This is a genomic window from Portibacter marinus, assembly GCF_021533195.1.
Taxonomy (GTDB): domain Bacteria; phylum Bacteroidota; class Bacteroidia; order Chitinophagales; family Saprospiraceae; genus Portibacter; species Portibacter marinus.
In genome coordinates this window covers 115343-230685 of sequence record NZ_JAJNKB010000008.1, presented here as the reverse complement: position 1 = coordinate 230685, position 115343 = coordinate 115343, and the positions used below count along the sequence as shown (strand labels likewise).

Here is a 115343-nt window from a genome sequence, read left to right as displayed (position 1 = left end):
CAACACCTTTACCGTCATAGCCTCCTGTTCTTGCTTTCTGAACGAAAGGGTAATTCAAATTTCCATTGGCAATGTCACTTTTGATCGATTCTACATCTTGATATAATTGGAAGTTTGAACTGGGAATTTCATTTGCTTCATAAAACATCTTTTGCAAGCCCTTGTCCTTAATTATTTTCAAGGCATCAGGTGAAGGATGAATGGTGACTCCTTGTTTTCGTAACTCCAGTAAGGCTTCCAGATTAACACTTTCAATCTCAATCGTAACGATATCTTTATCTTGACCAAAGGCCAGAACATCTTCATATTTGGTAAAATCTCCTTCGGTGAAAAGAGGGCAGACCTTCCCTACAGGGAAACTTCGATCTTTATCCATAAAATGAAGATCTAGATCCCACTTTAGGACTTCTTCATATATCATTCTTCCGAGTTGCCCACCTCCCAGGATGCCTACTTTCTTTTGCCGATAATTCATTTAGGTTTGTTCGTTTTCGCAAAAGTATTAATTTTAGTGTATATGAAGAAGCTTATTAAGAATGTGCGAATAGTTAATGAGGGAAAGATTACTGAAGGTGATCTACTGATTAGCAGAGAAAGAATTGAAAAGGTCGGCGGTATCATCGAAGCAAATGGGGCGAAAGAAATAGATGGAAAAGGAAACTTCCTGCTACCAGGTGTGATTGATGATCAGGTACATTTTAGGGAGCCCGGGCTGACTCATAAAGCTGACATTGGTACTGAATCAAGGGCAGCTGTTGCAGGAGGTACTACAACATTTATGGAAATGCCTAACACCAAACCTCCAGCTCTTACTCAGGAAGCGCTGCAGTCAAAATATGATAGAGCAGCTCAGGTATCACCGGCAAATTACTCCTTTTTCATGGGAGCCTCTAATGAAAATATCGAAGAAGTACTGAAGACCAACCAAGATGAGGTCTGCGGTGTTAAGATTTTTATGGGTTCATCTACGGGTAATATGCTTGTAGATGACCAACAAACATTGGAAAATTTATTTAGTCAGGTACCTTTGCTGATCGCCACTCATTGCGAAGATGAAAAAACGATCAGAGACAACACCGCTGACTATATCAAAAGATTTGGAAATAATATTCCTTTTTCTGCACATCCTGAAATAAGGAGTGTAGAGGCATGTTATAAATCTTCGTCACTTGCCATTTCGATGGCTAAGAAATACAATACCAGACTACACATTCTTCATATTTCTACGGAAGAAGAACTGGCGCTGTTTCAAAATGATGAACCATTAGAACAAAAAAGGATTACATCTGAAGTCTGCGTTCACCACTTGTATTTTGATGCATCTCAATATGAGTCACTGGGTTCTAAGATCAAATGTAATCCAGCTATTAAGGAAAGCCGTCATAAAGAGGCATTGATGAGAGCTTTGCTGGATGATAGATTAGACATCATCGCTACGGATCATGCACCTCACTTGTTAAAAGAAAAGGATGGTGCTTATCTGGACGCGCCCTCCGGTTTACCGCTAGTTCAGCATTCATTGAACATCATGCTTGATTTCTATCAGAAGGGAGCACTATCATTAGAGAAAGTAGTGGAAAAAATGTGTCACGCTCCCGCAATTTGTTTTCAAATTGCAAATCGGGGGTACATTCGTGAAGGCTACTTTGCTGATCTGGTATTAGTAGATCTTGATTCAGAGTATGAGGTAACAAAAGACAACATTCTATTCAAGTGTGGCTGGTCGCCGCTAGAGGGGAAAGTATTCAAAAATAAAGTACTCAGTACTTTTGTAAATGGTCATATCGCCTACCAAAATGGTAGGGTAAATAGGGATTTACATGGTCAGAGAATCACTTTCAGCAGATAATACATTTGCATGAAATTCATCCCTCAAGTCCTCATTATATGCTTAGTTCCCTGGCTTTTAAATCACTTGCTTAAAGATAAAAAAGTAGGTAATTTATTGAGCCCAGTGGTTATGTCTTATGTCATAGGAATACTGGTGGCCATGTTTGGTTTGGTTCCACTTAATGAGGAGGTCAGCATTCGTTTTTCGGAGATCAGTATTATGATTGCTATTCCACTTTTGCTTTTCACTGCACATATCAGAGCTTGGTTAAAGCATGCAGGGCCCACTGTTTTGTCCTTTGTATGTGCGGTTGTAGCAGCCATGTTAAGTACGGCGATTTTTGCTTGGATTTTTAGTGGTAAAATCGATGAAGTGTGGCATCAAAGTGGAATGCTGGTAGGTGTTTTTACCGGAGGTACAGCAAATATGCAGGCTGTCGGTCTGGCTTTAGATGTCTCCGAGGAAACATTTGTAGTTTTAAATGCTGCCGAAATATTGTGGGGTGGCGTCTATCTTTTGTTTATCACTTCAATTGCTCACAAAGTGCTGGGTACTTTCCTTCCAGATCATATATCTACAACTGCAACTGAGGAAGAAGATGTAGCTATAGAATATATGAATTATAAGTCAATGTCTATTGCAATAGCGCTTTCTTTAGGCGTTGTAGGAGTCACCGTAGGTCTAGCATTCCTCATTTTCGACGGTTTGAGCAATAGCACATTCATTATACTTGCATTGACTACGATTAGCGTATTGTTGTCGTTTGTCAAGCGAATAAGATCTTTGGCGGGTTCATTTGAGGCTGGTGATTACTTATTGTTGGTTTTTTGCGTGGCTATTGGCATGAGGTCCGATTTTGCAGAGTTGATCAATACAGGAGGCAATGTCATTTTATTTACTGGTGGCTGTTTTTTGTTTGCCGTCATCATTCATTTAGCTTTGTCTAAATTATTTAATATTGATCGTGATACAACATTGATCACTTCTACGGCAGCTTTGTATGGTCCGGCATTTATCGGACAAATTGCGAGTGTGATGAAAAACAGGCAAATTGTATTTGCAGGTATGGCTACTGGTCTAGTGGGGTATGCGGTAGGCAATTATTTGGGAATCACTTTGAGTTATCTTCTGGAAAATTGGCTTACAAAATAGAAAATATGAAAGGGTTTCCCGAGCAAGGTCGAAGCATTGAGGAATTGGTAAACGAATTGGAGCAACTGAAAGCCAATGACCTTAACTATAAGGAGGGTAGGGCGTTTAGCTATGTTTACCATGTTTCGGAGCAGGTAAGTCAAGCTCTTCAATTAGCCTATTCGACCTTCTTTTCTGAAAATGCCTTAAATCCTTCGGCTTTCCCAAGTTTGAGTCAAATGCAGTCTGAGGTCATTACCATGTGCAAGGATTTGTTTCACGCTGGTGATTCAGCTTCAGGTCTGATGACCAGTGGTGGCACTGAATCCATACTTATGGCTGTAAAAGCGGCTAAGGAATGGGCCGTCAAGAAGAGAGGAATTGCTCATCCCGAATTGGTTATGTCTGTTTCGGCGCATCCTGCATTCAATAAAGCGTGCGATTATTTTGGAATTAAAACGATTATTCTTCCTATCGATGAAAATTACAAAGCAGTACCAGATCTCTACAGAGAAGCAATCAATCAAAATACGATAATGATAGTCGCATCAGCCCCATCATATCCACAAGGGGTGGTAGATCCAATACCAGAGATTGCTGAGATTGCCTTAGACAAAGAGGTACCTTTTCACGTAGATGCATGTGTAGGTGGATTTGTATTACCCTTTATAAAGGAAAGTAGTTTTCCGAAATTTGATTTTAGGGTCAAAGGAGTAACATCTTTAAGTGCTGATATTCATAAGTATGGATTTGCATCGAAAGGCAGTTCAGTGGTGATTTACAGAGATAGGGAGATGAGAAAATCACAATTTTATGTCTACACAGGATGGCCGGGAGGAATTTATGCTTCGCCCTCTATATTGGGAACCAAACCAGGCGGTGCTATCGCAGTAGCATGGACTGTTTTACAATTATTCGGTAGGAGCGGATATGAAAAGCATGTAAGCATCATGATGGATACTGCAAGAATGTTTCAAAATTTTCTGGAGACATTTGAAGGAATAAGAGTTATAGGTAAACCAGACATGTGCCTATTTTCAATAGGGTCTAACTCATTCGACATCTATGAACTAGGTGATGAAATGCATGAATTGGGTTGGCAAATGGACCGTCAACAAGATCCACCAGCTTTACACCTATCTATTTCGCCTGTTCATGCCAGGGTGTTTGAAGCATTTAATTCTGATTTTCAACAAGCTTATAATAGAGCAACGAGAAATAATGTAGTCAAACTAAAAAACCGATTGCAAGTGAATGCTGCGAGGGGTTTAAAAAAGGTTTTACCAAAAAAGACCTTCAAAAAACTTCAAAAATTAGCTGTAGATAAAAGTGATGCAAATAGCAACAGGTCAGCGGCATTGTATGGGATGATTGGGGATTTAAAAGGGAGTGGAACACTGGATGAGATGATTGTGGACTTTTTGGATAAGATGATAAAGTGAGTTTCCAATAGAATTTGGAAGTACTGATGGATATTGCAGGTAACAAAAGCCATTACGAGTCCGAAAGCAGATGTGAGTCACGGAGTAGATATAAGTTTCGTGTAATAAGATAAAATAAAAAAGCCGAAGCAAGCACTTGCCCCGGCTATTGAGATTTTATCTTCTACAGATTAATATCTGTTTCCTCCGCCTCTGTTGTAGCCACCACCGCCACCGCGATTGTATCCTCCACCTCCACCACCTCTGCGGTTTCCACCGAATCCAGAGTCTTTAGGCTTAGATTTCTTAACTACAATTTCTCTACCATCTAGGGTAGAATCGTTTAAAGCATTGATTGCGTCATATGCCTCGTCCTCATTAGGCATTTCAACAAAGCCAAAACCTTTGGATCTGCCTTGTTCTCTGTCCATGATGATTTTAACAGATTCGACTTCACCATATCTTTCAAACGTGTCTTGAAGAGTAGCTTCTGAAGTGTCGTAAGAAAGTTTTGCTACAAAAATGTTCATTATAAAAAAATAAAAAGATTAAAAAATTGAGAAAAAAATTAAAAAGCGAAACAGTGATGAGAAGCTAATAAATGATTATCTCGGTTCAAAATAATATGCCTTTCGGCTTTCATATGTAACTTACTAAAGAACAAAAAGATCGTTATCCGAGATTTCCTTGTTAAGTACGTTACTATAACGTCTCTGAAAGCATTTTAAGTTCACTAAAGTAAAATCTTTGTTGATCATCTTTAGCGACCTTTCCACACTCATATATTGGATCGTGCTCAAAAATAATATAAATATCGTTTTCCATGGCAAACTCGAGAAATTCTTTTTTCTCATTTAATGTATCTAAAGGCCTTATATCGTAACTCATTACATATGGCATTCTTATATGATATGAAGATGGCATCAGGTCTGCTGCGTAAGCGTATTGCTTACCATTATTAAGGGTTATGATGGGCGTCATCATAGCCTCAGTATGACCATAAAAAAACTTTACACCTATATTTTTTATCCAAGTTATATCCTGCACGACATCTATAAATTCAATGACACCATGTTCTTTTAATCCTACAATGTTCTCTTTTAAGAAAGAGGCTGCCTCGCGATCATTGGCATTCAAAGCCCACTCCCAATGCAATTCATTCGACCAATATGTGGCATTTGGAAATTGAGGAACTATGTTATTCCCGTCTTTTACCAATGCACCACCCACGTGATCGAAGTGGAAATGTGTAAGAAATACATCTGTAATTTCACCCGGCTTCAGATCATGATCTGCAAGCGATTGGATTAAGTCATAGGGTCCATGTGGTTCAAAATGTTTTTTGAATTTCTCATCCTGCTTATGACCCATTCCTGTATCGACTAATATTTTGCGATCATCTGTTTCTATAAGTAAACATCGCATGGCCCAGGTACACATATTGTTTTCGTCAGCTGGATTTAATCTGTTCCACAACTGCTTTGGGACCACTCCGAACATAGCACCGCCATCTAACTTGAAAAGTCCTGCATGGACAATTGAAATTTTCATCAAAATCCGATTTTGACCTTGAATCCTTTGAACTTACGCTTTATATCTGCCATCTTCAATGCGGAGATAGCTGCCTCAACTCCTTTATTACCGTACTTGCCGCCAGATCTTTCTAAAGCCTGCTCCATGTTATTAGGCGTCAATACACCAAAAATTACAGGCTTACCAGACAAAACTCCTAAGTTGATCAGACCGTTGGCAACTGCATTCGAAATGTATTCGTCATGCTTGGTTTCTCCCTTTATTACACAACCAATACAAATAATTGCATTAAAATTTTCTTCTCCCATTAACAACTTGGCGCCTACTGGCAACTCAAAAGTTCCCGGAACATGAATGGTCAACATATCGCTTTCTGACACCCCATTTTCTAAGAGCGTATTTTTACAAGCCTCCAACATTGAATGGGTGATATTGTCGTTCCAGTCCGATACTACAATACCGATTTTAAGACCTTCACCTGAGGGTAAATCGCCTTTACTGGCTGATAGATTATTATCTTTACTTGACATAAAAAAAGGTTTAGCACAAAACTAAACCTTTTCTATTTAAACTTTAGGAAGCTTGTATTTTAATCCATAACAAATTTCTGAGCCTCTATGCCCCACTCAGAATCCGGATATTTTTCTGTGATTTCCTTATAAATTTCCTGGGCTTCTGCATTTTTACCCTGGTACTTGTAAAACATGGCTAATTTCTGCATGTAATAACCTGCAACTGAAGCCACATCACTCGCATTTGCAGCTTTTTTGTAATTGGACTCAGCCTCACTCATATTGCCCAACTCAGAATAAGCATCTCCAAGGGCTCCAAACTTTGTCGCTTTCGTAAGATCTGTTGGGGCATTAAATGACTTCAACATCGCCACCGCGTCCTCATACCTTCCTAAATTTAGATAGCTGACACCTGCGTAATATTTTGCAGTGTTGGCTTGAGTGGTACCACTATAATTTTCCATAATGTCTAGAAAACCTTCACTACCCTGACCTGGATTTTCCAATGCTAAGGCAAAAGAATCTCTGCCGAATTGGTATTCTGCCATGTACATGGCATTCTGGGCAGCCTTTTGACGTGGTGCCTTGTAAAACATCTGGTAAGCAATATACCCGCCAATAAGCACCAAAACAGCTACAGCCGCTCCGATGATCGCATTCTGATTTCTCTCATAAAAATTGACCGCCTGATCCCTAACATCAACAATGTCAACCAAGGTTTCGTCTTGCTCCTTTTTCGTTTTTCTTCTAGCCATTTAATTTGCTTGTTTGAAATAAAGCGCAAAAGTAATTAAACTTTTAATATAATCTACTAAATGAGCCACGATTTAAGATAATCACAGTTATTGAAATCACACCATACGTCTCTTACATATAAAAAATTAATGAATATATAGATCTCTGATTATTACCGATCAGTTTTGTTTATTAAATAATTCGTTAAAATGTGTATAATTCATAACTTACACACACTCCTCAATTTTCTAAATTAATCGATTTTGAAACAATACATCACTTTAATAATCGTAGTTTTTCTTCCATTTGCAATCTTGTTTGGTCAGGAAAGACCGAATATACTTTGGATTACGATTGAAGATACCTCTCCGCAATTTATAGGTTGTTATGGAAATCAAAGTGCCAGTACACCAATTATTGACCGACTGGCGAAAGAAGGCGTAATGTTTACCAATGCATTCTCAACTGGTACAGTGTGTTCACCAAGTCGTAGTACTATTATCACAGGTGTACCCACCTACAAGCTTGGAACTGGTAATCATAGAAGCGCCTACAGCATACCAGAATATATAAAAGGATTTCCGACCTATCTGAGAGAGGCCGGTTATTATACTTCTAATAATTTCAAAACAGATTATAATGTTGCAGAGCAAGATAAGATGATAGAAGCATCCTGGAATGAATCATCGAGAACTGCAGGTTGGTGGAACAGAGATGACGATCAACCTTTCTTTAGTGTATTCAATTTTAATGACTCCCATCAATCCAGAACAATGACCATGCCTTTCGAGTGGTATGAAAATAATGTGTTAAAGCATTTGAAAAAGGATGAAATCATCTCCGATGATGCATTTGATATGCCGCCATTTTATAAAGATACACCTGCCATGAGAAGAGAGTTTGCCAGAGTGTATAATGCAATAAAATTGACCGACCATAAAATTGGTGAATTACTAAAACGTTTGGAGGAAGATGGGTTGATGGAGAATACTATCATATTCATATTTGCTGATCATGGTGAAGGGATTCCGAGAGGCAAGACCAATGGCATCAATCTGGGATATCGTGTTCCATTTATTATAAAAATTCCACCTAAATATCAGAATATCTCACCTTGGTTGGAACAAACAGAAGAAGAACTCGTCAGTTTCGAAGATCTGGCGCCCACAGTTTTATCCATTGCAGGAATAAAAATACCGGAATATCTTAAAGGAAGAATTCTGATGGGACAAAATCGCTCAGAAGAACGAAAATTGCTCTTTCTATCCTCAGACAGGGCTGATAATGGGATTGATATGGTTAGGACTTCTACAGATGGTCAAATGCTCTACTCGAAAAACTTTATGCCCTTTATGCCAGAAGTTAAAAATATACGGTATGTCAATATTGGACCCATTACGCAGGAGATGAGAAAAGACCTGAAGTTGATGAAAATGAATGAGCTACAGGAAACACTATTCAAAGTGAGACCTGATGAGATCCTATATGATATTCATGGAGATTTGTGGGAGACAAAAAACCTGATAGACATAGATACAAATAAAGCAAAAGTATTGCGACAAAATACCTATGAGTCAATGATAGAATATCGTGATTTACATCTCCTTCCAGAATACATGATAGCCGAAATTTCTCAAAATGAACCACCATACGAATGGCGATTAAAGCAAGAGAACTTTGACCCTGAAAAGATTCTTGAAATCGCTAAGCTAGTGGGCGTCAATACTACGAAGTCTATTGCAGAATTGGCTGTTCATTTAACCAATGAAAATCCGGCAATCTCCTATTGGTCAGGAGTCGGACTCTTTTCTGCTCCCCCTGATCAACTAACAGTTCATTTGAATGACATTGAAAAAGCTATGGACAGCGAACATCCTTTAACCAGAGCTTATTCCAGCGCTATCATGTACAGAGATACCCATTCGGAAAAGGCGGAAATGATTTTAAATGAAATGATTCATCATACTGATGTGAATATTGCTTTACAAACGGTCAACCTTCTATTATATTTAGATGATATCACACCTTTTATAGGTGCAGTACAAAAGTTGGAGGCCACTGATCATATTGTTTATAAACTAAAAGCTGCAGCATTGGATTTTTTAACCATCGCTGGACTTGAAGATCCATCCAGACAAAATTAATCATAGCTTAATCGCTACTTATGGTCACTAAGGTCATCATACTGATTATTTACTTTTTTATCCTGTTCTTTATAGGTATTGCCGCCTCTAAAAAGGTGAGTGGTTTAAAAGACTTTTATGTAGGTGGTAAAACTCTTGGATATTGGTTTGTAGCTTTTTCTGCCAGAGTGACAGGTGAATCTGGTTGGTTGATCCTGGGATTAACCGGAATGGGTGCATTGGCAGGAGTTTCTGCCTATTGGGTAGTGCTGGGTGAAATATTGGGGGTGGGACTTTCATGGTTCTTCATGGCAAAACCATTCAAAAAACTGACTGATGAATACGATTCCATTACAATCCCTGACTATTTAGAAAGTCACTTTCAAACCAAGACACATACCTTAAGGGTTATTGCCGCGACCACACTTTCAGTATTTGTGATCATTTTCGTTAGCTCTCAAATAGACATCACAGGAAAGGCATTTGAAGCATTACTGGGGCTTAATTATTTTACAGGCGCGATAATAGGTTTTGTCATAGTGGTGGTTTACATCTTTTTTGGTGGTTTTGTTGCCGTGGTGTGGTCTGATTTTTTTCAAGGCATCATGATGTTTTTGGGATTAACCATCTTGCCTATAGTAGGATACTTTTATCTGGGTGATGCTGAACTGTGGGAAGGTCTCCGATCAATCGATCCCGCGCTTTTAGATATTTGGGGTGGAGATTCGGATCCTTGGATGAATGCTGCTACTATTTTTGGATTTGCAATGATAGGCCTTGGTTTTTTGGGCGCACCACATATCTACGTCCGATTTATCGCCGTCAAAGATGTCAGAGAAATAGATCATGGTAAATGGGTTGCTGTTTTATTTACATTGATTACAGATACTGCGGCAGTGACCATTGGGCTGATCGGCCGTTATTTATTTACTGAAGCCGGTCAGGATCCGGAGGCCATACTTGGAACTGCCGCCGAAAATGTATTGGTGGTTTTGGTTGAGACCGTATTTCCGCTGGTGATCGTTGGTATTTATACCGCTATCGTACTTTCTGCAATTATGTCTACCATTGACTCGTTACTGATCGTGGCTTCTAGTGCAATCACACGGGATTTTTACCAGAAGATCTTTCATCCGGAAATTGAAGATCAAAACCTAACCTTTTTTAGTAGAATAGTGACAATCATTATGTCCCTGCTTGCCCTTGGCATCGCTTTGACGGTTGCTATAGTAACTCCTGACAGAACTGTTTTCTGGTTTGCAATTTTTGGTTGGTCAGGGATTGCCGCAACTTTTTGTCCGATGATGATCTTATCTTTGTTCTGGAAAAAATACAATGCTATAGGAGCAATGGTTTCGATGGTTTCTGGTTTCGCGTGTGTTCCCTTATTCAAATTTGTCATACAAAACCTGGATGAAATAGGTATTTACTTTGAGAAAATGGACGTATTATTTCCCTCTTTTGTTATTTCTATGTCAATGGGTATTATTGCGACTTATCTATTTCCTTCCAAATGATTCGCCAGCCTGGCCGAATTCTAAGGTCTGAAAATCCAATGGCGTAGTGCGCCTCTAAACTTCTCCTATTGCTCTCAGAAACTTCAGTAATGATATAATCAAAACTGCCCGTGAACTTTTGATTCATTCTTTCATACATTGACCTGAAAACACCCCTGCCTCGATATGACTTCTCTATACAAACCTGACCCATGACCACAAAATTATCGACATCGGAAATGGCTTCATATAAGGCATTTAATTCGGAAATATCAGATTTTACGTCTGATAACAATGTCAACGCGTACCCTATGACTTTATTTCCATCTTTTGCAATGGTATGGGCGAAAGGGTGATTCATTTTTTGAAGTAACTCAAGAGAGTGAATCAGTGTGACGAAGCCCTCACTTTGAGCCTCTTCAGGGGTAAGATTTATCTTTAGATTACGAGATTGCAGATCTAAAATTTGCAGTAAATCATCTTCTTGGGCGTCCTGTATAGTAATCATCGTTAAAAATAAAAAACGCCAGGTATTATTCCTACCTGGCATTTTTCATTAAAGCTCAAAATCTAATTATTGTTACCTATTCTTGATGTTTCATCATCAGTTGCAGTTGTTCGTCTTCGCTCTCTTTTTACTTTACTATTGCCAAAGTTGTACCTGAAGTTCACCTTAACGCGTCTTGAGTCATACCTGCTGTCGATGTCCAGATTGATATCATCTTGTCTGATCTGAATAATATTTCTTCTCGTAAAAAAGATATCTTCTGCGCTGATCTTGATATTACCTTTGCCTTTTAAAATGTCCCTGGCAAATCCTATGTCTGTTCCGTATTGGGGTTTAATGTCGTAGAGGCCATAAGTCAAACCAGATCGGTAACTTTGATTCAACTCCATGGTAATATCATATGGCAAATTGAATTCATTTCCTACATAAACATTGTATCCAAAACTCTGATTATCTAAAAATCCTGATGGAATGACGGATCTGAAATCATTGTAAAATCCGGTGATGTTGATTCTTGACATTCCAAATTCTTTCCATGGAATTCCGGAAGAGATCGTAAGACTTCCCGAATTAAAATTATCAAGATTGGTTTTGGTTTGAAATGTTTGGTTTACTTCAGATTCTTGTTGAATCACTTCGGTGATCGCATCTTTTGTGAAGCTGTAATTTCCCGATATAAATAAGAATCCACCATATCCGTAATTTATCCCAAAAGCATCAGAGTACTGCGGTGTTAGAAAAGGATTCCCCTTCTGAAATGTATAATCGTCCAGATATTCAACAAACGGATTCAAGTCTTTATAATTCGGTCTGTTCAACCTTTTGGAATAACTGTAGCTTAATTCATGTTTGTCACCTACTTTGTGAGAAAGACTCAGGCTCGGGAAAAGATTTGTGTATTGTAAGGGCACAGACTGATCCAGGGTGACTGATAATCCTTCACTGCGGGTATGTTCCATTCTTAATCCAGCCTGGACATTCACTTTTCCAAAGGCCTTAGATACATTGGAATATGCTGCGAAAACATTTTCGTCGTATATGAAATTATTTGTTCTGTTGGTTTGATTGACCCACTCTCCGTTTTCAAGCGCAGTAAAAATGGTGTTATTGTCTGTACTGACCATACTCACTTTTGTACCCAGTTCCATTCTGTAACCCGTGGTGAAAGTTTTACTAAAGTCCAATTGTGTTGCAAATATGAAGATATCTGTTGCCTGATCGTTTCTCAATTTGAAAGGGTCAAGTGCCATAGAACCATCCGCAAACAAGTAGTTGTTAGAATATAGATTATCAGAACCACTACTATATAAGGAGTAGTCCGCATCAAAGGTGAGGTTAGTACCTTCGTCGTCAAAATTATGACTAACATTGACATTGTAGGAATTCTGTCTCCAATCTGTATCCTGATCACCATCCACGAAAAGAATGTCAAAGTTGGGTGCATTGGAACCACTGATCATGGTCATGTTTTCATTCATCCACACATTACCACCTGAGTTACCCTTGTATAATAATCCGATGGTGGTGTTATCTGTCACATAGTAATCTAGCCCCAGTTTACCGTTGTAGCTGATTCCATCGAAATTCATGTCTGACTCTTGATCAAAGGTCGTGCTACCACCTTCAAATGGAATGACTCTCATAAGATCTAAATCATTCAAGCCCTGCCAGTCATAATAAGAACCGGAGCCATACACATTAATCTTCTCTGATCTATAATTTAAATTAAGCCCAGCATTATGTGTAAATCTCTTACCTTGCCTTACACCTGCATTAAAGGAACCATTATAACCATAGTTTTCATTCTTCCTCATCACGATATTGATGATACCTGAATTTCCTTCGGCATCATACTTGGCTGATGGATTGGTGATAATCTCAATATTCTTAATATTATCCGCAGGTGTGGACTCCAAAAGTCTGGATAATTCCTGTCCTGACATGTACTGATTTTTTCCATTGATCATGACCAATACACCTTGCTTACCTCGTAAGCTTATATTATTGTCTTTGTCTACTGTAACACCGGGAGACTTCTGTAGCACTTCAAGTGCTGAATTTCCTGCATTTACAGCACTGTTTTCAACGTTGACAACAATCCGGTCAGCTTTCATTTCGATGAACGGCTTCTTAGCTGTGACCATTACTTCATTTAATTCCACACCCTCTGTAAGTGTAAGGTCTGGAACAGTAATAACATTATTATCAATGGTTAATGGGGAAGAATAAATATCGTTATATCCAACCATGGATGTCGATATCATATAAACTCCCGTTTTTAATTTTTCGAATTGATAGGTGCCGTCATTTCCGGTTACCGCACCCCGAATAAGTGAAGAGTCTGCTGCATTGAGCAGTAAGACATTGGAAAATTCCATAGGCTCACCTTCTGAATTAATGACTAGTCCCTGAATGGTGCCATTCTGAGCATTGGTAAAAAAGCTTATCAATGCAAAAAGTAGTAAAAGTTGATTTTTCATCTTTCTAATTTGAATTATTATGATTAGCGTTGTAATTCAGAGACGATAAGGAGCGCTTACGGTTGCACTATTGGCATCCATTTACGACGAAAAGGAAGAATTTATCGATGAATAAGTGTATTTTGAATTTTTGATGTTGTCACCTTGATGATTTAGGGGCAAATTTCGAACATTTCCACTAAGAATTGAGTTATTAAAGTAGTTGCCAAAACATTAAATATTAAGTTTCTATTAAATATTTAATTTAGACTTAACATTTAGTTTACAGTCCGGAAGTTAATTTTTGATATAAAATAGGGAGCTGTAAACAAATAACCATATCAAATTAGGCTTAAAATATAAAAAGCTTTCATTTTGTTTTATTCGGCTCTAAACTTCTGATTCTTAGGCACTACAATAATTAAATTTAAAACATCGTTTAGTCGCATTGATTGTATAACTTTGCACTAAATTTAAAAAATCACAATTATGTCTTTAACAAAATCTTATGTAAAGTCAAAGAAATCTTACAAGGTAACATTCGAAATTCCTAAGGAATGGGTCAATGGCGCTAAAGAAGTAAGAGTCTTAGGTGACTTTAATAATTGGGACTGGGAAAAGGCTCCAGTTTTAAAAAATAACAAAGGAATTCTTAAGTCAAGACAAGAGCTTAAAGAAGGTAAAAAATATGAGTACAGGTATTTGACCAACGAGAATGTTTGGTTAAATGATGAGAAAGCTGATGCTTATGTTGCTTCTGAATATGCTGATGCACAAAACTGCGTTCTTGATTTAAGTTAAGCCTCACTAAAGAGAAAAACTTATCATGCGATCCTGTTGATTCGGGGTCGCATTTTTTTATTTTGGGTCAAACCATAAGGGGTGATTCTTTTGACCATCTGTATAGTCAATTAAAATCTCGTGTGTAGGCTCTATATCTTGCGCGGCGACCAATATGATCTCACTCTGCTCAATGTCAAATACAACTTTTGCATTGGGAGTGGGAGAGTGATTATAAATCGAACCGTAACCCAATGCGATAGCGATACCTCCTTCTGGCCAGATGAAATAATAATCATGTAATACTGTATGGTGTATGTTGCTCTTTTGATCTTCAGGTATCAATATCACTGGACACGCTTCAATAATATCACCTTTGCTGACCTTTTCAGCAGTGAACATAGAGCGGCCTTTGTCGGTATAAGCTAAATATAATCCGGTAATGTGTCTCATTTCGTCCATAATATTAATAATTTCGTCTGTAAGACTAGTGATTCGAAACTAATTCGTTAGCCAATGAATTAATATGAGTGAGAAAAAATGATAAGCAATGATTAAATACATTTATAAAAAGATGATTATGTCTGAGAACAAAGGAAATAAGGAAAAAGCCGATACGATAATTAGAAATCACATGATCTGGGCCATGGGTGCAGGCCTTATTCCTGTTCCAATTGCTGATTTTTTCGCTGTTTCTGCGATCCAATTGGATATGGTACGTCAAATTGCCAAGTTACATAATATTGATTTTTCTGAAACCGCTGGAAAAGCTTCCATTACTGCTCTTACAGGTTCAGGACTTGCACGAATTGGTGCGCGAGCTGTAAAATTTATTCCGGGAGTAGGAAGCGTATTGGGTGGAATCACAATGGCAGTATTGTCAGGTGCATCTACATATGCTTTGGGTGAAGTATTCAAAAAACACTTTGAGACTGGAGGTACTTTTCTGGATTTTGATCCGGGTAGACTGAAAAAGTATTATGATGAGAAATTCGAAAAGGGCAAAGAAATCGCGAAAGAAATTAAGAATGAACAAGAAAAAGAAGCTGTAGAGACTAAAGCATCCACTGTAGTGGTATCAAATGAGGATTTCGTTGAAAGCGTTTCTAAGGTCAAAAAGAAGAAGAAAGAGGAGAAACGAACTCCGAAAGACCCGCTTTCTCAGCTTCAAGCCATCGCCAAAATGAAAGAAGAGGGGTTTCTTACGGAAGATGAGTTTCAAGTGATGAAGAAAAAGATCTTTAAGGAAGACGTGGAAGATTAATGGCGGAACTCAAGGAGTTACTTAGCTTTCAAAACGTTGATATCAAAAGGAAGGATGAAGTCATTTTGCATGACGTTTCCCTGAATTTACATAATGCAGAGTTGGTTTTCATTCTGGGGAACTCGGGAAGTGGTAAGTCCACCTTTTTAAAATCCATGTATGGAGCTGTGGATGTCGAAGGGGAATACGCAAGAATTTTAGGACACGATTTATTATCTATTCGTCCACATGAATTACAGTTTCTTAGGAGAAAATTAGGATTGGTTTTTCAGGATTTTAAAATTTTCGAAAAGCAGACGGTATTCGAAAATTTGAATTATTTCTTGAGGTCCATCAATATTCACGATACGGATAGAATTCATTCCATTCTGGATAAAGTTGATTTGAAAGCCAAATTAGAAAAAAAGGGCTTCGAATTGAGTGGAGGAGAGAAGCAACGGCTAGCTATAGCTCGGGCATTAGTACACCAACCTCAAATTATAATTGCTGACGAACCGACCGGAAATCTAAACAAGTCATTGGGCATAGAAATTTTCAAGTTGCTTCGCGATCTCGCATTACAACAGGGGTCTTCCATTATAGCAGCTACTCATGATGAGGGCTTAACTTCCATATTTGCAGCGCGGGTTTTCCATTGTCAAAATAAACAATTGGAAAGAGCTTAATTCATAAGCATAATTGCTTTTTCTGGTTCCTGGACGGGAAGTTTACATGATTTGTTAACACACACATAAATGTAGGTATCTTCACCCTGCAATTTGTTTTCTAACAGTTTTAAATTTCCTTCCTGCTCGCCACCAAGAAAAAGGGCATTAGAGTGATAATAACTCAACATCTGGTTGCGAAAATTTGAAGCCTCTGGACCTATAATGGCCACTTCAAAAGGCTCATGGATCATTTCAAAATAAAGGTTACACCAATTGGAGTAGAAGCTAGGCTGTTTGCTCTCAACAATCGTATTTTTCATGTTTCGAAGCATTTGTTTTGCTCGATCGACATATTCTTCATTGTACAAAAATAGTCCCAGGTGATAAAGATTACGAGCCATTACACTGTTAGAAGAAGGAATTACTCCGTCAGTAAGCTCCGATTTCTGAGCAACCAGCGGTGGGTCAAGATCAGAAGTGAAATTAAACATGGCGGATTGACTGGATGAGAAATGCTCCAATACATATGTCGTCATTTGATCTGCAAGGGTCAAATACTTTTCCTCAAAAGTGATTTGGTACAAATGAATTAAGCCTCTGATGGTTAAAGCGTAGTCATCGAGAAACGCATTTATGGTAGATTGTCCATCTTTGTAATTTCTATTCAAACGCATATCCGGCTGAAGAAGATAAGTTTCTATAAATTCCCATATCGAAATGGCCTCATCTCGGTATTCTTTGTGACCGAATGCCTCAAAGGCCTTAGTGTAGCCAGATAATAAGAGCGCATTCCAGGAACACAATATTTTATCATCAAGACCGGGATAAATACGCTTAGCACGTTCATCTTTTAGCAATTTCTTCCAATTTGTGACCCATTCGATTTGATTACCATCCAACTCACTCCGATCTCGATCTATATATAAGATATTCCTCTCCTCCCAATTTCCATCTTTCTCAACATTATAATATTGGACAAAAAATTCAAACTGATCAGCAGGAATGATACTTTTTAATTGGTCGTAGGTCCACACATAAAATTTACCCTCTTCACCCTCGCTATCGGCATCATAGGATGAATAATATCCACCAGTATCATCTTTCCAGTTCTCCTGAATGAATTGGACGCTTTCATTAACTACGCTTTGGTAGTTTACGTTCTTAGTAAGTTTAAATGCTTCGGAATAAAGTTCTACAAGCTGACCATTATCATACAGCATCTTTTCAAAATGGGGCACCATCCATTCATTATGTACGGTATATCTGGACCATCCCCCTTCAATCTGATCATAAATCCCCCCTTTGATCATGGCGTTTAGGGTAGTTTCAACAGCTTCTAAAGCTTTAGAGTCAGGGTATTTATACGCATATTTAAGTAAAAACTCGTAGTTGTTGGGTAGTGGAAATTTCTGGTTTCCTTTTCTGCCACCTTTTACCATGTCAATGGTTGAAATGAATGTTTGTCCAATAGACTTTAGTTCCTCTTCATTGAATTCTACATCATCAGATACATCCACCACTGCGTCTACTTGTCTTAAACCTGAGACTAGTTTTTCAGCAGATGAAACCAATTTTTGATAATCATTTTGCTTCAGCTCCTTAAATTGTTCAAGAATTTTGATCCATTGATCCTTAGGAAAATATGTTCCCGCCCAAATAGGTCTACCATCAGGAAGTGCAACGGCATTGAGGGGCCATCCTCCACTACCATTTATTAAATTACAGGCGGTCATATAGATATCATCCACGTCAGGTCTTTCCTCTCGGTCCACTTTTATAGGAATAAAACTATCGTTCATCAGTGCAGCAACTGTAGAGTCTTCAAAAGATTCATGTTCCATCACATGACACCAATGACAGGAAGAATATCCAATGCTGATCAAGAGTAATTTATCCTCCTTCTTCGCTTTTTCAATGCTATTTTCATTCCAGGCGTGCCAGTCTACTGGGTTATAGGCATGCTGCAATAAATAAGGAGATGTTTCATTTATTAAGGCATTAGGCTGCTCAGATGTTTCTTTTTTCATGGTTTTAGAGGAGTTGCATTGAAAGAGAAAAAGGATCAGCGTTAAGTATATAAATATTGTATGTGGCATAGATAGCTCTGTATTAAGCAATAAAATTAGCCAAATAAATTATAATGAAATTAAATATGTATATGTACATTTAAGCGAAGAATTTAAGATGGTTTGGAAAAAATACAATGGTAGTGTGATCTCCGGTGACATCCTGAATGAAGTTGAACAAACTTTATCCAGGGAAAAAGCGATGGGATTTAGGACACATATTTGCATTGGTACAGACTCACAAGTTACTTCCGGGGTAACAGAATTCGCTACCGTGATCGTTTTTATCAGGGAAAGGGCAGGAGGATTCATGTTTATTACTAAGGAGAAAACCAGACAGATATTTGGCCTCAAAGAGCGAATGATTACAGAGGTTAGTAAATCAGTCAATGTTGCTTACATGTTACAACCAGTCTTGGAAAAGCTCAAGGTTCGTCTTGAAGTGCACGCGGACATTAATGCCGATCCAAGTTATAAGTCACATGCTGCATTTGCTGAAGCCATGGGATATATCAAAGGAATGGGCTATGATTTTAAAGCAAAGCCGGACGCTTTTGCCTCTTCCTATTGTGCAGATAAAGTGATATGAAGACAGAGAAAATTCAAATTTTTGTAACAGGTGGTACTTTTGACAAAGAGTACAATTATATAGAAGGCAAATTATACTTTAAGCATACACATCTGGATGATATGCTGGAACGTGGTCGATGCACTATTCCACATGAAATTAAAACCCTGATGATGTTGGACAGCTTGGAAATGACAAATCATCATCGCGAATATATCCTGGAAGAGTGCATTAAGACCAAGTCAAAGCGCATTATCATTACCCATGGCACAGATACCATGGTTCAGACTGCGGAATTTTTAGCAAACAGTGATCTTAAAGATCGAGTGATTGTCATTACAGGTGCACTTATTCCTTATGCGTTTGGAAGTTCTTCTGATGGCTTTTTTAATTTGGGAAGCGCAATCGCATTCTGTCAGGTCTTGGAACCGGGAGTGTATATCAGTATGAATGGTAAATATTTCAAACATGACAATGTTGAAAAAAACTATTCTACAGGATACTTTGAGCACAAGTGATGAAGAAAAGTTACTAGCAAAGCTTTTATGACTCTTTTTCTTTTCTGTTGTTCCACATGACATTTTCCCATCACTTCATACCGTATTTAAGACCCTCAAAACCAAATTTTAATACATTAAGCAGTCTTTAAATTTAAAATAACATATATAATATTTTTCTAATAAATAATTTTAACTTTGTTAAGGTTTCAAATTAAGCTAGAACAGATATGATGAGAAAATTAATATTATGCTCTTTGTTTTGCGCGATCATGAGCACAGCGACAGTTTACGGGCAGACAGAAGATGATCCGAACGCTTTAACTTTTAGAGCTTTGTTCATGGATTACCAATCACAGAATGGTGGGAATATTGCATCTTTTAAAGATTACAATAATGGTTTCGAAGTCTCATATACAAGATATCTTGCCAATAAGATAAACCTGAATGTTCCTTTAAAAATTGGATCTGTCCAGTCACATGAAGATGTGGCCACTCTTAGAAAAAGGATCATTGGTTTAGATGCTGTAATCCACTACAACTTCCTTGAAAATGAAGCTCCAATTATTCCATATGGTTTAGGTGGAATCGGATTTGTCACAGAAACACAAGGCGGGACTAATGTGCAGATACCTTTGGGTCTGGGAGTAAAATTCCGTGTTAATGAAAGAGCTTATTTTAGTTGGCAGTCGGAATATCGACTTGCTCTGGCTGAAGATCGAAATAATTTGCATCATGGCCTTGGGTTTACCTACGTACTTGGAGAGGGTGGCATCACTTCAAAGGATAACAAAATGATGCTCAAAGATGATGCAGATGGAGATGGAATTATCGATGACGTTGACCTTTGTCCGCAGATCGCCGGGCCAAAGGAGCTACAAGGATGTCCTGATTCTGACAGCGATGGTATTGCCGATTTTGAGGATGCGTGCCCATTACTGCCCGGTCCTAAGTCATTGAGAGGTTGCCCGGATGCCGACGGAGATGGTGTTTCTGATAATGACGATGAATGTCCTAATGTAGCAGGAACGGTAGAAAATAATGGTTGTCCATCAACAGATTCAGATAATGATGGTGTACCGGATAATGTTGATCGCTGCCCCGATGTTGCAGGTTCTCCGGCTAACAATGGTTGTCCCATGATGGATGCAGATAGTGATGGTGTGCCGGATGATGTGGATAAATGTCCTAATGCAGCAGGACCTGCAAATTCTGATGGTTGTCCTGATGTAGACAATGATGGTATTCCTGATTACCTGGACAAATGTCCAACAAAAGCAGGAATAAATGCATTTGGCGGTTGTCCCGATACAGATAATGACGGAATAGACGATAGTAGGGACAGATGTCCTGAGGCTGCCGGTCCGGTATCTAATAATGGTTGTCCTGAGATTTCACAGGCAGATCAAGACGTACTGGAATTGGCTATGCGAGCTGTTCAATTTGATACCGGTAAAGCCACTCTAAAACCAGAGTCATTCACCATATTGTCTCAAATTGCAGCGATCATGAATAGATATCCTTCATACAATCTGTCCATCAGTGGACATACGGATAATGTGGGAGGAGCAGCAACCAATCAATCCTTATCAGAAAGACGTGCGAAAGCTTGTTACGAATATTTGATCACACAAGGTGTATCTAGTTCCAGAATGAATTATGCCGGGTTTGGAGAATCAAGACCGATAGCTGATAACAATACCTTACGAGGCAAGACTTTGAACAGAAGAGTTGAATTTAATTTGATTCCTCGCTAAAGAGATCGTTCAACTTCTACGGTTTAAAAGGCACAATAAAAAACGTGAATAGAATGAAATCTATTCACGTTTTTTTATTTACAATTGCTAAGGATCTGCTTATTCAGGCGAATTACTTTCAACGTCTTTTCTCTTTTGAATCAGATAAAGCAAGTCGGTATTAACAGTAGTTCCACCTGATTTTGGGTTGTAAACGTTTAGAACTTCATATCCTTTGCTATACAACCAATTTAAACCGTGTACAGGACTGTTGAATATGAGCGCTTTCCCTCGAGAGTCAGACACAATACGATTTCTTCGATCCAGGAAGCCAACGTTTTGCCCGAAATCTATCAGCATTTTAACATCTGCTGTTCCTATCGTATTGAAAAATTCTATCTCTATATAATGGGTTTCATCTTCTCTTAATTCCTTCCCGTCAATGTAGATTTGTGTATGCGCATATTGACCAAGCCCTATAAAAATGGTCAAAGCTATTAATGTCTTTTTCATAAATCAGAATTTTCTTTTATAACGAATGTAACAAAATACATGCTTGAAGATTGAATATTTTTAACGCACTTTAACACAATTTGTGGCATAAGCTTATATTTGATTCGTATGATCAATAAAATTGGTTCCTGGATTTCCTGGTTGAATGTGGCGCTGGTACTGCTGATTTGCCTCGATGTAATATTGCGATATGTTCTGAACGTAACTGAGAAATGGGTTATAGAGTTGGAATGGCACATTTTTGCAGCAGTTTTTCTCTTGGGAGCATCATACACTTTTAAGCATGACAAACATGTAAGAGTGGATTTATTCTATCAGAAGTTCAGTGAAGAACGGAAAATGTGGATAGATTTAATTGGAAATATCTTGTTCCTAATTCCGTGGTGCATTGTGGTAATTTATGCATCCGTTAAGTATGCCAATGTTTCATTTTCATACCTGGAAGGTTCTCCTGATCCGAATGGTCTTCCTGCCAGATATGTTATCAAATATATCATAGCATTAGGATTTGTGCTATTGCTTATACAAGCCGTGATAGATTCAGTTGAGAAGTTGAAGCATTTGAAATGGAATTAGTCGCAATACTTCTTTTCGTTCTTATTTTTGTCCTCATTCTAGCTGGATATCCCGTGGCTTTCACCTTGGCAGGATTATCTATTTTAGTAGGGGCTTTGACCATCCCCGATTTTTTTCTTTTGCTACCATTTAGGATCATGGGCATCATGCAGAATTACGTTCTGTTGGCGGTTCCGCTATTCGTGTTCATGGGCCTGATGCTCGAAAAGTCAGGATTGGCATCCAATTTATTGGATACCATGTCTATTTTATTTGGTCGGGTAAGAGGAGGATTAGCCATATCTGTTATCATAGTTGGCGCCTTACTTGCCGCTTCCACTGGAATCGTTGGGGCTACAGTTATCACGATGGGTTTAATCAGCCTCCCTACTATGTTAAGGCGTGGTTATAAACCTTCATTAGCGACTGGTGTTATTTCTTCCTCTGGTACTCTAGGTCAGATTATTCCTCCGTCAGTAGTGTTGGTTTTACTGGGTAGTGTTCTGAATGTATCTGTGGGTCAACTTTTCGCAGCAGCTATTGTACCGGGAATGATACTGGTGGGCATGTACATTGTTTATATTTTGATCATGGCACATCTCAAGCCTGATTTAGCTCCTGCAGTTCCAGCCGAAGAGATCGCAAAATATAAATCGGATGATTTCTATTTGAAGGTAGCGAAGGCATTTATCATGCCCATACTTCTGATCCTAGCTGTATTGGGTTCCATATTTTACGGAATAGCGAGTCCTACAGAAGCTGCCGCTGTTGGCGCACTGGGTGCGGTATTGCTTGCTGCAATTCAGAGGCGCTTTTCCATCAAAGTACTCAAGGATGTGGCACAGGAGACCACACACTTAACGAGCATGGTTTTTATGATCCTGTTAGGTGCAACGACTTTTTCATTGGTCTTCAGAGGCTTGGAAGGTGATCGTTTTTTAATAGAAGTCATACAGACTTCTAGCATGGGCCCGATGGTGTTCTTATTGATTGTCATGCTGGTCATTTTTATAGCAGGCTTCTTCATTGACTTCATAGAAATCATTTTCATCATTGTCCCGGTTGTTACTCCGATATTTATAGAATTTGAAATGAACTTGATATGGATTGGTATCCTGATCGCTTTGAATCTTCAAACTTCATTTTTAACCCCTCCATTCGGATTTTCGTTATTCTATTTGAAGAGTGTTGCCCCCCCGGAGGTTAAAACCATAGATATTTACAGAGGTGTTATTCCATTCTTAATACTTCAGGTAATCCTTCTAATGGCCGTTTTAATCTGGCCCGGATTATTAGGTGTTTACTAAATCAACTTGTCAAAAAACATTTTTTCAGAAATTTGTGACCATTGACTGACCCCTTTCCTAAATTGCTTTTGATCTTCATAAACCTTCCTGCTCACATCATCACGATCTATAATTTCAGTGATTGCTTCTTCAGTATAACCTTTAAGCGCGTTTAAAACCTCATCGGGAAAGGTCCTTAGTTCTACATCACTTTCACTCTTGATCTTTTGCAGATATTCATTATTCTTCGCAACAAACTGAGACAGCATCCACATGTTGGAACGTGCAGCAGCGGTTTCAATGATGACCTGCAGGTCTTCTGGCAAGCTGTCAAATTTCTTCTTATTGATAATTAATTCAAGACAGGCTTGTGGTTCATGCCATCCGGGTGTGTAATAATACTTGGCTATTTCATGAAAGCCCATTAAATAATCGTGATATGGACCGATCCACTCTGTAGCATCTATTACACCTCTTTCCAGATTGGTGTAAATCTCGCTGCCTGCAGAAACAACAGGAGTGCCTCCGGCCTTTGCCAGGACTTTTCCTCCCAATCCGGGAATACGCATTTTGAGCCCTTTGAGATCAGCGATAGTGTTGATTTCTTTGTTAAACCATCCCCCCATTTGAAAACCAGTATTTCCTGCAGGCATGGGAACCAGGTTGTAATCTTCATATACTTCCTTCCAAAGACTCATGCCATTACCACCATACATCCAGGCATTGAATTCTTGAGCATTCATACCGAATGGAACTGTTGTAAAAAATTGCGACGCAGGAAATTTACCCACCCAATAATAACCAGCTCCATGGCCCATTTCGACTGCACCCATACTGACAGCGTCGAAACATTCTAATCCCGGCACCAATTCACCACTCCCATATACCGAAATTTTCATTCTGCCACCTGACATTTTGTACACCCAATCGGCAAGAAGGTTGCATCCCTCTCCAACAACAGGGAAATTAGGTGGCCAGGTGGTCACAATTTTCCATTCATATTCAGGCTTTTCGGCGAAATTATTCTGCTTTTCACGCTCGATATTGGCACAAGATCCCGCCACAATGCCCATAACTCCAAGCGTTCCTGCTGACTTTAAAAACTTTTTCCTACTGATCTTCGACATAAATCGTAACATATTATAGGATTTAAAAATACAATTTTGTTTTTTAGCGTCTCATAGAAATGCTGGCGCATTGCAATTCAGGAATGCGGTATTGTAAATAAAATTTGATATGGAGGAACCAAAAGCGTTAAATGCGGTCGCAGATTTTCATAAGACATTCAAACTTCCGATTGAGTCTGAACCTATTATACCATCTCATAAAAGATGTGCATTGAGGGTAAATTTGATACAGGAAGAACTGAATGAATTAAAAGAGGCTATAGAAGATAAAGATATCGTGGAAGTGGCTGACGCTCTGGCAGATCTGCAATACGTGCTTTCAGGTGCTATTTTAGAATTCGGATTAGGCGAAAAGTTTAAACATATTTTTGACGAAGTGCAAAGATCAAATATGAGTAAAACGTGCAAAACGATGGAGGAAGCGAAGACCACACAGTTGCACTACTCTGAACATAAAGGGATGGTATCTGAAATTGTAGAAAGCAACGGTGAATACCTGGTATACAGAATAGAGGATGGAAAAGTTCTAAAATCAGTCAATTACAGTCCTGCTGACATCAGGAAAGCGATGGGAAAGTAGCTTCAAAGGCTTGCTTCAGATCTTGTATTAAATAATCTGCGTCTTCCAGCCCAATGTAAAATCGAATGAGATTGACCGGAACTTCAGGGTCAGGATGTCCTGGTATATCTAATAAACTACAAAAAGGAAGAATAAGAGATTCATGCCCTCCCCAGGATACAGCAAATAAGAAAGTGTTGAGTGCTTCACAGAATTGCTCAATCTTCTCTCTATTATCTGTGTCCAGAATGATAGAAAACAAACCACCTGCTCCTTTCATTTGCTGTTTTGCCAATTCAAACTGTGCGAACGATTCATCCCATGGATAAAGGACGCTGTCGACGGCTGGATGACTTTTTAAGTAAGCCACCACCTCAAGCGTCGTCATATGCGACCTATGTACACGTAGGTCAAGGGTGCGTAATCCTCGTAAGACCAGTGCAGCTTCAGCGGGCCCTAGAATGTTGCCCATGGTCATGGTAGCAAATTGGAATATTTGTTTGACATGAGCATGCGATCCACAAACGAAGCCACATACGACATCACTATGACCATTCAGATATTTGGTGCCGGAATGTAAAACGAGGTCAATACCGTAATCAGATGGATTTTGGTAAATGGGAGAGCAATAACTGTTGTCAATCATCGTCATAATTTCATGCTTTTTAGCAAGTTTTGCGCATTCATTCAAATCCTGCAAGGCAAAAGTCGCTGTATTGGGGCTCTCGAGATAAAGAATTTTGGTCTGAGGTCTTATTGCGCTTTCTATGTTCGAAAGGGATCTTCCGTCAACATAAGTCACACTCACCCCGAATTTGGGTAAGACCATATTAAAAAGTGTCTTCGTCCAGCTATAAGGATTGTCAACACATACCACGTGGTCGCCAGATCTAATGAATGTCATAACAGCCGCTGCAATGGCTCCAGACCCGCTGGCAAAAGCCAACGCATCCTCGGTCTTTTCTAAAGCAGCTACTTTTTTTCGTAAAATTTGTACAGTGGGGTTATTTCCCCTGGTATAAATATGGCTTCGATCTTCATTCGCAATCGCATTCCTGAATTGGTCAAAAGAATCAAACACAAAATTACTGGTTTGTATGATAGGAGGTGATACTGCATTGAAATATTTACTTCTTTCTTCTCCTAAATGATTCAATATATAGCTTAAACTATCCTTCATTTTTTATCTTTTTTTAAGGACTACAAAATCCTGAAAATCATCTGGGGCTAAAATGTCTTTCCATTTACCAGGACGATAATCAAGAACGTCAAAACCCTTTTGAACAAATATTGACCACAGATAAGTCTTGTTATAAGCCACATTAGCTGATTTTACGGATTCATCCATTAAAGCATATCGTGCATCCTGCATATGGAATTCAAGGAAATTATTGGTTTTAAGCTCATTTGGACTTTCGAAAATAAAAAATGTACTGAAGCATATGCCATCGCTGCTTAGGCTTTTATGAATTTGTTCCAGATAATGCTCTACTTCGTCTGGTAGCATATGCGTAAATACTGAAATAAGACAGGCAAAATTAAAATGGTTGTCAGCCACAGGAAATTTGATGTCTATAGCATCCAGTCCTTGATCGTTGTAAAGGTCATTCTTAGCCTTAATGAGTCGAAATTCAAAATTATCGCATTTGGAGGTAATGTTTTTCTTACACCAGTTGATGCCTTGGGGCATGATGTCTAAACCAACATATTGGCCTTTTAGAAATCCGCAAAGGGGTAATGCGATCCTACCTATTCCAGATCCAATATCAAGTACATTATCATTTGGCCTAAGTCCATACTTTTTAAAGTAAGAAACAAACCGTTCCCCTGTTTCTTTAAAGTCACCTGACCCTGTGTAGATTAAACCACGGGGAGGCACCTTCAGTCCACTATCATATTGGTCTTGACCAAATAAGTCCAAGGGAGCATAGACCACCTTTCGTAACAGAAGTCGAATGTTAGGGGGAAGCGCATAATAAAGTCTACGGAGACTCATTAGACAATTTGTAAAATGAATTGATTTTTCTTTCCATTTTCCCCAAGAATATATTGACCATGAAGGGTATCATCCGTAGTAACCGTCTGGTCAAAGTCTTTGACTTTTTCCTTGTTTAGAGCTACGGCATTGGACTTCACAGCTCTCCTCACTTCACTTTTAGAATTGAAAACAGAAGCTTTTTCAGTAAGCAGCTCATCCATGGCAATTCCATTCGAAAGGTCCGAAGCAGAGATTTCGTAACTAGGTATTTCTTTACTAATGCTTCGAAGCGACCTGACATCGAGTTTCTGAACGTATTCTACGCCGGCCTTTTTATTAAAAAGTAACTCTGAAACATTGAGTACTGCTTCATAGTCTTCATCTCCGTGAATTCTACGGGTCAACTCTTCTGCAAGAATTCTTTTGTATGCCTGTGGATTATCTGCATATTCCTTTTCGATGCTTTCTACCTCTTCTCTGGATTTCAATGTAAAGTATCTCATGTACTTTCCAATATCATCATCAGCGGCATTGATCCAAAATTGATAAAACTTGTAAGGTGAGGTCATTTCAGGGTCTAACCATATATTTCCTTCGGTGGACTTGCCAAACTTAGAACCGTCAGCTTTGGTCAGTAGGGGAGTGGTCACAGCGTGTGCCTTACCCTCCTCTGTATTTCGCCTGATGAATTCTGTCCCTGACGTGATGTTGCCCCATTGATCTGAACCACCCATTTGCAAAACGCAATTCTCCTGTCTGAATAAACACAAAAAATCATAGGCTTGTAATAGCTGATAGCTAAATTCCGTGAATGAAAGTCCGCTTTCCAACCGATTTTTAACAGAATCTTTTGACAGCATGTAATTAACCGTCAGATTTTTGCCAACAATCCTTAAAAAATCAAGAACATTCATGTCTTTATAAAAATCAAGATTGTTGACCAGCCGGGCAGCGTTGGATCTATGCTCAAAGTCCAAAAATTTTTCGGCTTGCTTTTTTTGAAATTCAAGATTAGAATCCAGTTCTTCATAAGATTTTAGCTGTCTTTCCTGATCTTTTCCAGAAGGGTCTCCAATCCTTCCGGTGGCACCACCCATCAGCACAATAGGTGTATGCCCATGTTTTTGAAAAAGGGTCAGAAGCATAATTTGTACATAGTTGCCGATGGTCATTGATGGAGCAGTTGGGTCAAAACCAATATAACCTACCACACTTTCATTAGACAATAAATCCTCGACACCTGGCGTCATATCATGTAACATACCCCGCCATCTTAATTCATCTATGAAATTCATATGATCTATAATTAGATTGCAAAAGTATTATTTTCGATATAAAAAATAGTGTATTATTACGCCAAATGAATACTTCCAGATTTATTGCAACGAAAGTCGCATTTGCCGGCAATAAAAGCTTTACAAATTGGATCATAAGGATAGCGATTTTTGCAGTTGCACTTTCTCTAACAGTAATGATCGTCGCTTTTTCTATGATTTCTGGGTTTAAAAAGGAAATATCTGACAAGATATTTGGTTTCTGGGGCCACATTCATATTACCGATTACAATGTTTCCCGAAGTATTGAAGCCTCGCCCATTGAGATGAATCAAGATTTTCTGTATGACCTGGATACTCTTGAATCCATTCACTATCAAAGGCCTCTAACCATACTGGGAAGAAATATTCCAGGAAAGTTTTCTTTTAAAACCATGGACGTCGACATCAAAAGTGTTTACCCTTTCGCCATGGTTCCAGCAATCATTGAGTCAAAGACAGAATTCGACGGGGTGATCGTTCGTGGATTGGGAGACAACTATGACTGGGACCAACTTGAACAATATATTCAGGAAGGTAGAAAAATCGCCTCACCTGAGGAGATTCTGGTTTCTACTCGAATTTCCGAGCGGCTTAGAGTTGATATTGATGACTATGTTATTCTGAACATCATTAAAAATGGTGAGCAAATTAAAAGACGGGTCAAAATTGTGGGAACTTACAGAACGGGATTAGAGGAATATGACAGAAAGTTTATCATAGCCGACATCAGTAAGGTGCAGGAACTGCTCTTATGGAACAAGAATCAGGTAGCTGGTTATGAAATCATCCTTGGCAACCTTGACAATTTGGCTACCATCAATGAATATATAACAGTTGAAATTCTCCCTACCAAGTTATTTTCTGAAACCATCAGGGATAAGTTTCCTAACATTTTCGAATGGTTGGATTTACAGGACTTTAACGGTGGAGTGATTTTAGTGTTGATGATCTTAGTAGCATTAATCAATATGATTACTTCTGTATTGATACTGATTATAGAACGATCCAAAATGATCGGAACTTTGAAAGCTCTGGGGATGACAAACTGGAATATTCGAAAGATATTTCTCTACTATTCAGGATATATTATTCTTTACGGCTTACTGATTGGGAATATTTTGGGAGTTGGTTTGTGCCAACTTCAAAAACATACCGGTTTTATTAAGTTGGATGAAACCAATTATTATTTATCGGTGGCTCCTGTGAATATGAATGTGACCACGATTCTATTAATCAATCTGGTCGCCTTTCTGGTCATTTTATTGTTCCTGACCCTTCCTACCTATATCATTTCTAAGCTACAGCCCGTCAAAATACTCAGGTTTGAATGAAAAATCGATCGGTATATCCGTACATTGATTATTTTCTGACTTCTTATCAGGCAAGGTTACGCAGGTTCTTTTTCTTTTATTGGTCAATAGATTCTTGGAAAAGACCATTTAGTTTTCTGGAATGGATGTGCTTATTTCTGGATCTTTTAGGACTACCTGAAATTTATCAGATCTTGCATGAGTTGCTCAACAATAACGTGCGAGCGCTGGATGAAAGAGAACAATTGATTGCTGAATCCATATTTGGGAACAGGATTCATTGGGAATCGGTCAGAATCCATGATAATAATACCCTCGTTTGTCGGAGAATGAATATCGCTTTTGTAAGCTTTCATACCATCCATTTCCATAATTGTATCAGTGATGGCGTTCTCATTCATGAATTGGTGCATGTCTGGCAATATGAGAAGTTCGGATCAGCTTATATAGTACGTGCTTTGCATGCTCAGGCTTCGGATGCAGGTTATGATTACGGTGGGCCTGTCAATTTAACATATCAGACTGATCTGCTTGACTACAATTTTGAGCAAATGGCAGAGATTATTAAAGATGGTTTCGAGCTGCAGGGAAGAAGTAGTCTGTATAATAATTTCATAGCTCAATTGCAGGAATAATCAGAATAGTCGTATGTTTGCGGCTCGATAATTGCTTTATTTAAATGGAAATTGACAGGTATGATCAGGTATTTCAAAACTGCAGACAAAGAGTTGATTTCGTTAGAGCAAGCAGAACCCAATTGCTGGATTTCGGTTTCACCACCCTTTGACAGAAATGACCTCACTGAAATAGCTGAGCGCTACAATATACCTTTCGATTTTCTTACTGACTCCATTGACATAGACGAACGTTCCCGATACGAAAAAGAGGATGGTGTGAAATTGATCGTTGTCAATACTCCTTATCTGAATGAGGACCCAAAAGAAAGTGAAGGGATCTACATCACGGTTCCCATTGGTATTATCATCACTGAAGATCACTTGATCACCATCACAGGATTTGAGAATAACCTTTTGGACCGTTTCACCCAGAATCGAGTGAAAAATTTCGATTCAAAAGATGAGCAAATGTTTATCCTCAAAATCCTGGAGCAAAATGTATTTGAGTTCTTGAGTTGTTTGAAGAAACTCAATTTGAAGCGTAACTTAATAGAGCGTGAATTATATGACAGTTCAAGAAATGAGGAATTGAAGCAGTTACTCAGAATTGAAAAGTCTTTGGTATATTTTGTGAATACTTTAAGTTCGAATGAGCTTTTAAAAATGAAAATGAAACGTACGGACTTTTTGGAGATCAGGGGAATGGAGGAGCATAATGATTTATTTGAAGATCTCATTATTGACAATAGTCAGGCTCTGGAAATGGCCAATGTTCACACCAATATTCTAAGTGGGACTATGGAGGCTTATGCCTCTATTGTTTCTAACAATCTCAATGTGTTTATTCAGAGATTGACCATTGCAACCATTGTCTTGATGGTACCTACACTTGTAGCCAGCTTTTATGGTATGAACGTCAAGGTTCCATTTGATAATAGCAATTATGCCTTTTATATTATTGTATTCACTTCTATCATTTTAGCCCTTCTTCTCATCTGGTTCTTCCGGAGGAAAAAACTTTTTTAACCATTGTGGTTTTCAACATATTAGAAGTTATCCACATATATTAGAAATATATATTATTATATAAGGCTATATGTTAATATGTTATACATATTACTAACATCATGTGGAAAACTAAGGAATCATATTAAGATTTTTATTCATTCAATTTTACTTTATTTGCATCAGACTTGAGAATAACCACAATCAGCTAGACCAACTTTACACCCAATATCGATTTAGCTGTTTACCAATTATAATCAAAATATTACACATTACGATTAATTATATATATAGATTTAACGTATATAATTGTGTCGTTTTGAACAAATTATAATATTTTTGATATATAGAAAATTGTAATATTTCTCGGGCATTTTTCAGAACTGTTTTAAAAGCAAAATATAATTCAAATGAGTAACGTAAACGAGCCACTTTTAACTGAAAATCCGAATAGATTTGTACTTTTTCCTATACAACACAGTGATATCTGGGATTATTACAAAAAATCAGAAGCAAGTTTTTGGACTGCAGAAGAAATAGACTTACACCAGGATCTGACAGACTGGGACAGTAAGTTGAATGATAATGAGCGACATTTCATTAAACACATATTGGCATTTTTTGCTGCAAGCGATGGTATCGTAAATGAAAACCTTGCTGAAAATATGGTCAATGAAGTTCAATATACTGAAGCCAAATTTTTCTACGGCTTTCAGATTATGATGGAAAACATTCATTCAGAGACTTACTCGCTGCTCATCGACACCTATATCAAAGATGGCAAAGAAAAGGACTATTTGTTCAATGCCATCGAGACCTTGGACTGTGTGAAGAAGAAAGCAGATTGGGCACTGAATTGGATTGAAGAGGCTACATTTGCAGAACGACTGATTGCATTTGCTGCAGTAGAGGGTATTTTCTTCAGTGGTTCATTTTGTTCAATTTTCTGGTTGAAGAAAAGAGGTTTGATGCCTGGACTTTCTTTCTCTAATGAATTGATTTCCAGAGATGAGGGCATGCATTGTGACTTCGCTTGTTTGCTTTACAACAATCATATACAGAATAAACTCCCAAAAGAGACTATAGAGAAAATTATCGTCGATGCTGTTGAAATTGAAAAAGAATTCGTTTCGGATGCACTGCCGGTAGGACTAATCGGCATGAACGCTGACATGATGTGTGACTACATTGAATTTGTAGCTGACAGACTTTTGGAATCGCTTGGAAACCCAAAAGTATACAACGCAGAAAATCCATTCCCATGGATGGATATGATTTCTCTGCAAGGAAAAACCAACTTTTTTGAGAAGAGGGTAGGAGATTACCGCAAATCTGGGGTGGGAGAAGACCGCAGCAAGCAAGTATTCTCATTGGATGAAGATTTCTAGTCTTCACCACTACCGTATACGACTGAGACCTGGAATAAAGCTATATTTTTTTTAACCACTACCTTAAGTAGATCACTATGCAAGTTATTAAACGAAACGGCAGGAAGGAAGACGTGTCCTTCGACAAAATCACGGCCAGAGTTAAGAAACTCTGCTACGGCCTTGATCAAAACTATATCGATCCCATTGAAATCGCTAAAAAAGTCATCCAGGGATTGTATGATGGTGTAACCACTACCCAACTTGATAATCTGGCTGCAGAAACAGCAGCCACTATGGCAGCAATGCACCCTGAATACGCTTTGCTAGCTGCGAGAATCGCAGTATCTAATCTGCATAAAAGCACAGATAAAGTTTTTTCCAAAACAATGGAAAAACTGTACGCTTATATAGATCCTAAAACGGGTCAGAAAGCTGGTTTGATATCAGATGATACCATGGCGGTGATTCGAAAGAATAAGGCTAAACTTGATTCAGCCATTATCTATGACCGGGATTATAGCTTTGACTTTTTTGGCTTCAAAACTCTGGAGAGATCTTACTTATTGAGGATGGAGGGCAAAGTAGTAGAAAGACCACAGCACATGCTGATGCGAGCTGCTGTAGGAATCCATGGTGAAGATATTGATTCAGCAATTCAGACCTACAATCTAATGTCTGAAAAGTGGTTTATACATGCAACGCCTACATTATTTAATGCGGGAACACCAAAACCGCAATTATCCAGCTGCTTTTTACTTTCAACTACTGACGATAGCATCGATGGTATCTTTGAAACACTTTCCAGATGTGCCAAAATATCTCAGTCTGCCGGTGGAATAGGACTTAGCATTCATAATGTAAGAGCTACAGGTTCATATATTAAAGGAACAGGTGGAACCTCTAACGGAATCATACCTATGTTGAAGGTATTTAATGACACCGCAAGGTATGTAGACCAAGGTGGAGGTAAAAGAAAAGGTGCATTTGCTGTATATCTCGAGCCATGGCACGCTGATATCTTTGAATTCCTGGACCTTAAGAAAAATCACGGTAAAGAAGAATTGAGAGCAAGAGACCTTTTCTATGCAATGTGGATTCCTGACTTATTCATGGAAAGAGTGAAGGAAGGAGGTGAGTGGTCGCTGTTTTGTCCCAATGAATGTCCGGGTCTTTTTGACAAGCATAGTGGTGAATTTGAAGCCCTTTATCACAAGTATGAAAGTGAAGGAAGAGCAAGAAAAACCATCAAAGCTCAGGATCTATGGTTTGCAATATTAGAATCACAAATCGAAACAGGCACTCCTTATATACTATATAAAGACGCGGCAAACAGGAAGTCTAATCAACGAAATCTGGGAACTATCAGATCCAGTAACTTGTGTACAGAAATCCTGGAATACACATCAAAAGATGAAGTAGCAGTTTGCAACCTGGCATCATTAGCCCTGCCTAAATTTGTAAAGGAAGATGCAACCTTTGATTTCGACAAGTTATATGAAATAACTCGAGTGGTGACCAGAAATCTGAATAAGGTTATTGATATTAATTATTATCCTATCCCTGAGGCTAAGAACTCTAATATGAGACACCGCCCAATAGGAATAGGCGTACAAGGTCTTGCAGATGCTTTCATTAAAATGCGTTATCCTTTTGACAGCAAAGAAGCCAAGCAATTGAACAAGGATATCTTTGAAACCATCTACTTTGCGGCTTGTACGGAGTCAAATGTTCTCGCGGCAAAAGAGGGATCATATGAAACTTATGAAGGAAGCCCAGCCAGTCAGGGTGAGTTACAGTACGATTTATGGGGAGTGGAGCCTTCTGATCGATGGGACTGGGCAGGTTTGAAAAAGAACATCAAAAAGAACGGATTAAGAAACTCCTTATTGGTAGCTCCGATGCCTACTGCTTCTACCTCCCAGATTTTGGGCAATAATGAGTGCTTTGAACCTTATACTTCTAATATTTACACCAGAAGGACACTATCAGGTGAATACATTATCGTCAACAAGCATTTGCTCAAAGACCTGATCAAGTTAGGTTTATGGAATCAGGAAATGAAGGAGGCCCTAATGGCAGCCAATGGCTCTATACAACACATAGATGTTATTCCTGACGCTTTGAAGGAATTGTACAAAACAGTTTGGGAAATCAGTATGAAATCTATTATTGACATGGCTGCTGATCGCGGTGCGTATATATGTCAATCCCAGAGTCTGAATTTATTCGTAGAAAGTCCAAATTTCGGAAAATTATCTTCGATGCATTTTTATGGATGGCAGAAAGGATTGAAAACTGGAATGTACTATTTAAGATCAAAGGCAGCAGTAGATCCAATCAAGTTTACATTATCTGCCAAGCATCAAAGAAACTACATTGAAGAGGAAGAAGCCGTAGTTGAAACAGAAAAAGTGGTTGTCGAAGCAACACCAGCTATTGATCACGCAGCAAACAAGGCTAGTTTTAGTGGAGAAGATACTAAAAGTGCTGAGGAAAAATTTATTGAAGGACAAACCTGCACCATGGAAGATGGATGCATAATGTGTGGTTCTTAAGAATTATATATCGCGATTACTCATGAATAAAAGGTCATTCCACTAGTTGGAATGGCCTTTATTCTTTTGTTAGGTGCTCGTAGACCGTACGCATGCCTTCCTCCGCAGTCTGCTGGATGATTCTTAAATTTTGTAACCTTGATAACTCATAATTTATGGCTGGATCAGGATCAATATAGAATATATTGGCAAATCTGGGTGCATAGGAAATTAAGCCGGCTGCTGGATAAACCTGCATACTGGTACCTACTATGATTACAATTTCAGATTCAACGAGCACAGCAGCAGCATGATCTAACTTGGGCACTGCTTCCCCAAACCAAACAACATCTGGTCGCATTTGGCCACCTTGAGGACACAAATCCCCCATTTTTTGCGCTCCGTCAAAGGACTGAACGTAATGTGGATTTTTGGAGGACTTGATTTTTTTCAGTTCACCATGAAGGTGAATGACATGCCTGCTACCTGCTCGTTCATGTAGATCATCAACATTCTGAGTGACAATAGTTACATTATAATACTCCTCGAGTTTTGCACAGAATTGATGCGCGTCATTGGGTTTTACTGTCTTTAATTGCGACCTCCTCTTATTATAAAATTCAAGTACCAATTCAGGGTCCTCTTCCCAACCCTCTATCGAGGCCACTTTCATGATATCATAGCCTTCCCAAAGACCTCCCTCACCCCTAAAAGTCTTTAAACCACTTGCCACACTAATACCTGCCCCACTAAGAACAGTTAAATTTTTCTTCGTCATTTTGCTATTTTTCATAAACGTTTTTAATCACTTCGGGAATATAATCGATGATGTCAGAAGCAATCAATGACACTTCCCCAAATTTTAATTTAGCATGATCCCCTGCTAAACCATGAAGATAAACCGCACTAATTGCAGCTTGCAAGGGAGCATAATTTTGTCCCAGAAATCCCAGCAACATCCCAGAAAGTACATCCCCTGATCCTGCAGTACCCAAACCCACATTGCCGGTATTGTTGAAGTAGCACATGCCTTCTGGTGTAGAGATGCACGTATGAGCCCCTTTTAAAATAATGTATATGCCCAATTCTTCTGACTTTGCTCTTTGTAATTCGATGCGATTTAACCTCCGTTCACATGGTCCGAAAAGTCTTTCGAATTCCTGCTCATGTGGGGTAATGATAGCATCCTCTGGTATACGATCTTGCCATTCCTCCCTTGCTATAATATTCAATGCATCAGCATCAAGGATAGTTTGTTGGAACCCCTCATCAAGAAATTCATCGATATACTTTATGGCACTGGCACTGGTACCAAGACCGGGGCCTATGGCAATGGCATCAATTCCCTTATTTATAAATTGAAAAGCAGAAAGTTTACGTCTATTAGCCTCGATTCCTGATTGTACCATTACTTCCGGACAGCTCGCTAGGAACGCTCCATGATGTAGTTTAGGAATGCTTACTGATAGCCTACCCAGCCCACACCGCATTGCTGCTCTAGAAGCCAAGATGACTGAGCCCAACATCCCCGGACTTCCTCCACAAAACTGTCCAAAGCCAAAATGATGTTTCCCTTGATCAGAATACCGGATTCTCATTCCTTTTTGAACCATTTCCCGAGTGATCAATTCATATTTGACCTCCTGCTTTTCAAGAAAATCGGGAACCAAGCCGATGGATTTACAAGACCAAGGTATATTTTCAGTGAAGAATGAAATTTTAGGAATTTCAAAGCTCAGGACCCTTTGACTCTTGATGTACTCACCCTCTTCATGACCATCGGGGTCTAATCCAGAAGGTATATCTATAGAAACAATTTCATGATCTGACTGATTAAGAAATTGGATGACTTTCAGGTATTCACCTCTAGCAGGGCCTTTTATTCCGGTACCCAATAAGGCATCAATAATAATTGCACTGGGAGGACATAAAATTTTAGTAAAAGACCGATAGTAGCATACAGTACCCAGGCGTTCTAAGTTGGCTGCATTATCCTTGCTAGGTGATTCACTAAATGCCATATAGTGGACTTGCACAGCGTATCCCTTGTTCATCAACATTCTTGCTACTGCTAATCCATCACCGCCATTATTTCCAGGTCCAGCAACTACCGTAATCAGTCGACATTTATCAAAGTAGAGGCTTGTGAACCATTGAACAAAATGAGACGAAGCCTTTTCCATCAACTCTAAAGATTCCATTCCCAGTCCTTCAATAGAATATTGATCCCATTCCCTGATTTTATGCTTATCCAATAGTTTCATAGTTGTTGTTTATTAAGACAAATGAACTCTAATTTGATTCAATAAAGATAAAATAATACAATAATTGAGAAATTGGCACTCTCCAATTTGCCGCTGTAAAAATCTTGAATCAAATATTAAAAAAATGAAAATCCTAAACAAAAGACTATATTTGTTGAAGCAGAACGAAAGAAGAATGAAGCGTAAAAACTAGCAAGGTTTTTGCACTACATTCTTGACTAAAACACTTGAAATACAGTATTTTATATACTTTATTGAAAGTGTGCAAATTATATATTAATACAACTTTTAATAACTAAATCAGCCTGTTTTGAAGCAGAACATTTATTTAGCAGGTTTCGTTTTCTTATTGACTATTTTAATAAAATTCGAAGCCAAAACACAGGATATACATTATTCACAATTTTATAATTCCCCCCTGAATATAAATCCTGCCTTAACCGGAATTTTTAATGGTGATATTAGAGTCATAGGTTCCATAAGAGATCAATGGAGATCCGTACCTGTATCTTACACTACCTTTTCCGGTGCTTTCGACATGAAGTACTTACCCAAGAAATCAGATAAATACTTCTTTGGTTTCGGCGGTATTCTGAATTATGATCAGGCTGGTGACAGTAAACTGAACATATCAGATCTGAATTTGACAGGTAGTTACAACTATCTGGTCAACAAGAACAATGTCCTTTCAGCTGGAATTCTACTGGGGGTAGCTAGTGAAGGCTTTAATGAAACTGAATTGACATTCGGTAATCAATGGAACGGAATCGAGTTTAATCCCACCAGCCCAACGGGTGAAAACTTTGATAATTTCAGATATACTTATTTGGAGACTGGAGCCGGAGCTAATTATAGGTATCAGTCAGATTCGACCAGAACCTATGCCAATATAGGAGTGGGACTATTTCACTTGACCCGTCCCTCTGCTGAATACATTGATCTGGAAAATCCAAGACTACCTGTAAGGACAGCTCTAACCGGACAACTCAACTTTCAGTTGACGAAAGCTTTTGATGTTCAGGCTCACGGACTTGCACAATTTCAGGGTCCATACAGAGAATTTGTATTAGGAGGTTTGGCCAAATTATATCTTAATCAGACGAAAGGCAAAGTTTTCAGACTTGACTTAGGTGCATCGTACAGAACAAGTAAATTTATAGCACCTACACTTGCTATTCAATACAATCAAATATATGTAGGAGCCAGTTATGATATTAATCTAGGTGAGTTCAGAAGTGATTTTAATGGAAGGGGAGGTCCCGAAGTACATGTAAGGTATATCCTTACTAAAGTTCAGGCGCTCAATCAAAAACCGTGTCCTATTTATTAAGTAAAGTCCCAAGTTCAGACATGAAACGATTTTTATACATATTAATAATATTTGGAGGTTTTCTAAGTTCGTCATACGGACAGACCTTCAAAGCCTATCTCAAAGCAGCGGAAGAAGCAGCTCAAGAGAAAAATTACTACGCTGCTTATAGATATCTGCAGGAAGCTTACGAGTTTGATACAACCAGGCTAGATCTGGCTTTTGGATCCGCAGAAATGGCGCGTAAGTATGACGCATTCAGTTATGCTGAAGAGTGGTACAACAAAGTGGTAGAAAGGGATTACGACAATCAATTTCCTACAGCAACTTATTACCTGGGTGAAATGCAACAAAGACTGGGTAAGTACCAATCTGCCATTGACAACTTCAACATGTATCTATCTGAGCATGAAGGAGAGGATGAGTATTTTACGTTGAAGGCAGAGAAAGAAAGAAAAGCTTCAGAGTTCGCTATGGAACAACTGGAAAATCCGGACGAAAGTGTAACGATCACAAGGCTTGGAGCAGTAAATACTCAGTTTTCTGAGGTAGGAGCTCTGGAGAGAGATGGTGAACTTTTTTATTCTTCTTTGAGATTTCTTGAGCCTAACCCGGCTGATGCCAGAGATCCCAAATACATTGCCAAGATTTTGATAAGTGAAGATGGGGATGCTGGTGTGGAAGTCGAAACTATTAATGATGAATCTAGAATTACTTCGCACACGACGTTTAGCAGTAAGTCCAACAAAGTTTTCTACACTTTGTGTGATTACGCTGCTGATCATTCTATTAAGTGTGATTTATACTATAGAGATGTTCTGGAAGATGGTAAATATGGAGAAGCGGTAAAATTACCCGATCATATCAATGATGCCACATATACTTCTACCCAGCCAGCAGTCGGAATTGATTCTGAAACCAATAAAGAAATTCTTTATTTCGTTTCTGACAGACCTGGTGGAAAGGGCAAGTTTGATATTTGGTACACGATCATAGATGATAATATGCAGATGACCCAGCCCATGAATCTGGATTCCATAAATACCATCGAAAACGATGCGACACCATTTTATCATAATCCGAGTAACACCTTATATTTTAGTTCTCAAGGTTATCAGGGAATGGGAGGTTATGATATCTATCGGGCAGAGAAGAATAATGGAGAATACGGTGAAGTAGAACATCTGCAAAATCCAGTCAACTCTAGTTACGATGACATTTACTATACTTTAAGTAATGACATGCTTTCTGGTCACCTTTCTTCGAACAGAGAGAGCTCTATGTACATCGAAGATGCCATTGAAGCCTGTTGCTTTGATATCTATCATGCCAAGTATGAGCCGGTTAATTTAAGTCTGAATGCCTTGACATGTGAAGATATAGCAGGTGAGCAAAGAAAATTACTGGGAGCAACGGTTGTGCTGATTGATGCAAAAACCGGAGAAGCCCTTGATTCGATAACCAATGAAACCGATGATACACATGAGTTTGAATTGGAGAGGAACAAAGAATACCTTATTGTCGCGAAGAAGGAATTTTACGTTCCAGATACCGTAACATTAAGTACTAAAAGGGTATATAAATCAAAGGTTTTTACTAAGAAAATTTGCCTGGTGGGCGATATGCTGGATTTAGACATATTTACCTTTGATAAAACGACCAAAAAGGAATTAAATGGTGCAAGGGTAATCGTCAAGGACTTGACTGATGGCTCCCGACAGGTGTATGATTTCACCAATATTGCCAAAAATGATTTCACTTTGCAAGTTCAGCAAGGGCATGAGTACGAGATTGCTGTTTCCAGACCAAGTTATAGATCAGAGACCGTTAATTTCTTAGCTGATGGTGAAAATGCTATCGATGGCAGGTTAAGGCAAGATGTTTATTTAGAGTTGGATTTATTGTCCAAACCGTTGGCACTGTATTTTGACAATGACAGACCTAATCCAAGAAGTATCAGCAGAACGACCACTAGAAATTATTCTGAAACGTTTGATAGATACTATGGCAGAAAAGATCTATTTGTAAGAAGGTCACCTGATGAAGATGCCATTGTGAATTTCTTCGAAAATGATCTTAAGTCAGGTTATGATTCGTTACAAGTATTTTTATCTACAGTAGAGGAATTATTACAACAGGGAGAAAAATTAGAATTACTGGTAAGAGGGTTTACATCGCCACTAGCTACTTCTGCTTATAACCTTTACTTAGGTCAAAGAAGAGTAGCTTCCGTGATGAACGAACTTGAACGATATAAAGACGGCGCCTTAAAGCCTTACTTAGATTCTGAAAGTTTAATACTTACTGATATTTCATTTGGAGAATCATTGTCTCCAGATGATGTAAGTGATTCGAACAGCAACCAAAACCTATCCATCTACAGTGCAGAGGCTTCGAAAGAAAGGAGGGTGGAAATTGTAGGTGTTAAACAAATTGTCAAATAACCCATGATTTATACTATAAAAACAAGAGCAGGAATGAAACTGATTAAATTAATTAGTTTGCTATTTGTAATGGGATTATTTTTGATTCCATCACAATCAAAAGCAACACATATAGTTGGTGGAGAGATCACCTACAGATGTCTGGCAAGTTGGACTTTTGAAGTGACTTTAACACTGCGAAGAGATTGTGAGTTTGGTTCTGATGAGGCTGAATTTGACGATCCGGCTTCGATTGGAATCTATGACTCGAATGGAGAATTACTATGGTGGTTGGGCCAAGGAGGTCAATTGTCTATACCTTTTAACCAGGATGATACCTTAAATACTGAATTTACTCCTGGCTGTGATTTTCTTGGAGACGAAGTTTGTGTTCACACTTCTACTTACATTGATACGATCACTTTGCCATTTAGGCCTGGGGGATACATTCTTGCATTTGCAAGATGCTGTCGAAATGGAACTTTAACCAATATCTTGGATCCACTGACCACTGGGGCTACATTTGTGGTGCCTATCACTAATAAAGCATCTATAGAATGTAATAATTCGCCAACTTTCGATGATACCCCGGCACTGTATATATGTGCGGATGAGGAAATTCAGGAAGATATGTCTGCCACAGACCTTGATGGGGATTCACTCGTCTATAGTTTGTGTACTCCTCAGGTGGGAGCTGATCCCATCAATGTGAGGCCACAACCCGCGAGAGGCTATGACTATGAAGAAGTTATTTTTGCTAATGGATTCGGTCTGGACAATTTTATGGGAGGGCAACCGCTAACCATTGACCCGGAGACAGGTATGCTTTCAGGCAGACCTAATTTGGTAGGTCAATTTTTAATAGCAGTGTGCGTAGACGAGTACCGCGACGGTGAATACATGGGAACCATTAAGAGAGAATTCGAATACAATGTTAGAGAATGTATCGAAGCACCTGATGCTTCTTTTACAGTGGAGAATGATCCGGAATGCGATGGTTTAGAAGTCACTTTTACCAATACTAGTACTGAGATTGACCAATATGAATGGTTTTTTGATTTTCCCAATGATAGTGATGATTTCAAATCCACGGAGGAAAACCCAACTTTCACTTATCCAGCTGAAGGTTTTTACACCATAAAGTTAATAGGGACAAGATCATCTGATGGATGTACTTCTGAATTTGTCAAGGAACTGGGTGTCTTTGATTCTGAGATCGAAGCTAATTTTGATCCTAATTTCATTGGAAATGCCTGTTTTGAAGACTTCATTGATATTTCATTAGTGAGTACTTCTGTAGAGCCCAATCCGGATTTTGAAATTGAAAGTTATGAGTGGACTTTAATCGGCGAAGGAGTGGATACAACTCGAAATGGTGAGACACTAAGAATTGTACTGCCCAGGCGAGATTCTATCAGTGTCACACTTTTAGTTACTTCTGAAACCGGATGTACTGATGAAATCACACAAGTCATCAATACGAATGAGGATGGAATTACAGCTTCTTTTGATCCTAACATTAGTATAATTTCATGTGAGGATGAATTTGCAACCATACAGATTATTAACACCAGCACTACCACAAACCCAGATTTCCCGTTTACGACGATCGACTGGCTTTTTGAGTTTGGTGAATTTTCTGAGTCTGCCACAGGTGATACAGTCATCATTACCGTTCCAAGAGAGGATAGTATTAAAGTAACACTAACTGTGGGCTCTGATAATGGTTGTGGAGATACTGTTACCGGATTCATTGATTCGCAGACAATCAGTGATGAAGATATTGAGTTTATCAGTGACACCATTAGAGTTTGTCCAGGCGATACCACTTTTCTACTGGCTAATCCTAATGCGGATCTGACCTATACCTGGACTCCTACGGAAGGATTAATTTTCGATGGAGATGACACCTCTAATCCTCGATTTGCATTTGCTGAAGGTGAAACCATGGCTATGTTTGAGCTGGTAGTCAGTGATACTTTGATGTGTAGCAGAGATGCTGGTAAAGTTGTGATACTTGAAGATATGACAGGAGGTGCCGAATTAAACTTTAGCATTTTGCCAATGTGCGGAACCACCATTGTTTGTTTTACGAATACCTCAACTCCGAGTAATTTGGACGTTACATTTGATTTCGGAACAGACGATGGAATGCAAGTTGACTCCATGAACGGAATGCTATGCTATAATTTCCCTGATTTTGGATTGTATTCTGTTACCATTATGACAGAAAGTGGATGTGGAGACAATACTTTCTCAAAAACCATAATTGTTCCTGAAGATGTATCCATCAATTTAGATCAAGATACCGTTCGCTATTGTACGGGAGAAGAAGTCAATCTTACGGTAAATGTAGAAACCGAAGGCACAGTGATAGAATGGTTGGATGAAGATGAAAATATCATAGGAAATAATACTGATCTTGTCTATATGCCTGATGGCGACGAATTAATCACGGTCATCGGTTTCAATGCCGGCGGATGTTTCGATACGGCAACGGTACAATTGATTGAAGACAATTTTGACATCAATATTGAAGGGCCTGAAGTGGCTTGTGCTGGCGAAGAAGCTGTTATCAGTATAGTAGACAACTCAGGAGACAACCTGTCCTTTGTATGGAGCCCGGAAAGTGGCATCGTTGGCAGTAACACTGGAGCTGAAATCACTGTGAATGTTACCGAGGATACAGAATTTATGGTTACGGTGACCAATGAAGATTCCGGTTGTACGCTAGATACCAGTTTCATACTCATGATTTCTTCCGTTAGTGCAGAAATAGAGGCTGATCCAGCAGAGGTGTTTCAATGTAATGTGACGGAAATAGGTGTTGTCGAGGAAGATCCGGATTGGACTTACGAGTGGAATACCGGGGCAACAACTCCTTCTTTCACAACAGATACATTGCTGGAAACGACTACATTCTCTGTAACTGTAACAGATGAAAACGGATGTACTGCGGAGGCTAGTCTGACTGTCAATGTTGTGCAAGCTCAATGTGATGAGACCGATGTATTTTTTCCTAATGCTTTTACTCCCAATGGAGATGGCATGAATGATGTATTGAAAGTAGAGAGTAATTTTGTAAAATCAATGAGACTAAGGATTTATGACAGATGGGGAGAATTGGTCTTTGAATCTACGGACGTAGAAAATGGATGGAATGGAACCTTTAATGATGTTGACCTTCCTCCGGATGTTTATGCCTATATCTTGATGGTTACTTGTCCAAATAATTTAGATTACATGTTACAAGGAAATATCACACTGTTAAGATAAAAATACCTTTAGAAAGGTAAAAAGCTTCCAGAATCATTTCTGGAAGCTTTTTTTTTGCCTATTTTTCTTCAGGTTTAGACTGATAAGCATCTGTTAACTCCTTCGAAATAGAAGATTTCATTACTTTCAAAAAAGTCTTCTGATCAACTTGAAGATGAACCACCTTGTCCTCAATTTTATTAATTTTTCCGACGATTCCGGAACCTGTAACGACCTCTTTTCCTTTTTCCAAATTAGTGACGAAGTTTCCCTGTTCCTTTTGCTTCTTAGCTTGTGGCCGTATAAAAAATAACCAAAAGACAAGAAAAATGGCACCAAAGATAACCAACTGGAAAATTCCTCCTCCACCTCCTGTTTGTAAGAATATCATTTTATTTCATTTTTTACATATCCCTGAAGATAAAGTCGATCTTCATTGGGATAGCTGTTAGATAATACTAAAATTGATTTATTTTGGTAACCGGATTTACCCTCTGAATCAAATTTAACTTTTATAGATCCTGTATCTCCTGGAGCTATTGCTTTATTTGAGTAATCGGTAACCGTACAGCCACAAGATACTTTAGTATCCAGTATATACAAAGGTTTGGCTCCTATATTCCTGAATTCAAATGACCGTTGAATCACTGCACCGGCTTGAATGGTATCAAAAGAAAGGGTATCTTCTATAAATTCAATGGATGATATTTCGTTGCTATCAAGCACACTTGTCAAACTCACAGGATGGCGTATGATCTCTGAATAATCTGTCATACCATAGCCTGCTTTTCCAGCGGATTCAACGGTACGCCCTTTGTCAGCTTTACATGATAGCAGAAGCACAATGATTGGAAAACATATGAGCTTTTTCATTGCGCGCAAAAATATCAAATTTTCCCATATCTTGGTCCTTATGTATACTGTTCAAAAGCGAATCTACCTTCTGGGGTTCATGGGATCTGGTAAGTCTACTATTGCACGGGAACTTAGTGTTAGATTAGATATTGATTTTGTAGATCTGGACGATTATATTATCAACAAGGAGAATTTATCAGTAAAAAGAATATTTGAGGAAAAAGGGGAGGTCTACTTTCGACAGTTGGAAGCGGAAAGTTTACATGAATTACTTTACAAAAGTCCTTTGATCGTCGCATTAGGAGGAGGCACCCCATGTCACAATGACAACATGACTTTAATTAATCATACTGGAACAAGTTTTTATCTAAAACTAAGTCCACAAGCCCTTACAGATCGATTACTGGAACAAAAAGAACATCGCCCCTTAATTTCATCAGCTCAAACTAAGAGTGACTTAAAGCAGTTAATTGATTCAAAACTACAAAGTAGACTATCTTATTACGAAAAGGCACATCATATCATTGATGGAGCGCAATCTCCTGAAAAAATCACTGAAATGATCGTGCGCCAACTAGATTCTTGATTGTTTTGGCGGGATCTATCAAATTGCCACTTTTGCTACTAGCGGTTGTATATTGGCCATTATCATTGAGCAACTCATAAACTTCCTCTGTCTGAAGAGATGGATTGATACTTTTCATTAAAGCAACCAATCCGGCTACATATGGAGTCGCCATTGACGTACCATTATAGGCTTTATAATCATTTCCAGGAATGGTAGAAAGTATTCCAACACCAGGTGCAGCAATTCCCATCGCTATATCTTCAACTGTATTTGAGAATGTTGCTAAATTTTTGTTTTGATCAATCGCGGCTACGGTAATCACACCTTTCGTATTAGCAGGAGAATAGCCTTTCGCATTCATCCCGGAATTACCAGCTGCAACAACTACAATTGCGCCCTTTGAGTTAGCATATTCGACGGTCTCTCCGTACACTTTTTGTCTTTTATCCGTGCTTCTTCCACCTAACGAAAGCGAAATAACATCTGCTCCGTTATCTGCAGCTTCAATGATACCATCTACTATCTTCTTTTGTGTACCCATACCCATATCATTCAAAACTTTGATAGACGAAATGGTAAAAAAGTCTGGATTAATCAACATGGAAGCTACACCCTTGCCATTGTTACTTACTGCACCGGCAATCCCTGCACAGTGCGTTCCATGACTTTGGACATCAGTATCATATTTACTTCTATGAGATCTGTAATTGACTTTTATATCCTCATGATTAGCATCCACCCCTGTATCAAGTATGAATAAACGAGCTTGCTTTTGCGCTCCTCTATCAATCAATAAATCTTGCAATGCACCTACATTCAAAGCCTCCAATGCCCATTGCTCTGAAGAAAGTGGATCATTGAATTCAGTAGCAATCTCTTTAACATCTAGGTCCGAAACCACAGGTGAAATTTGAATCACTTCGTTTTCTTCAATGTAAGATACTTCATCAAACTTCGCCAGTCTCTTCTTGATTTCGTTTAAGGTAATCGCGTTACTTTGGGGAATATTCAACTGGAGATAATTATCCAGCTCTGTTTTTTCTGCATCCTCGGGTCGAAATGCAATTTGGTAAGAGATGCCTTCTTGACTCAGATATTTAGCTAATGCACCTTCAGGATTGAGATCACTAGGAGAAGTTAGTTTAATGAGTAGTTCAGCATCTTCATCTAGCTTAAAATCTTTAGGACTAAGAATACTCCTGTTTTGATAAACCGTAAAAATCGAAAAACCTGCAATCAAGATCCACGAAATCATTCCAGTTTTAGACTTCCGGGCTAATACACTAACGAAAGATGCAAAGGTGAGGATGATCAAGTCTCGAAAGAGTATTTTCATACTCGAAAAGTCTCGGAGATGAAGATCAAACAGCGCGAATGCATAAGTGATCATCGCTATGATGAAAAGCGTACCAAAAAACCTTCTGAAGAATTTTGTCTTCCCAAGTGTTTGCCATAAGACAAGTAAGGCCAAAGCGCTGATGAAGCTAAACAAATAGAATTCGTGCATGTTTTATTCTCTTTATCGAATTAATAAACATCGCTTAAAAATAAAAGATTCCATCTTTTTTTATGTATTTATTAGAAGGAGACCCATATATATCCGATGAATAGCGCATAATTATACTGGTTAAAATAGGGTAGGAGTAAAGAATTATTATTTTTGCGATCACAAAAGAGATCAGATGTCAGAAGAGAAGAAAATTCATGAAAATGTGATAATAGGCTCAGGACCTGCCGGTTATACTGCCGCTATTTATGCTGCCAGAGCTGGAATGAATCCCATTTTATTCACAGGCTCTGAACCCGGAGGTCAATTGATGATTACCACAGATGTGGAGAATTATCCTGGCTATCCTGACGGAATAATGGGTCCTCAAATGATGGAGGAGTTCCGAAAACAAGCTGAACGATTCGGTACGGAGGTTCGATACGAGATGATCACAGACGTTGATTTCAATGACGAGGTCAAAAAAATCAGAACGGAAGCTGGAGAGGAAATACACGCACATACCGTAGTGATTGCAACAGGTGCATCTGCAAAGTGGTTAGGGTTACCCTCTGAGGAGAAATTAATGAACAAGGGTGTTTCTGCCTGTGCAGTTTGTGATGGTTTCTTTTTTAAAGGCCAGGACGTGATCGTTGTGGGTGGAGGGGATACAGCAGCTGAAGAAGCTACATATCTGGCAAAGCTTTGTACGAAAGTCCATTTGCTGGTCAGAAGAGATGAAATGAGAGCCTCTAAAATAATGCAGGAAAGGGTAATAAAGCAAGATAATATCATCGTACACTGGAATACCAGTACCGAGGAAATTTTAGGTGAGGATAGCGTCATTGGCGCTAAAGTGGTCAATAATAAAACAGGAGAAACGAGTACTATTGATGCAACCGGATTTTTTGTAGCAATAGGACACAAGCCAAATACATCGATATTCAAAGGAATTCTACATATGGATGATCTTGGATACTTAATTACTAAACCAGATAGTACTAAAACCAACATAGAGGGAGTCTTTGCCAGTGGTGATGCTCAGGATCGTATTTACCGTCAGGCTGTTACAGCAGCAGGAACTGGTTGTATGGCAGCACTTGAGGCAGAACGTCTTCTTGCAGAAAAAGGTATTATCTAAAAAAAAATAAAATGGCTAACAAAACGAAATTTAGACCTGGTGTACTTCATGGTGATGAGGTCACTGAACTATTGAACTATGCAAACGAAAATGACTTTGCAATGCCCGCAGCTAATGTTGTAGGTACGAATTCTGTAAATGCTGTATTAGAGGCGGCTAGAGAGGTGGAATCTCCCGTAATCGTACAGTTTTCTAATGGGGGTGCCTCATTCTATGCAGGCAAGGGAATGTCTAACGACAATCAGCAAGCTTCCATTATCGGTGCCGTTTCAGGTGCAATGCATGTTGAACAGGTCGCAAAATACTATGGTGTTACCGTTATATTGCATACCGACCATTGTGCGAAAAATCTTTTGCCGTGGATGGATGGTATGCTTGAGGCTAATGAAAGACATTTTGAGCAATATGGTCACTCCTTATTCAGCTCTCATATGCTGGATCTTTCAGAAGAGCCATTGGAAGAGAATATTGAAATCTCCAAAAAATACCTGGAGAGGATGGACAAAATGGGCATGACCCTGGAGATTGAGCTTGGTGTAACGGGAGGTGAAGAAGATGGTGTAGATAATAGTGATGTAGACAGTTCTAAACTGTACACTCAGCCGGAAGAAGTGGATTATGCCTATGAGGAATTGACAAAAGTAAATGACAAATTTACTGTCGCCGCTGCGTTCGGGAATGTACATGGTGTGTATAAGCCCGGCAACGTAGAATTAAGACCTATCATTCTAAAGAATACGCAGGAATATATCCAAGAGAAGCATAACACTGGACATAATCCTATAAACTTCGTTTTTCACGGAGGATCTGGCTCATCAAGAGAAGACATAAGAGCTGCTATAGAATACGGAGCAGTCAAAATGAATATTGACACCGACCTACAATGGGCAACTTGGGATGGTGTCCATGATTATTACAAGAAAAATAAAGACTATTTGCAAGCACAGATTGGAAACCCTCAGGGAGAAGATGTACCGAACAAAAAGTACTATGATCCCCGGAAATGGTTGCGCGCAGCCGAGGAATCCTTTAGCAAAAGATTGGTTCAGGCATTCGAGGACCTGAATTGCGTAGGTAGAAATAAATAAAGAAAAGGCTCCAGTCAAATGGAGCCTTTTTTAATTAACATATCATTTATACGCTGTTAATTGTGTATAACTTTTACATCACTGGTAGAATAATTTAGATAACCATCATCTCCAGGTATAAATATGTCAAGTAAATTTGCTCCTGCAATTACCTAAAATTCATTCATTTCTTGATTTATTCCGCCCCCAAAATGTAAAATGGCGGTGTTTCCCCTCTTTTTCAAATACAATCTTAAAACAAACAAGATATTAGGCATTGACATACAATCAGTTATACATCAGAAATAATTTGATAACATACCGTTAATATTCGTTCTAAATCAGGGTTTTTCTTAACCAAAACTTAACAATGCAGTAATGTCCAGGTAATATCCCGAATCTATATTTGCATTGTATTACAACACAAAAACATTTTAAACGAATATGAAACAAAATATATACACCATATTACTTCTTGCCATCCTTCTAATTCTTAACAAATTAGACGCTCAGGAACAGGTGATCATCACCAATGCAGATATCACCAACGGGAGCTATAAGTGGACTTCAGATAAGGAATACTTGCTAGATGGTTACGTTATTTTGGAGACCGGCGGGCTTTTGGAAATTGAGGCAGGTACCACTATAAAAGGGATCAACACGCCCTCAAGCGGTGAAGTGACCAGTGCATTAATCATAGACAGAGGAGCTCGCATTGAAGCAATGGGGACAGCTCAAGATCCAATAGTCTTTACTGCAGAGTTAGATGATGGCTCTCTGACTCCTGATGATAAGGGCCTTTGGGGCGGCATCATTATTCTTGGCCATGGTATAGTTGGAGTGAATGGTGGTGAAACCAGCGTAGAAGGTATTGCTTCGACTGAAGGTTTGCTTTATGGTGGCTTCGATAATGCAGATGATTCTGGTATTTTAAGATACGTATCGATTAGACATGGTGGTTCTAAATTAGAGGCCAACAATGAAATCAATGGCCTGACACTAGCTGGTGTTGGTTCAGGAACAGAAATAGATTACATAGAGGTTTTTGCAAATCTTGATGATGGGATAGAACTTTTTGGGGGTGCGGTTAATGTTAAGCATGCTGTGGTCTCCTATTGTGGAGATGATTCATATGATTTTGATCAGTCCTGGGATGGAAAAGGTCAATTTTGGTTCACCATTCAAAATGGTGTAAGCAATAGGGCAGGAGAGTGGGACGGTTCTGAAGCAACAGATTTAACACCGAAAACTTCACCTTTGCTCTCTAATCTTACTTTCATCGGAGCAGGTGTGGACAGCGAAAATGAGGATGGGAATAATGCTATGCAAATAAGAGATGACGGAGCAGCAAAAGTCTACAATTCTATTTTTACAGATTTTGCTGACGGAGCCATTCAATTGGACAATGACGTAAGTGACGACCTGGCGAATGACTCTTACCAGCGTTTCGTTGCAGGAGATATTGAATTTGTGAATAATATATTTTTCAATTTCGGAGATGGTTCCTCCTTAATTGATCTGATAGATACAGATGGAGGTGATGATGATTTACTCGTTGCTCATTTAGAAAATAACAATAATGTAATACTGGATCCTATGTTAGCCGGGGTTTCACGAATGTCTGACAACGGCTTAGACCCCAGGCTAAATGCCAATTCTACTGCCCTTATTGGAGCCACATTACTGAATGATCCGTTTTTTGATCCCGTTGTTTACAAAGGTGCTTTTGGAAATGATGATAATTGGGCTGCAGGTTGGACTGCTCTGTCCCAAAGAGGCTTTTTAGGTGACTTGGTGATACCTGTTGCTAATGATGTCATCATCGTGAAAGACGAGGATATAAATGCAGGAGAGACCTATTATATGACTGCAAACAATACTTACATTCTTGATGGTTATGTATTTGTAGAAGCTGGTGCAACTTTAATTATTGAAGCTGGTACCATCATAAAGGGTAAAGGACTGCCATCTGGAGGTGAAAAATCATCTGCTTTGATCATCTCTCAAGGAGGAAGAATTGAAGCCATCGGAACCGCAGATGCACCGATCATTTTCACAGCTGAATTTGACGAACCAGGAAATACTTCTTTAACCAAAGATGATAAAGGACTTTGGGGTGGTATCGTCATATTGGGAAAAGCCACTGTCGGTGTCAATAGTGGGGTGACCAATGTGGAAGGAATTCCTTCTACTGAAAATAGAGCTCAATACGGAGGAGATGAGGACGATGATGATTCTGGCATCTTAAAATACGTTTCCATCAGACATGGAGGAGATAAGTTAGAGGCCAATAATGAAATCAACGGACTAACATTGGCAGGTGTCGGATCAGAAACCATTATTGATTACATCGAAGTTTATGCGAATTTGGATGATGGGATCGAGTGGTTTGGTGGAACAGTCAATGTCAATCATGCCATTGTAGCCTTTTGTGGCGATGATTCTTATGATTATGATCAATCATGGGATGGAAAAGGCCAATTTTGGTTTTCTATTCAGGATGAGAATAGTGACACAGGAGGTGAATGGGATGGATCAGAGGCCACAGACCTTACTCCAAAGGCTTCACCAGTTCTTGCTAATTTGACCTTTATTGGTGCAGGAACTGAGAGCAACGATGAAAACAATGCCATCAAGTTAAGAGACGACGGAGCAGCCCAAGTATACAACTCGGTTTTCACTGAATTCGCGAACGACGCGATCAGATTAGATAATGATGTCAGTGCCGATCTTTTGAATGATAGCTATCAAAGATTTCTCGCAGGTGACATTGTTTTTAGCCATAATGTATTTTTCAATATAGGTGGTGAATCAGATTTTTCTGCGATCGTTACAACTGATGGTGGTGAGGATGCTCTGTTGGTCACACACTTAACGACGAATTCCAATATCTATGCTGATCCCGGAATTGCAGGAATTTCCCGCAATAATGATGGTGGTCTCGATCCAAGAATTAACGGTGCAGGTGCTGCATGGGGTGCTGCAACGACGTTGGCGGATGACTATTTTCAGGCAACTGGATATTCAGGAGCTTTTTTTACTACTAACTGGGCAGAAGGGTGGACTGCTTTATCTGCCAATGGTTTCTTCGGAAACCTGATTTCAGACGTGGACGATGTTGATGACTTTATCACAGGAAAAAGTTTACATGTTTTTCCTAACCCGGTTTCTAACGGCCACCTTAGCATAGTTTTAGATCTTGATGAAACCAAGAATATTGCAGTCAACATCACAGATATGAACGGCAGACTTGTTAAGTCAGTCTCGTCAGCAGAGCATTATGTAGCAGGAAAGTATCAACTCGAGGTAGATGTCCATAATTTAAGCAACGGCTTTTATATGGTCAATGTCATCTCGGCAAAAGGAATATTTTCCAATAAAATAATAATTACAAAATAGTCAAATACTGAAGATGAATCCTGCTATTGTGGGATTCATCTTTATTCATTTAATAAATCTAGTGCTAAAGATGAAACTTATTCAATTTATTCTGGCCTTGCTTTTGACCATCCCTGTGATGGGTCAAAAGGGCAAAGTGGCTGGAACACTCACTGATAAAAATTCAGGTGAGACCCTTATCAGTGCCTATATATATGTAGAAGGTACCGATATCGTGGAAGCTTCTGACTTCGACGGCAAGTATTCGATCGAACTTGATCCTGGAACCTATACACTAAAGTATACGTACATTGGATTTGGAGACAAGTTGGTCAATGAAGTAGTTGTGAAAGATGGTGAAGTCACTTATCTGGATGTGGCAATGGACGAAGGATCTGAACAACTTGATGAAGTGGTGGTCACGGCCAGAATCATTGACAAAACTGAAAATTCAGTTTTATTACTTAGAAAGAAGTCTGACCAGATTCAAGATGGATTATCTTCTCAGGAAATGAGAAAATTTGCTGTGGGCAGCGTGGCATCAGCAGTCACTAAAGTTACTGCGGTAAGTGTCGAAGACGGTAAATATGTTAATATTCGGGGATTGGGAGATCGATATTCCATTTCACAGTTGAATGGACTGGCACTTCCTAGTATCGATCCATATAGAAACAGTGCACAATTGGATTTGATTCCTACTAATTTACTGGACAATATCATTACTTCTAAGACATTTTCTCCAGACCAACCGGGTAATTTTGCCGGAGGGAATCTGAACATCAAAACAAAAAGTTTTCCGGAAGCCAGGACATTTTCAGTTTCTCTATCTACCGGTTATAATCCACAAACACATTTGCGTAACGACTTTTTAACACACGATGGAGGGAATCTGGATTGGCTCGGATATGGATCAGCAGCTAGAGCCAGACCGGATATCTTTGATGACCCTCAAGTAAAGCAATACATGACCAAAAACGCAGAACTTTTTGCCCGAATTCAAGGCAATGAAGAAGCTGCCAATACCATTGACAAGGTCGTGAATGCTGTGGATAGAAACTTTGTTCCTCATCAAACCACTCAATTCCTTGACCGCGGAGTTTCAGTTTCTTATGGGAATAGCTGGTCTGTTTCGGGCGAAGGGAAATTGGGTATTCTCGCAGCTGCATCTTATCAAACAAGTTTCCAACACATTCCGGATTTAAAGGAAGAAAGGTGGTTCCTGTTTTCCATAGATGCTAAAGAACTGATTAATTTAGGTCAATATCAAGGACCGGAAAGTACCATTAATCCGGTGCTGAATGGTTTATTTGGATTGGCCTACAAATTCAACAACCTGAATAGTATCAATTTCAATTTGGTATACAATCACAATTCCGAAAAAGAAAGTGAATACTTCAGAGGACCACGCCCTCCAAATATTGAAAACGAGTTTATTTTTGAAGGCAGGTCCAATCTCTTCAGAGAAAGGGAAATGATCAATTATCAGTTGACTGGAAATCACGTGATACCTGCTGCCAATAATCTGGAGATCAACTGGAGTGGAAGTTATGTCAATGCAGGCCTAAATGCTCCAAACCTGAGATACTTTTCAAACCAATTTAATCTGGAAACCGGCAAAAGCTCTATACCTCTTTCAAATGTCGACGATCCATTAATGTTTTGGAGAAATTTGGATGACGAGATCTGTAATGGAAAGATTGATTTTGAATTCCCTGTAAATCTAGGTTTGAGCGCTCCATCAAAGATCAAGTTTGGTGGATTATATTCAGCAAAAGACCGAAATTTTGACGAATTCCGATATATTTTCTTTTCTCCACCTAACGGTAATCGATTTGATGGAGATTTTGAAGCTTTTCTCGGTGATGATAATGTAGGAATTCTGGACAAAGAAGAGACCAGCAATAAGACCAGGTACATCATAGGCAATTACTTGCTTAATAATTCTAGCCTCGGAAACGCATATGTTGGCACAGAAAATATAACGGCGGCTTACCTCATGGGCAACTTTCAGCTTACAGATCAATTTAAGATAGTAGCTGGTGCGAGATATGAGTATACGGATATTTCAGTTGCCAGTAAAGATACCATGGCAGCAGATTCTGTGAGATTTGGTAATATCCTGGGTGGAGACTTGTTGCCATCTGTAAATATGATTTATAGTTTATCGGAAAACATGAATCTCCGAGGTAGTTACAATCATACATTGGCCAGACCTAATTTGAGAGAAATTGCTCCTTTTTCACAGTTCGATCCGATCACAACAGAGTTCATCATCGGCAATCCTGGGCTTAAGAAAACAAATATTGTTAATGCGGACCTGAGATGGGAATTGTTCCTACAGCCAGGTGAAATTGTTTCAGCAGGGGTTTTCTATAAAAGCTTTACAAATCCTATCGTATCTATTTATAGAAACTCAACGAATCCCGAGCTTCAGTTTTCAAACGTGGATAAAGGAAATATTTACGGACTTGAATTTGAGTTTAGGAAAAATCTTGATTTCATTACACCTGTATTAAAGAACTATAAATTCAGTTCTAATGTAGCGTTGATCAAGTCTTCTACAATTGTAGAAGATCAGACTGGCGAAGGTTTAGATCCGGCACAGAGACCATTTGTTGGTCAAGCTCCTTTGCTCCTTAATGCCAGCATCAATTACTCCTTGCCTGAGTCGAATTTTGATGCAGTTTTAGCCTACAACTATACAGCAGATAAGCTTTCTAACATCAGTAGAAATGGAACACCTGATGTATATCAGAGAGCCAGACACCAATTGGACTTTACACTGGCTAAGAAATTTGATAGAATTTCATTGGCATTATCCGTAAAGAACATATTGAATGACGATTACACAAGATCTATGGAGTTCTTCGGCAATGAATACATCTATAGAAGTTATAGACTTGGACAGGATGTAGGATTAACGATTTCCTACAACTTGTAGAAGAAGCACTAGTATTTAGGAACTTGAAGTTCCAAGAGGCTATCCACAGGGTAGCCTCTTTTTTTATATGACAACGGTACCCAGCTCCCTGAGTAATTCTTTGTGCTCCTGTTCCAACTTGTTAAAAGCCTTTAGATACAGCAGGAATTGCTTTCCATCTGATCGATCCATTTCACTGATATAGTTTCTGGTTTCTTTAACCAACTTTCGCAATTTTCTTTCTCTTAAACGCATCACTACTTGTTCGCAATCCAATTCGTGATTTTCGTCAGGTGGTTTTTGTGTTTGCAGTTCGAGTCCTTTTCCACTCCAATTCGCATAAGAATATTGCGTTGAGCTTAAATCTACAGCCAATTTGGCGATGGAAGTGTCCATGTGGTTGATGAAAAACTGTTCATTGACGATGCCACCTTTTTCCTTTTCCTCTCTGCTAAGCCTAACCATTTTAGCGTAGTATTCATTGTCAAACTTATCCAGGATATCTGATACATTTTCAATAATAAAATCTAATACTGTCGTTTCAGTTTCAGAATTTAAAGGTTTATCGGCAAAATTGACCAAAACTCTAATTAAAGCTTTTTCCTGGTGCTCATCAGAGTTATAGTCTCTCTCTTTGATAGGTTTGTACTGACTTTGACCTCCTTGCTCACTGGGAAATGGAGGTTCTTCGTAGCGTTCTTCCTTGTAAGTATTAAATCTCTGTTTTTTTTGTTCACTACGAATGAGTTCATTAGACTCTCTGTGCAATATGCTTTCGTCTAGTTCCAGTAGGGTAGCGTACTGCTTAATGTATAATGATCTCCTAAGCGTATCAGGTATCTTCGATATGGATTCTATAATACTTTTAACAGCAATGGATTTCTGAATCGGATCATTCGCTGTTTCTTCCATTAACAATTCCGTCTTAAAAAGAATGAAATCTTTGGCATTTTCCTCAATGAATGACCTAAAGGCATCTGTCCCTTGCTTTTTTAAAAAGGAATCAGGATCCTCTCCCTCAGGCAGCAAGACTAACTTCACGTTCATGTCTTGCGCAAGAATCATGTCCATTCCCCGCAAAGCAGCTTTGATACCAGCACTATCACCGTCAAATAAGACTTTAATATTTGGAGAATATCTTTTAATCAAACGCACCTGATCTTCAGTCAATGAGGTGCCTGATGCTGCTACTACATTTTCGATTCCACCCTGATTGAGGGTAATGACATCTGTGTAGCCTTCAACCAATATACATTCATCCCTTTTCCTGATTTCATTTTTCGCATGATACAGGCCATATAGCGTTTTTCGTTTATTGTAAATTTCAGATTCCGTTGAATTGATATACTTGGGAATCTTTTTGTCACTGCTCAATGTCCTTCCGCCAAATCCAATGACTTTCCCACTAAGGTTATGGATAGAGAACATGACCCTTGCATTAAAAAAATCTCTTTCCTCCTTGATTAAACCGAGTTTGGCAGCCGTTTCCAGATTGTATTGACCGTCCTTCAAGGCTTGATATAGTGCTGTTCTGTCCTTGACGGCATAACCTAATCCAAATTTCTTAATGGTCGATTCGTTATATCCTCTTTCTTTAAAATAGCTCACCCCAATACTTCTTCCTTCTTCCGTTTCAAACAAACTGCCCGAAAAGAAAGATTTGGCAAATTCATTGACAATAAACAGCGTTTCGCGCTCATCTCTTTTCGCTAATTCTTCCTCCGTACGTTCTGTTTCCTCCAGTTCTATGTTATATTTAGCTGCTAACCAACGAATGGCTTCGATAAAGCTTAGTTTTTCATGCTCCATCATGAATTGCACTGAATTGCCTCCACGGCCACAACCAAAACATTTAAAGATGCCCTTAGCAGGTGATACCACAAAGGAGGGCGTCTTTTCATTATGGAAAGGGCAATTCCCTTTATAATTGACCCCAGCTTTTTTCAGATGGACAAACTCATCTACCACCTCCTCAATCTGAGCAGTGTCAATTACTTTCTGTACGGATTCTTGTTTAATCATTGATCTCCAAATAACATATCCTGTATGGAAAATACACCTTTTTTATTCTTAATCCATACCGCAGCTTCATAGGCCCCTTTCGCAAATCCTCTTCTAGAATGCGCGGTATGCTTAATTTCAATGCTGTCTATCGGGGAATGATATTCAATAGTATGAGTACCAGGCGTCTTGCCTATTCTTTTCGAATGGATGTCAATTTCCTTTACGGATTCAAATCGGCTATTTTTTTCAACGATACCTTCAGCTAATGTGATGGCTGTTCCTGAAGGCGCGTCCAGTTTTTCAGTGTGGTGAATTTCTTCCATGCTTACCCTGTACTCTTGATAACCACTCATCTTTTCAGCCAAGAACTTATTAACTTCAAAAAAAATGTTCACACCAATACTGAAATTTGAGGCATACATAAAAGTTCCATCGTTTTTGTGGCAAATACGTACCAATTCGTCATATCTGTGTAACCATCCTGTTGTGCCTGATATGACGGGTATTTGATTGACCACGCAGTACTTGAGATTTTCAAAGGCACTTTCTGGGTTGGTAAATTCAATGGCCACGTCGACGTTTTCACGGTTCATATGATTCAATTGGTCACTGCTGTTTCTATCTATGATAAAAACCACCCCATCACCATGCTGTTCTGCGAGTTCGTGTATCGTTTTACCCATCTTGCCGTATCCTATTAAAGCGATTTTCATCTATATGCCATTTGCATACAAAGATAACACCCTCTTTTAATATCCAATAAATTATATATTTTTGCCTTGCACGAAACTATATATTATGGGTTGGTTTAAAAGACTTAAGACAGGAATACAGACAGCGACCAAATTTAAGAAGGAAGCACCTGACGGTCTGTGGTATAAATGTAAAGATTGCAATGAAACCACCACCCGAAAAGAATTAAAAGAGAATGTATTCAAATGTCCACATTGTAACTATCACGTTAGGATAGGGTCCCATGATTATTTTGACATCATATTCGACGGTAACTACACAGAAATGTTTTCCGATATTATCTCGAAAGATGTTTTAAATTTCCAGGATGTTAAAAAATATACGGATCGTTTAAGTGCAGCTTTAAGTAAAACGGATCTGACTGATGCTATTTCAGTTGCGTCAGGGAAAGTCAATAAAAAGCCATTGGTTATTGCAGCAATGGACTTTACTTTTATAGGTGGATCTATGGGTACAGTGGTCGGTGAGCGAATATCAAGGGCTATTGATTATTGTCTTGATGAAAGGGTACCCTTAATGATTATCTCTAAATCAGGTGGCGCTCGAATGATGGAGTCTGCCTTTTCACTCATGCAAATGGCCAAGACAGCTGCTAAGCTGAGTCTTATGGCCAAAGCAGGTGTTCCATACTTAAGCTTTATGACAGACCCTACCACAGGGGGCGTTACAGCTTCATATGCTATGTTAGGTGACATCAATTTCTCTGAGCCGAAAGCATTGATCGGATTCGCGGGCCCGAGAGTCATTAAAGAGACCATCAAACAAGAGTTGCCAGAAGGTTTTCAAACCTCTGAATTTTTGCTTGACCACGGATTTCTGGATTTCATTGTAGATCGTGCAGATTTAAAAGAGAGAATTGCTGAGTTGCTGCTATTGCTTGACAAAACATACGAGGGCGAAGAGGAATTGGAAGAGGAGAAGGAAGTGGTTGAGAAGCGTTAAATCATCTGATATAGAAGACTCGATTTTACCTGGTAAATGATCTATTATCGTTAAATTGTTGTATGTCAAACTTTAGACACATCATTTTCATTTTTGCAATATTTCAAATGTGGTCTTGTACAAAAGATCAAATTGACAAAGATGCACTTCTGCAAGGTGAAGTATATTTTCAGATAGAAAGACTGAATTCGGATTCTAATTATGTTTCTCGTGTAGCTAAACATAGCTTGATTTACAAAGAGGAAAGATGGAATAAGTATGATGATGGGACAGTAAATCTTCGAAAAGAAATGTCATATCTACTTACATTGGAAAACGGAGAGGAAGTAAATATGAGTTTGAGCTTTAGAAAACTGGAACGGAATGATGATTTACTTATTCTTAGATCAGGTCGAGGAACGGACACCTGGGAATATATTTCCATCAATGATGAACTGGATCGCTTTTATTTGAATTGCGATCAAATACTAATGTCGACTAATAACACTTATCTTTTTAAAGATCAATCATTCGCAAATCTCCAAATAGATAAAGCAGCCACCGCAATAGTGGGTGATCGAGAATTGCCCTATATCGAATTTAAGATGAATGGCTTTTCATATGGAGCCTATGACCAACAAGGAATGCATTCGCCTTACTATATGATTAGCGAAGGTAGTTTCAAAGGAATCATTGACTAGAAAACAAAGCTATTCTTCTCTGATCACCACAAAATTCGGGTTAAAAGGATCTAATGCAGATTTTAAACTTTTTATAAATTCGCCGCCGTGCTTCAAGTAATAGGGAATAAAGTTGTCTTTCCTTTCTTGTAAGCCCCCAGACGGAAAAATCTTATCGTGTAATTTTCTGATTTTGTTGAGATCATTTTCATGTCGATCTTTTTCGGTCCTGATCAATCTGGAACTAAGCTGTTCAAATGATTTAAAAGCTTTGACCCCACTGGCTTCAATAGATTTTGCAAGGTTGGGGTCAATGGGTTTGGCTTTAGAACTCAAAAGATCATAAGCTTTTTGAAAATGACTGAATTCCTCAGAAAATTCCAGCTCTGCTGAAGCATTGGCCTTAACGAAAGACCTGATCCAGTCATCTTCTGTCAGAAAAAGTTCATTCAAGCCAATACCATATTTTTCCATTTGTTTTTGCTCGCCTTTACCAATCCAAAGCACGGAGTTTCTTCTCACAAGTATAGGAAAACTGACATTGAATGCTTCAAATTGGGATTTGCGCTCAGTCCAGTAAGCGATCTCACCACCACCTCCCAGATAGGCAAGATTGGGTAAAATGACTTCCTGATAAACGGGGCGCATGACCACATTCGGAGAAAATCTTTCCGGATGGTTTTCAATTTCTTCACGGAGTTCATCTTCTGTGAAAGTGAGATCTGTATCAAGAACCACAAATTTATCGCCCTCTAACTCAATACGATCTCTTCTGCCCTCCTGTAAATAAAAAAAGTTGATGGCTCTGGCATGTGCCTGACCTTTAAGGTCCAAAGCTTCCAGTTTATTTTGGGTTGCTACTATCAAATCCTGTGATGGTCTTTCGAAAATCTCTCTTTTAATGAAAGGAATGAATTGTGATTTGAGCATTTTATGGTCGGTGACGATAAGAACCAAATCATAGCTTTTGAACAATTGATGAACCATTCTAAAGACTGCTTGATTGTAGTTTTCAATGCCATCAAAAGAGGTCGATATGATTTTTCTTAGTTCATCTGCAAAGTTAGAGGAACCCAAAATTTCGTAAACCCTTTCCAGAACCGGATCAAGCGACTTCGTGTCCATTCTTCCCACTGCTCCGCCTTGTTCGTTTTCCCAAACGATCTCTTTTCCGAAAAGGTTGAGGTGATTTACTTCCTCAAAATCATGGTCTTCACTCCCGATGATAAATACTGGGATGATGTTTTCCTTGTAAGTTTGATTAAGTTTTTCAGCCAGGTTGATCACACTGACAATCTTGTAGATGTAGTACAAAGGTCCTGTCAGAAGGCTTGGTTGGTGTGCAGTAATTACAGTAAAAGTGTCCTCTTTTTTTAGAAGTTCAATGTTATCAGTAGGAGGATGATCAATCCCAGCTTTCTTATACTGTTCTTTAATGACTTCAACCAGGGTTTTTCTATCGACAGGAAATTGCTTTCTTTGATCGATCTTTTTTTCAAAAGCTTCTAGGCTAAAAGGCAATTCAAGAAAGTCTTTATACTTGTCAGGCTCGGTCTGAAAACTAATATCTCTTTTTGAAAGTTGGTCGACTTTGGAAAATGGAAAAAAATCAAGTTGCATTTAATCTTCGTTTTGCTACATTAAGGTGTGCAAGATATAAAGTATAGGTAAACGGTGAGGGTTTGTATAGGTTTTAAAAATTCTTATGTTTTTCAAAGCAAAGGGGTCAGTTGTCCGAAAACCTACAAAAATTAAGAACCCGAGACATCAAGACTCGGGTTCTTTCCAGGTTAAAACTCTCACTAAAAAATTAAATTATGTTACTTTCCAAAAAATTCACTAATTAAATGACACCTGGCTTACATTTCACCCCCATTTCGACTAGTGTAAATTTTATATTCAGGTTTAAACGAAATGATTTTACAGGACTTTAAATTTGCGAAAGCCGTCAGACTGCAATGGATCAACATGCTTTATTGATTCGCAAACCTTGCCACTTAAGTGACAGGTCCCAAAGCAGATTTAAACTCGATAAAAATCCTTAGTTAGCGATCAATTTCGGTACAGGTAATCTTCCTTGGGACTGGCAAATTCCATCGGCCAGCAACTAAATCAATATGCTTGAATTTAAGCGAAAACCACTACAATAGATCAAACTTATTCTACCACTAATTAAGCCTGTAGCCTAAACTAAAGATGAGCCTGGAATCATCCGTATTGAAATCAACTTTGCCATCGTCAAACATGATATGATCTTCAAAATCACTAAAATTCAGTTCATATCTGAGATCAAGGCGAAGCTTCCCAATATTCAAGCCTGCACCAGCAATTCCGCCGTAATTGATCTTATTTACTTGCTCCTCGAAGCCATTTTCATGTGCAAGTTTTCCATAACTATTCACAAAATAATGAACTTCAGGTCCGGCGTAAGCTCTCAACGGGCCTAACTTTAGACCCACCAATACAGGAATATCTACAAATTGATATTTATCATCAATGATCTTATCAACCGCACCGGCTTCACTGAATTCCTGGATTCTATAGGAATAAGAATTGGAATTAAAAAGGATTTCCGGTGTAATGGTGATCAGTCCGGCTTTAAATTGACCATATAAGCCGAAGTGGTAGCCATACGACGCATTGGCCAGGTTCACCCGAATACTGCTGGTGCCATTGTTGAGTTCCAATTCATCGCTATTGACCGCTTGAGTGCTGACTCCAGCTCTTAATCCAAAATCAAATTGAGCTGCTAAAAAAGTAGTGCTAAGTAGTATAATCGCTAAAACTAGAATGTTCCTTATCATAATGAATTGCTTTTGGTGATTTGATTTAAAATCGAACGATTTCGTATTTAATTATATATTAACTATTAATGCTTTAACCCTTTTTTAACTTTGCAACATATATGCCAGATATATTAGAAGAATTAGTAATATGTCCTGGCGGATGAATAAACGATACAAATGGTAATCAAATCACTGGAATTCATAGGTAGTTTTCCATCGGAACAGACTTGTCCTCCTTCCGACCTACCAGAATTTGCTTTTATAGGCAGATCTAATGTTGGCAAATCATCATTGATCAATATGCTTACCGGAAGGAAAGAAATTGCCAAGGTATCCTCAACGCCCGGAAAGACGCAGTTATTAAATTTTTTTTTAGTAAATGAATCCTGGCATCTGGTAGATCTTCCAGGTTATGGATATGCAAAGGTTTCTAAAAAAAGTCGGGAGCGGTTCGAGAAGATGATCAGTAGATATCTGGAGACCAGATCGCAATTGCAATGTGCTTTTGTATTGATTGATGCACGTATACCTTTGCAAGAAAACGACCACCAATTTATTAGTAAACTTGGAGAATCCATGATTCCGTTTGTTATCGTCTATACTAAAATAGATGGTGTTAAGCCAATGAAAAGGGCTAATAACATCAAGAGTATAGAAGAAAAGCTTTTGGAGGAATGGACGGAGTTACCACAAACTTTTATAACTTCATCTACTAAAAAAGAGGGTAGGGAAGAAATACTCTCTTTTATTGATGGGATCATCAATACACCGAACAAGTAAATTATGAGTAAATTTCATAGTGTATATCCACATGTGCTTCCTAATATTTCTGATTGGCCGATTTACAAGCTAGCCAGAGACAGGCAGGAGTTCATTGCTTTGCTTGAAGAAGAAGTGATGGACAAGTTTACAGAGAAATATGGCGATGATCTTGAAAAAATAATTGCTAAGACCATCTATCTGGAAAAGAAAAGATGCAAGGAAAATCCCTGGAAAATTGATCCTGCAAACGAGATCAAATATTGGAGTGCCCTGGGTAAAGAGTTTCAAAACAACAAATCTTCAGAAAATCCGGACGTTAAAAATCGCCAACTTCTAAAAAAAATCACAAACCGCTATTGCGAAGAAATTCTTGGGGATTTTAAGATTAAGACATTCAAATTTGCCAGAAGATTTCTTACTTCACTATTCAAAAGACTGCTAACCGCAGCTGCAGATCGCAGACATCTGTTGTGGGGATCCAGAAAAAAACTCTATAAAAAAATATCTGTAGCAGGTGCCATTGAGAAAGTGCGGTCTTTAATGACCAAAGGGACGGTCGTTATTGTTCCTACCCACCTTAGTAACATTGATTCCATACTACTGGGTTATGCGATGGACGGTGTTGCTGGTTTGCCGGCATTTTCGTATGGAGCCGGTTTAAATCTGTACGATTTAGAATTGGTAGCTTATTTTATGGATCGATTAGGTGCATATAAAGTTGACCGCAGGAAAAAGAATCCTATTTATCTGGAGACACTTAAAAACATGTCTAAGCTCAGCATTGAGAGAGGTGTCAATTCTTTGTTTTTTCCGGGAGGTACCAGATCTAGGAGTGGAGAATTGGAGCGAAATCTAAAAATGGGTTTATTGGGAACCATCATAGAAGCTCAGAGATCACTTTATCAAGACGGTAAAGACGAAAAAATCTTTCTTGTGCCTTTGACGATGAGCTATAATTTTGTTTTGGAGGCCAAGTTTTTAATTGAAAATCATCTTCGTTATACCGGACGAGAAAAGTATATTAAATCAAAAGACCAGGCCAAAAGCTACCGAAACTTCATCAGTTTCTTTTGGAAGCTATTTTCTGCATCATCTGAAATTTATCTTTCATTTGCAGAACCCATGGATGTTTTTGGTCATGAAGTAGATCATGAAGGTAATAGTTACAACCAGTTAGGGCAAGAATTAGATCTAAAGGAATACTTTATGATGAATGGTAGCCTGCTTACTAATTCTCAAAGAGAATCCGTGTACACCAAAAAACTTGCGGATAAGATTCTGGAAAGTTTCCGAAAAACCAATATTGTTTTGGCCAGTCACATGGTGGCTTTTACTGCGTTCCGACTCTTTAAAAACAAATACAAAGATCTGGACTTATGGGATCTGGTCAATCTGGGAGAAGGAGCCTTCAAAATTCCAATGGATGATTTTGTAGCTGCATTAGATTTAGTTTGGGGAAGGATCAAGGCTTTGGTAGAAAAAGGGAAAGCATCTACATTGGATAAATATAGTAATATGACTACAGAAGAAATTGCGAAAGAGGGAATTGCCAATCTGGGTGTTTATCACAATAAGAAACCATTGATTATGGAAGATGGTGTAGTCAGGAGTCAGGAGTATAAATTATTGTACTATTACCACAATCGTATGACGCACTACAACATTGACATAAAACAGGAAAAGGAGCCTTCACAAGAATTAATATTAGATTAGAAGAATTTGGATTTTATAGTTTTTGATTTAGAGGCTACCTGCTGGTTAGGGCGTCCACCGCAAGGAATTACAGAGATCATCGAAATTGGTGCTGTCAAATACAACGGCTATGGTGAGCAGCTTGGAAAGTTTAGCAAATTCATCAGGCCGACAGTTAATCCAGTTTTATCGCCCTTCTGCAAAAAGCTTACCTCCATTTCTCAGGAAAATGTTGATAGATCTCATACTTTTGAACGTGTAATTGAAGAATTCATGGATTGGGTAGACATCTATGAAGATGATTACTTACTATGTTCCTGGGGGAAGTTCGACAAAACACTTTTGAGAAATGATTGCATACTGCATAAAGTAGAAACAGATTGGCTAGAAAGTCACATTGATATTAAGAAGCAATATCACCGTTATAAAGGGTCGAAAAATGAATATGGCCTGAAAAAATCATTGAGAATGGAGGGATTAGATTTTGATGGGGTGGAGCATCGAGCTATAAGTGATGCTGAGAATACGGGTAAGCTTTTTACGCGGTATATTGATATATGGCAATATTAACCGAAATTTAACATACGTTCATCGAAAAGCAGAACTTTTCTTTGAAGAATAACATTATTAGGAATGAACAAATCAAATAAAAATAATTACATGAAAAGATTTAGCTTATTATTACTGGCAATGTCATTTTTTGCTACTTCAGCTTTGACTGCGCAGAAGGAACTGAAAGAAGGTGTTATCAAATTTGAGGTGACAGATGTAAAATCTGATGATCCACAAATGGCAGCACAGTTAGGCATGATGAAGGGAACCACCAATGATGTTTATTTCAAGGATGGACAATCCGTTTCTAAGATGAACATGATGGGAGGAATGATGAAAATGACCATGCTAACGAAAAAGGATGAAACAGGCACAATGCTTTTTGATGCCATGGGCCAGAAGTATATGATTCCTATCACTGCTGAGGATAAGCAGATGAATAAGGAAAAAACAGAGGAAGCGATGGGAGATGTTGAGTTTATTTACGATGAAAACGATACCAAAACCATTGCTGGTTATGATACTTATAAAGTAACCATCAAAAGCCCGAAGATGGAAGGTATGGAGATGAGCGCATACATAACCCCTGATATAAAAGCTGGAGCTGAAGTAATGCAGGGAATCGATGCCGGTAAATTAAAAGGATTTCCATTAGAATATGTGGTAAGCCAAGGAGGTCAATTTGCCATGGTATTTACTGCACTTGAAGTACAAGACAAAGTGGATCCCGAAGTTTTCAATTTAGATACTAAAGGATTTAAAGAAATGACAATGGAAGAATTCCAAAGTGCCATGGGTGGCATGGGAGGAATGGGCTTCTAATAAATTTCATATATAATAAATAGAGAGGATGCTCAGTAATGGGTATCCTCTTTTTAATTTTAGGAAAATGATAGAAAGATAACCAATGAATAGAGTAGCGATTATTACCGACTTACATATCAAGCAAAATGGACTAGCCTACAGAACAGATACTGAAAATAACTTTTATGATTTGGTAGCTGAGCTTAAGGGTTGGGAATTAGATCATATCATATGTGCCGGAGATCTAAGCGCGAAAGAGGCATTGAGGGAGGATTGTATAATGGTAAAGACTGAACTGGATGATCTGGGAGTTCCTTACGATGTTATCCGTGGGAATCATGATAATGCTTTGGATATTTCTGAGGTTTTTGGATATGAAATGCAAGGAGGTGAGGTTTATTTTACAAAGAGAGTAGGGGATAGGTCCTACATTTTTCTAGACACCAATGAAGGTACAATTTCTGACCAGCAATGTGAATGGTTGGAATTACAGTTACAAAAACCGGAGGAGCCGTTTATTGTGATGCACTATCCGCCTATGGATTCAGGAATAGCATATATCGATGCCAAGCATGAATTTAAGGAACCTGAAAAACTACTCGATATTTTGACAGGTGTCGGCAAAAGACTGAATATCTTTTGCGGTCATTGTCATTCAGAGAGACTGATTCAATATAAGAATTTGTCCGTGTTTATCACGCCTTCCTGTATCGCACAGGTTGATGAGAGAGATACTAACTTTAAAATGTATCATGATTATGTAGGCTACAGAATCATAGAGGACAATGGTCGATCGCTTCGCACGTTTGTGAAGTATTTGTTCTAGTTCTAAGAAAACTGACAAGTGGAATTTGCCAGTTGCAAGACTCTATTTAACATAATATTAATTATAGGAAACTTACATTGGAATTATAAAGCATGTTATTCACAGGACATCAATTCTAGAAATCAAAGTTGTCAGGGTCAGGGCCAATTCTCGAATCCTCATCCTGGTCATCAAGAAACTGCATATCTTGATCACTTAACTCAAAATCGAAAAGATCTGCATTCGACTTAATTCTGGAGCGATGTACTGATTTAGGAATCGTCACAACACCTTTTTGCAAATTCCATCTTAAAACTATTTGAGCAGCAGATTTGTCGTATTTCTTGCAAAGTTCTTCCATGAAATCCAGTTCAAACAATTTGCCCTGCATAAATGGTGACCAAGCCTCATACTGAATTTGATGCTTTTCACAAAAATCCACGAGGTCCTGCTGAACTAAATGCGGATGAAATTCCATCTGATTGACCATTGGAACGATCTCACATTCTGCCATGAGATCTTCTAAATGATGTTTCATAAAATTACTTACTCCAATCGATTTAATCTGGCCCTCCTGATACAATCTTTCAAGAGCTTTCCAGGTCTCCTTATATTTTCCAGCAACTGGCCAATGAATCAAATAAAGATCAACAAAGTCCATCTCTAATCTCTCTAAACTCTTTTCAAAAGCTTTCAGCGTTGAATCATATCCCTGATCTGAGTTCCAAACTTTTGTGGTCAGAAATACTTTTTCACGTTCCACACTGCTGCTTCTGATTCCTTTGCCTACGCCTTCTTCATTTCTGTAAACCGAGGCGGTATCAATGTGACGATATCCAATTTCCAATGCATATTTCACCGCGTCTATCACTTCCTCATCATTGTCGGCTTGATACGTACCTAAGCCCAAATAAGGCATCTCCACTCCATTATGTAGTGTAAAGCTTCCTTGAATATCTGTAATTCTTTTCTTCATTTTCATTTATATTTTTCCCTGATCTACATCGTGGATGAAAGCAATCAGGCCTTCAAAAAAATTCTTTTGATCGTCAAATTGGCAGAGATGACTTCCATTTGGACAGTGAAGATATCTTCCATTTTGCACTTCACTGGCAATCCATTTCATATGCTCTGGATCCATAGTATCGTAGGTTGCGCCAATAGACAATGTTGGAACTTTGATTTCGTTTAAACGATCTTTTATATCCCAATTTAGCAATGTGGCATTCCCTTTTATCCCGAATTCTGATGGCCCTTGCATCGTGACATAAACATCGGGATTCAAATGCTTGAAACCTCTTAGTACTGGATCTGGCCACTCTCCCACTGGCATTCTAATAACGTGTCGGGTGTAGTAATGTTCGGTGATTAAATCCAGGTATTTTTGATTACTGAAATCACCAACCTCCTCATACGAAAGTATGGTATCCAGAACGTCACTTGGTAGTTTTGGTGCCAATACATTGGCAGAATAGGCATTATAATCGGAGATGGACATGACCATATTCGATATGATCAATCCCTTTAGATTATCTTGATATTTTAGAGCATACTCAGCTGCCAGGATCCCTCCCCATGATTGGCCGAAAAGATAAAAGTTACTTTGATCCAGCTCAAGAGCTTTTCTCACCTGCTCAACTTCTTCTACAAATCTAGGCAAGTCCCACAAGTTCAGGTCTTTAGGTTGATCGCTATAATAGGAACCCAATTGATCATAGTAATAATATTCTATCTGTTCATTAGGGAAATAACCATCAAAACATTCATAAATTTCGTGTGTCATTCCAGGGCCGCCATGTAGTAGAAGTACCTTTTTATCGGGATTGTTCCCTACCCTCTTTGTCCACACATTATAGTCGCCCGAAGGCGTTTGTATTGGGATCATTTTAATGCCCCCAAGAAATTGATCATCCTCGTTATAACTCAAATAGTCCACACAACTTTGGTTCCCTGAAGTATTAGAGCCATTTTCACAAGAAAAAAATACGACCAGGAGCAAAAGCATGTAAAAGTATCTCATAGGTTAGAACTTTAATTACCTTAAATATAAAGAACTATCCTTTAAGAAAGCTGGAATTAATCATTAGAACAAAATGGTTTCCCATGCGTCAAACTGATCATCGATTTTTTAAGAAAAGGAAAAGCATTGACTGCTGAGATCAATCTATCTGCATTTTTTTCTTTTCTCAATAGTTTCTGGATGGTTCTTCCTGTAGCCATTCTAAATTTGAAGGCATTATTCCACTTGGTTTGATACTGCGAATAGACTTGTTGACGGGAAATGTCACCTTGGAAATGTTTGATCAACAATTGACCTAAAATATATGAAGCCTGCATGGCCATTGACATTCCATTACCGGAAAGTGGAGTGATCAATCCTGCAGCATCACCGGCGTAAAAGACCCCATCTTTGATCAATCTTTTCTTCCTGAAATGTATATTAGAAACGGTGATGGGTTTTTCATATACAAAATCACAATTTTGAAAAACTTCCTTTATTCGCGCATTCTGAAACAGGACCTGCTCTTCCATTTTCGCAAGTCCCTGCGTAAGATTACTGGTATGTGATAAGTAGCAAACAGAAACCCAATCTTTTTCTAGTCTACAAACGCCGCAATAGCCCTCTTTAAAATTGTGCAAGCTTACCAGATCAGCGGGTTGATTTGGATATCGAACGTGATACTTTACGCCGACATACTCATTTTTATGCTCAACACCTGATTGATTGATTCCCTTAAGATTTGATTTTTTACCAAAACAGGATACCAGATGGTCGCAAGTGATCACTTCTTCACTCGTTTTAATTTCAAACGCACCGGGAGATCCTGAGTATGATTTGACAAAAGTCCCCTCCTTCATCGTCACGCCCTGTGATTTTGCTAAATCATATAATTTATGGTCTAACGTCCAGCGTGAGAGGCCTATTCCACCCAGAGGCAGATCAGAAGTCAGGTTCTTACCACTGGCATTGGTCAATTCCAGTCTATTAATTTTTGCTGGTTGTAACGAGGTAACATCTAATCCCAAATATTCCAAAAAAGGGATAGATTCGTTGGACAAGTATTCACCACATAACTTGTGAAATGGAAATTCGTTTTTTTCAAAGAGTATTACGTGTTGTCCGTTTATCGATAGCTGAATAGCCAGAGTTAATCCGGCCAGTCCACCTCCTATGATTCCCAGGTCATAATTTGTCTTCATGGCCTGATGATGGTTGTATATCTGAAAGCCCAGTTCCAGTGCACCTCACAACCTGGCACTCTTTTTTTCCACTCCTTAGCCTTGAAAGATCGCAGAACAGACAAGCTTGCGTCGTTTTTTACCAGATAAGATCTGGAAAATAGTTGGGTCAAAATTCTTATAGCGTGGTAGGCCAATGGATGTCTGTGTAAGTCATTGATGATCACCCCTACTCTACTGTGATTCCTTGCCCAAATGATGTATTCATCTAACTCCTTTTCATTAAGATGATGTGTAAACAGGCAGCTGTTGATCAGGTCAAATTCTTCATCGACCAATCGGTAATCACTGGTAATATACCTTACATTCGGCAAATCTGCAGTTTGCTCAGCAGCGTAGTCCGTGCACTCTTTTTTCATGTCTATACCTACCAGATCACAACTGATTTGATTCGCAGTACACCATTGATCAATTTGAATCAAGTGATGTCCTCCTCCGCAACCGATATCTGCAATCTTTAATTTTTTCTGACCTTTGATCAGTTTGTTAAGACCATATCTAGTTGCGTTGTAGCCACCCAAATAAGTATTTATAAAATGCAACTCATCCAGGGTTACAGCAATATCAGCAAACGGAATATTCTCCTGATCCAATAATTCCTTCTCGTAAGAACGTGTTGAAAAATCAGGCATAACTCAGCAAAGCCGTTTCAGTGGTTAATCCAGGCCCAAAGGCAGCAGTAAAAATATACTGTCCTTTTTGTATATGGCCATTCTCCAACAAATTTTTAAGTACGAAAAGAATCGTAGGGGATGACATGTTGCCAAATTCTCTTAGTACTTCTCGACTTGCTTCTAGTTTCTTCACTTCTAAATGAAATTCTTTTTCAATATTGTCAAGAATTCGTTTACCACCCGGATGGATGGCCCAGTACTGAAGATCATCGTATTTTAGTTGGTAATGTTCTAAAACCTTGTCAATGACACCCTTAAAGCCTGTTTTCAGAAGAGCGGGTACATAAGAACTCAGTTTCATCAAAAAGCCTGAAGAACTGATGTTCCAACTCATATCCTTCACGCCATCATCATTAATTTCAGAATGAAATCCGTGGATTGATAAGGCTCTTCCATTCAAAGGTTGACTAGTCACAATTGTCGCAGCAGCACCGTCAGCAAATAACATATTGGAAAGATTATAGTCCTCAGAAATTTCATTTTGAAAATGCAAAGTGCAAAGTTCAACGGATACAACCAATACTTTTGCATTGGGTTCAGCCTTGCAAATGGTATGTGCTAGTTTAAGGCCATTGATCGCTGCAAAGCACCCCATAAAGGTAATGTTGAATCTCTGCAAATTCGTGTTCAGCTTTAGATCTCTGATGATTTCTGTATCCATTCCAGGTGCGGACATTCCTGTACAAGAAATCGTTATGAGATGAGTTATTTCTTCACTCCTCACATTAGAATCTAGAAGACAATTACTTATGGCTTTAGTGGCCAATGGAAGTGAGGCATCGTCATATTTAGATAATCGATTTTCTACTCTAGGATTGAAGTTATTTTTTTCGTTATAGAAACGCTCAGTTCCATTGGAATTAGAAAAATCAGGCAGAACGGAATATCTGCTATTGATACCACTTTTCTTATATAGATACTTTAATATTTTTCGCTCTCTTTCATTGAAAGGAATAGCTCCTATCATATACTCGTAAATCTGCATTTGCTCAGATTTATAAGCGGGATTTGCAATTCCAATTGAATTAATAAAGCTCATCTAGTCAATTTATCACGAAATAGCAAAATAAGGGATTATTTTTTACAAATACGGCAATTGCTCACAATTAGGTTTCTTATGAAGAAAACAAAGAGATCAATATGATCGCAAAACCCAATATCATGGCAATTGAGGCTCCCAAGGCCATTATCATGGTTCTTCGAAAATCGGCGTATTCCGGTTGTTGCCAGGAAATAATCATCCAATACATAAAATATACCGCAGGTAAAATCATAAAGCCTATAAAAATCAGAAACTCATTGAATTCAAGGATTTTATACAAAAGCCCATTGGCAACAATAAATAGCACTCCTGAAAAAATAAATGTACCTTTTATCCCCAATAACATACTCATAGAGCGAATACCATCGCTGCGATCATCCGCGTGTTGATATATCTGTGTAATAGGATAAATGGTACCTACAAATAATGAGCAAATGATGAATCCAATCGCCAGGTCACCTTCCATAGCAGGAAAATAATTAAGGCCCTGAATGCCCATATACATATTGTAATAGCTCATTCCTCCCTGTGCTAACGAAACCATCAAAAAGCCCGGAACAGCATATTTTTTAATACGTATTTTTCTCCAACTATAGGCTCTGGATAAAGCTACTAATAGAATATTTATGAGGGTGAATTGCCATCCCACCAGAAGACTTAGCAAAATTCCTGCAATGTCAAGAAAAACGGACACCTGAAAAAGTTGCCTTGTAGGTTTTGGAGGTGTTTTGAGTCCTGCAATACTGCCAGAATCGCGATCCATGTAGCTATTGTAGGCATTACTGGCTGGATAAAAAATAAAGTGAATGACAAAGAAAACAAGCGCTGTTTTCCATGGTATCAGTCCTCCAATAGCAGAATAAACAGCAAAAAGAAAGATGGGTAATAAGTTGATGGAAAAAGGTAATCGCAATAACTTAAGCGTGCTCTTATAAATGGTCATCGGATCAAGGTGATGTCACCAGAATATTGTCGGGGAGGCAAGTTATCTATAAATTGAACTTCAAATATAAAGGAATAGACTCCTTGTTCAGCTAAAGCACTTCCAAAACTTCCGTCCCAACCTCTTGTCGGATCATTGTGTGGGAAGTTTCGCTCTTCGTAGACCTGGTTTCCCCACCTGTCAAAAATTCTTAATAAAACTATTTCTTGAACTGAAATGCCACTATAAGCTGTAAACCTGTCATTTATACCATCTTCATTTGGAGAAAATATATTGGGGATGTATAAAGGATAATCTAAATCCACATCGATGGTGACTCGATCAGAAAAGGTACAGCCAAACTCATCAATTGCTGTTAATGTAAATTCAGTCGCGCCAAAAGGAAATACATTGGGATCCAAACAATTGACACAACTGACGGTCGTTCCATCGGAGTTCCACGTCCATACGATATCGAAATCTCTCCCATTGTCACTAATAATCTGTCCTTCCAAATTTATCATATCTCCCAGATCTACAATTGAGTCAATTCCGGCATCAACAATAATAGAATCAGGGTCTTCCAAGTTTATATCGATACTACCTTCACAACCTTTGCTATCGACTACATCTATCTGGTAAGTTCCGTCCGGCAGATTATTAAATTCCGATCCCATAACAAAAGGACTGCCATTAATAGAAAAGCTGTATCCTGAGTTTGAGCCACCAGAGGCCGCGACTTCTAATGAACCATCTCCAAAATTGGGACAAGTGGGATCTGTAGCCTGGACGAGATTCGGTATCAAAGGCTCTATATCCTCACAACAGGGTTCTGCATATATGTCAAAAATTTCAGTAACCTCGCAGCCGTTGACCGGATCTACCACACTTAATACAATGTATTTAGTACCAAAAGACGAATAATCTACTTGAAAAGGACCGGCTTCTGTGCTTGTTTGCGGTGTCGCATCCTCTCCGAAGTACCAATTATACTCCAGGGGATTCCCATTATCTCTACTTCTATCTTCGATCGTAAAGGACTGATCACATCTCAGTCCTACTATAGGGTCAATACTAAATTCAGGAATTGGGCCTAAGAAAGTACCGGTACCTCCAAATTCGAGATTATATCCTACCCCACTTTGTGAGAAATTCATAACGACCAGCCCGTATGATTTTCCCGATTCCATTTGAATAGCATTGGCGAAGTTATTATCACCATTTTGACATCCACAAGTTTCTCCATCATCACCATCGCCAGCCATCAAACCAGTTGGGCCCACACAAACTTGCCATTGACTCATGGGTTGGCCCTGATTCTCACCGGAAATCATATTTCTTAGTAGAACTTTAGAATTGCAGTTTTCCAGTCCGTCAGGAAATTCATAGACCATGAAGTCTATGTCATCAAATTGTTTTAAAGGTGTGATCGTAAATTCCAAGGTACCAGATTCGTCGCAAGTCCACTTATACCAATTACTTGCAGCCTCTTCCACCCCACAGGCTGGAAATTGGATCGCTGGATTGGAGTTAAGGTTTAAATTATCTCTTGTATTACCGAATCCGACAACACTTTCTACGCCGATGGGAGATTTATCACATAGTATCCTTGCCTGGGCACAATCTTGTAATGGCACTGGATCAACATTGAAACTATTCAGACAAAGCCTGAACGAACCTACAGAAGCATTCTTACCACCAATCATTAAATAGTAAGTGCGACCTACCACAGTAGGAATAATCACTTCTCCAATATTGACCCCAGTAGGTGTTGTTACACAATTGAGTTCTGATAGGTTACCACAACTTCCTTCGTAAATACCGATGATGGGATTGGTTAGGAGTAAGCCATTATTGGCATCCTGCCCTTCTATAGTGATCCTTACAAACTTAGTGATGGCTGTGAAATTATACCAGACTCCTAAAGGTTGAAATGAAGACTGACATCCTAAGCCTGCCGTAGTATCGATTGTTGCCCCTTCGCTTGAGAACATATCTACATCATCACTGCAAAAGTTTTCTAAATCATTTAAACGAAAGGACTGTAGGCAAATATCGTTTAAGGGAACACCAAACTGAGCATTGACACTTATGCAAAGTACCATTGTAAAGAAAAGAGAAAGTATCAGTTTGTTCATATTTCCAGGATGATGTACGAAGCTAGAACGGACTTCAGTTGATTTTTATGATTATTTCTTGGCTGTATACACCATTTTTAAAAAATCTTTAAGAAATCTGGGTTCCAACCATCTTGTTACAATTACCAATTCATTTTGTTTATCAATAACGATATAATTTCCCCCAAACCCAGCTGCATAAAAGACTTCTTCATTGATTCCTTCCATATGTCGGCTACCTTCCTTATCATTTAGCCACCACATAAATCCATAACTAGGATTGGCTTTTGATGGAGAGACGGCCATTTCCATCCATTCGCTGCTTAACAGTTGATCATTCTTCCATTTTCCATCGTTGCTTATAAGGTATCCAAAGCGAGCGTGATCCATGGTAGAGATGAAAATTCCACCACCAGAATGTCCGCCACCACTTACAGATTGCATTTTGACGCCATCGATGTTGACCCATGAATTATCATACCCATACCATCTCCAGGTTGAAGATGCTCCTATCTTATCCATAATTTCTTCTTTCAATACTTGAGGTAGCGGTTTTCTAAGCACATTTAAAAGAGCATAGGCTAAAACATTTACTCTGACATCGTTGTATTCAAAGATTTCACCCGGCTCTTCAAACTTTCTGCTTTTCCACTCATCAATTCCGCCTTCAGAAGGAGGTCTATCAGCCCAGTCTTCACTATCCCACAATTCTCCGGTCCAGTCAGATGACTGTGTCAATAGATGTCTCCAGGTGATTTTTGAATTCTGTTGACCTTCAAATGTACCATCCCACAGGTAATGTGCGACCTCTTCATCTACCTTAATTAAATCTTTGTCAAATGCAAGTCCGGCCACTGTAGAGAGATAGCTTTTGGTACAACTAAAAGTCATGTCCACCCTATCCACTTCTCCCCACTCCTTAATGATCTTGCCTCGGTGAATGATGACGCCGGCAGCGCTTCCTCTATCCTTTACAGGGCCGAGTATTTTATGATAAGGTTCACGTGAAAATCCCTTTAAGATCGCAATCTTAAGATCTGTATCACCGCTGTATTCATGCCCCAAAGCAAAATTTACAGCACTGTCCAGCATAGCAGAGGAAAAGGCCTCAGAATTAACTCTTTCCCATTGACCTCGCTCAGGGAAATACACGTTGGAACTTTGAGCAGTTGCAATAGAACCATAGCAGATAGCAACCGTCAGAAGCAGTAAAAATTTCTTCATTATTTGTATTTATTCAGGAAACATGGTCTCATCTATACCCGGAATGAGCTTAATGGCATTCTTATAGTAAAGCTTTTTCAAAATCTCATCTGGTAAGTCTAAGCCATACATTTTCCAGAAAGCATGATATCTCTTATAATAAGGAAAATATTCGTCATCCGTTTCTAAAACTCTGAAGTAAGTAGGATATTCTTCAGGTCTGTATGAGTCTTTACCAAACAAAACCCTGTCCTGATATTTCTCGAAAAAACGATTGGCCATTCTGGGTTGCCGACCTAGTTCTGCTATTACAGCTCCGATTTCCACGTACATGTTGGGCATTTCATCCAGTAATTCTGCTAATTTTCCCAGATTATTGGGATACCAACCCATGTGAGCGGCTATGAAGTTTGTATTGGGATGGTTTTTGAAAATATTATGCTGTTCCTGAATAATGGTATCCCAGGGAGCCGGATTATCCGGACCTCTTTTTCTTCTAGGTCTCAATTTCAATTCTAACCATCTCTCGTTAAGTGAATCATGAGGCTCCCAAAAAGACTTTGGATCAGCGCTATGAATTAAAACGGGTATTCCCAGTTCCCCACATTTCTCGAACACAGGACCTATCCGAGGATCATCGATCTTGATACGATTACCTGCCGTGTCAGTATTTGACATCCCTTGTGACTTGTATATTTTCAAGCCCCTAGCCCCGGTTTTATAATCAAACTCTATTTTTTTTACGGTTTCTTCAGTCCAGTCAGGCTCATCAATACTTCTTAGCTCAATATTGGTGAAATTAACGATCCGTTTTTTGTGATCACTACTATTGACATTATCCATAATCTTCACCAATTCTTCGCCTCCTCTACCGCTGAGATTGACGATCACCTGCATGTTAAGCGAGTCCATTTCATTGATAAGCTTGTCCAAATCCATTTCTCCCATTCGCCAATGATGAGAATGTACATCTACAAATGGATATTTGGCAGAAGATTTTGGATTCTCCGGTACCACCAAAGTAGAAGGCGGATCGTAGGATTCAAATTCCATATTTTGCCCAAATATCAGGGATGTTGTCAGAATTAAACTTAAAAAGAAAATATATTTCATATAGGTAGACTTAAAAATTAGATTGTCAAAGTTATAAAGATTGCCGAAATTGAAAGGAATTTGGGTGTGTATGTTCATATATCTAAGTTTTTTATGAAAGTTTAAATGGACAGGCAACGTTTAATAATTGTAAAGGGTCAAGCCTTTATGCCATTAAATCCAATTGTATTGACGGAGAAGGAGATCATAGATGGTTGCAAAGCAGGAAAACCGATTGCTCAGAAAGCTTTATTTCTGAAATACGGTCCTATTATGCTAACTGTTTGTCGTCGCTATGCCCGCCATCAAATGGAGGCTGAAGACTTTGTCCAGGATGGATTTATCCGCGTTTTTAAAAACATTGACAAATTTAAAGGCGAAAGTGCACTGGGAACTTGGATCAGTAGAGTCATGATTAATAATGCGCTTAAACATTTGGCCAAGTCGGCATTTAAGAAAGAGGCCATTGGAATTTCTGAGCATTATGACAAAGACATTGATCCTGGAACCTATGCGAAGCTTTCAGCTGACGATATTTTGAAATTGATTGATGAACTTCCAGCAGGGTATAAAATTGTATTTAACCTATATGCTATCGAAGGCTACTCACACAGAGAAATTTCAGAACAACTCGGCATTGGTGAAAGTACTTCCAGGTCACAGCTATTGAAAGCGAGAAGGATGTTACAAGAAAAATTTGTAGAGCTCCAAAAGATAGCAGTATGAGCGAGATGGACAGAATATTACGCAAAAAGTTATTCGAACATGAGTCTGCGATGCCGGACGATATGTGGTCCAGAATCGAATCGGGACTTGAGGAAAAGAAGAGAGATAAGGGTTTTGCATGGTTATGGCTAATTGGTATTCTTTTTATGGCTACATCTGTGGGCGTTTGGTTTTATGCCAATGGGTTATCAGAAGGAGATCAAGAATTTCTCCAAGATACAGAGTTTGCTTTGGGAAAAGAAGCCCAGGAACCTGTTCAAAAAACACAAGACAAGCCACAGCCTTACCGGACCAATGAACACCAGGAAATCAATATTCAAACTCCTCCTCCAAAGCCAAATAGCAGTAAACCAGTCGCTAAAATTGACGAAGTAGTGATATTGAATTCTGAATCGCTTGGTGAGGTAAAAAAATCTAATATTGTTGAAACCCCTGCGGTACAATCTTCTAAAAAGCGAGTGTCTCAAGTTTCTACAAAAAAAGATCTGGCACAAACCGAAATACAGAAAGATCTTTTGATGACCTCTCAAATTCCAAGGCTCAGTTTAACTACTATTGAACAAGCAGCTCATGTCTTTCCTGACCCATTAAAATGTACCACATTTGCAAGGAAAAGGACTGCAAACATTTTTGGTGAAGTCTTTTATAAGCCAAGTTACGCACATGCTATATTGCGTACAAATTCCTCTGAAGTGGGCCAAGATTACCTTGATCAAAGGAAAGAAACAGAATTTTCGCTTTATTCCTGGTCGGCAGGTGTCAATTTGGGTTGGGTTTCAGCCTATAACATTGGATTAAAAGCAGGTTTGGAATATGAAGTGATCAACGAAAGATTTGTGTTTGAAGATCCAGACGCCATTAGAAATCAAACGGTCATAACCATAGACACAGTTTTCAATAGTGATGGAACGTTTCAGACCACATCAGATACCAGTGTAGTTCAGGTCAGCGGTACAGAAGTACAGCGTATTCATAACTACCACAAATCTTTCAGTATACCCATTATCATGCTTTACCAGATGAACTTTGGAGATTTTGCGATAGAATTTAGCGGCGGACCGGTTTTTAATATAAACTATGCCAACAGAGGGAAAATATTGGATCCGACCAACCAGGATAGATGGTTCACAAAGGGAGCGTCTGGATCTTATGATGTTTTTAAAGATAGATTAGGCATAAGTCTCTCTCTTTCAGTGAGCGCCATGTATTCAGTTAATAAACATATTCAGGTATTTGCAAGACCTGATTTTAAGTACAACCCCACTTCAATTAGTAGAAATTCAAGTCCTTTTACGCAGCGATACCTTAATTCGGGGATTGCGATAGGGATGAGATATTATTTGTCTGGAAATCCTAATTTCTAGGCAACGAATGAGAAAAGAAATGAGTCTAATTAATAAATATAAAAAAGGAATGAAGAATCTTAAAGTGACGACGTTCCTGTTTACGATCATTATTTTAGTCAGTGGGTGTTACAAAGATAACATCATGTTTGAACCTGATGACATAGAAGTACCTGTATTAGAGATTAAAGGTAATATAGAAAATTTCTTTTCAGCTGTAGCTGAACAGCCAATTAGTAGCAGCTTCAATGCAGAAGAAGGAATACAAATCATCACACCTAACCAAACCGTCATTCAGGTTTTCGAGAATAGCCTCGTAGATCAAAGTGGTAATCTGGTTCAAGGGGATGTGAACTTTAGCTACCTTGAAATTCTGAATGCGCCGGAATATGCCTTTTACAATTTGCCTACGATTTCTGATGGCATTAGACTACGTACAGAAGGTGTTTTTCGGTTTGAAGCTTATCAGGATGGCAAACCCCTTGCCTTTAAAGATGGTAAAGGCATCGTTGTTCGGTTACCGGACAATGAACCTGAGTCAGATATGCAACTTTTCTATGGTGATGAAAGCGGTGACCGATTTAATTGGGTTCCGGTAAATGAATCCAATACAGGAGTCAATCCACGGCTTGAAATTACAGAGTGGTTTTTTCAGGTGGACTCACTGGAGCAGGATTTTGTGGAAGGGTTTGGCTACTTGTTCACCTGCGATTTATTCAAATGGATCAATGTCGATATTTTTGCGGATGTTGCTCCTGAAGACAAAACGGAAGTGTGCGTTGAATTACCCGAAATTTATACCAATAAAAATACGGTGGTCTTCATGTATTTCGATGGGCGTGCATCGATATTAGGATTGTATCCGGATGCTGACAATATGAACTGGTGTGAATCCTATGGAGCGACACCCATCGGTTATGACATAACATTATTTTCTATTTCTGATCAGGGAGAGGATACTTATCATTTTGGATTAGAAGAAACTAAAGTTACCAAGGACTTACGAGTATTTATTGAGCCTGAAGAGAAATCTTTAGATGAAATTTTAGAAGTTATCAAATCATTAGAATAGTTAGTTGTAAGATTTCGTAAACAGGGCCCGGGGAGGATCATAAGATTTTCTTCGGGCATTTACGCTTTGATAGAACTTGGTCAACTAATTATAAAAATCTTTGACGATATAGAGCGGTCTACCCCTTGATTCATCATAGATTCTTGTAATGTACTCACCCAATATCCTGATAGAAGCCAATTGTACGCCACCAAAAAAGAAAATGGCTATGATCAGGGTCGTAAAACCTTCCGGGACTTCTCCTGAAATCAACCTTTTCGACAGTAAGTAGATCGTGTAAATAACTGTCAACCCAATAGTTATGAGCCCTAAGTTGCCAAGAAACTTTATGGGAAAATTGCTGAAGCTGAAAACTCCATTATAGGCCAGCTGAACAAGCTTGGAAAAACTGTACTTGGTCTCTCCAGCAAGTCTGCTATCCCTTTCATACTCAACGCCCACTTGCTTGTATCCTACCCAATGTCTGATGCCTCTTATGAACAAACTCTGTTCAGGGTTCTGGATAATGTGGTTCCGAACCCTTTTTGTCATCAGGCAGAAATCTCCACTATCTAATGGAATTCCTTCTGCTGACATGTACCTCAATAAGCGATAGTATAACCAGTAAGACCACTTCTTAAAACGGGATTCTTTTCTTTTTTTACGGACTGCATAGACGACATCATAATCTCCGGAGATCATTTTTTTGTAGAACTTTTCAAAAACTTCTGGTGGATCTTGTAAATCACCATCCATGATCCCAATCAATTCACCGGTGGTATGATTGAGGCCTGAAAGTATGGCTCCTTGATGTCCAAAATTTCTTGAGAGGTCAACAATCTTTAGTCTTTTGTCCTTTTGATGAATGCTTATAAGTTTTTCTAAACTGGTGTCACTACTGCCATCATTCACACAGATGATTTCGAATGCCATCCCTAAAGGTTCAAGTGCATTGACCGTCCGTGTGTATAATTGATCAATGATTAATTCCTCATTAAATATGGGTATGACGATCGAAATCATAAATTCTTATCAGTTTATTTTGTTCCTTTTGCCAATTCAGATCCAATGCCGCAAGTTGAGCATTCTTACACTTTTCTTCATAGACAGTCTGTTCCTTATCAATTTCAAGAATCCAGGACGCCAGTTGTTCTGCACCGTCAACATGCTTTGTATAACAACAATTATACCTTTCGTTATATCGCTCATATTCTGGAAACGGGCTGTTTAAGCTTGGTATTCCTGCATGCATATAATCGAAGAACTTATTAGCTAGGCTAAATTCGTAACTTTGAGAAGAATCGTCTAAAAGATTATAACCTAAAAACGACTGTGCAGTGTGCATCATCAAGTTTTCAGGTGTCACCCAAGACTTGAAAACTACACGTTCACCGGCCATTTTTCTGAGATCTATACCGCAATCGCCTTCACCTAGAATCCAGACCTGAAAATTTTGAGGCAAGTAATTAGTTACCTTGACCAACAACTCTAACATCCTGCCTTTGTTGAGCACACCTTGATAGATGATGATTTTTTTATCTGCTTTCCCGACTGTTTTCACGCTCTGACTTGAATATGGTAAGTTGCGGATCACTTGAAAAGGAAGGCGGTGCAAATGCATGTAATAATCCGCAAGGCTATGAGATACTGTATAAGCGCGGTTCACTTTGGGCACGCATATTTGCCCAATTCCAAACCAAAATTTTGCAATAGCCTTTCGGGACTGTATTTCCATGGACTCTTCATACAATTCATGTGCATCGAAAACAAGCTTACAAGACTTTATCTTTGCAGCCAATGTACAAGCAGGTAAGGTATCATAATCTATAGACCCGATAATATCGACTTTGTTAAAAAGTAATTTTAACAGCAGTCTCAGATTGAATTCAGCATAAAATAGAAAACCTCTGCTAAACCAACAACGAATGGTGTCAGAACTGCTCCTACTATGAATCAATCGATCAAACACCCGAACGTTAAATTGTTTTCTCAAAGCATCCGTTGATCTTTTAATCCTACGATCGTAATTAAAGTCATTGGTAATACAAAGTATGATACTCTTCATTGTTTACGAATGCTTACTTTGTTACCGGAGAATTGTATAAGGCTCTGCTCAGCTAGATTTTCAGCTATTGATTTTAGTTTATTTCGCTTATTCAATGGCCATAAATTCAACAAATCATCCACTTTCATCGATGATTTGCTTAATGCAGAAAGAATCAGATCCTTACCTTCTGCGAATTCGCTCTTACTAAAAGCAGTATCAAAAGCACCTTTACACACATCGCAGACCTGACATTTATGGGCATTCATCTCGTCAAAATACTCGAGAAGTTGGATTGCTCTGCATTCCATGCTCACCACATAGTCCACCATTTTCTCAAATCTTGTTCTCTTTGCAGAATAAAAGGCTTTTAGTGCACGGGCATCGAAAGATAGATTAGCTACAGGAAGTCTTTCTGTCAAATATTCCAAGGATTCGTCACCATCACTGTTCATATAGTCTATCAATTCCATTTTTTCTGCTTTCAGCATGACCTGTTTAAGTTGCAGCTCGGTCCAGCTTAATTTTTTCCAAATGGATTCAAGTGAAACCGATATGTGACTATAAAGGAGACCCTCATAATTTCGTAATAAGAATTTGACCAATTTTGCGACATCTGAATCCAATTGAAGTAAGTTATTTAATACCGACTTGCTAGCGACAATCTTAATTCTATCACTGGTCAAAAAAGAGGCATTGACTCTTAAGTATTCATTTTTCTCCAGCGTTTGCAAAGCAGATTTAAGTTCGATCTTATTCGTATTTGTTTTTTGAATAAAAGCCTCTGAATTAAATTTGAAAGATTGACCTGCACCGCCTTCTGATGGGATATTCAAAAACTTACCGATTTCATTGTAAATGTCTTTAATTCTCTTGATCGTTGGAATACTATTCTCGTAATGAAATTCTAATTCTTGTAGATCATAGTTATTATACATCAAAACTGCATAAGCACGCTCTCCATCGCGTCCTGCTCTGCCGATTTCCTGTATATATTCCTCCAATGATGGAGGCAAGTCATGATGGATTACAAGCCGAACATCGGATTTGTCTATTCCCATACCAAATGCACTGGTACAGACCATACAGTTTATTTCACTATTTAACCACTTTTGTTGTCTTTTCTTTCTTTCGCTGATGGGAATATCAGCATGATACACGGCCGATTGAACTCCATTTTTGACCAACATGGAATTGATTTCATGACAATGCCTTTTATTTCGTGCGTAAATGATTTTGCTACCTGAAACCCTACTTATATAGTGTAAGACATCTCTCAATTTACGATTTGACCTGACCACTGATATGGATATATTAGGTCTGGAAAAGCTGGACTTTAATATTTTTGGCTTCGTAAGTTCAAGATAGCTGACTATGTCTTCAATGACTGGTTGGGTGGCAGTCGCAGTTAAGGCGATTACAGGAATTTCTCCCAAATTTTCTTTGATTATATTAAGCTTCAAATATGATGGCCGAAAATCATGCCCCCACTGCGAAATACAATGTGCTTCGTCCACAGCAAAAAGGTTGATCTTCATTTGTTTCAACCGAACCAGAACCACTTCAGAATTTAGCTTTTCTGGAGATAGAAACATGAACTTGAAATCGCCATAAATACAATTGTCCAGCAATTCATCTTGTCGCTTTTTAGATTTGCCCGAGTGAATGGAACAAGCTTTGATGCCTCTTGAGGTCAAAGACTGCTCTTGATCTTCCATTAGAGCGATGAGTGGCGAGACTACAATGCATATGCCATCCATCATCAAGGCAGGCAGCTGATAGCATAATGACTTACCAGCACCTGTGGCCATAAGACCTATGGTATCATTGCAATTCAGTATCGAAGTAATGATATCACCCTGAATACCACGTAATTGGTCATAAGCCCAGTACTTCTTTAAAACTGTAGTGATATCTTCCTGCAGAACCATAGTGCAAGATAGAAACCAGTTTAAAACTTAGGACATTTGGAGGTATTAATTCTTTTTCTGGATTTTTGGTATCCGGTTGCTGATCCGAAGTCGACCAGATTATAAGACACGCCGATGTGCAATGAAAAGTAGTAGTCCCTAACTGTAGGGTTGCCCCTTTGCCGATCATTGAGTGTACCTGGCTCACCGTTTAAAGTCCGATCAGACAATTGCGCAGCAATTTCTCCACGAGCTGCCAAAAGCGCATTATAATCCGGATAAGTGGTACTTAAATCATCCAAATAGTCTGAAAAAGTTACTCTCCAATTCAACTCTGTGTTGAAATTTAAAACCTCATTGATCTTAAACTTAATGCCTCCTCCAAAAGGTAAAGCCAATTGATACAAAGAGTAGAATTCTCTTTCTGGATAGGCCTCCAGCCCCTGGCCTTCTGTTCCCAATGGCCGTAACTCATATATCTGTCCTTCGAATTCGGTCAATGGATTGTAATAAAATCCTCCAATACCACCCATGGCATACAGCGTAAAAATAGATCCATCGTTGAGAGGTTCATACTTAAAAAAGTTTATTTCTGCAGTGACAGCCGCTTCATACAGATTAGTAAAGAATGAAAGATTTCTGTTTCTGCGGCCTTCTGATTCAGATTTGGCATCATCAGCAGCCAATCTTGCATAAGTGAGTCCTCCCTTAACATTGACGTACGGTGACAAATTGTATCTTAAATATGCCGTAGCTGACGGCAGTGAAGTGCTTAAGACCTTACCTATTTTATCGGAAGACATGTCTCCATTATAATTGGAAATCCCGATTCCACCACCAGCTTCAAAATATCCATACTGTGCGTGAAGGCCAGACCAACATTGACCTAAAAACAAACTGAACAATAATAATTTAAAGATCTTCAAAGAAAAAGTTTTGTTATCGAAATCTTAAAAGTGGAACAAATTACTAAAGTAACTCGTTCACTCTGGTATTATTTTACTTTTAAACGAAAAAGAAGGTGAAATGTAATATATATTAAATTTTAAACGGAATTTAATACTTTTACGCCCTTTATTATTAAGCTATCTAAATTATAGAGAAACGATGAAGTTCATTAAACTTTTTGCTCTCGTTTTATTAGCCCAGACGGTAATAGGACAAGGACAACCATCCCAAAACTGGTTTCACCTCGACCCTGAGGAAGACGGCGTACTCGGTGTGAGTACTGAGCAGACATACAACAATCTTTTGAAAGGCAGGTCTTCAGAAACGGTAGTAGTGGCCATTATAGACTCTGGAGTCGATATCGAACATGAAGATCTCCGTGAGAATGTTTGGGTCAATGAAGACGAAATCCCTGCGAATGGTAAGGATGATGATAATAACGGCTACGTAGACGATGTCCATGGTTGGAACTTCATCGGAGGTCCAGATGGAAAGAATGTTGGTCCAGACACTTATGAAGTAACTCGACTCTATGCAAAATTAAAATACAGATATGAGGATGCAGATCCAAAGCAACTCAATAAGGATCAAAAAGAAGAGTACGAGCAATTTTTAAAGTACAAGGAAGAAACAGAAAGTAAGCGTCTTGCAGCTGAAAATAATTACAACAAGATTCTCGAAAATGAAAAATTATTGATGGGTGCCATCAATGGACTAGAGGATGCCTTAGGCGAGAATGAAGTTACGATAGAGAACATAAGAGCCATTGAATCCAGTGAGCAGTCCGTCATGATTGGAAAAAGTGTTGCAGAAAACTTCCTTAATGCAGGTGATACCCTTGAAGACCTCTCCATCATTGAAGACGAAATCGCCAGTCAATTGGATGCGGCCAAAAAACATTATAAAAATCAAATGGATTACGCATATAATCCTGACTTTGACTCCAGAAAAATAGTTGGGGACAACTATGCTGATCAAAGAGAAAGGTTTTATGGCAACAACGATGTAGAAGGCCCAGATGCATTTCACGGTACACATGTGGCTGGCATAGTCGGTGCGGTAAGAAATAATGATAAGGGAATGAATGGAATTGCCGATAATGTCAGAATCATGTCCGTTAGAACAGTTCCTGATGGGGATGAGCGAGACAAAGACGTAGCGAATGCCATCAGATATGCGGTTGATAACGGAGCGAGCATTATAAATATGAGTTTTGGAAAAGGATATTCCTGGGATAAAAGTGTAGTTGATGATGCAGTAAGATATGCCAGAAAAAATGATGTTTTATTGGTCCACGCTGCAGGCAATAGCTCTCAGGATAATGACAACACAGACAACTTCCCAAATAACACATATGCTAAGAAGAAATTGTTTGGTAAAAAGTCAGCTGACAATTGGCTGGAAATTGGAGCTCTGAATTATGCACAGGGAGAATCGATGTCTGCCCCATTCAGTAATTATGGAAAAAATGAAGTAGATGTTTTCGCACCGGGCATGGCCATCTATTCTACGGTCCCAGATAATGAATATGAAAACGCACAAGGAACCAGTATGGCATCACCGGTGGTTGCTGGAGTGGCAACGGTACTCAGATCCTATTTCCCTTCTTTGACAGCCAGACAGGTTAAAGATATCATTATGGAAAGTGCTGTAAAGCAAAACGCCAAAGTGAAGAAACCCGGAAGTGATGAGATGGTAAACTTTAGTGATCTAAGTGTGACTGGAGGAGTTGTCAATATGGAAGAAGCTGTCAAGCTCGCCATGAAGACAAAAGGTAAAAAGCGGATCAAGCGTAAAAAGAAGAACAACGACAAAGCTTAGAATATTACAGAGCTGCAGGAATATCTTGCGGCTCTTTTTTTTCAATATTGTGTTTTTGATTGGAAAAATCGGTACAATTTGAAATAATCAAATTTGTGCTTAAGTGATATGAATTTTTTCGACTACATCACTACCTATTTCTTCGTTCAACAATTTTCTTAGCTTATCCTTGCTCAAATGAAACTCATTCTTTAGAGGCGCTGAATCTAGTTTGATATATAATTCCTTACCGTACAATTTAATACTTAAGGTGTGTTGATTTACACTATTGCCCATCTTTTCTTTCCAGATCTTTTGGATTTTCGCATTGTAAAAACCGGGATTGATCTTACTTTGCTTTATATATTTATCGAGAACCTCCTTAATCGGCAGGTCATTCTTCTTCACTGTCATGTGTATTTTTTATTTGCTTTCCTTGTTCAATAACAATTTTCAAATAAGATGCATTCATCTTTTTAAGAATATTAGTCACCCTTTCTGAATCCGTATCACTGATGAACACCTGATCCACTTCTTCAGCTTCCAATAATTGAATCAACTGCTCTACTCGATGATGATCTAATTTGTCAAATAAATCATCCAGCAACAAGATAGGCTTAATTCCTTTCTCGGTTGCGAGTATTTTGAATTGAGTCAATTTAATAGCCAGTATAAAAGATTTGGTTTGTCCTTGTGATGCAAATTGCTTTACTGACTTTCCATCCATCTTAAAATTGAGGTCATCTTTATGTATGCCAATGGTAGTTCGACCTAATATTCTATCTTTTTGCAAGCTGTTCTTGCTTTGATCGAGAAATGAATCTTGCGCTAGCTGTGATTTATAAGTACAACTACCTTTTTCCTGACCTCCAGAAATGATGCTGTATTTTCGCATAAATATCTCTTCGAATTCAGAAGTAAAAGATTGACGATATTGATAAATATAGTTTGCAGCTTCATCCATTTGTTCAGTGTAGGTCATCAACATTTCATCAGCTAAACCACCAGATTTGAGACCAAGTTTGAGATATGCATTCCTTTGGCGGAGTAAAGAATTATAGGTCAGTAAGTTTTCAAGGTAAAGGTTATCCATCTGAGAAATGGTGTTATCCATTAGCTTTCTCCTTTCAATACTTCCATCCAACAAAAGGTTTTGATCATTGGGAACGATAAATACAACGGGAAAACGACCAATGTGATCAGACAACTTTTCATATGCCTTGCCGTTGACCTCAAAAATTTTCTTTTTACCTTTTTCAAACTTACATACAATTTTTGAATGATCTACCATTGCTTCAGTTCGCAAAAAATCTTCTTTGCTATTTATCAAATGCTTGTCCACATGAACAAAGTTACTCTTGGTCATACAGGAAAAATAGATAGCGTCCAGTAGATTAGTCTTGCCCATACCATTGTTTCCTACGACGGCATTGTACTTCGGATTAAATTTAAAAGACTCCTTTTTGTAATTTTTATAATGGGTGAGCCTGAGCGATTGGATATACAAGAAATGGTTAATTTATGCTTTAAAATGCAAATGTACAACAAACATAATGGATATTAAATCCTTATATATTCAGGTTCAGAAATAATATTTTATCTTTATGAGTTCAAAAAATAAACAGAAATGGCAGAAGTAGCAGAGAAAAAGCCTTCCAAGAAAAAATCAGAGAAATACGATAAGCAAACTTATCTCAAATGGTATGAGACGATGTTGAGAATCAGGAGATTTGAGGAAGCGACTTTACAAGCCTATGGAAAGCAGAAAGTCAGGGGTTTTTGCCATGTGTACATCGGTCAGGAAGCCATCGCTGCGGGCTTGGTTACAGCCATCAGACAGGAAGATCCGATTGTCACTGCTTACAGACAGCACGGAATTGCCCTCAGCAGAGGTGTTTCGTCTGAATCGTGTATGGCTGAACTTTATGGTAAAGAAACAGGGTGCGTGAAAGGAAAAGGTGGCTCTATGCACTTCTTTTCTAAAGAACATTACTATTTCGGAGGTAATGGTATTGTTGGTGCACAGATACCTATTGGAACCGGAATTGGATTTGCTGAGAAGTATAAAGGTACCGATAACCTTTGTGTGACCATGTTCGGAGACGGTGCTGCGAGACAAGGGGCTTTATATGAATCATTCAATATGGCGATGTCCTGGAATTTGCCAGTTCTTTACATTTGTGAAAACAATGGATATGCTATGGGGACTTCTGTATCCAGAACATCCAATGTAGCAGACATTTACAAAATTGGTGAGGCCTTTAATATGCCTTCAGAGCAGGTCGATGGAATGAGACCTGAATCAGTACATGAAGCCTTAAAGAAAGCTGCTGATCATATTAGAGATGGAAAAGGTCCCTATTTTCTTGAGATCAAGACTTACAGATATAAAGGCCACTCCGTTTCTGATCCGGCAAAGTATCGTACCAAGGACGAATTAAACAGTTACAAAGAGAAGGATCCAGTTAAAATGACTGAAGCAAGAATCCTTGATGATAAAATTGCTTCTAAGAAAGAAATAGAAGAGATTAAGAATAAAATTAAAGAGGAAATTGCTGCTGCAACAAAATTTGCAGAAGAGTCGGAATATCCTCCAGCTTCAGCACTTTACGAAGATAATTACGTGCAGAAAGACTACCCTTTTATAAAGGACTAGTCATTGCTTAATAAATAATAAGGAAAGGCCCTGTGATCATCTTCACAGGGCCTTTTTAAATTTTATATCGATGAGTTCGTAAACCAGATGATCAGTTGAAAATCTAATTACTTCCCTCGGAACATCTGCTCGCTATTATTTAGATCGACATCTGCCATTCTTCCGGAAGGATCTATTTTAACAGATTCTATTTCAGATGGCTTTACATCTATCATGAATTCATAAGTTCTGTGTGTCCATGGCCAATCTTCATGAGTGATTACGTTTTTTTGACTAAAACTCTTTTCACCCCGCATAATTCGCATTGGAATATAGTGTAGCACGATGTCACCATCTTTTTTCTTTACTTCAACCTCTATCGGCATTGGCATGTCACCGATTCGCTCCAGAACAATCTTTGTGTTATTGTTTTCTGCCATGACATTGGACACTTTATAATCAATATACTTGGTGGTGTAGACTAAATATTCTTTGTACCAGTCTAATTCTATTCCAGATTCCTTCTCCATGATTCTGATGATGTCATTAGGGGTTGGATGCTTAAACTTCCACTCATTGAAATACCTTAACAACCCTCTTCGAAAAGGTTCATTACCAATGATGTATTCTAATTGACTTAAGAACACACTGCCCTTGGTATAAGCGCCCTGACCATAAGCCGTATTGGTGTTGTAATGGTCAGAGTGTGTGCTCAGTGGCTCTTCGATTCCAGATTGAGAAAACATGGCATAACCTTGCGTGCTTCTAACATGCGGATTATCGACCGCTTCGCCGGGAATTAATCCCTTTGATCTCAAATGATTCATGATTTCAGAAGAAGCAAAACTCGTGAAACCCTCATCCATCCAGGGGTACAAACTTTCATTGGTAGCCAACATAAACTGATACCAACTGTGCATCCATTCATGAACACTTACACCTACTAAACTGGTCAGGCTTCTCCCACCAGTTATTAAAGTAATCATCGGATACTCCATACCGCCATCGCCACCTTGAATGAAAGTATATTGAGGATACTGATACTGACCGTAATTCTTATTCATATAACGAAGTGCTTCATCCATAATGACTGGCAACATCGCCCAGTTTTCACTGGTCTCTTCTCCTGGCTGAAATATGAAGTGCATCATGGTCCCATCGTGAGCCACCTTGCTAATATGTTGGTAGTCCGGGTCGGCTGCCCAGGCAAAATCTATCACATTTTCAGCTTTCCAGTTCCACGTTACTTTGCTGTCTAGTTTTGGCTGTCCAAGATCACTGGCCTGGTAACCATAGCCAATGTCATTGGCATTCTGCAATAATCCTGTTGCACCCATCTTATATTTCGAATCCATGGTAATATTGACCTCAAAGTCGCCCCATACACCATGGAATTCTCTTCCGATATAAGGATTAGCATGCCAACCCATATGATCGTACTCCGCTAATTTGGGATACCATTGTGTCATAGAATAAGATATACCTTCCTTGTTGTCCCGGCCGGATCTCCTGATTTGCAATGGAACCTGTGCCTCCCACTCCATTTCGAAAACGGTTGATGATCCAGGTAATATTGCTTCATTGAGTTCTACCTCTAGAATGGTGCCTTCTGTTTCGAATTCCAGGTCGTTACCATCCTGCCTTAGGCTTTGAACCTTCTGAAAGCCAATCTCATCCTCTTTTAGCTTCGAAATGCGTGTACTTACACGAGGATCCGGATCTTGAATAGTTCTGGATCTTTCGTCCATCATACTTCCGGGCTGGAAGGCATTAAAATATAAGTGATAAAATACCCGATGTAGTGTGTCGGGTGAATTATTGGTATATTTTAATATTTGCTTACCACTATATTGATGCTTCGAAACATTGAAGTCAATATCCATCTTATAATCCACTTCTTGCTGCCAATAACAGTCCTGAGTATAGATCATGGGACTGGTTATCACCAAAATCACAATCATTAAATTCTTCATTAAACCTTTATTTTGTTAGTTTTGCAAGATAAAAATACTTAGCGTGAAGAGAAATATTATCGTACTTACCTTACTAATTATCATAGCAGCGGTATCGAGATTTATACCTCACGGATACAATTTTACACCTATAGCGGGCATGGCACTTCTGGGAGGAGCTTACTTTAAAAAGAAATATTTGGCCATATTAGTTCCTATTGCCGTTCTATTTGTGACAGATGTGATGCTCAACAATACTTTGTACAGAGCTTTTTTCCCCGATCACGAAGGCTTTGTTTTATTTTCTGATTTCATGATCTATACCTACTTAGGTACAGCCCTAATGGTTGTGGTGGGAATGGGTTTATTGCACAAAATCACAGCACCTCGCTTACTAGGTAGTGTATTATTTTCCACCATCATTTTCTTTCTTGTTACCAATTTTGGTTCATGGATTGCAAATCCGGTATATCCACAAAATCTTGGAGGTCTTATGGCTTCCTACGTAGCAGGTTTGCCATTTTTGAGCGGTCACCTTATCGGTAACCTGGTATACACCTTTATTTTGTTTGGAGCTTATGAATTAATCGTGCATCGCGAGATTAATGTACTTGCCAGACTGAGTTAAGGATCATTAAAATGAATTGATAATCCTTGTGAAATCATCTGATTTCAAGGAAGCGCCTCCGACTAAGCCACCGTCTACATCCTGCTGTGAGAATATCTCTACTGCATTAGAAGGTTTTACACTACCTCCATATAGAATCGGTACCTGAGCTGCAATTTCTTGTGAGTACTGAAGGGAGATGGCATTTCGCAGATGAGCATGCATTTCCTGTGCTTGCTCTGGAGTTGCTGTTTCACCCGTTCCTATTGCCCAGATGGGTTCATAAGCAAGAATCAATTTCGAAAATTGTTGCTCTGTAAGATGAAATAGACTGTCTTTTAATTGGTCAGTCACATACTCGAGGTGTTTACCACTCTTTCTAATCTGAAGTGATTCTCCACAACAAAAAATAGGAATCAAATCATTTTCCAGGGCGATATCCACTTTCTCGGCCAGTTCGCTATTGCTTTCTGCAAAATCTGCTCTTCTTTCGGAGTGACCCAGAATAACGTATTTCACACCAATGGAAGCAAGCATAGGTGCTGAGATTTCACCTGTGTATGCGCCAGAAGGCTGGGAGTGACAATTTTGTGCTGCTACCTCTAACCCTTCAACATATAGTACTTGATCTACAATCATTTTAAGGTAAATGGACGGCACTCCTAAAATGGTTAAAACCGATTCATCCCTCGAAGCATTAGCTATTGCGCGAGACAATTGCATTGCGTCTTCAAAGGTTTTATTCATTTTCCAATTTCCGGCAGCGATTTTCAATCTAGACATTTTCACATTTTTCGTTTCGAGTTCGAATATATAGTTTTAAATGAAATCAGTTTAACTAATTAAGTAATTAGCTTACTTTTGAGGCAAATTTTACGGAAAAGGAGATGAAGAATTTTATATTAATCCTACTAATTGTACCATCTTTATTATCAAGTCAAAGCGTAGATACGACTCTTGTACTGGATGACATTATGCTTTATTCAGATCGCATATCAATGCCATTCTTAGAGGACAGCCGATCCATAGAAGTTATTAGAGCTGAAGAAATTGCCAAGATTCCTGCAAGAGATGTAGCTGGTATACTTCAATTTGCTACTGGTGTAGACATTCGTCAAAGAGGTCCTCATGGTGTTCAGGCAGATATAGGAATTAGGGGTGGAGGCTTTGAGCAAACGCTCATTCTAATCAATGGTCTAAAAATGACCGATCCTCAGACCGGACATCATGTGATGAACCTCCCGATTTCTCCGGAGAACATTGAAAGAATCGAAATCATCAAAGGCCCTGCCGCCAGAATTTACGGACAGAACGCATTTGCAGGAGTCGTGAACATTATTACCAAAGTTCCTGACGAACTGAAGGGTACCATCCATTTTAAAGGAGGGCAAAACCAGTTATTGGGAATGGGTTTAGAAATGTCGTTACCCAGCAAGCTAACAGACCAATATCTATCCATTAATAGGAATGTAAGTGAAGGTTATCGATATAATACAGATTACGACATTACAAACTTCATTTATCAGAATCAATTTGTTGTAAGTGGGGCCGAAACTTCACTTTTTGCCGGATTTACCGAGCGGGAATTTGGGGCTAATGGTTTCTATGCCAGTCCAAACTTCCGCGATCAATATGAAGAAGTACAAACCAGCATTGTTGGATTGCAAAGTAAAATTCTTAGGGGAGCATGGATTATAAAGCCAAAAGTTTACTGGAGACGAAATCAGGATGAGTATATTTTTGTCCGAAGCAACCCAAGTTTATATCGCAATATGCATATTGGTAATAATCTGGGGGCTGAAGTGAATACGTCCTACATCAATGATTTAGGAACGACTGGATTGGGAATCGAGTTTAGAAATGAAAATCTGGTCAGTACGAATTTAGGAACGAGAAAACGCCAATTGGTCAGTGCTTACGTGGAACAACGACTGGATTACGGAAAGTTCAGCCTTACTCCCGGCATATCGTTTCAGTATTTTACTGATTTTGGTCCCCATTTCTTTTACGGTGCAGATGCATCTTATAATTTTAGTCGCAATTTCATGCTATATGGAAGTGTGGGAACGACCTATCGGGTGCCTTCTTATACAGATAGATTTTATACCGACCCTGCGAATGAAGGGAATGCTGACTTAAAACCGGAGACGGCCTTGACCTCAGAGATAGGTGTGAAGAGGTTGGGAAGGAATTTTAATCTGCAATTAGCTGCCTTTAGAAGAATTGGCAATGACTTAATTGATTGGACGCGAGATACTCTTGTCTCTCCTAAATGGACACCTGTGAACCTGAATCGGGTACCGGTCAATGGGTTTGAGGCTTCCCTTAGTGTAAATCTCGGATACATATCAGGTCTTTCAATTCTGGGTTATCAAAAAATTAACTACACTTACATAGATGCTGTCATTGAATCAAGTGATGCCGCAGAATCACGCTATTTGTTAGAGAATCTCAGGCATCAATTGACTTATCTGGGCAGTTTTAATGCTCAGTATTTTTATGCGAATATTACATATCGCTATCTTGATAGAGTGAATCTCAACGATTATCAACTTTTAGATGTGAGGCTAAGCAAGCAATTCAAAAGATTTAAAGCATTTGTAGACATCAACAATGTTTTTGATGAAGAATACAAGGAGACTAATCTGGTTCCGATGCCAGGAAGGTGGATAGTAATAGGTACAAGTTTTAAGATGTATTGATCAAATGAAGTTTGGAAAACTTGAAAATATAGATCAGGTAGATTTCACCTTGCCAGAGGACCGAGTAATATTCGAGGCAGATCCCTCAGATAGTATCAAAATATATACTGGGGCTACTTCATGGAATAAGAACGAATGGAAAGGAGTGTTGTATCCAGAAAAGGCTAAAAAGGCCGATTTTATCAGACACTATGGAAAGCAATTTAATTCTATTGAATTGAATGCCACGCATTATAGAACGCCAAGTGATCAAACGATTGAGACATGGGTAAATGAGACTCCGGATGATTTCCGTTTTTGTCCCAAAGTTCTACAAGCGATTTCTCATCGTCATAATATGCTAAGCAATGAAAACCTCGTAAACAATTTTATCGTCCAACTTTCGAAGTTGGGAAAAAAAATGGGGCAGACATTTCTACAATTACCACCCTATTTTAAATATGAAAGCCTTCCGTATCTAAAATCATTTTTAAAGTCATGGCCAGAAGAAATACCATTGGCAATAGAGCTTAGAAATGAGGAGATGCATAACAATGAGAATTATTTTGAAGCCTATATTGACATCCTTTCACAATATCATTGTACCCCTTTGATTACAGATGTAAGCGGACGCAGAGACCTCATGCACATGACATTGAATGGACCTAAAGTCTTCATAAGGTGGGTAGGTAATGGGCTTCACCCATCGGATTACGCTAGAATATTAGAATGGAAGGAAAGGATTAAAACTTGGAAGCAATATGGCGTTCAGGAAGTGTATTTTATGCTTCATGAACCTGACAATCTGAAAACACCTGAAATAGCTGAAATCTTCAGCAAAGAATTAGAAAATATTCAATATATTGACCAACGAGGACCGAAATTAATTCAAGAACAACCTAATTTATTTTCTTAGAACTATGGCTGAAGAAGTGTTAGAAAACTACATCCACAGAGATCTGAGCTGGCTGGATTTTAATTACAGGGTATTGCAGGAAGCCAAAGACAAGTCGCTTCCCTTACTTGAAAGAATAAAGTTCATGGCCATATACTCTTCTAATCTGGACGAATTTTTTAGAGTTAGAGTGGCGAATCATCGTAATCTAATGAGAGCCGGTAAAAAAACGAAAAGAGAATTAGAATTTGCACCAGAAGCATTATTAAAACAGATACTTGACAAGGTTAACAGGCAGCAGGAGGAAATCAGCTCTATCTTTGAAAATCAATTTATACCGGAATTAGAGCAGAACGGAATCAGAGTTCTCAGAAGACTAGATCTCAATGAGGAACAAAAAGCTTTCGTAGAAGACTATTTTAATCAAAATCTTTTGCCATTTGTACAGCCGGTACTCCTTGTAGAAGACAAGATCAAACCTTTTCTCAATAACGCTTCTTTGTACTTGGCCATTCACATGAGGGATAGGTCTAACGATAAGGTGAATTATGCCATCGTTAAAATTCCTTCAGATCAATTGGATCGTTTCATCATTCTCCCTTCATCAGAAGACAAATTTAATGAGTTGATACTTCTGGACGACATCGTCAGACACTGTGTCAAATGGATATTTCCCGGTTATGAGATTATCGACACGTATTCCATCAAATTGACACGTGATGCTGAACTGTATATCGACGATGAATACTCCGGAGACTTAATCGCTAAAATCAAGCATTCACTCAACAAGAGACAGGTAGGACCGGCCTCTCGCATGGTATACGATCGGGAAATGGACAAACCCTTCTTGAAATATCTGATTAAGGTTTTTGATTTAGGTGAATTTGACTTACTACCGGAAGGTCGATACCACAACAATTTTGATTTTTTCAAGTTCCCGTCTTTTGGTCACAAGCATTTGACCAATATACCTTTTCCTCCACTTCCCTACCCTGCTTTAGAAGGTAAGAATATTTTCAATCGTATCTCAGAGCGTGATCACTTTATTCATGTGCCTTACCAATCCTATGAATCAGTCATTCAATTTTTCGAACAGGCCGCAGTCGATCCGAATGTCACGCACATAAAAATCGTACAATACAGGGTTGCAAGTGTGTCTAGAATCATGAATGCACTCTTAGAGGCTGTTAGTTTGGGCAAGCATGTATCAGCTTTTATTGAAGTCAAAGCCAGGTTTGATGAAGAAGCAAATCTACAATGGGGAGAGAAACTGGAAGCTGCTGGCGTCAATGTCTACTACAGTATTCCGGGTATTAAAGTACACGCTAAAATGGCCATTGTCAGAAGAATTGAAGAAACCAAGCCCAGTATCTATGCTTATTTAAGTACAGGCAATTTTCATGAAGACACCGCTAAGATCTATTCTGATATCGGAATTTTCACAAAAGACACCAGGATTACCAATGAAGTAACCAGGCTATTTTCTTATCTGGAAATGCAGAAAAAACCGACTACCCCATTCAAACATTTACTGGTTGGAAAATTCGGTATGAAAGAACAGCTCATACAATTGATAAGAAAAGAAATAAGGATTGCAAGAGATGGTGGAGAAGCCTTGATTGTTTTAAAGATGAATAGCTTACAAGATCCAATGATGATAGATGAACTTTACAAAGCTTCTAAGGCAGGAGTTCAGATTAAATTGATTATCAGAGGTATTTGTAGCCTTAAACCGGGAATTCCGGGACTTAGCGAAAATATTGAGGCGATCAGCATCGTGGATCGCTTTCTTGAGCACGCCAGAATTTTCATTTTCTACAATCAAGGTAAAAGGGACATTTACATTTCTTCTGCGGACTGGATGGTACGTAATCTTGATCACAGAATTGAAACTGTACTGCCCATCTATGATGAAGATATCAGACAAGTTTTATTGGACCTAATCCGAATTCAACTCTCTGACAATGTCAAAGCCAGACTTATACATCATGAGAAAAACAATGAATACAAGTCAGATAAAGACGATCTGGCCATCAGATCACAGACCGAAACTTACTATTACATGAAGAGACTGAATGAAATATTCCAGCAAGAAGAGGTAGAAGAAGAAATCATAGAATAAAATACAGCATTTCAGAGCTTCAGGTACTCTTCGATTCCTGACTTTATTTCGTTAAAAATATATCTGAGCTTCTGTTCGTCTTCCTCTAAGAGAGTTACTCTGAATCCAAGAAGATCTGAGCAAAAAGAAGAAACCGGAACCACACAAATTCCCTTGGAAACCAGCAGATTATAAACAAACCGTTTGTCCAATGAAATATCATCTTTCAGCCAAATATCCAGAAGTTTCGCCATTTGTTCGTTCTGGACTTTGAGAGATTGATTACGATGAAGCACTCCCTCGTCAAAAATAATGGTATTATAAAAGGCCCCATAGGTAGGATTAAATCTAATACCTTTCACATCCTTAAGAATTTCGGAAATAATGACGCTCCTCTCCCCAATTCTTTTATTTACCTCTTGTCGGTACTTTGCATAATTCGGATGTTCCATAATTAGTGGAATGGCCATTTGCGGAAGTTTTGTAGAACAAACTTCAATCATTTTCGCATCCTCCAACGCTTTGCACAATCGAGCAAATGCTGGGTCTTTCTCTCGATTGTAAAACTCAGTCCATCCACATCTTGCACCAGGCCACGGAATCTCTTTAGATATGCCTTTCATGGAAATGGCCGGAAGATCACCAATCAATTCTGCTATTGACTTAGAAATAGCGCCATTATATAGAATATTAAGATATATTTCGTCTGCAATGATGAATAAGTCAAACTCTTTTGCAATGGCAATCATTTTAAGCAAAACTTCTTCAGGATATACCATCCCGGTAGGGTTATCTGGATTGATAATGAGTATTCCAACAATATTAGGATTGTACTTCACTTTTAAATACAGATCCTGCAAATCGGGTAACCAGCCATTATCAGGATCGAGGTAATAGGTCACTGGTTGATCATTGGCATGAGCGGCTTCAGCTGAGGAATGGGTAGAATAAGCAGGTGAAGGCCCGATCACTCTTGAATTAGGCAAAAGAAATTGGTATACTTTAGAAATCGCGTCTCCGAGGCCATTGAAAAAAATAATATCCTCAGGGGTTATCTGTACACCATTTTTCTCATTGTTCTTTTTCGCTAAATAAGATCTTGTTTCAAAAACACCTTTCGAATGACAATAACCGTATGTTTCGTCTCTATCTAAAAGATCTTTCAAAATATCCTTAATCCACAAAGGCATCTTGTGATTTTTAGCGATCGGATCACCTATATTTTCATTGAAAACCTGTAAACCTAGACGTTCCAGTTGCTCTGCTTTTTTTACAATACCCCTGATTTCATATTGTAATTCTTTAGCTCCCGGGCTAATCAAATCCTGCCTCATGTGATTCGTATTTAAGGAAGGTGCGAAGATAAAAGAAAATTGTATTTTGATTCGGAATGGATAAGCTGCAAAAGAAGATAACCCTCTTTGGACTCACTATGATCGCGGTAGGATCATGCATAGGTGCCGGCATCTTTGTCACTCCCGCTGTTGTAGCACAAGCCATTCCAAATCAATTTTGGATCATCATGGTATGGGTTTGCGGCGGTGTAATCGCCTTTACCGGCGCATTGTCACTAGCTGAATTAGGAAGCATGTTCCCAAAAGCTGGAGGAGTTTATGTTTTCCTTCGCGAGACTTATGGAGAAATATTTGGATTCCTATACGGATGGATCATACTCCTCGCAGTAAATACTGGAGCATTAGCTGCATTGTCAATGGCTTTCTCAGATTACCTGGTATTCTTTTTTCCTCTTCTGGAAGCATACAAATTATATATTTCCATCATATTGATTGCACTCTTAAGTATGGTTAATTGTTTAGGGGTTAACATCAGTCAACTATTTTCAAATGTGTTTACTGTACTAAAGTTAAGTGCGATGATTCTCATCGTTCTATTTTCCTTTAGTTATCTTTTAGGTGATCAACCAAGTCCAGAATGGCAGGGTGCTTTGTCGTTTGATGGTCATTTAATTTCAGCTTTTTTTCTTGCTTTGATAGGAGTGCTCTGGTCATTTGGTGGATGGCATCATGCTTCATACCTGGCTTCTGAAACAGTCAATCCGACGATCAATGTCCCAAAGGCAATGATATTGGGAGCCTTAATCGTCACCATAGTGTACATTTTGATTAATTGCGCCTACATGATTTTTTTACCCCTTGAAGAGATGGCAGCCTCAGGAAGAGTCGCTGGAGATGCAGTATCACAATACATGGAAATGGGCGGTAAGTTAGTATCTGGAATAGTTCTGATTTCGATCTTCGGTACGATCAGTATTTATTCCATGTCTGCACCAAGGGTATACTACGCGATGGCTAAAGATGGCGTATTTCTGCAATCCTTAAGTAAAGTACATGCTAGATTTAACACACCTGTTAATGCCATTATGCTACAAGGTATATGGGCTATTATCATTATTATCGCAGGAAAGACTTTCAAAAGCATTATCACCTATGCTACTTTTATGGATGTGGCCTTTATGGCACTTGCAGCCGTGGCAGTTCTGGTTCTCAGAGTCAGAAAGCCCGAATTAGAGCGTCCCTTTAAGGTTCCACTTTATCCCATTATTCCATTGATATTCATATCCATCACTTCTGTTTTTATATTGAATACTCTAATATTCCAACCCTTTGAATCTTTTGCTGGCATAGGACTCACATTGTTAGGCATACCTATTTATTTGCTATTCAAAAAATATAAATGGTAATAAAACCAGTTTTGCAAACATTAATGCTTTGAGTCGAGCATAAAACCTTCCTTAAGTATTTCAATACTGAAATATTTAAAATATAGGTCTTTTACATAAGTTGAGCTCAATATACGTTAAGGTTTATATGTCAACAACTTGTAAAATAAAACGTTATGATTATCAGTTACACTATTTGAAAACTTAATTATTATGCAAAAATTTATAATCCTGCTTTGTGCAGTACTGCTCATCCTATCTTGTAGAAAAGAGGAACAATGCCCAGCAGAAGACTTTACGGGTACCTATATGGGAGATGCAGAGTGCATGTTAGGTCTCACTGATCAAGATGATATTCGTGTCGTCATTTCTAAAAGAGATGATAAAACACTTGAAGTAGAGTTCCTTGGAAATGTGCTTGTTGTAGACATAAAAGGTTGCGAGCTGGAAGTTGATGACAATATAGCCCTTGGTACAGGAACAACTGGCAGTTTGACTGTATTGGATGAAACGCTAACCCTCCACTACGAACAGAAAGTGGCCGGAATCGTTACTGAAGAATGCGACTTTTTAGGCATGAAAATTTAAAAAAACGAAAAAAGGCGATTTGTTTGATCAAATCGCCTTTTTTTATCTCTGATTTCTTTTATTCTCCGTCTGCTGAATTAGCCATAAGAGAGAAAAACTCATCTAGTCTAGGAGTAACGATGATTTCTGTCCTTCTATTTGTTGCTCTTCCATCTGCCGTAGAGTTGTCGGCTTTAGGCAAATATTCACTTCTTCCTCCAGCCGTCATTCTAGCCGGGTTGACGTCATAATCATTCTGTAGGATTCTTACAACGGAAGTTGCTCTTTGAACACTTAAATCCCAGTTGTCTCTGAAAGTAGCACCTTCGATCACTTTTTTATTATCAGTATGACCTTCTACAATGATATCAAAATTACTATGATCATTAACCACCTTAGCAACCTTAGCCAACACGTTTTTAGCTTCACTATTAACAGTTGCGCTACCAGATCTAAATAATAACTTATCAGATATAGAGATGAATACCACTCCCTTCTTGACATCGATCTGAATGTCAGAATCATTAACATCAGCTAAAGACCGCTTTAAGTTCATCACTAGTGCAAGATTCAATGAATCCTTTCGCTGAGCATCTTTAGATAAATCCTGGATGTACCTGCTTTGTTGATTGAGAGACTCCAAAGACTTTTTAATGCTTTCTGCTCCAGCTTTGTTTACTACGGAAAGATCAGATAGTCTGTCAAGCAGGTTGGTATTGGTTTTTTTATTATATTCCAATTCTTCCGTAACGATTCGAAGCTTCTCGTCTTTAGCGTTTAGATTAGACTGATACTGAGCTTCAGACATTTGCATCTGCGCTTTCATATTTTCAAGTTGTGTTTCAAGCGTTTCTTTGTCATCTTCACACTCCTCATTCTCTGCACTTAGTTGTTCATATTTCATTTCAAGTGCAGATTTTGAAGCTTCAAGATCTACAAATTTTTTCTTGCTCACACAAGATGATGTGAACGTGGCCAGCATTAAAAGCAGTGCCAAGCCCTTACTTAGTTTATACATAATTAAAATTTTAGTTAGAATAAGACTTAAAGTTCTATTTTTCTGCGAAATAATTTAACATTTAGGCCTAAAAATCATCTTTATTTGTGTCTTTCCTTTAGTTTTTTGTCAATGTCAGAAAGAGCAAGGCCTTTATATTTTAAAAGCACAAGATAGTGATACATGAGGTCTGCTGCTTCGTTGAGAAACAGTTCATCATTGTCATCTTTGGCTTCAATTACCAATTCGACAGCCTCTTCTCCTACCTTTTGAGCCACCTTGTTGATGCCTCTTGCAAATAGAGAGGCGGTATAACTATTCTGCGGATTGGCGTCCTTTCGCGATTCAACAATCTTTTCTAGCTCATAAATGAAGTGATCTGATTGATTAATCTCCTTCCAACATGTATCATCACCTTTATGACAAACTGGACCGCTTGGATTGGCCTTGATAAGGATACTGTCTTGATCACAATCCAACAACATTTCTTGTACCAATAGATAGTTTCCACTTTCTTCACCTTTAGTCCAGAGTCGCTGTTTAGTTCTGGAGTAAAAACACACCCTTTTATCCTCTAAGGTCTTATCAAAAGCTTCTTTATTCATAAATCCCAACATCAAAACCTTAGAGGTCAGACTATCCTGCACGATTGCAGGAACTAATCCATCCATTTTATTGAAATCGATCTGTTGTTTTTTTAAATTGATCATCTTAATTTATTCTAACATTAATTTTTTCTTTTTCAAGATAGGCTTTCAATTCTGGTATGCTGATTTCACCAAAGTGAAAAACACTGGCAGCTAAGGCAGCATCTGCCTGCCCCCTTTCGAACACCTCCTTGAAATGAATTTTACTTCCTGCGCCCCCACTGGCAATTAAGGGTACATCGACCATCATAGAAATCTCTTTCAGACTTTCATTTGCAAAACCATTTTTTGTCCCATCATGATCCATCGACGTAAATAATATTTCACCTGCCCCTCTGGAAACTGCTTCTTTTATCCATGGATACAATCTTACTTCAGTCGCTTTGCGGCCACCTACTAAATGAACAATCCACTCCCCTTTTATAAACTTAGCATCCACCGCTAATACGATACATTGATTGCCAAAATTTGCGGAACATTCATCTAGCAACTCTGGTCTTCGAACTGCTGCGGAATTAATACTTACTTTGTCAGCTCCAGCCTGGAGGGCTGCGTAAGCATCTTCAACACTGCTTATTCCACCACCAACGGTAAATGGAATATTGACATTCCTGGCCACCTTGGTGACCAGGTCTACTATTGTTTTACGCTTATCGGCAGTGGCAGTGATGTCTAAGAAAACCAATTCATCTGCTCCTTGTTCAGCGTAAATTCGTCCCTGTTCTACTGGATCCCCGGCATCTACAAGGTCTAAAAAATTAACCCCTTTTACGGTTCTGCCATCTTTAATATCCAGACAGGGTATGATTCTCTTACTTAGCATTAACTCTGGCTTTTTATAAAATGGCCTAGATCTCGCAAGGTCATTCTACCTTCATAGATAGCTTTTCCTATAATGGCTCCATTGACCCCTAATTCCTTTAATTCTTCCAGCTCTTGTATCTTAGTCACTCCTCCGCTTGCGATCAATTTGATATCGGGTTGTCTATCAATGATCTCTTTATAGAGATCTACTGAACTACCTGCTAACATACCATCTTTAGAAATATCTGTACAAACAAAATAGTTGACGCCTTTGAGGTGATAATCTTTTATGAAATCGAAGATTTGAACCTCAGATTCTTCTTGCCAGCCATGTATTGCAATTTGCTTTCCTTTGACATCCGGACTTAATATCACAAATTCCGGTCCGAAAGACTTAAGAAAACGCTCAGTCAATACAAGATTTTTAACAGCGATTGATCCGAGGTTGATTTGATCCGCACCGGCATCCTTAAGGGATTCTCCGTCCTCTAGTGTTCTGATCCCTCCTCCATAGTCAACTATTAATGACGTACCGGATTTTATTTCTTCCAATATTTTTTGATGCATGACACGTCCACTTTTAGCACCATCTAAATCTACCAAATGCAAGTAGCGTAGACCATGATCTTCAAAACTTTTAGCCACTTCCAATGGCTTATCAGCATAGACCTTTTTCTTAAGAAAATTCCCTTTTTCAAGTCTAACTGCTTTGCCTTCGATGATGTCGATCGCCGGTATAATTCTCATAATTCTAAAAAATTTTGAATGAGCTTTTCACCATTTTGAGCGCTTTTCTCCGGATGAAATTGACATCCATAGAAATTATCTTTCTCTAATATGGCGCTAAAAGAAACATCGTAATCACAGGATCCAATGGTATGCTCACAAATCGGTGCGTAATAACTGTGAACAAAATAAAAGTATGCATTGTCTGTTATTCCCTTAAGTAAAAGAGAGGGCTTTAAATTTACCGTGTTCCAGCCCATGTGTGGCACTTTCCCAGAAACCCGAAAACGCCTTACTTTTTCTTCAAATATTTCCAGACATTTGGTATTTCTTTCTTCGGAGAAAGAACATATGATTTGCATACCTAAACAAATACCCAAAAAAGGTTGCTTTAAAGTGGGAATCACTTGATGCAAGTTGTTCTTGCTAATTTGATCCATAGCACTTCTAGCTTCACCAACACCCGGAAATATAATTTTGTCGGCTGTTCTAATCTCATCTGCTCTGTTAGTCAGAACTGCATTGACGCCTAGTCTTTCTAAAGCAAATCTTACGGATTGGACATTGCCTGCTCCATAATCTATGATTACTACCTTACTCATTTATAAACTTCCTTTCGTGCTGGGCAAAACCATATATTCAGGGTCACGTTTCACTGCCTTGCGAATGGCTCTCGCAAAAGCCTTGAAGATGGCCTCTATTTTGTGATGTTCATTATTACCTTCCGCTTTAATGTTGAGATTACACTTTGAAGCGTCAGAAAACGATTTGAAAAAATGGAAAAACATTTCCGTCGGCATATCGCCAATTTTTTCCCGATTAAATTCAGCGTCCCATACAATCCAGGGTCGTCCTCCAAAATCTATAGCCACTTGAGCCAGACAATCATCCATCGGAAGCATATAACCATACCGTTCTATCCCCAGTTTATTTCCAAGGGCCAACAAAAACGCCTCTCCAAGAGCAATCCCTGTATCTTCAATGGTGTGATGCTCGTCTACTTGCAGATCACCACTGACATCAACCTGCAAATCCATGGCTCCATGCTTTGAAATTTGTTCGAGCATATGATCAAAAAATCCCAGGCCAGTTTTGAACCGACCTTGCCCACTTCCATCCAGATTTAAAACAATCTTAATTTCTGTTTCCTTCGTATTTCTTTGATGTTCGATGGTTCTGTTTTCAAGCACTAAAAAATCATGAATTTCTTTCCAAGTATCACATTTGTGGAAATTACCAGTTATGTTAATATCTTTATTTATTAAGATCCCCTGGGCTCCCAGGTTGTCCGCCAGTCTCATGTCGCTAAGTCGATCTCCTACCACAAAAGATGAGGCGAGATCATAATCCCCTTCGAGATACTTAGTCAACATACCAGTACCTGGTTTGCGGGTATTCTTGTTTTCATGTTCGAAACTGCGATCAATGTAAATATCATCGAAGTTCACACCTTCTTGCTCAAGTGCCTTCAATATCTTATGGTGAGCTGGCCAGAAAGTATGTTCAGGAAAGGAATCTGTTCCCAATCCATCTTGGTTGGTTACCATCACCACTTCAAAATCAAGTTTTTCTAATATAGCCGGTAAGTACCTTAACACCCCTGGCATAAATTCAAGCTTTTCAAGGCTGTCCAATTGGAAATCAATTGGAGGCTCCTTTGCCAAAACACCATCTCTATCTAAGAACAGTACGCTTTTCATTTCACCAGCCATTTGATCAGTTTATCGTTTTCTTCGGGTGTGCCTATGGTTATTCGGAGACATCCAGCACATCCTTGTTGTTGAGATCTGTCTCTGACGATAATTCCCTCGTTTTTGAGTCCATTAAAGTACCTCATGCAGTCGTCAAACTTAACCAATAGAAAATTGGCATCACTGTCAAATACTCTTTCCACCATCGGTAAGGTTGCTAATATTTTACCTACGCGGTCTTTTTCTGACTTAATGATCTCAATATTCTTAGTAAACTCTCCTATGTTCTCTAATCCTTGGAGGGACCTTCTTTGTGTCAGAACATTTACATTATATGGAGGTTTGATTTTATTCAAAGCCGAAACGATGTAGGAATTGGTGAAAGCCATGCCTAATCTAATTCCCGCCATGCCCCAGGCTTTAGAAAGCGTCTGCACCACTATAAGGTTGGGTTTACCAGAGATCAATTCCATAAAGCCAGGTTGATTTGAAAAATCAATATATGCTTCATCAATGACAACGATACCTGGAAATTGGTCGATTATATGCTCCACTGTATCTTGATGTAAACTTATTCCAACCGGATTATTCGGACTACATAAAAAAAGAAGTTTGGTTTCTCTATCGTAGGTTTTTAAGATGGCATCGTGTTGAAGTTGAAAATCTGAGGTAAGATTGACAGATTTCACAAAAATATTGTTAATTCCTGCCAATACCTTATACATACCGTAGGTAGGAGGTGTGATGATCACGGCATCTTTTCCCGGTACGCAGAATAGTCTGAAGATCAGATCCAAAACTTCATCAGAACCGTTACCAAGAAATATTTGGTCTTCAGGAAGGTTCTTAATCTCACTGATCCTCTTTTTCAATGCCCTCTGTAGTGGATCAGGATATCGATTGACACCATTTTCAAAGGGATTTTCATTAGCGTCAATAAATACGTCCGCCCTCCCCTGAAATTCATCTCTCGCAGAAGAATAGGGCTTTAGGGAAAGGAGTTCCGGCCTAATCAATTGCTCTATCGCCCTCATAAATCTCGCTTTAAATCGTTCAACCTGATGGTAACGGCATTCTTGTGACCCTCAAGACCCTCTGCTTCCGCCATGATTTCAATGGTAGGTCCAAGATGGAGTATTCCGCTTTTATTTATTTTTTGGAAGGTGATCTTTTTCACAAAAGCATCTAAATTCACACCACTGTAATTTCTTGCAAATCCCGCAGTAGGAAGGGTATGATTGGTACCAGATGCATAGTCACCTGCACTCTCCGGGCAGTAATTGCCTAAAAAAACAGAGCCTGCACTTTCTATATAGGAAATGTATTTATCGAAATCTTCATCCGCAATAATGAGGTGTTCTGGTGCATATAAATTCGTAAAATCAACCAACTCATCAAATGAATTCAATACCAGAAACTTCGAATTTTGAATGGCCTGCCGGGCAAATGAGCTTCGAGGAAGGTATTGTAATTGTTTTTCAACTTCAGCCAAAATTTGTTCTAGTTTTGCCTTGCTAAGAGAAAGACATATGACTTGAGAATCAGCGCCATGCTCAGCCTGAGATAATAAGTCACTTGCAACATATTTAGGGATTGAGTTTTCAGATGCAATAACGAGAAGTTCTGAAGGTCCGGCTGGCATGTCAATCGCCGTCCCTAATGATTGAGCATGTTTTTTCGCAGCCGTAACATACTGATTGCCAGGTCCAAATATCTTTTGAACTTTAGGTATACTCTCAGTTCCTACCGCCATAGCAGCGATGGCCTGAGACCCTCCTAGCGCAAAAACTTCAGTAATTCCTGATACCTTTGCCGCGTAAGAAATAGCCGGATGAATCTTTCCTTGTGGGTCCGGTGGAGTGCACAATACAATCTCTCTGCACCCGGCAATTTTAGCAGGAATGGCCAACATCAGCACAGTAGAGAACAATGGTGCTGTACCACCTGGAATGTAAAGACCAACCTTTTCGATGGCTCTACTTTCCTGCCAACATACCACTCCTGGAGAAGTCTCCACCATATTTGGAGGCAAAGCCTGTGATTCATGAAATTTATGGATGTTGGCGCTGGCGACATCGATTGCATCCTTCAATTGCTCTGAAATATCTTCGGTTGATTCTTCAGCCTTAACATTCTCAATTTCAACGCCATCAAATTTTAAAGTAAATTTCTTAAGCGCTATATCTCCTTTATCTTTTACTGCGTCAAATATGTCTGAGATAACTTCAGTGAGATCTCGCTGGTCAAGCTCTGGTCTCTTGACAAGCTGTGACCATTCATTTCTTTTAGGCCTATCAATGATCATACGACAATTTTTTCGATAGGTACAATTAGAATTCCTTCTGCTCCTGCTGCTTTTAACTGATCGATGACTTCCCAAAACTTATCTTCTTCAATCACAGAATGGATAGAACACCAACCTTCCAGCGCTAATGGAAGTACCGTAGGAGCTTTTAGTACAGGCAACAAATCACTGATTTCCTGTACTTTATCCTTGGGTGCATTTAAAAGGATATATTTGGATTTGCGAGCTTTAAGCGTGGTTCTTATCCTAAAAGCGACCTGTTCAATAAGCGCTTCTTTATCCTTTGATAAGTGCTTGTTTTTCACTAAAACAGCCTGGGACTTCAAGATCACTTCTTTTTCAACCAATCCATTTTTAAACAGAGTGGAACCGCTGCTCACCAAATCACAAATTGCATCAGATAGACCAATGTTAGGAGCAATCTCTACAGATCCTGAAATGACATGAATTTCAGCTTCAATGTTCCGTTCTCTTAGAAATTTTTGCAAGGTAACCGGATAGGATGTGGCAATCTTTTTACCTTTCAGATCAGAAATATCATTATATGGAGCTTCTTTAGGTAAGGCTATAGATAGTCTACATTTAGAAAAACCTAGTTTTTCGATTACTTCTACATCAGCATCATTTTCCACCAATAGGTTTTCGCCTACAACACCTAAATCCGCCACACCATCTACGACATACTGTGGAATGTCAGAATTTCTCAGATAGAGCACATCTAAAGGAAAATTATGTGAGCTCGCCTTTAATTGATCCTTACCATTGTTGATTGAAATTCCACCAGCCTTGAGTAACTCCAGTGACCCATCAAATAACCTCCCTTTTTTCTGAACTGCGACATTCAATCTTTCTTGCATTCGAAATCATTATTTTGTTAAATAAAAAAATCCTACCTGAAGACAGGTAGGATTTTTATGCATTGAACACATACGTCAACTAACTACCTGCAGCGGTACGATTAGATGATGATGAGTATGTGTTGTAATATATTTCATTATTGTAAGACAAATATATAAAAGATTTGTTGAAAAAAAATTATCATTAAGTTAACATATGAAAGTTTATTTTAGCGGCTAATTATAAGGTTTAGATGGATTTTTCCCTTTTTGTAATGTGGACTGGTTTCTTAATGGCATCCTTTTCTGTAATAGGAAATGATGTGATTCAGACCCTTGGAACATTCATGAGTTCCAATGAGAAGCGTCCATGGTGGGTCCTTTATATCTTTGCAGGAACTATTCTTACTGCTACTTTAATTTATAGTTGGGTCGTCAATAATGGCGATGTATCATACCTGCGTCTGATAGGTGACCCTCCAGAATACAGTTTGGAAAATCCCAAATATCCTTTACCAGACCCTTTCGCATGGTATTATCTTTTACCGCCCTTAGTATTGCTTTTCATTACCAGATGGGGAATTCCAGTCAGTACTTCCTTTCTCATACTTACTTTTTTTAAGCCAGCAGGTCTGGAGGATATGGTGATTAAGTCTGTTATTGGCTATGCGGTTGCCTTTGGTGCTGCGATCATTGTTTACATGATCATTTCCCGAGTGCTTGAAAAAAAGTTTATAGAAAACCCTATAAGCACTAGACAAAGACAGATTTGGACGTTCCTGCAATGGTGTTCCACGGGATTTCTATGGACACAATGGCTAGCTCAAGACTTTGCTAACATATACGTATACCTCCCGCGGCAACTGGGCGGTACTTCACTTATCATATCATTAATAATTCTGCTAACGATGCTGGCCTTCATTTTTTATGTGAAAGGTGGTGCCATTCAAAAAATAGTTAAATCAAAGACCAATACATCCGACATAAGGTCTGCAACCATCATAGATTTGATATATGGTATTGTTTTGTTCTTTTTCAAAGAAGTGAATAATATTCCCATGAGTACGACCTGGGTATTTATAGGGTTGCTGGCTGGTAGAGAAATTGCTGTGAGGTGGCGACTGGATAAAAAGCTGACGATGATAGAAATTAAAGGTGTCTTGATGGACTTAGGTAAAGTGACCTTTGGACTGGTAGTCAGTATAGCACTTGTCTTTTTTATTAGATGGATTACCGTCTAAAAAATTCACAAGAATCCTTTAGAATTTGATATTTTATATTAAATTTACATATATAAATGGTATGGTAAAGTCCATATTTTCTGCTCAAAACGAACCAAAGAATAAAGTTGACACTTTTAAGAAAAAAGTTAGCCGTCAAGTGATAAGAGTGGTTGAAATCGTTTTTACATTCTTTAGAAACCGAAATTAAGGAATAAGCCTGTAACCGATTTTCTGAATTACTACAAAAAGGAGATCTCTGCTCTTTGATCTTGATTTTTTTCTCTCCCCTCCTATTCTAAGCTGTCTTTGTTTTTATAAAACCTGCTAGAATTTCAAATCCTTTATCAAAGCTCACATTATTATTAATCACGATGTCCGTTAATTCTTTATAGGGTTTAATATATTTGTCAAAAGCAATCATGACATGGTTTTCATAACGGTATAATACATCTTCCAACGGATAATTTCTCTCCAATTGATCCCTTTTAATCCTCCGAATTACTTTCAAGTTTTCACGTGCCTCGATAAAAATACTGTAGTCGAGTATAGCTCTGATCTTTTCGAAATGGAGTACAAATAAACCTTCAACCACAATCACAGGCGCTGATTTCAATGTGATGACTGATGGTTTCCTCTGATCGTTATTGAAAGTATATTCTGGTCTGGTGACAGTCTTGCCTTCCTTTAAGGCGTGTATATCATAAATAAGTTCCTGGTCATTAATAGAAACAGGAAGATCAAAGTTTTTTACTCCTTTTGCATCCTCTATTTGCTCACTTCTCGGTTTATAATAGTCATCTTGAGATACAATGCATATTTCTTCAGTCGTAAATACCGATCTCAATTTCCGAATAAACGAAGTCTTTCCGGAGCCGCTTCCCCCACTGATTCCTATGACTATTGGCTGTTCCATCTGCTCTGAAGTATTAATTGGAACAAATATTAAAAAATTTAGCTATTTTCCCAGCCTTAAACACAGATATGGAGTTTTTTTCGGGCTTGTTACGAGGGCTGCTAGGAATAATCGTGCTTATTATCGTTTGCTTTCTTTTTAGTTCAAAGAAGAAGCAAATCAGTTGGAAGATCGTCGGAATAGGAATAGGCCTTCAATTCTTGCTTGCGATACTTCTGCTAAAAGTGCCTTTTATCAATAGTGCCTTTGATTGGATCGCTGATATGTTTGCCAAGTTACTTCAGTTTTCAAGTGCCGGCGCTGAGTTTATCTTCGGTGACCTGGTGACCAGAATAGATTCCTTTGGGTATATTTTTGCTTTCCAGGTACTTCCGACCATTGTATTTTTTTCTGCCATTTCAGCCATGCTTTACTACTTCGGAATTCTTCAAAAAGTAGTGTATGCCATGGCATGGGTAATGACTAAAACAATGGGTTTATCGGGCCCTGAAAGTCTTGCTGCAGCTGCAAATGTCTTTATCGGGCAAACGGAAGCTCCTTTGGTTGTAAAACCATATCTCGAAAACATGACCAGGTCGGAAATTCTGTGTTTAATGACCGGTGGAATGGCAACCATTGCCGGTGGTGTTTTTGCTGCATACATTGGCTTTCTGGGAGGTGCAGACCCCGTGATGCAAGCTTACTTCGCAAAGCACTTGCTGACAGCATCAATTATTTCCGCTCCAGCCGCAATTGTAGCGGCGAAAATTCTCCTTCCCGAGACTGAGAACAAAGAAATCGAAGATCAGATGAAAATGGAGGGCTCCAGTGCCAATAATGTCCTGGACGCCATTTCTCAAGGAACCACTGATGGTTTAAAACTAGCCGTGAATGTGGGCATTATGCTACTGGTATTTACAGCCATAATTGCACTTGCAAATGCCATCATGTTAAAATTTGTAGGCTCCTGGACTGGTTTAAATGATTGGGTTTATAGCTTTACGGATGGGCGCTTCGAGGGTTTCGATTTTACCTTTATTCTGGGATTGTTATTTGCTCCCTTTGCATGGATACTGGGCACTCCAGGAGAAGATATTTTACTAGTAGGTCAACTTCTAGGGCAAAAAACCATACTGAATGAATTTTTTGCCTATGCAGAATTGAATAATATCAGAGAGGCTGGTATTGATTTAAATCCAAAGTCAATTATCATTGCGACTTACGCGCTTTGTGGTTTTGCCAACTTTGCTTCTATAGGCATTCAAATTGGAGGTATTAGTGCCATAGCTCCGGGTCAAAGAAAAAACTTAACTGAACTGGGTTTGAAGTCTTTGATTGGAGGGACCATTGCTTGTTTTCTTACAGCTGCGATAGCAGGAATTTTAACCTAATATCATAAGGGGCAATTTATTCTCTTGCCACTTGACCATTTTGCATCACCCACTCCACATTTCGAAGATTAGAAATGTCTTCCTGCGGATTGCCTTTGACTACCACCAGATCAGCTTTAAGTCCTTTGCGCAAACTACCGATCTCTGCACCATATCCAAACACGTTGGCGTTTACTGATGTAACTGATTTCAAAACCTCCATGCTATTCATACCATATTCAACCATCATTTCTAGTTCTCTTACATTTTCACCATGTGTAAAGACGCCTACATCTCCACCAGCTACTATGGTTACTCCAGACTGCAGCGCTTGTGTGAAAGAAGCCTTTTTATCTTTTATTCTTTTGGGTTCTTCGTCCACACCTTTTTTCCAACCTCTATATTGCATAATCGCATCGCCTGCCGCAAGAGTGGGACAAAGCGCCACACCCTTTTCACGCATTAATTCAAAGACCTCCTTTGTACCGCCATCTCCATGTTCAATTGTACTCACTCCAGCCAAAGTTGCTCTACGCATTCCTTCTGCACTGGCAGCATGGGCGACTACTTTACGGCCGCTACTCTCCGCAATTTTGACCATCAGTTCCAATTCCTCCTGAGTGAAAGTAGGCATAGCCGTACCTCCAAGTCCCCAACGATAATCTGCATAAACCTTTATCAAATCAGCTCCATGACCTATTTGATCTCTTACGACTTTAATGATATCATCATAGCCATCAGCTGGTTCAGCACCTAAAGGAACTTTGACAAACTCATGGAATCCTTTAGGCCCATAGCTTCCCGTGGTGACAATGGCTTTGCCAGCAACAATCATTCGCGGTCCCGGAATGATTCCTTTTTCAATGCTTTGTTTAAGACCTACATCCACATAGCCAGCACCTTCTGAACCCAGATCTCTCACTGTGGTAAATCCCGAATTCAGTGTCGCTTTGGCATGATTTGCTCCTCTTATCGCTCTTTCCGCATGTGACTCCTTTAATACTTGATCATTCCAATCTGTCTCATTATAGGGATGAAGAAGCAAGTGAGAATGCCCTTCTATCATACCTGGCATGAGTGTACTTTCCGAAAAATCCAATGTGGTTATTTTGGCTCCTGTAGGAATAGAAACTTTAGCACCTACTTCTACAATAAGATCCTCCAGCACCAGAACTTGCCAATTCTCATGCATGTTTTCCCCGTCGAAAACCCAATCAGCGTTAATTAGAGTATAGCTTGATGTCTGTGCACTTAAAACATTGGTAAATAATAAGATAAATAGATATATTCTACTGATCATTGCTTTTTTGTTGTGCCGCCTCCTCCTTCTTCAATCGATCCTTGGCTAAAGCTTGAAGATCAACCACTTTATCAGATTCATCAACGATCTCCTTTCCCAATAGTGTTTCGAAAACATCCTCCATCGTGACCACTCCCACTACATTTCCAAACTCATCGCGAACAATAAACATATGCTGCTTCTCAGCAGTCAGCTGATTAAACAGATCATGTAATTTCATTTGTGGAGAAACGAACTTCGCAGCTCTGGCTACATTCTCAATGGTATCATTTTCCCTACGTTCTTTTAGATAGCTTAAAAGAATATCATCTCTTAAAGCAATGCCGGTAATATCATCTTTATCATTACCAAAGATAGGTATCCTCGAAAATGTGGAGCTTTTAGGATTTTCAATAAAAGACTTGATAGTGGTATCTTTCT

Annotated in this window: 100 protein-coding genes (2 of these 100 running past the window's edge); 47 read left to right on the top strand and 53 right to left on the bottom strand. The window is 38.8% G+C overall.

All coding sequences use genetic code 11. The features are described 5' to 3' along the window. Positions 1-475, bottom strand: partial view of a 5-(carboxyamino)imidazole ribonucleotide synthase gene (locus L2567_RS17130; protein ID WP_235299039.1) — the 5' end (the start) only. 671 nt of this gene lie to the left of the window's left edge; the window shows 475 of its 1146 coding nt (coding positions 1-475); it begins with the start codon at positions 473-475; its stop codon lies off the left edge, out of view. Between the two features lie 42 nt (positions 476-517). On the opposite strand from L2567_RS17130, the gene L2567_RS17125 reads away from it, so the two are divergent. From L2567_RS17125 to L2567_RS17115, 3 genes are read left to right on the top strand one after another with little or no spacing between them, the layout of a single operon-like run. After that, entirely contained in the window at positions 518-1849 is a 1332-nt protein-coding gene (locus L2567_RS17125; protein WP_235299038.1) for a dihydroorotase, read from the top strand. A gap of 9 nt (positions 1850-1858) precedes the next feature. Then, a complete protein-coding gene (locus L2567_RS17120; RefSeq protein WP_235299037.1) occupies positions 1859-2983 on the top strand; it encodes a DUF819 family protein in 1125 nt (374 codons plus the stop codon). A 5-nt stretch (positions 2984-2988) separates the two neighbouring features. Then, entirely contained in the window at positions 2989-4404 is a 1416-nt protein-coding gene (locus tag L2567_RS17115) for a pyridoxal phosphate-dependent decarboxylase family protein (RefSeq protein ID WP_235299036.1), read from the top strand. A gap of 170 nt (positions 4405-4574) precedes the next feature. Here L2567_RS17115 and L2567_RS17110 read toward each other — a convergent pair whose 3' ends face one another. The 4 genes from L2567_RS17110 to L2567_RS17095 all read right to left on the bottom strand — a co-directional run bounded on the left by L2567_RS17110 (position 4575) and on the right by L2567_RS17095 (position 7183). Continuing rightward, positions 4575-4913 carry an RNA recognition motif domain-containing protein gene (locus tag L2567_RS17110; RefSeq protein WP_235299035.1) on the bottom strand — a complete coding sequence of 113 codons (339 nt, stop codon included), beginning with the start codon at positions 4911-4913 and terminating at the stop codon, positions 4575-4577. Between the two features lie 172 nt (positions 4914-5085). Beyond that, positions 5086-5934, bottom strand: a complete 849-nt coding sequence (locus L2567_RS17105) for an MBL fold metallo-hydrolase (protein ID WP_235299034.1) — start codon at positions 5932-5934, stop codon at positions 5086-5088. Next, entirely contained in the window at positions 5934-6446 is a 513-nt protein-coding gene (gene ribH / locus L2567_RS17100) for a 6,7-dimethyl-8-ribityllumazine synthase (RefSeq protein ID WP_235299033.1), read from the bottom strand. Before ribH ends, L2567_RS17105 begins: the two co-directional genes overlap by 1 nt. 59 nt (positions 6447-6505) lie before the next feature. Further along, positions 6506-7183 carry a tetratricopeptide repeat protein gene (locus L2567_RS17095; RefSeq protein WP_235299032.1) on the bottom strand — a complete coding sequence of 226 codons (678 nt, stop codon included), beginning with the start codon at positions 7181-7183 and terminating at the stop codon, positions 6506-6508. A 243-nt stretch (positions 7184-7426) separates the two neighbouring features. Between L2567_RS17095 and L2567_RS17090 the strand changes: the two genes are divergently transcribed. Continuing rightward, the gene (locus L2567_RS17090) at positions 7427-9307 is read left to right on the top strand and encodes a sulfatase family protein (RefSeq protein WP_235299031.1); all 1881 of its coding nucleotides are present in this window, start codon (positions 7427-7429) and stop codon (positions 9305-9307) included. Between the two features lie 20 nt (positions 9308-9327). Further along, complete coding sequence (locus L2567_RS17085; RefSeq protein WP_235299030.1) at positions 9328-10803, top strand: sodium/proline symporter; 1476 nt, start codon at positions 9328-9330, stop codon at positions 10801-10803. Here L2567_RS17085 and L2567_RS17080 read toward each other — a convergent pair. After that, complete coding sequence (locus tag L2567_RS17080; protein ID WP_235299029.1) at positions 10772-11290, bottom strand: GNAT family N-acetyltransferase; 519 nt, start codon at positions 11288-11290, stop codon at positions 10772-10774. The two genes, L2567_RS17085 and L2567_RS17080, sit on opposite strands and share 32 nt — an antisense overlap. Before the next feature lie 62 nt (positions 11291-11352). Next, entirely contained in the window at positions 11353-13770 is a 2418-nt protein-coding gene (locus L2567_RS17075; protein ID WP_235299028.1) for an outer membrane beta-barrel protein, read from the bottom strand. A 468-nt stretch (positions 13771-14238) separates the two neighbouring features. On the opposite strand from L2567_RS17075, the gene L2567_RS17070 reads away from it, so the two are divergent. After that, positions 14239-14550 (top strand): isoamylase early set domain-containing protein, encoded by a 312-nt coding sequence (locus L2567_RS17070; protein WP_235299027.1) that lies wholly within the window; start codon positions 14239-14241, stop codon positions 14548-14550. Between the two features lie 57 nt (positions 14551-14607). On the opposite strand, the gene L2567_RS17065 is transcribed toward L2567_RS17070, so the two are convergent. Further along, a complete protein-coding gene (locus tag L2567_RS17065; RefSeq protein WP_235299026.1) occupies positions 14608-14991 on the bottom strand; it encodes an SET domain-containing protein-lysine N-methyltransferase in 384 nt (127 codons plus the stop codon). Positions 14992-15109: 118 nt separating this feature from the next. Between L2567_RS17065 and L2567_RS17060 the strand changes: the two genes are divergently transcribed. Beyond that, positions 15110-15793 carry a YcjF family protein gene (locus L2567_RS17060; RefSeq protein WP_235299025.1) on the top strand — a complete coding sequence of 228 codons (684 nt, stop codon included), beginning with the start codon at positions 15110-15112 and terminating at the stop codon, positions 15791-15793. Continuing rightward, the gene (locus tag L2567_RS17055; RefSeq protein ID WP_235299024.1) at positions 15793-16458 is read left to right on the top strand and encodes a cell division ATP-binding protein FtsE; all 666 of its coding nucleotides are present in this window, start codon (positions 15793-15795) and stop codon (positions 16456-16458) included. The genes L2567_RS17060 and L2567_RS17055 overlap by 1 nt, the downstream gene beginning before the upstream one ends. Here the strand turns inward: L2567_RS17055 and L2567_RS17050 are convergent. Then, positions 16455-18467, bottom strand: a complete 2013-nt coding sequence (locus L2567_RS17050; RefSeq protein ID WP_235299023.1) for a thioredoxin domain-containing protein — start codon at positions 18465-18467, stop codon at positions 16455-16457. The two genes, L2567_RS17055 and L2567_RS17050, sit on opposite strands and share 4 nt — an antisense overlap. 157 nt (positions 18468-18624) lie before the next feature. Between L2567_RS17050 and L2567_RS17045 the strand changes: the two genes are divergently transcribed. The 3 genes from L2567_RS17045 to L2567_RS17035 all read left to right on the top strand — a co-directional run bounded on the left by L2567_RS17045 (position 18625) and on the right by L2567_RS17035 (position 21328). Beyond that, a complete protein-coding gene (locus L2567_RS17045) occupies positions 18625-19095 on the top strand; it encodes a ribonuclease H-like YkuK family protein (RefSeq protein WP_235299022.1) in 471 nt (156 codons plus the stop codon). Continuing rightward, complete coding sequence (locus L2567_RS17040) at positions 19092-19592, top strand: asparaginase domain-containing protein (protein WP_235299021.1); 501 nt, start codon at positions 19092-19094, stop codon at positions 19590-19592. The genes L2567_RS17045 and L2567_RS17040 overlap by 4 nt, the downstream gene beginning before the upstream one ends. Positions 19593-19804: 212 nt before the next feature. Further along, the gene (locus L2567_RS17035; RefSeq protein ID WP_235299020.1) at positions 19805-21328 is read left to right on the top strand and encodes an OmpA family protein; all 1524 of its coding nucleotides are present in this window, start codon (positions 19805-19807) and stop codon (positions 21326-21328) included. Positions 21329-21427: 99 nt separating this feature from the next. Here L2567_RS17035 and L2567_RS17030 read toward each other — a convergent pair whose 3' ends face one another. Further along, positions 21428-21820 carry a hypothetical protein gene (locus tag L2567_RS17030; RefSeq protein ID WP_235299019.1) on the bottom strand — a complete coding sequence of 131 codons (393 nt, stop codon included), beginning with the start codon at positions 21818-21820 and terminating at the stop codon, positions 21428-21430. Between the two features lie 108 nt (positions 21821-21928). Here L2567_RS17030 and L2567_RS17025 point away from each other — a divergent pair, with 108 nt between their 5' ends. Both L2567_RS17025 and L2567_RS17020 read left to right on the top strand, forming a co-directional pair. Further along, complete coding sequence (locus L2567_RS17025) at positions 21929-22396, top strand: TRAP transporter small permease subunit (RefSeq protein WP_235299018.1); 468 nt, start codon at positions 21929-21931, stop codon at positions 22394-22396. Then, entirely contained in the window at positions 22387-23682 is a 1296-nt protein-coding gene (locus L2567_RS17020; RefSeq protein WP_235299017.1) for a TRAP transporter large permease, read from the top strand. The genes L2567_RS17025 and L2567_RS17020 overlap by 10 nt, the downstream gene beginning before the upstream one ends. Here L2567_RS17020 and L2567_RS17015 read toward each other — a convergent pair. Then, positions 23679-24800 carry a TRAP transporter substrate-binding protein gene (locus L2567_RS17015; RefSeq protein WP_235299016.1) on the bottom strand — a complete coding sequence of 374 codons (1122 nt, stop codon included), beginning with the start codon at positions 24798-24800 and terminating at the stop codon, positions 23679-23681. The two genes, L2567_RS17020 and L2567_RS17015, sit on opposite strands and share 4 nt — an antisense overlap. A gap of 97 nt (positions 24801-24897) precedes the next feature. Here L2567_RS17015 and L2567_RS17010 point away from each other — a divergent pair, with 97 nt between their 5' ends. Next, positions 24898-25368 carry a nucleoside triphosphate pyrophosphohydrolase family protein gene (locus tag L2567_RS17010; protein WP_235299015.1) on the top strand — a complete coding sequence of 157 codons (471 nt, stop codon included), beginning with the start codon at positions 24898-24900 and terminating at the stop codon, positions 25366-25368. Here L2567_RS17010 and L2567_RS17005 read toward each other — a convergent pair. From L2567_RS17005 to tyrS, 3 genes are read right to left on the bottom strand one after another with little or no spacing between them, the layout of a single operon-like run. Continuing rightward, the gene (locus tag L2567_RS17005) at positions 25346-26527 is read right to left on the bottom strand and encodes an aminotransferase class I/II-fold pyridoxal phosphate-dependent enzyme (RefSeq protein WP_235299014.1); all 1182 of its coding nucleotides are present in this window, start codon (positions 26525-26527) and stop codon (positions 25346-25348) included. The two genes, L2567_RS17010 and L2567_RS17005, sit on opposite strands and share 23 nt — an antisense overlap. Positions 26528-26530: 3 nt before the next feature. Then, entirely contained in the window at positions 26531-27343 is an 813-nt protein-coding gene (locus L2567_RS17000; protein ID WP_235299013.1) for a class I SAM-dependent methyltransferase, read from the bottom strand. After that, positions 27343-28620, bottom strand: coding sequence for a tyrosine--tRNA ligase (tyrS, locus tag L2567_RS16995; protein WP_235299012.1), 1278 nt, complete (start codon positions 28618-28620; stop codon positions 27343-27345). Before tyrS ends, L2567_RS17000 begins: the two co-directional genes overlap by 1 nt. Positions 28621-28685: 65 nt before the next feature. Between tyrS and L2567_RS16990 the strand changes: the two genes are divergently transcribed. The 5 genes from L2567_RS16990 (at position 28686) to L2567_RS16970 (ending at position 35498) form a co-directional block, all read left to right on the top strand. After that, positions 28686-29972, top strand: a complete 1287-nt coding sequence (locus tag L2567_RS16990) for an ABC transporter permease (RefSeq protein ID WP_235299011.1) — start codon at positions 28686-28688, stop codon at positions 29970-29972. Next, positions 29969-30586, top strand: coding sequence for a basic secretory family protein (locus L2567_RS16985; protein ID WP_235299010.1), 618 nt, complete (start codon positions 29969-29971; stop codon positions 30584-30586). The genes L2567_RS16990 and L2567_RS16985 overlap by 4 nt, the downstream gene beginning before the upstream one ends. Before the next feature lie 60 nt (positions 30587-30646). Further along, positions 30647-31594, top strand: coding sequence for a magnesium transporter CorA family protein (locus L2567_RS16980; RefSeq protein ID WP_235299009.1), 948 nt, complete (start codon positions 30647-30649; stop codon positions 31592-31594). A 389-nt stretch (positions 31595-31983) separates the two neighbouring features. Next, a complete protein-coding gene (locus L2567_RS16975; RefSeq protein WP_235299008.1) occupies positions 31984-32961 on the top strand; it encodes a ribonucleotide-diphosphate reductase subunit beta in 978 nt (325 codons plus the stop codon). A gap of 77 nt (positions 32962-33038) precedes the next feature. Further along, positions 33039-35498, top strand: a complete 2460-nt coding sequence (locus tag L2567_RS16970; protein ID WP_235299007.1) for a ribonucleoside-diphosphate reductase subunit alpha — start codon at positions 33039-33041, stop codon at positions 35496-35498. Between the two features lie 58 nt (positions 35499-35556). Here the strand turns inward: L2567_RS16970 and L2567_RS16965 are convergent, their stop codons facing one another. Both L2567_RS16965 and L2567_RS16960 read right to left on the bottom strand, forming a co-directional pair. Next, positions 35557-36255, bottom strand: a complete 699-nt coding sequence (locus tag L2567_RS16965) for an SIR2 family NAD-dependent protein deacylase (protein WP_235299006.1) — start codon at positions 36253-36255, stop codon at positions 35557-35559. A gap of 4 nt (positions 36256-36259) precedes the next feature. Then, positions 36260-37741, bottom strand: a complete 1482-nt coding sequence (locus L2567_RS16960; protein WP_235299005.1) for an NAD(P)H-hydrate dehydratase — start codon at positions 37739-37741, stop codon at positions 36260-36262. Positions 37742-38051: 310 nt separating this feature from the next. Between L2567_RS16960 and L2567_RS16955 the strand changes: the two genes are divergently transcribed. Genes L2567_RS16955 through L2567_RS16945 form a run of 3 tightly spaced genes read left to right on the top strand, consistent with a single transcriptional unit; the run spans position 38052 to position 44749 of the window. Then, entirely contained in the window at positions 38052-39071 is a 1020-nt protein-coding gene (locus L2567_RS16955) for a PorP/SprF family type IX secretion system membrane protein (RefSeq protein ID WP_235299004.1), read from the top strand. A gap of 20 nt (positions 39072-39091) precedes the next feature. Further along, entirely contained in the window at positions 39092-41494 is a 2403-nt protein-coding gene (locus tag L2567_RS16950) for a hypothetical protein (RefSeq protein ID WP_235299003.1), read from the top strand. Positions 41495-41527: 33 nt separating this feature from the next. Beyond that, on the top strand, positions 41528-44749 hold the full coding sequence (locus L2567_RS16945) for a T9SS type B sorting domain-containing protein (protein WP_235299002.1): 3222 nt from the start codon (positions 41528-41530) through the stop codon (positions 44747-44749). 58 nt (positions 44750-44807) lie between these two features. On the opposite strand, the gene yajC is transcribed toward L2567_RS16945, so the two are convergent. Beyond that, the gene (gene yajC, locus L2567_RS16940) at positions 44808-45119 is read right to left on the bottom strand and encodes a preprotein translocase subunit YajC (protein WP_235299001.1); all 312 of its coding nucleotides are present in this window, start codon (positions 45117-45119) and stop codon (positions 44808-44810) included. Then, positions 45116-45601 carry a DUF1573 domain-containing protein gene (locus L2567_RS16935; protein ID WP_235299000.1) on the bottom strand — a complete coding sequence of 162 codons (486 nt, stop codon included), beginning with the start codon at positions 45599-45601 and terminating at the stop codon, positions 45116-45118. Before L2567_RS16935 ends, yajC begins: the two co-directional genes overlap by 4 nt. A 40-nt stretch (positions 45602-45641) precedes the next feature. Between L2567_RS16935 and L2567_RS16930 the strand changes: the two genes are divergently transcribed. Continuing rightward, a complete protein-coding gene (locus tag L2567_RS16930; RefSeq protein ID WP_235298999.1) occupies positions 45642-46169 on the top strand; it encodes a shikimate kinase in 528 nt (175 codons plus the stop codon). Here the strand turns inward: L2567_RS16930 and L2567_RS16925 are convergent. Further along, positions 46135-47487, bottom strand: coding sequence for a S8 family serine peptidase (locus L2567_RS16925; protein WP_235298998.1), 1353 nt, complete (start codon positions 47485-47487; stop codon positions 46135-46137). The two genes, L2567_RS16930 and L2567_RS16925, sit on opposite strands and share 35 nt — an antisense overlap. Positions 47488-47833: 346 nt before the next feature. Here L2567_RS16925 and trxB point away from each other — a divergent pair, with 346 nt between their 5' ends. From trxB to L2567_RS16905, 4 genes are all read left to right on the top strand, one after another. Next, positions 47834-48778 carry a thioredoxin-disulfide reductase gene (trxB, locus tag L2567_RS16920; RefSeq protein WP_235298997.1) on the top strand — a complete coding sequence of 315 codons (945 nt, stop codon included), beginning with the start codon at positions 47834-47836 and terminating at the stop codon, positions 48776-48778. A gap of 11 nt (positions 48779-48789) precedes the next feature. After that, the gene (fbaA, locus tag L2567_RS16915) at positions 48790-49866 is read left to right on the top strand and encodes a class II fructose-bisphosphate aldolase (protein ID WP_235298996.1); all 1077 of its coding nucleotides are present in this window, start codon (positions 48790-48792) and stop codon (positions 49864-49866) included. Positions 49867-50289: 423 nt separating this feature from the next. Further along, a complete protein-coding gene (locus L2567_RS16910) occupies positions 50290-53244 on the top strand; it encodes a T9SS type A sorting domain-containing protein (RefSeq protein ID WP_235298995.1) in 2955 nt (984 codons plus the stop codon). 70 nt (positions 53245-53314) lie between these two features. Continuing rightward, positions 53315-56164, top strand: a complete 2850-nt coding sequence (locus tag L2567_RS16905; protein WP_235298994.1) for a TonB-dependent receptor — start codon at positions 53315-53317, stop codon at positions 56162-56164. Positions 56165-56227: 63 nt separating this feature from the next. Here the strand turns inward: L2567_RS16905 and dnaG are convergent, their stop codons facing one another. Together dnaG and dapB are read right to left on the bottom strand one after the other, a co-directional pair. After that, complete coding sequence (gene dnaG, locus L2567_RS16900) at positions 56228-58165, bottom strand: DNA primase (RefSeq protein WP_235298993.1); 1938 nt, start codon at positions 58163-58165, stop codon at positions 56228-56230. Further along, entirely contained in the window at positions 58162-58860 is a 699-nt protein-coding gene (gene dapB / locus L2567_RS16895; RefSeq protein WP_235298992.1) for a 4-hydroxy-tetrahydrodipicolinate reductase, read from the bottom strand. Before dapB ends, dnaG begins: the two co-directional genes overlap by 4 nt. 85 nt (positions 58861-58945) lie before the next feature. Between dapB and accD the strand changes: the two genes are divergently transcribed. Both accD and L2567_RS16885 read left to right on the top strand, forming a co-directional pair. Beyond that, a complete protein-coding gene (gene accD / locus L2567_RS16890; RefSeq protein WP_235298991.1) occupies positions 58946-59842 on the top strand; it encodes an acetyl-CoA carboxylase, carboxyltransferase subunit beta in 897 nt (298 codons plus the stop codon). A gap of 62 nt (positions 59843-59904) precedes the next feature. Beyond that, the gene (locus tag L2567_RS16885; RefSeq protein ID WP_235298990.1) at positions 59905-60522 is read left to right on the top strand and encodes a hypothetical protein; all 618 of its coding nucleotides are present in this window, start codon (positions 59905-59907) and stop codon (positions 60520-60522) included. A 9-nt stretch (positions 60523-60531) separates the two neighbouring features. Here L2567_RS16885 and bshC read toward each other — a convergent pair whose 3' ends face one another. Both bshC and L2567_RS16875 read right to left on the bottom strand, forming a co-directional pair. Beyond that, positions 60532-62121 (bottom strand): bacillithiol biosynthesis cysteine-adding enzyme BshC, encoded by a 1590-nt coding sequence (bshC, locus tag L2567_RS16880; RefSeq protein ID WP_235298989.1) that lies wholly within the window; start codon positions 62119-62121, stop codon positions 60532-60534. Positions 62122-62669: 548 nt separating this feature from the next. Then, entirely contained in the window at positions 62670-63305 is a 636-nt protein-coding gene (locus L2567_RS16875; protein ID WP_235298988.1) for an outer membrane beta-barrel protein, read from the bottom strand. 159 nt (positions 63306-63464) lie between these two features. Here L2567_RS16875 and yihA point away from each other — a divergent pair, with 159 nt between their 5' ends. The 5 genes from yihA (at position 63465) to L2567_RS16850 (ending at position 67923) form a co-directional block, all read left to right on the top strand. Beyond that, positions 63465-64067 (top strand): ribosome biogenesis GTP-binding protein YihA/YsxC, encoded by a 603-nt coding sequence (yihA, locus tag L2567_RS16870; RefSeq protein ID WP_235298987.1) that lies wholly within the window; start codon positions 63465-63467, stop codon positions 64065-64067. A gap of 3 nt (positions 64068-64070) precedes the next feature. Beyond that, on the top strand, positions 64071-65762 hold the full coding sequence (locus tag L2567_RS16865) for a 1-acyl-sn-glycerol-3-phosphate acyltransferase (RefSeq protein WP_235298986.1): 1692 nt from the start codon (positions 64071-64073) through the stop codon (positions 65760-65762). A gap of 6 nt (positions 65763-65768) precedes the next feature. Next, positions 65769-66311, top strand: coding sequence for a 3'-5' exonuclease (locus L2567_RS16860; protein WP_235298985.1), 543 nt, complete (start codon positions 65769-65771; stop codon positions 66309-66311). Positions 66312-66401: 90 nt separating this feature from the next. After that, positions 66402-67115, top strand: a complete 714-nt coding sequence (locus L2567_RS16855; protein WP_235298984.1) for a hypothetical protein — start codon at positions 66402-66404, stop codon at positions 67113-67115. Between the two features lie 85 nt (positions 67116-67200). Further along, on the top strand, positions 67201-67923 hold the full coding sequence (locus L2567_RS16850) for a metallophosphoesterase family protein (protein WP_235298983.1): 723 nt from the start codon (positions 67201-67203) through the stop codon (positions 67921-67923). A 115-nt stretch (positions 67924-68038) separates the two neighbouring features. Here L2567_RS16850 and L2567_RS16845 read toward each other — a convergent pair whose 3' ends face one another. From L2567_RS16845 to L2567_RS16805, 9 genes are all read right to left on the bottom strand, one after another. Then, entirely contained in the window at positions 68039-68878 is an 840-nt protein-coding gene (locus tag L2567_RS16845) for an aldo/keto reductase (RefSeq protein ID WP_235298982.1), read from the bottom strand. A gap of 6 nt (positions 68879-68884) precedes the next feature. After that, entirely contained in the window at positions 68885-69922 is a 1038-nt protein-coding gene (locus tag L2567_RS16840) for a proline iminopeptidase-family hydrolase (RefSeq protein ID WP_235298981.1), read from the bottom strand. A gap of 56 nt (positions 69923-69978) precedes the next feature. Then, positions 69979-71103 carry an NAD(P)/FAD-dependent oxidoreductase gene (locus L2567_RS16835; RefSeq protein ID WP_235298980.1) on the bottom strand — a complete coding sequence of 375 codons (1125 nt, stop codon included), beginning with the start codon at positions 71101-71103 and terminating at the stop codon, positions 69979-69981. Continuing rightward, complete coding sequence (locus tag L2567_RS16830) at positions 71100-71774, bottom strand: methyltransferase domain-containing protein (protein ID WP_235298979.1); 675 nt, start codon at positions 71772-71774, stop codon at positions 71100-71102. Before L2567_RS16830 ends, L2567_RS16835 begins: the two co-directional genes overlap by 4 nt. After that, complete coding sequence (locus tag L2567_RS16825; protein ID WP_235298978.1) at positions 71767-72855, bottom strand: type III polyketide synthase; 1089 nt, start codon at positions 72853-72855, stop codon at positions 71767-71769. The genes L2567_RS16830 and L2567_RS16825 overlap by 8 nt, the downstream gene beginning before the upstream one ends. Before the next feature lie 76 nt (positions 72856-72931). Beyond that, positions 72932-73801 (bottom strand): UbiA family prenyltransferase, encoded by an 870-nt coding sequence (locus L2567_RS16820; protein WP_235298977.1) that lies wholly within the window; start codon positions 73799-73801, stop codon positions 72932-72934. Next, a complete protein-coding gene (locus tag L2567_RS16815) occupies positions 73798-75918 on the bottom strand; it encodes a T9SS type B sorting domain-containing protein (RefSeq protein WP_235298976.1) in 2121 nt (706 codons plus the stop codon). Before L2567_RS16815 ends, L2567_RS16820 begins: the two co-directional genes overlap by 4 nt. A gap of 51 nt (positions 75919-75969) precedes the next feature. Continuing rightward, positions 75970-77121, bottom strand: coding sequence for a serine hydrolase domain-containing protein (locus L2567_RS16810; RefSeq protein WP_235298975.1), 1152 nt, complete (start codon positions 77119-77121; stop codon positions 75970-75972). Between the two features lie 9 nt (positions 77122-77130). Beyond that, a complete protein-coding gene (locus L2567_RS16805; RefSeq protein ID WP_406626718.1) occupies positions 77131-78213 on the bottom strand; it encodes an amidohydrolase family protein in 1083 nt (360 codons plus the stop codon). A 168-nt stretch (positions 78214-78381) separates the two neighbouring features. Between L2567_RS16805 and L2567_RS16800 the strand changes: the two genes are divergently transcribed. From L2567_RS16800 to L2567_RS16790, 3 genes are read left to right on the top strand one after another with little or no spacing between them, the layout of a single operon-like run. Continuing rightward, positions 78382-78918 carry an RNA polymerase sigma factor gene (locus L2567_RS16800; protein ID WP_235298973.1) on the top strand — a complete coding sequence of 179 codons (537 nt, stop codon included), beginning with the start codon at positions 78382-78384 and terminating at the stop codon, positions 78916-78918. Further along, entirely contained in the window at positions 78915-80282 is a 1368-nt protein-coding gene (locus L2567_RS16795) for a hypothetical protein (RefSeq protein ID WP_235298972.1), read from the top strand. The genes L2567_RS16800 and L2567_RS16795 overlap by 4 nt, the downstream gene beginning before the upstream one ends. A 49-nt stretch (positions 80283-80331) precedes the next feature. Further along, entirely contained in the window at positions 80332-81333 is a 1002-nt protein-coding gene (locus L2567_RS16790; protein ID WP_235298971.1) for a hypothetical protein, read from the top strand. 84 nt (positions 81334-81417) lie between these two features. On the opposite strand, the gene L2567_RS16785 is transcribed toward L2567_RS16790, so the two are convergent. From L2567_RS16785 to porG, 4 genes are read right to left on the bottom strand one after another with little or no spacing between them, the layout of a single operon-like run. After that, positions 81418-82335 carry a glycosyltransferase family 2 protein gene (locus L2567_RS16785; RefSeq protein WP_235298970.1) on the bottom strand — a complete coding sequence of 306 codons (918 nt, stop codon included), beginning with the start codon at positions 82333-82335 and terminating at the stop codon, positions 81418-81420. Then, the gene (locus L2567_RS16780; protein WP_235298969.1) at positions 82307-83377 is read right to left on the bottom strand and encodes a glycosyltransferase family protein; all 1071 of its coding nucleotides are present in this window, start codon (positions 83375-83377) and stop codon (positions 82307-82309) included. Before L2567_RS16780 ends, L2567_RS16785 begins: the two co-directional genes overlap by 29 nt. Continuing rightward, entirely contained in the window at positions 83374-85287 is a 1914-nt protein-coding gene (locus L2567_RS16775; protein WP_235298968.1) for a RecQ family ATP-dependent DNA helicase, read from the bottom strand. The genes L2567_RS16780 and L2567_RS16775 overlap by 4 nt, the downstream gene beginning before the upstream one ends. Before the next feature lie 20 nt (positions 85288-85307). Next, a complete protein-coding gene (gene porG / locus L2567_RS16770; protein ID WP_235298967.1) occupies positions 85308-86192 on the bottom strand; it encodes a type IX secretion system protein PorG in 885 nt (294 codons plus the stop codon). 181 nt (positions 86193-86373) lie between these two features. Between porG and L2567_RS16765 the strand changes: the two genes are divergently transcribed. Beyond that, positions 86374-88035: a S8 family peptidase gene (locus tag L2567_RS16765; protein WP_235298966.1), complete on the top strand. Its 1662-nt coding sequence runs from the start codon at positions 86374-86376 to the stop codon at positions 88033-88035. Positions 88036-88134: 99 nt separating this feature from the next. Here the strand turns inward: L2567_RS16765 and L2567_RS16760 are convergent, their stop codons facing one another. Beyond that, positions 88135-88428 carry a DUF721 domain-containing protein gene (locus L2567_RS16760; RefSeq protein ID WP_235298965.1) on the bottom strand — a complete coding sequence of 98 codons (294 nt, stop codon included), beginning with the start codon at positions 88426-88428 and terminating at the stop codon, positions 88135-88137. Beyond that, complete coding sequence (recF, locus tag L2567_RS16755) at positions 88409-89521, bottom strand: DNA replication/repair protein RecF (RefSeq protein WP_235298964.1); 1113 nt, start codon at positions 89519-89521, stop codon at positions 88409-88411. Before recF ends, L2567_RS16760 begins: the two co-directional genes overlap by 20 nt. A 120-nt stretch (positions 89522-89641) precedes the next feature. Between recF and pdhA the strand changes: the two genes are divergently transcribed. Continuing rightward, positions 89642-90670, top strand: coding sequence for a pyruvate dehydrogenase (acetyl-transferring) E1 component subunit alpha (gene pdhA, locus L2567_RS16750; protein ID WP_235298963.1), 1029 nt, complete (start codon positions 89642-89644; stop codon positions 90668-90670). A 107-nt stretch (positions 90671-90777) separates the two neighbouring features. Here the strand turns inward: pdhA and L2567_RS16745 are convergent, their stop codons facing one another. Then, positions 90778-92622: a M1 family metallopeptidase gene (locus L2567_RS16745; RefSeq protein ID WP_235298962.1), complete on the bottom strand. Its 1845-nt coding sequence runs from the start codon at positions 92620-92622 to the stop codon at positions 90778-90780. Positions 92623-92665: 43 nt separating this feature from the next. Here L2567_RS16745 and L2567_RS16740 point away from each other — a divergent pair, with 43 nt between their 5' ends. Then, positions 92666-93229, top strand: coding sequence for a DUF6580 family putative transport protein (locus L2567_RS16740; RefSeq protein ID WP_235298961.1), 564 nt, complete (start codon positions 92666-92668; stop codon positions 93227-93229). Between the two features lie 6 nt (positions 93230-93235). On the opposite strand, the gene tpiA is transcribed toward L2567_RS16740, so the two are convergent. After that, the gene (gene tpiA / locus L2567_RS16735; RefSeq protein WP_235298960.1) at positions 93236-93991 is read right to left on the bottom strand and encodes a triose-phosphate isomerase; all 756 of its coding nucleotides are present in this window, start codon (positions 93989-93991) and stop codon (positions 93236-93238) included. A gap of 104 nt (positions 93992-94095) precedes the next feature. Here tpiA and L2567_RS16730 point away from each other — a divergent pair, with 104 nt between their 5' ends. Genes L2567_RS16730 through ppk1 form a run of 3 tightly spaced genes read left to right on the top strand, consistent with a single transcriptional unit; the run spans position 94096 to position 98906 of the window. Continuing rightward, positions 94096-95910 (top strand): TonB-dependent receptor plug domain-containing protein, encoded by a 1815-nt coding sequence (locus tag L2567_RS16730; protein ID WP_235298959.1) that lies wholly within the window; start codon positions 94096-94098, stop codon positions 95908-95910. A gap of 4 nt (positions 95911-95914) precedes the next feature. Beyond that, positions 95915-96805: a DUF72 domain-containing protein gene (locus L2567_RS16725; protein ID WP_235298958.1), complete on the top strand. Its 891-nt coding sequence runs from the start codon at positions 95915-95917 to the stop codon at positions 96803-96805. Positions 96806-96809: 4 nt separating this feature from the next. Further along, complete coding sequence (gene ppk1, locus L2567_RS16720) at positions 96810-98906, top strand: polyphosphate kinase 1 (RefSeq protein ID WP_235298957.1); 2097 nt, start codon at positions 96810-96812, stop codon at positions 98904-98906. A gap of 11 nt (positions 98907-98917) precedes the next feature. On the opposite strand, the gene L2567_RS16715 is transcribed toward ppk1, so the two are convergent. Further along, positions 98918-100219 carry a pyridoxal phosphate-dependent aminotransferase gene (locus tag L2567_RS16715; RefSeq protein ID WP_235298956.1) on the bottom strand — a complete coding sequence of 434 codons (1302 nt, stop codon included), beginning with the start codon at positions 100217-100219 and terminating at the stop codon, positions 98918-98920. 56 nt (positions 100220-100275) lie between these two features. Here L2567_RS16715 and L2567_RS16710 point away from each other — a divergent pair, with 56 nt between their 5' ends. Together L2567_RS16710 and L2567_RS16705 are read left to right on the top strand one after the other, a co-directional pair. Then, positions 100276-101586, top strand: a complete 1311-nt coding sequence (locus tag L2567_RS16710) for an APC family permease (protein WP_235298955.1) — start codon at positions 100276-100278, stop codon at positions 101584-101586. A gap of 192 nt (positions 101587-101778) precedes the next feature. Further along, entirely contained in the window at positions 101779-102153 is a 375-nt protein-coding gene (locus tag L2567_RS16705) for a hypothetical protein (RefSeq protein ID WP_235298954.1), read from the top strand. Positions 102154-102211: 58 nt separating this feature from the next. Here L2567_RS16705 and L2567_RS16700 read toward each other — a convergent pair whose 3' ends face one another. From L2567_RS16700 to hisG, 9 genes are all read right to left on the bottom strand, one after another. Beyond that, positions 102212-103150 (bottom strand): OmpA/MotB family protein, encoded by a 939-nt coding sequence (locus L2567_RS16700; protein ID WP_235298953.1) that lies wholly within the window; start codon positions 103148-103150, stop codon positions 102212-102214. A gap of 80 nt (positions 103151-103230) precedes the next feature. Beyond that, positions 103231-103839 carry a bifunctional phosphoribosyl-AMP cyclohydrolase/phosphoribosyl-ATP diphosphatase HisIE gene (gene hisIE, locus L2567_RS16695; protein ID WP_235298952.1) on the bottom strand — a complete coding sequence of 203 codons (609 nt, stop codon included), beginning with the start codon at positions 103837-103839 and terminating at the stop codon, positions 103231-103233. A gap of 1 nt (position 103840) precedes the next feature. Further along, positions 103841-104599, bottom strand: coding sequence for an imidazole glycerol phosphate synthase subunit HisF (gene hisF, locus L2567_RS16690; RefSeq protein WP_235298951.1), 759 nt, complete (start codon positions 104597-104599; stop codon positions 103841-103843). Further along, a complete protein-coding gene (gene hisA, locus L2567_RS16685; RefSeq protein WP_235298950.1) occupies positions 104599-105327 on the bottom strand; it encodes a 1-(5-phosphoribosyl)-5-[(5-phosphoribosylamino)methylideneamino]imidazole-4-carboxamide isomerase in 729 nt (242 codons plus the stop codon). The genes hisF and hisA overlap by 1 nt, the downstream gene beginning before the upstream one ends. Next, complete coding sequence (hisH, locus tag L2567_RS16680) at positions 105324-105908, bottom strand: imidazole glycerol phosphate synthase subunit HisH (RefSeq protein WP_235298949.1); 585 nt, start codon at positions 105906-105908, stop codon at positions 105324-105326. Before hisH ends, hisA begins: the two co-directional genes overlap by 4 nt. Continuing rightward, positions 105909-107006 carry a bifunctional histidinol-phosphatase/imidazoleglycerol-phosphate dehydratase HisB gene (gene hisB / locus L2567_RS16675; RefSeq protein WP_235298948.1) on the bottom strand — a complete coding sequence of 366 codons (1098 nt, stop codon included), beginning with the start codon at positions 107004-107006 and terminating at the stop codon, positions 105909-105911. It abuts the gene before it with no gap. Beyond that, positions 107003-108031: a histidinol-phosphate transaminase gene (hisC, locus tag L2567_RS16670; protein ID WP_235298947.1), complete on the bottom strand. Its 1029-nt coding sequence runs from the start codon at positions 108029-108031 to the stop codon at positions 107003-107005. Before hisC ends, hisB begins: the two co-directional genes overlap by 4 nt. Beyond that, positions 108028-109302 (bottom strand): histidinol dehydrogenase, encoded by a 1275-nt coding sequence (gene hisD, locus L2567_RS16665; RefSeq protein ID WP_235298946.1) that lies wholly within the window; start codon positions 109300-109302, stop codon positions 108028-108030. The genes hisC and hisD overlap by 4 nt, the downstream gene beginning before the upstream one ends. After that, on the bottom strand, positions 109299-110159 hold the full coding sequence (hisG, locus tag L2567_RS16660; protein WP_235298945.1) for an ATP phosphoribosyltransferase: 861 nt from the start codon (positions 110157-110159) through the stop codon (positions 109299-109301). Before hisG ends, hisD begins: the two co-directional genes overlap by 4 nt. Positions 110160-110392: 233 nt before the next feature. On the opposite strand from hisG, the gene L2567_RS16655 reads away from it, so the two are divergent. Beyond that, positions 110393-111379: a hypothetical protein gene (locus tag L2567_RS16655; protein WP_235298944.1), complete on the top strand. Its 987-nt coding sequence runs from the start codon at positions 110393-110395 to the stop codon at positions 111377-111379. 277 nt (positions 111380-111656) lie between these two features. Here L2567_RS16655 and L2567_RS16650 read toward each other — a convergent pair whose 3' ends face one another. Beyond that, entirely contained in the window at positions 111657-112274 is a 618-nt protein-coding gene (locus tag L2567_RS16650) for a uridine kinase family protein (protein ID WP_235298943.1), read from the bottom strand. A gap of 68 nt (positions 112275-112342) precedes the next feature. Here L2567_RS16650 and L2567_RS16645 point away from each other — a divergent pair, with 68 nt between their 5' ends. Further along, positions 112343-113644 carry a NupC/NupG family nucleoside CNT transporter gene (locus L2567_RS16645; RefSeq protein WP_235298942.1) on the top strand — a complete coding sequence of 434 codons (1302 nt, stop codon included), beginning with the start codon at positions 112343-112345 and terminating at the stop codon, positions 113642-113644. A gap of 16 nt (positions 113645-113660) precedes the next feature. Here L2567_RS16645 and L2567_RS16640 read toward each other — a convergent pair whose 3' ends face one another. Next, the gene (locus L2567_RS16640) at positions 113661-114923 is read right to left on the bottom strand and encodes a metal-dependent hydrolase family protein (RefSeq protein WP_235298941.1); all 1263 of its coding nucleotides are present in this window, start codon (positions 114921-114923) and stop codon (positions 113661-113663) included. Further along, positions 114913-115343: the final stretch of a hemolysin family protein gene (locus L2567_RS21175; RefSeq protein ID WP_235298940.1), read on the bottom strand. Its footprint extends 655 nt past the window's final position; 431 of the gene's 1086 nt are visible here — the last part of the coding sequence; its start codon lies beyond the right edge, outside the window; it ends in the stop codon at positions 114913-114915. The genes L2567_RS16640 and L2567_RS21175 overlap by 11 nt, the downstream gene beginning before the upstream one ends.

Bases quoted from the DNA above. Each gene is read 5' to 3' on its own strand.
- L2567_RS17125 (WP_235299038.1), top strand. From the start codon at position 518: ATGAAGAAGCTTATTAAGAATGTGCGAATAGTTAATGAGGGAAAGATT.
- L2567_RS17120 (WP_235299037.1), top strand. From the start codon at position 1,859: ATGAAATTCATCCCTCAAGTCCTCATTATATGCTTAGTTCCCTGGCTT.
- L2567_RS17115 (WP_235299036.1), top strand. From the start codon at position 2,989: ATGAAAGGGTTTCCCGAGCAAGGTCGAAGCATTGAGGAATTGGTAAAC.
- L2567_RS17110 (WP_235299035.1), bottom strand. From the start codon at position 4,913: ATGAACATTTTTGTAGCAAAACTTTCTTACGACACTTCAGAAGCTACT.
- L2567_RS17105 (WP_235299034.1), bottom strand. From the start codon at position 5,934: ATGAAAATTTCAATTGTCCATGCAGGACTTTTCAAGTTAGATGGCGGT.
- ribH (WP_235299033.1), bottom strand. From the start codon at position 6,446: ATGTCAAGTAAAGATAATAATCTATCAGCCAGTAAAGGCGATTTACCC.
- L2567_RS17095 (WP_235299032.1), bottom strand. From the start codon at position 7,183: ATGGCTAGAAGAAAAACGAAAAAGGAGCAAGACGAAACCTTGGTTGAC.
- L2567_RS17085 (WP_235299030.1), top strand. From the start codon at position 9,328: ATGGTCACTAAGGTCATCATACTGATTATTTACTTTTTTATCCTGTTC.
- L2567_RS17080 (WP_235299029.1), bottom strand. From the start codon at position 11,290: ATGATTACTATACAGGACGCCCAAGAAGATGATTTACTGCAAATTTTA.
- L2567_RS17075 (WP_235299028.1), bottom strand. From the start codon at position 13,770: ATGAAAAATCAACTTTTACTACTTTTTGCATTGATAAGCTTTTTTACC.
- L2567_RS17070 (WP_235299027.1), top strand. From the start codon at position 14,239: ATGTCTTTAACAAAATCTTATGTAAAGTCAAAGAAATCTTACAAGGTA.
- L2567_RS17065 (WP_235299026.1), bottom strand. From the start codon at position 14,991: ATGGACGAAATGAGACACATTACCGGATTATATTTAGCTTATACCGAC.
- L2567_RS17060 (WP_235299025.1), top strand. From the start codon at position 15,110: ATGTCTGAGAACAAAGGAAATAAGGAAAAAGCCGATACGATAATTAGA.
- L2567_RS17055 (WP_235299024.1), top strand. From the start codon at position 15,793: ATGGCGGAACTCAAGGAGTTACTTAGCTTTCAAAACGTTGATATCAAA.
- L2567_RS17050 (WP_235299023.1), bottom strand. From the start codon at position 18,467: ATGAAAAAAGAAACATCTGAGCAGCCTAATGCCTTAATAAATGAAACA.
- L2567_RS17045 (WP_235299022.1), top strand. From the start codon at position 18,625: ATGGTTTGGAAAAAATACAATGGTAGTGTGATCTCCGGTGACATCCTG.
- L2567_RS17040 (WP_235299021.1), top strand. From the start codon at position 19,092: ATGAAGACAGAGAAAATTCAAATTTTTGTAACAGGTGGTACTTTTGAC.
- L2567_RS17035 (WP_235299020.1), top strand. From the start codon at position 19,805: ATGAGAAAATTAATATTATGCTCTTTGTTTTGCGCGATCATGAGCACA.
- L2567_RS17030 (WP_235299019.1), bottom strand. From the start codon at position 21,820: ATGAAAAAGACATTAATAGCTTTGACCATTTTTATAGGGCTTGGTCAA.
- L2567_RS17025 (WP_235299018.1), top strand. From the start codon at position 21,929: ATGATCAATAAAATTGGTTCCTGGATTTCCTGGTTGAATGTGGCGCTG.
- L2567_RS17020 (WP_235299017.1), top strand. From the start codon at position 22,387: ATGGAATTAGTCGCAATACTTCTTTTCGTTCTTATTTTTGTCCTCATT.
- L2567_RS17015 (WP_235299016.1), bottom strand. From the start codon at position 24,800: ATGTTACGATTTATGTCGAAGATCAGTAGGAAAAAGTTTTTAAAGTCA.
- L2567_RS17010 (WP_235299015.1), top strand. From the start codon at position 24,898: ATGGAGGAACCAAAAGCGTTAAATGCGGTCGCAGATTTTCATAAGACA.
- L2567_RS17005 (WP_235299014.1), bottom strand. From the start codon at position 26,527: ATGAAGGATAGTTTAAGCTATATATTGAATCATTTAGGAGAAGAAAGA.
- L2567_RS17000 (WP_235299013.1), bottom strand. From the start codon at position 27,343: ATGAGTCTCCGTAGACTTTATTATGCGCTTCCCCCTAACATTCGACTT.
- tyrS (WP_235299012.1), bottom strand. From the start codon at position 28,620: ATGAATTTCATAGATGAATTAAGATGGCGGGGTATGTTACATGATATG.
- L2567_RS16990 (WP_235299011.1), top strand. From the start codon at position 28,686: ATGAATACTTCCAGATTTATTGCAACGAAAGTCGCATTTGCCGGCAAT.
- L2567_RS16985 (WP_235299010.1), top strand. From the start codon at position 29,969: ATGAAAAATCGATCGGTATATCCGTACATTGATTATTTTCTGACTTCT.
- L2567_RS16980 (WP_235299009.1), top strand. From the start codon at position 30,647: ATGATCAGGTATTTCAAAACTGCAGACAAAGAGTTGATTTCGTTAGAG.
- L2567_RS16975 (WP_235299008.1), top strand. From the start codon at position 31,984: ATGAGTAACGTAAACGAGCCACTTTTAACTGAAAATCCGAATAGATTT.
- L2567_RS16970 (WP_235299007.1), top strand. From the start codon at position 33,039: ATGCAAGTTATTAAACGAAACGGCAGGAAGGAAGACGTGTCCTTCGAC.
- L2567_RS16965 (WP_235299006.1), bottom strand. From the start codon at position 36,255: ATGACGAAGAAAAATTTAACTGTTCTTAGTGGGGCAGGTATTAGTGTG.
- L2567_RS16960 (WP_235299005.1), bottom strand. From the start codon at position 37,741: ATGAAACTATTGGATAAGCATAAAATCAGGGAATGGGATCAATATTCT.
- L2567_RS16950 (WP_235299003.1), top strand. From the start codon at position 39,092: ATGAAACGATTTTTATACATATTAATAATATTTGGAGGTTTTCTAAGT.
- L2567_RS16945 (WP_235299002.1), top strand. From the start codon at position 41,528: ATGAAACTGATTAAATTAATTAGTTTGCTATTTGTAATGGGATTATTT.
- yajC (WP_235299001.1), bottom strand. From the start codon at position 45,119: ATGATATTCTTACAAACAGGAGGTGGAGGAGGAATTTTCCAGTTGGTT.
- L2567_RS16935 (WP_235299000.1), bottom strand. From the start codon at position 45,601: ATGAAAAAGCTCATATGTTTTCCAATCATTGTGCTTCTGCTATCATGT.
- L2567_RS16930 (WP_235298999.1), top strand. From the start codon at position 45,642: ATGTATACTGTTCAAAAGCGAATCTACCTTCTGGGGTTCATGGGATCT.
- L2567_RS16925 (WP_235298998.1), bottom strand. From the start codon at position 47,487: ATGAAAATACTCTTTCGAGACTTGATCATCCTCACCTTTGCATCTTTC.
- trxB (WP_235298997.1), top strand. From the start codon at position 47,834: ATGTCAGAAGAGAAGAAAATTCATGAAAATGTGATAATAGGCTCAGGA.
- fbaA (WP_235298996.1), top strand. From the start codon at position 48,790: ATGGCTAACAAAACGAAATTTAGACCTGGTGTACTTCATGGTGATGAG.
- L2567_RS16910 (WP_235298995.1), top strand. From the start codon at position 50,290: ATGAAACAAAATATATACACCATATTACTTCTTGCCATCCTTCTAATT.
- L2567_RS16905 (WP_235298994.1), top strand. From the start codon at position 53,315: ATGAAACTTATTCAATTTATTCTGGCCTTGCTTTTGACCATCCCTGTG.
- dnaG (WP_235298993.1), bottom strand. From the start codon at position 58,165: ATGATTAAACAAGAATCCGTACAGAAAGTAATTGACACTGCTCAGATT.
- dapB (WP_235298992.1), bottom strand. From the start codon at position 58,860: ATGAAAATCGCTTTAATAGGATACGGCAAGATGGGTAAAACGATACAC.
- accD (WP_235298991.1), top strand. From the start codon at position 58,946: ATGGGTTGGTTTAAAAGACTTAAGACAGGAATACAGACAGCGACCAAA.
- L2567_RS16885 (WP_235298990.1), top strand. From the start codon at position 59,905: ATGTCAAACTTTAGACACATCATTTTCATTTTTGCAATATTTCAAATG.
- bshC (WP_235298989.1), bottom strand. From the start codon at position 62,121: ATGCAACTTGATTTTTTTCCATTTTCCAAAGTCGACCAACTTTCAAAA.
- L2567_RS16875 (WP_235298988.1), bottom strand. From the start codon at position 63,305: ATGATAAGGAACATTCTAGTTTTAGCGATTATACTACTTAGCACTACT.
- yihA (WP_235298987.1), top strand. From the start codon at position 63,465: ATGGTAATCAAATCACTGGAATTCATAGGTAGTTTTCCATCGGAACAG.
- L2567_RS16865 (WP_235298986.1), top strand. From the start codon at position 64,071: ATGAGTAAATTTCATAGTGTATATCCACATGTGCTTCCTAATATTTCT.
- L2567_RS16855 (WP_235298984.1), top strand. From the start codon at position 66,402: ATGAAAAGATTTAGCTTATTATTACTGGCAATGTCATTTTTTGCTACT.
- L2567_RS16850 (WP_235298983.1), top strand. From the start codon at position 67,201: ATGAATAGAGTAGCGATTATTACCGACTTACATATCAAGCAAAATGGA.
- L2567_RS16845 (WP_235298982.1), bottom strand. From the start codon at position 68,878: ATGAAGAAAAGAATTACAGATATTCAAGGAAGCTTTACACTACATAAT.
- L2567_RS16840 (WP_235298981.1), bottom strand. From the start codon at position 69,922: ATGAGATACTTTTACATGCTTTTGCTCCTGGTCGTATTTTTTTCTTGT.
- L2567_RS16835 (WP_235298980.1), bottom strand. From the start codon at position 71,103: ATGAAGACAAATTATGACCTGGGAATCATAGGAGGTGGACTGGCCGGA.
- L2567_RS16830 (WP_235298979.1), bottom strand. From the start codon at position 71,774: ATGCCTGATTTTTCAACACGTTCTTACGAGAAGGAATTATTGGATCAG.
- L2567_RS16825 (WP_235298978.1), bottom strand. From the start codon at position 72,855: ATGAGCTTTATTAATTCAATTGGAATTGCAAATCCCGCTTATAAATCT.
- L2567_RS16820 (WP_235298977.1), bottom strand. From the start codon at position 73,801: ATGACCATTTATAAGAGCACGCTTAAGTTATTGCGATTACCTTTTTCC.
- L2567_RS16815 (WP_235298976.1), bottom strand. From the start codon at position 75,918: ATGAACAAACTGATACTTTCTCTTTTCTTTACAATGGTACTTTGCATA.
- L2567_RS16810 (WP_235298975.1), bottom strand. From the start codon at position 77,121: ATGAAGAAATTTTTACTGCTTCTGACGGTTGCTATCTGCTATGGTTCT.
- L2567_RS16805 (WP_406626718.1), bottom strand. From the start codon at position 78,213: ATGAAATATATTTTCTTTTTAAGTTTAATTCTGACAACATCCCTGATA.
- L2567_RS16795 (WP_235298972.1), top strand. From the start codon at position 78,915: ATGAGCGAGATGGACAGAATATTACGCAAAAAGTTATTCGAACATGAG.
- L2567_RS16790 (WP_235298971.1), top strand. From the start codon at position 80,332: ATGAAGAATCTTAAAGTGACGACGTTCCTGTTTACGATCATTATTTTA.
- L2567_RS16785 (WP_235298970.1), bottom strand. From the start codon at position 82,335: ATGATTTCGATCGTCATACCCATATTTAATGAGGAATTAATCATTGAT.
- L2567_RS16780 (WP_235298969.1), bottom strand. From the start codon at position 83,377: ATGAAGAGTATCATACTTTGTATTACCAATGACTTTAATTACGATCGT.
- L2567_RS16775 (WP_235298968.1), bottom strand. From the start codon at position 85,287: ATGGTTCTGCAGGAAGATATCACTACAGTTTTAAAGAAGTACTGGGCT.
- L2567_RS16765 (WP_235298966.1), top strand. From the start codon at position 86,374: ATGAAGTTCATTAAACTTTTTGCTCTCGTTTTATTAGCCCAGACGGTA.
- L2567_RS16760 (WP_235298965.1), bottom strand. From the start codon at position 88,428: ATGACAGTGAAGAAGAATGACCTGCCGATTAAGGAGGTTCTCGATAAA.
- pdhA (WP_235298963.1), top strand. From the start codon at position 89,642: ATGGCAGAAGTAGCAGAGAAAAAGCCTTCCAAGAAAAAATCAGAGAAA.
- L2567_RS16745 (WP_235298962.1), bottom strand. From the start codon at position 92,622: ATGAAGAATTTAATGATTGTGATTTTGGTGATAACCAGTCCCATGATC.
- tpiA (WP_235298960.1), bottom strand. From the start codon at position 93,991: ATGTCTAGATTGAAAATCGCTGCCGGAAATTGGAAAATGAATAAAACC.
- L2567_RS16730 (WP_235298959.1), top strand. From the start codon at position 94,096: ATGAAGAATTTTATATTAATCCTACTAATTGTACCATCTTTATTATCA.
- L2567_RS16725 (WP_235298958.1), top strand. From the start codon at position 95,915: ATGAAGTTTGGAAAACTTGAAAATATAGATCAGGTAGATTTCACCTTG.
- ppk1 (WP_235298957.1), top strand. From the start codon at position 96,810: ATGGCTGAAGAAGTGTTAGAAAACTACATCCACAGAGATCTGAGCTGG.
- L2567_RS16715 (WP_235298956.1), bottom strand. From the start codon at position 100,219: ATGAGGCAGGATTTGATTAGCCCGGGAGCTAAAGAATTACAATATGAA.
- L2567_RS16710 (WP_235298955.1), top strand. From the start codon at position 100,276: ATGGATAAGCTGCAAAAGAAGATAACCCTCTTTGGACTCACTATGATC.
- L2567_RS16705 (WP_235298954.1), top strand. From the start codon at position 101,779: ATGCAAAAATTTATAATCCTGCTTTGTGCAGTACTGCTCATCCTATCT.
- L2567_RS16700 (WP_235298953.1), bottom strand. From the start codon at position 103,150: ATGTATAAACTAAGTAAGGGCTTGGCACTGCTTTTAATGCTGGCCACG.
- hisIE (WP_235298952.1), bottom strand. From the start codon at position 103,839: ATGATCAATTTAAAAAAACAACAGATCGATTTCAATAAAATGGATGGA.
- hisF (WP_235298951.1), bottom strand. From the start codon at position 104,599: ATGCTAAGTAAGAGAATCATACCCTGTCTGGATATTAAAGATGGCAGA.
- hisA (WP_235298950.1), bottom strand. From the start codon at position 105,327: ATGAGAATTATACCGGCGATCGACATCATCGAAGGCAAAGCAGTTAGA.
- hisH (WP_235298949.1), bottom strand. From the start codon at position 105,908: ATGAGTAAGGTAGTAATCATAGATTATGGAGCAGGCAATGTCCAATCC.
- hisB (WP_235298948.1), bottom strand. From the start codon at position 107,006: ATGAAAAGCGTACTGTTCTTAGATAGAGATGGTGTTTTGGCAAAGGAG.
- hisC (WP_235298947.1), bottom strand. From the start codon at position 108,031: ATGAGGGCGATAGAGCAATTGATTAGGCCGGAACTCCTTTCCCTAAAG.
- hisD (WP_235298946.1), bottom strand. From the start codon at position 109,302: ATGATCATTGATAGGCCTAAAAGAAATGAATGGTCACAGCTTGTCAAG.
- hisG (WP_235298945.1), bottom strand. From the start codon at position 110,159: ATGCAAGAAAGATTGAATGTCGCAGTTCAGAAAAAAGGGAGGTTATTT.
- L2567_RS16655 (WP_235298944.1), top strand. From the start codon at position 110,393: ATGGATTTTTCCCTTTTTGTAATGTGGACTGGTTTCTTAATGGCATCC.
- L2567_RS16650 (WP_235298943.1), bottom strand. From the start codon at position 112,274: ATGGAACAGCCAATAGTCATAGGAATCAGTGGGGGAAGCGGCTCCGGA.
- L2567_RS16645 (WP_235298942.1), top strand. From the start codon at position 112,343: ATGGAGTTTTTTTCGGGCTTGTTACGAGGGCTGCTAGGAATAATCGTG.
- L2567_RS16640 (WP_235298941.1), bottom strand. From the start codon at position 114,923: ATGATCAGTAGAATATATCTATTTATCTTATTATTTACCAATGTTTTA.